The sequence below is a fragment of the Pseudomonas sp. N40(2020) genome (assembly GCF_014472415.1).
In the GTDB taxonomy this organism is placed as follows: Bacteria; Pseudomonadota; Gammaproteobacteria; order Pseudomonadales; family Pseudomonadaceae; genus Aquipseudomonas.
This window is the reverse complement of the sequence record NZ_JACSZV010000006.1, coordinates 55,864-171,206: the sequence shown is the minus strand read 5'-3', so window position 1 is coordinate 171,206 and position 115,343 is coordinate 55,864. Positions and strand designations below refer to the sequence as shown.

At 57.5% G+C, this 115,343-nt stretch carries 105 protein-coding genes and 1 pseudogene (2 of these 106 only partly in view); 79 read left to right on the top strand and 27 right to left on the bottom strand.

Annotated elements, in window-relative coordinates; genetic code table 11:
- The 23 genes from fabG to IAI51_RS06800 all read left to right on the top strand — a co-directional run.
- Positions 1-417, top strand: the 3' portion of a protein-coding gene (fabG, locus tag IAI51_RS06910; protein WP_025113014.1) for a 3-oxoacyl-ACP reductase FabG. Its footprint begins 324 nt before the window's first position; only the last 417 of its 741 coding nucleotides appear in the window; its start codon lies off the left edge, out of view; the stop codon is at positions 415-417.
- Between the two features lie 196 nt (positions 418-613).
- Positions 614-850 carry an acyl carrier protein gene (acpP, locus tag IAI51_RS06905; RefSeq protein WP_003442511.1) on the top strand — a complete coding sequence of 79 codons (237 nt, stop codon included), beginning with the start codon at positions 614-616 and terminating at the stop codon, positions 848-850.
- Positions 851-958: 108 nt separating this feature from the next.
- Complete coding sequence (gene fabF, locus IAI51_RS06900; protein ID WP_187677793.1) at positions 959-2,203, top strand: beta-ketoacyl-ACP synthase II; 1,245 nt, start codon at positions 959-961, stop codon at positions 2,201-2,203.
- Positions 2,203-3,018: an aminodeoxychorismate lyase gene (gene pabC, locus IAI51_RS06895; protein ID WP_187677792.1), complete on the top strand. Its 816-nt coding sequence runs from the start codon at positions 2,203-2,205 to the stop codon at positions 3,016-3,018. The genes fabF and pabC overlap by 1 nt, the downstream gene beginning before the upstream one ends.
- Positions 3,019-3,021: 3 nt before the next feature.
- Positions 3,022-4,191, top strand: coding sequence for an endolytic transglycosylase MltG (gene mltG, locus IAI51_RS06890; RefSeq protein ID WP_187677791.1), 1,170 nt, complete (start codon positions 3,022-3,024; stop codon positions 4,189-4,191).
- Positions 4,192-4,210: 19 nt separating this feature from the next.
- On the top strand, positions 4,211-4,843 hold the full coding sequence (gene tmk / locus IAI51_RS06885; protein ID WP_187677790.1) for a dTMP kinase: 633 nt from the start codon (positions 4,211-4,213) through the stop codon (positions 4,841-4,843).
- Positions 4,836-5,819 carry a DNA polymerase III subunit delta' gene (locus IAI51_RS06880; RefSeq protein WP_187677789.1) on the top strand — a complete coding sequence of 328 codons (984 nt, stop codon included), beginning with the start codon at positions 4,836-4,838 and terminating at the stop codon, positions 5,817-5,819. The genes tmk and IAI51_RS06880 overlap by 8 nt, the downstream gene beginning before the upstream one ends.
- Before the next feature lie 42 nt (positions 5,820-5,861).
- On the top strand, positions 5,862-6,218 hold the full coding sequence (locus tag IAI51_RS06875; RefSeq protein WP_007950801.1) for a PilZ domain-containing protein: 357 nt from the start codon (positions 5,862-5,864) through the stop codon (positions 6,216-6,218).
- A 15-nt stretch (positions 6,219-6,233) separates the two neighbouring features.
- Positions 6,234-7,019, top strand: coding sequence for a TatD family hydrolase (locus tag IAI51_RS06870; protein ID WP_187677788.1), 786 nt, complete (start codon positions 6,234-6,236; stop codon positions 7,017-7,019).
- Positions 7,020-7,359: 340 nt separating this feature from the next.
- Positions 7,360-7,998: a TetR/AcrR family transcriptional regulator gene (locus IAI51_RS06865; protein WP_007908276.1), complete on the top strand. Its 639-nt coding sequence runs from the start codon at positions 7,360-7,362 to the stop codon at positions 7,996-7,998.
- A 137-nt stretch (positions 7,999-8,135) separates the two neighbouring features.
- On the top strand, positions 8,136-9,104 hold the full coding sequence (locus IAI51_RS06860) for a GTP 3',8-cyclase MoaA (protein WP_187677787.1): 969 nt from the start codon (positions 8,136-8,138) through the stop codon (positions 9,102-9,104).
- 92 nt (positions 9,105-9,196) lie between these two features.
- Positions 9,197-9,802 (top strand): DUF4823 domain-containing protein, encoded by a 606-nt coding sequence (locus IAI51_RS06855; RefSeq protein WP_187677786.1) that lies wholly within the window; start codon positions 9,197-9,199, stop codon positions 9,800-9,802.
- 15 nt (positions 9,803-9,817) lie between these two features.
- Positions 9,818-10,378: a DUF1285 domain-containing protein gene (locus IAI51_RS06850; RefSeq protein ID WP_187677785.1), complete on the top strand. Its 561-nt coding sequence runs from the start codon at positions 9,818-9,820 to the stop codon at positions 10,376-10,378.
- 142 nt (positions 10,379-10,520) lie between these two features.
- A complete protein-coding gene (locus IAI51_RS06845; RefSeq protein WP_187677784.1) occupies positions 10,521-11,237 on the top strand; it encodes a FadR/GntR family transcriptional regulator in 717 nt (238 codons plus the stop codon).
- A gap of 36 nt (positions 11,238-11,273) precedes the next feature.
- On the top strand, positions 11,274-12,149 hold the full coding sequence (locus IAI51_RS06840) for an SMP-30/gluconolactonase/LRE family protein (RefSeq protein WP_187677783.1): 876 nt from the start codon (positions 11,274-11,276) through the stop codon (positions 12,147-12,149).
- 270 nt (positions 12,150-12,419) lie between these two features.
- Entirely contained in the window at positions 12,420-13,238 is an 819-nt protein-coding gene (locus IAI51_RS06835) for an SDR family oxidoreductase (protein WP_187677782.1), read from the top strand.
- A 144-nt stretch (positions 13,239-13,382) separates the two neighbouring features.
- Positions 13,383-14,387, top strand: coding sequence for a substrate-binding domain-containing protein (locus IAI51_RS06830; protein WP_187677781.1), 1,005 nt, complete (start codon positions 13,383-13,385; stop codon positions 14,385-14,387).
- Positions 14,388-14,457: 70 nt separating this feature from the next.
- On the top strand, positions 14,458-16,002 hold the full coding sequence (gene araG, locus IAI51_RS06825; protein WP_187677780.1) for an L-arabinose ABC transporter ATP-binding protein AraG: 1,545 nt from the start codon (positions 14,458-14,460) through the stop codon (positions 16,000-16,002).
- A 12-nt stretch (positions 16,003-16,014) separates the two neighbouring features.
- Entirely contained in the window at positions 16,015-16,983 is a 969-nt protein-coding gene (gene araH / locus IAI51_RS06820) for an L-arabinose ABC transporter permease AraH (protein WP_103306713.1), read from the top strand.
- Positions 16,984-17,229: 246 nt separating this feature from the next.
- Positions 17,230-17,943, top strand: coding sequence for a GntR family transcriptional regulator (locus IAI51_RS06815; protein ID WP_187677779.1), 714 nt, complete (start codon positions 17,230-17,232; stop codon positions 17,941-17,943).
- A complete protein-coding gene (locus IAI51_RS06810; RefSeq protein ID WP_187677778.1) occupies positions 17,940-18,938 on the top strand; it encodes an ADP-ribosylglycohydrolase family protein in 999 nt (332 codons plus the stop codon). Before IAI51_RS06815 ends, IAI51_RS06810 begins: the two co-directional genes overlap by 4 nt.
- 168 nt (positions 18,939-19,106) lie before the next feature.
- Positions 19,107-20,573, top strand: coding sequence for a purine-cytosine permease family protein (locus tag IAI51_RS06805; RefSeq protein ID WP_187677777.1), 1,467 nt, complete (start codon positions 19,107-19,109; stop codon positions 20,571-20,573).
- A complete protein-coding gene (locus IAI51_RS06800; protein ID WP_187677776.1) occupies positions 20,566-21,495 on the top strand; it encodes a PfkB family carbohydrate kinase in 930 nt (309 codons plus the stop codon). Before IAI51_RS06805 ends, IAI51_RS06800 begins: the two co-directional genes overlap by 8 nt.
- A 97-nt stretch (positions 21,496-21,592) precedes the next feature.
- On the opposite strand, the gene IAI51_RS06795 is transcribed toward IAI51_RS06800, so the two are convergent.
- The 4 genes from IAI51_RS06795 to IAI51_RS06780 all read right to left on the bottom strand — a co-directional run bounded on the left by IAI51_RS06795 (position 21,593) and on the right by IAI51_RS06780 (position 24,274).
- Positions 21,593-21,847, bottom strand: coding sequence for a hypothetical protein (locus IAI51_RS06795; protein WP_123453211.1), 255 nt, complete (start codon positions 21,845-21,847; stop codon positions 21,593-21,595).
- A gap of 44 nt (positions 21,848-21,891) precedes the next feature.
- A complete protein-coding gene (locus IAI51_RS06790; RefSeq protein ID WP_187677775.1) occupies positions 21,892-22,230 on the bottom strand; it encodes a hypothetical protein in 339 nt (112 codons plus the stop codon).
- Positions 22,231-22,312: 82 nt separating this feature from the next.
- On the bottom strand, positions 22,313-23,509 hold the full coding sequence (locus IAI51_RS06785; protein WP_187677774.1) for an MFS transporter: 1,197 nt from the start codon (positions 23,507-23,509) through the stop codon (positions 22,313-22,315).
- 111 nt (positions 23,510-23,620) lie between these two features.
- Positions 23,621-24,274, bottom strand: a complete 654-nt coding sequence (locus IAI51_RS06780; RefSeq protein WP_187677773.1) for an HD domain-containing protein — start codon at positions 24,272-24,274, stop codon at positions 23,621-23,623.
- A 110-nt stretch (positions 24,275-24,384) separates the two neighbouring features.
- On the opposite strand from IAI51_RS06780, the gene IAI51_RS06775 reads away from it, so the two are divergent.
- The 11 genes from IAI51_RS06775 (at position 24,385) to IAI51_RS06725 (ending at position 33,482) form a co-directional block, all read left to right on the top strand.
- Positions 24,385-24,864, top strand: a complete 480-nt coding sequence (locus IAI51_RS06775; RefSeq protein ID WP_064588662.1) for a GNAT family N-acetyltransferase — start codon at positions 24,385-24,387, stop codon at positions 24,862-24,864.
- 160 nt (positions 24,865-25,024) lie between these two features.
- Entirely contained in the window at positions 25,025-25,687 is a 663-nt protein-coding gene (locus tag IAI51_RS06770; protein ID WP_187677772.1) for a hypothetical protein, read from the top strand.
- Positions 25,684-26,178 (top strand): PAAR domain-containing protein, encoded by a 495-nt coding sequence (locus IAI51_RS06765; protein ID WP_187677771.1) that lies wholly within the window; start codon positions 25,684-25,686, stop codon positions 26,176-26,178. Before IAI51_RS06770 ends, IAI51_RS06765 begins: the two co-directional genes overlap by 4 nt.
- 5 nt (positions 26,179-26,183) lie before the next feature.
- Entirely contained in the window at positions 26,184-26,921 is a 738-nt protein-coding gene (locus tag IAI51_RS06760; protein ID WP_187677770.1) for an alpha/beta hydrolase, read from the top strand.
- Between the two features lie 3 nt (positions 26,922-26,924).
- Entirely contained in the window at positions 26,925-27,425 is a 501-nt protein-coding gene (locus IAI51_RS06755; RefSeq protein WP_187677769.1) for a hypothetical protein, read from the top strand.
- 137 nt (positions 27,426-27,562) lie between these two features.
- Positions 27,563-28,231, top strand: a complete 669-nt coding sequence (locus tag IAI51_RS06750) for a hypothetical protein (protein WP_187677768.1) — start codon at positions 27,563-27,565, stop codon at positions 28,229-28,231.
- Between the two features lie 64 nt (positions 28,232-28,295).
- Positions 28,296-29,285 carry a 2-dehydro-3-deoxygalactonokinase gene (locus IAI51_RS06745; RefSeq protein WP_187677767.1) on the top strand — a complete coding sequence of 330 codons (990 nt, stop codon included), beginning with the start codon at positions 28,296-28,298 and terminating at the stop codon, positions 29,283-29,285.
- Positions 29,286-29,304: 19 nt separating this feature from the next.
- Positions 29,305-29,925: a 2-dehydro-3-deoxy-6-phosphogalactonate aldolase gene (locus IAI51_RS06740; RefSeq protein ID WP_187677766.1), complete on the top strand. Its 621-nt coding sequence runs from the start codon at positions 29,305-29,307 to the stop codon at positions 29,923-29,925.
- Between the two features lie 61 nt (positions 29,926-29,986).
- Positions 29,987-31,135 carry a galactonate dehydratase gene (gene dgoD, locus IAI51_RS06735; protein WP_008085519.1) on the top strand — a complete coding sequence of 383 codons (1,149 nt, stop codon included), beginning with the start codon at positions 29,987-29,989 and terminating at the stop codon, positions 31,133-31,135.
- Positions 31,136-31,307: 172 nt separating this feature from the next.
- Positions 31,308-32,618, top strand: a complete 1,311-nt coding sequence (locus IAI51_RS06730; RefSeq protein ID WP_187677765.1) for an MFS transporter — start codon at positions 31,308-31,310, stop codon at positions 32,616-32,618.
- A 60-nt stretch (positions 32,619-32,678) separates the two neighbouring features.
- The gene (locus IAI51_RS06725) at positions 32,679-33,482 is read left to right on the top strand and encodes an IclR family transcriptional regulator (RefSeq protein ID WP_187677764.1); all 804 of its coding nucleotides are present in this window, start codon (positions 32,679-32,681) and stop codon (positions 33,480-33,482) included.
- 4 nt (positions 33,483-33,486) lie between these two features.
- Here the strand turns inward: IAI51_RS06725 and IAI51_RS06720 are convergent, their stop codons facing one another.
- The gene (locus tag IAI51_RS06720) at positions 33,487-34,539 is read right to left on the bottom strand and encodes an NAD(P)-dependent alcohol dehydrogenase (RefSeq protein WP_187677763.1); all 1,053 of its coding nucleotides are present in this window, start codon (positions 34,537-34,539) and stop codon (positions 33,487-33,489) included.
- A 190-nt stretch (positions 34,540-34,729) separates the two neighbouring features.
- Here IAI51_RS06720 and IAI51_RS06715 point away from each other — a divergent pair, with 190 nt between their 5' ends.
- Positions 34,730-35,620, top strand: a complete 891-nt coding sequence (locus tag IAI51_RS06715) for an AraC family transcriptional regulator (RefSeq protein ID WP_187677762.1) — start codon at positions 34,730-34,732, stop codon at positions 35,618-35,620.
- A 183-nt stretch (positions 35,621-35,803) separates the two neighbouring features.
- Here the strand turns inward: IAI51_RS06715 and IAI51_RS06710 are convergent, their stop codons facing one another.
- A complete protein-coding gene (locus IAI51_RS06710) occupies positions 35,804-37,468 on the bottom strand; it encodes an electron transfer flavoprotein-ubiquinone oxidoreductase (protein WP_187677761.1) in 1,665 nt (554 codons plus the stop codon).
- Between the two features lie 551 nt (positions 37,469-38,019).
- Here IAI51_RS06710 and IAI51_RS06705 point away from each other — a divergent pair.
- The 10 genes from IAI51_RS06705 to IAI51_RS06660 all read left to right on the top strand — a co-directional run bounded on the left by IAI51_RS06705 (position 38,020) and on the right by IAI51_RS06660 (position 47,455).
- Positions 38,020-38,769, top strand: coding sequence for an electron transfer flavoprotein subunit beta/FixA family protein (locus tag IAI51_RS06705; RefSeq protein WP_007908338.1), 750 nt, complete (start codon positions 38,020-38,022; stop codon positions 38,767-38,769).
- 2 nt (positions 38,770-38,771) lie between these two features.
- On the top strand, positions 38,772-39,701 hold the full coding sequence (locus IAI51_RS06700; RefSeq protein ID WP_187677760.1) for an electron transfer flavoprotein subunit alpha/FixB family protein: 930 nt from the start codon (positions 38,772-38,774) through the stop codon (positions 39,699-39,701).
- A gap of 80 nt (positions 39,702-39,781) precedes the next feature.
- On the top strand, positions 39,782-40,603 hold the full coding sequence (locus IAI51_RS06695) for a substrate-binding periplasmic protein (protein ID WP_187677759.1): 822 nt from the start codon (positions 39,782-39,784) through the stop codon (positions 40,601-40,603).
- Positions 40,604-40,612: 9 nt separating this feature from the next.
- Complete coding sequence (locus IAI51_RS06690; protein ID WP_187677758.1) at positions 40,613-40,969, top strand: DUF4398 domain-containing protein; 357 nt, start codon at positions 40,613-40,615, stop codon at positions 40,967-40,969.
- A complete protein-coding gene (locus IAI51_RS06685) occupies positions 40,966-41,778 on the top strand; it encodes an OmpA family protein (protein WP_187677757.1) in 813 nt (270 codons plus the stop codon). Before IAI51_RS06690 ends, IAI51_RS06685 begins: the two co-directional genes overlap by 4 nt.
- A 201-nt stretch (positions 41,779-41,979) precedes the next feature.
- Positions 41,980-43,419, top strand: coding sequence for a PLP-dependent aminotransferase family protein (locus IAI51_RS06680; protein WP_187677756.1), 1,440 nt, complete (start codon positions 41,980-41,982; stop codon positions 43,417-43,419).
- A 78-nt stretch (positions 43,420-43,497) separates the two neighbouring features.
- Positions 43,498-43,977 carry a translation initiation factor 2 gene (locus tag IAI51_RS06675; RefSeq protein WP_187677755.1) on the top strand — a complete coding sequence of 160 codons (480 nt, stop codon included), beginning with the start codon at positions 43,498-43,500 and terminating at the stop codon, positions 43,975-43,977.
- A gap of 166 nt (positions 43,978-44,143) precedes the next feature.
- Entirely contained in the window at positions 44,144-44,398 is a 255-nt protein-coding gene (locus IAI51_RS06670) for a YkgJ family cysteine cluster protein (protein WP_187677754.1), read from the top strand.
- Positions 44,399-44,439: 41 nt separating this feature from the next.
- Positions 44,440-45,045, top strand: a complete 606-nt coding sequence (locus IAI51_RS06665; RefSeq protein ID WP_187677753.1) for an START domain-containing protein — start codon at positions 44,440-44,442, stop codon at positions 45,043-45,045.
- 316 nt (positions 45,046-45,361) lie between these two features.
- The gene (locus IAI51_RS06660; protein WP_187677752.1) at positions 45,362-47,455 is read left to right on the top strand and encodes an LTA synthase family protein; all 2,094 of its coding nucleotides are present in this window, start codon (positions 45,362-45,364) and stop codon (positions 47,453-47,455) included.
- A 74-nt stretch (positions 47,456-47,529) separates the two neighbouring features.
- On the opposite strand, the gene IAI51_RS06655 is transcribed toward IAI51_RS06660, so the two are convergent.
- Positions 47,530-47,688, bottom strand: coding sequence for a DUF3309 family protein (locus IAI51_RS06655; protein ID WP_169432680.1), 159 nt, complete (start codon positions 47,686-47,688; stop codon positions 47,530-47,532).
- A gap of 322 nt (positions 47,689-48,010) precedes the next feature.
- On the opposite strand from IAI51_RS06655, the gene IAI51_RS06650 reads away from it, so the two are divergent.
- The 3 genes from IAI51_RS06650 (at position 48,011) to csrA (ending at position 49,555) form a co-directional block, all read left to right on the top strand.
- Positions 48,011-48,826 (top strand): SDR family oxidoreductase, encoded by an 816-nt coding sequence (locus IAI51_RS06650; RefSeq protein ID WP_187677751.1) that lies wholly within the window; start codon positions 48,011-48,013, stop codon positions 48,824-48,826.
- Between the two features lie 63 nt (positions 48,827-48,889).
- Positions 48,890-49,222: a YnfA family protein gene (locus IAI51_RS06645; protein ID WP_003226957.1), complete on the top strand. Its 333-nt coding sequence runs from the start codon at positions 48,890-48,892 to the stop codon at positions 49,220-49,222.
- A 147-nt stretch (positions 49,223-49,369) separates the two neighbouring features.
- A complete protein-coding gene (gene csrA / locus IAI51_RS06640) occupies positions 49,370-49,555 on the top strand; it encodes a carbon storage regulator CsrA (protein ID WP_077574041.1) in 186 nt (61 codons plus the stop codon).
- A 5-nt stretch (positions 49,556-49,560) separates the two neighbouring features.
- Here csrA and IAI51_RS06635 read toward each other — a convergent pair whose 3' ends face one another.
- The 5 genes from IAI51_RS06635 to IAI51_RS06615 all read right to left on the bottom strand — a co-directional run bounded on the left by IAI51_RS06635 (position 49,561) and on the right by IAI51_RS06615 (position 56,431).
- Positions 49,561-49,788 (bottom strand): YheU family protein, encoded by a 228-nt coding sequence (locus IAI51_RS06635; RefSeq protein WP_003192759.1) that lies wholly within the window; start codon positions 49,786-49,788, stop codon positions 49,561-49,563.
- 170 nt (positions 49,789-49,958) lie between these two features.
- Positions 49,959-51,149 carry an osmoprotectant NAGGN system M42 family peptidase gene (locus tag IAI51_RS06630; RefSeq protein WP_187677750.1) on the bottom strand — a complete coding sequence of 397 codons (1,191 nt, stop codon included), beginning with the start codon at positions 51,147-51,149 and terminating at the stop codon, positions 49,959-49,961.
- 148 nt (positions 51,150-51,297) lie between these two features.
- A complete protein-coding gene (gene ngg / locus IAI51_RS06625) occupies positions 51,298-53,046 on the bottom strand; it encodes an N-acetylglutaminylglutamine synthetase (RefSeq protein WP_187677749.1) in 1,749 nt (582 codons plus the stop codon).
- Between the two features lie 3 nt (positions 53,047-53,049).
- On the bottom strand, positions 53,050-54,822 hold the full coding sequence (locus IAI51_RS06620) for an N-acetylglutaminylglutamine amidotransferase (protein WP_187677748.1): 1,773 nt from the start codon (positions 54,820-54,822) through the stop codon (positions 53,050-53,052).
- 220 nt (positions 54,823-55,042) lie between these two features.
- Entirely contained in the window at positions 55,043-56,431 is a 1,389-nt protein-coding gene (locus IAI51_RS06615) for a dermonecrotic toxin domain-containing protein (RefSeq protein ID WP_187677747.1), read from the bottom strand.
- Between the two features lie 250 nt (positions 56,432-56,681).
- On the opposite strand from IAI51_RS06615, the gene IAI51_RS06610 reads away from it, so the two are divergent.
- Positions 56,682-61,517 (top strand): NEL-type E3 ubiquitin ligase domain-containing protein, encoded by a 4,836-nt coding sequence (locus tag IAI51_RS06610; protein ID WP_187677746.1) that lies wholly within the window; start codon positions 56,682-56,684, stop codon positions 61,515-61,517.
- A 4-nt stretch (positions 61,518-61,521) separates the two neighbouring features.
- On the opposite strand, the gene mnmC is transcribed toward IAI51_RS06610, so the two are convergent.
- Positions 61,522-63,501 (bottom strand): bifunctional tRNA (5-methylaminomethyl-2-thiouridine)(34)-methyltransferase MnmD/FAD-dependent 5-carboxymethylaminomethyl-2-thiouridine(34) oxidoreductase MnmC, encoded by a 1,980-nt coding sequence (mnmC, locus tag IAI51_RS06605; protein ID WP_187677745.1) that lies wholly within the window; start codon positions 63,499-63,501, stop codon positions 61,522-61,524.
- 172 nt (positions 63,502-63,673) lie between these two features.
- On the opposite strand from mnmC, the gene pap reads away from it, so the two are divergent.
- Both pap and IAI51_RS06595 read left to right on the top strand, forming a co-directional pair.
- Positions 63,674-65,188, top strand: coding sequence for a polyphosphate:AMP phosphotransferase (gene pap, locus IAI51_RS06600; RefSeq protein ID WP_187677744.1), 1,515 nt, complete (start codon positions 63,674-63,676; stop codon positions 65,186-65,188).
- Between the two features lie 102 nt (positions 65,189-65,290).
- Positions 65,291-66,475: a thiolase family protein gene (locus IAI51_RS06595; protein ID WP_187677743.1), complete on the top strand. Its 1,185-nt coding sequence runs from the start codon at positions 65,291-65,293 to the stop codon at positions 66,473-66,475.
- A 112-nt stretch (positions 66,476-66,587) separates the two neighbouring features.
- Here the strand turns inward: IAI51_RS06595 and IAI51_RS06590 are convergent, their stop codons facing one another.
- Complete coding sequence (locus IAI51_RS06590; protein WP_187677742.1) at positions 66,588-66,782, bottom strand: DUF6316 family protein; 195 nt, start codon at positions 66,780-66,782, stop codon at positions 66,588-66,590.
- Positions 66,783-66,994: 212 nt separating this feature from the next.
- On the opposite strand from IAI51_RS06590, the pseudogene IAI51_RS06585 reads away from it, so the two are divergent.
- Positions 66,995-67,948, top strand: a pseudogene (locus tag IAI51_RS06585) (DMT family transporter).
- Positions 67,949-68,035: 87 nt separating this feature from the next.
- On the opposite strand, the gene IAI51_RS06580 reads toward IAI51_RS06585, so the two are convergent.
- Positions 68,036-69,430 (bottom strand): class II fumarate hydratase, encoded by a 1,395-nt coding sequence (locus IAI51_RS06580; protein WP_187677741.1) that lies wholly within the window; start codon positions 69,428-69,430, stop codon positions 68,036-68,038.
- A 193-nt stretch (positions 69,431-69,623) separates the two neighbouring features.
- On the opposite strand from IAI51_RS06580, the gene IAI51_RS06575 reads away from it, so the two are divergent.
- The 7 genes from IAI51_RS06575 (at position 69,624) to IAI51_RS06545 (ending at position 77,509) form a co-directional block, all read left to right on the top strand.
- Entirely contained in the window at positions 69,624-70,145 is a 522-nt protein-coding gene (locus IAI51_RS06575; RefSeq protein WP_187677740.1) for a DUF2059 domain-containing protein, read from the top strand.
- Between the two features lie 12 nt (positions 70,146-70,157).
- A complete protein-coding gene (locus tag IAI51_RS06570) occupies positions 70,158-70,457 on the top strand; it encodes a BolA family protein (RefSeq protein ID WP_064391455.1) in 300 nt (99 codons plus the stop codon).
- A 151-nt stretch (positions 70,458-70,608) separates the two neighbouring features.
- Positions 70,609-71,550: a rhodanese-related sulfurtransferase gene (locus IAI51_RS06565; RefSeq protein ID WP_187677739.1), complete on the top strand. Its 942-nt coding sequence runs from the start codon at positions 70,609-70,611 to the stop codon at positions 71,548-71,550.
- A 35-nt stretch (positions 71,551-71,585) separates the two neighbouring features.
- The gene (locus tag IAI51_RS06560; protein WP_171061881.1) at positions 71,586-72,188 is read left to right on the top strand and encodes a DsbA family protein; all 603 of its coding nucleotides are present in this window, start codon (positions 71,586-71,588) and stop codon (positions 72,186-72,188) included.
- Positions 72,181-74,007: an ABC transporter ATP-binding protein gene (locus IAI51_RS06555; protein ID WP_187677738.1), complete on the top strand. Its 1,827-nt coding sequence runs from the start codon at positions 72,181-72,183 to the stop codon at positions 74,005-74,007. The genes IAI51_RS06560 and IAI51_RS06555 overlap by 8 nt, the downstream gene beginning before the upstream one ends.
- 201 nt (positions 74,008-74,208) lie before the next feature.
- Entirely contained in the window at positions 74,209-76,668 is a 2,460-nt protein-coding gene (locus tag IAI51_RS06550) for an EAL domain-containing protein (RefSeq protein ID WP_187677737.1), read from the top strand.
- A 46-nt stretch (positions 76,669-76,714) separates the two neighbouring features.
- Complete coding sequence (locus tag IAI51_RS06545; protein ID WP_187677736.1) at positions 76,715-77,509, top strand: TenA family transcriptional regulator; 795 nt, start codon at positions 76,715-76,717, stop codon at positions 77,507-77,509.
- A gap of 137 nt (positions 77,510-77,646) precedes the next feature.
- Here the strand turns inward: IAI51_RS06545 and IAI51_RS06540 are convergent, their stop codons facing one another.
- The 5 genes from IAI51_RS06540 to IAI51_RS06520 form a co-directional block, all read right to left on the bottom strand.
- Positions 77,647-78,573, bottom strand: a complete 927-nt coding sequence (locus tag IAI51_RS06540) for a GGDEF domain-containing protein (protein ID WP_187677735.1) — start codon at positions 78,571-78,573, stop codon at positions 77,647-77,649.
- Positions 78,574-78,934: 361 nt separating this feature from the next.
- The gene (locus tag IAI51_RS06535) at positions 78,935-79,675 is read right to left on the bottom strand and encodes a YciK family oxidoreductase (protein ID WP_187677734.1); all 741 of its coding nucleotides are present in this window, start codon (positions 79,673-79,675) and stop codon (positions 78,935-78,937) included.
- A 74-nt stretch (positions 79,676-79,749) separates the two neighbouring features.
- On the bottom strand, positions 79,750-80,421 hold the full coding sequence (mupP, locus tag IAI51_RS06530) for an N-acetylmuramic acid 6-phosphate phosphatase MupP (RefSeq protein ID WP_187677733.1): 672 nt from the start codon (positions 80,419-80,421) through the stop codon (positions 79,750-79,752).
- A gap of 4 nt (positions 80,422-80,425) precedes the next feature.
- A complete protein-coding gene (ubiG, locus tag IAI51_RS06525) occupies positions 80,426-81,124 on the bottom strand; it encodes a bifunctional 2-polyprenyl-6-hydroxyphenol methylase/3-demethylubiquinol 3-O-methyltransferase UbiG (protein WP_093435309.1) in 699 nt (232 codons plus the stop codon).
- Between the two features lie 58 nt (positions 81,125-81,182).
- Positions 81,183-82,517, bottom strand: a complete 1,335-nt coding sequence (locus tag IAI51_RS06520; protein WP_187677732.1) for a TRZ/ATZ family hydrolase — start codon at positions 82,515-82,517, stop codon at positions 81,183-81,185.
- Positions 82,518-82,625: 108 nt separating this feature from the next.
- Between IAI51_RS06520 and mtnA the strand changes: the two genes are divergently transcribed.
- Entirely contained in the window at positions 82,626-83,702 is a 1,077-nt protein-coding gene (gene mtnA, locus IAI51_RS06515; RefSeq protein WP_187677731.1) for an S-methyl-5-thioribose-1-phosphate isomerase, read from the top strand.
- A gap of 113 nt (positions 83,703-83,815) precedes the next feature.
- On the opposite strand, the gene IAI51_RS06510 is transcribed toward mtnA, so the two are convergent.
- From IAI51_RS06510 to IAI51_RS06480, 7 genes are read right to left on the bottom strand one after another with little or no spacing between them, the layout of a single operon-like run.
- Positions 83,816-84,217, bottom strand: coding sequence for a GtrA family protein (locus tag IAI51_RS06510; protein WP_316249754.1), 402 nt, complete (start codon positions 84,215-84,217; stop codon positions 83,816-83,818).
- Positions 84,214-85,500: an NAD(P)/FAD-dependent oxidoreductase gene (locus IAI51_RS06505; protein WP_187677730.1), complete on the bottom strand. Its 1,287-nt coding sequence runs from the start codon at positions 85,498-85,500 to the stop codon at positions 84,214-84,216. Before IAI51_RS06505 ends, IAI51_RS06510 begins: the two co-directional genes overlap by 4 nt.
- 2 nt (positions 85,501-85,502) lie before the next feature.
- A complete protein-coding gene (locus tag IAI51_RS06500; RefSeq protein WP_187677729.1) occupies positions 85,503-86,453 on the bottom strand; it encodes an NAD-dependent epimerase/dehydratase family protein in 951 nt (316 codons plus the stop codon).
- Positions 86,450-88,381, bottom strand: coding sequence for an ArnT family glycosyltransferase (locus IAI51_RS06495; RefSeq protein WP_187677728.1), 1,932 nt, complete (start codon positions 88,379-88,381; stop codon positions 86,450-86,452). The genes IAI51_RS06500 and IAI51_RS06495 overlap by 4 nt, the downstream gene beginning before the upstream one ends.
- A 35-nt stretch (positions 88,382-88,416) precedes the next feature.
- Positions 88,417-89,157, bottom strand: coding sequence for an SDR family oxidoreductase (locus IAI51_RS06490; RefSeq protein WP_187677727.1), 741 nt, complete (start codon positions 89,155-89,157; stop codon positions 88,417-88,419).
- Positions 89,154-90,464 carry an FAD-binding protein gene (locus IAI51_RS06485; RefSeq protein ID WP_187677726.1) on the bottom strand — a complete coding sequence of 437 codons (1,311 nt, stop codon included), beginning with the start codon at positions 90,462-90,464 and terminating at the stop codon, positions 89,154-89,156. The genes IAI51_RS06490 and IAI51_RS06485 overlap by 4 nt, the downstream gene beginning before the upstream one ends.
- On the bottom strand, positions 90,461-91,891 hold the full coding sequence (locus IAI51_RS06480; RefSeq protein WP_187677725.1) for a UbiA family prenyltransferase: 1,431 nt from the start codon (positions 91,889-91,891) through the stop codon (positions 90,461-90,463). Before IAI51_RS06480 ends, IAI51_RS06485 begins: the two co-directional genes overlap by 4 nt.
- A gap of 532 nt (positions 91,892-92,423) precedes the next feature.
- Here IAI51_RS06480 and gyrA point away from each other — a divergent pair.
- From gyrA to IAI51_RS06385, 19 genes are all read left to right on the top strand, one after another.
- Entirely contained in the window at positions 92,424-95,213 is a 2,790-nt protein-coding gene (gene gyrA, locus IAI51_RS06475; RefSeq protein ID WP_187677724.1) for a DNA gyrase subunit A, read from the top strand.
- A gap of 126 nt (positions 95,214-95,339) precedes the next feature.
- Positions 95,340-96,425 carry a 3-phosphoserine/phosphohydroxythreonine transaminase gene (gene serC, locus IAI51_RS06470; protein ID WP_187677723.1) on the top strand — a complete coding sequence of 362 codons (1,086 nt, stop codon included), beginning with the start codon at positions 95,340-95,342 and terminating at the stop codon, positions 96,423-96,425.
- The gene (pheA, locus tag IAI51_RS06465) at positions 96,425-97,519 is read left to right on the top strand and encodes a prephenate dehydratase (protein ID WP_007908404.1); all 1,095 of its coding nucleotides are present in this window, start codon (positions 96,425-96,427) and stop codon (positions 97,517-97,519) included. Before serC ends, pheA begins: the two co-directional genes overlap by 1 nt.
- Positions 97,520-97,532: 13 nt before the next feature.
- Positions 97,533-98,645: a histidinol-phosphate transaminase gene (gene hisC / locus IAI51_RS06460; protein WP_187677722.1), complete on the top strand. Its 1,113-nt coding sequence runs from the start codon at positions 97,533-97,535 to the stop codon at positions 98,643-98,645.
- Positions 98,646-98,673: 28 nt separating this feature from the next.
- Positions 98,674-100,881, top strand: a complete 2,208-nt coding sequence (locus tag IAI51_RS06455; protein ID WP_262410304.1) for a bifunctional prephenate dehydrogenase/3-phosphoshikimate 1-carboxyvinyltransferase — start codon at positions 98,674-98,676, stop codon at positions 100,879-100,881.
- A complete protein-coding gene (gene cmk / locus IAI51_RS06450) occupies positions 100,878-101,567 on the top strand; it encodes a (d)CMP kinase (protein ID WP_187677720.1) in 690 nt (229 codons plus the stop codon). The genes IAI51_RS06455 and cmk overlap by 4 nt, the downstream gene beginning before the upstream one ends.
- 119 nt (positions 101,568-101,686) lie before the next feature.
- Entirely contained in the window at positions 101,687-103,372 is a 1,686-nt protein-coding gene (gene rpsA / locus IAI51_RS06445) for a 30S ribosomal protein S1 (RefSeq protein WP_100847732.1), read from the top strand.
- A 204-nt stretch (positions 103,373-103,576) separates the two neighbouring features.
- Entirely contained in the window at positions 103,577-103,855 is a 279-nt protein-coding gene (locus tag IAI51_RS06440) for a hypothetical protein (RefSeq protein ID WP_187677719.1), read from the top strand.
- 142 nt (positions 103,856-103,997) lie between these two features.
- On the top strand, positions 103,998-104,294 hold the full coding sequence (gene ihfB / locus IAI51_RS06435) for an integration host factor subunit beta (RefSeq protein ID WP_003189779.1): 297 nt from the start codon (positions 103,998-104,000) through the stop codon (positions 104,292-104,294).
- A gap of 30 nt (positions 104,295-104,324) precedes the next feature.
- Positions 104,325-104,564 carry a lipopolysaccharide assembly protein LapA domain-containing protein gene (locus IAI51_RS06430; protein WP_187677718.1) on the top strand — a complete coding sequence of 80 codons (240 nt, stop codon included), beginning with the start codon at positions 104,325-104,327 and terminating at the stop codon, positions 104,562-104,564.
- 225 nt (positions 104,565-104,789) lie between these two features.
- A complete protein-coding gene (rfbB, locus tag IAI51_RS06425) occupies positions 104,790-105,866 on the top strand; it encodes a dTDP-glucose 4,6-dehydratase (RefSeq protein WP_187677717.1) in 1,077 nt (358 codons plus the stop codon).
- The gene (rfbD, locus tag IAI51_RS06420; RefSeq protein WP_187677716.1) at positions 105,863-106,756 is read left to right on the top strand and encodes a dTDP-4-dehydrorhamnose reductase; all 894 of its coding nucleotides are present in this window, start codon (positions 105,863-105,865) and stop codon (positions 106,754-106,756) included. Before rfbB ends, rfbD begins: the two co-directional genes overlap by 4 nt.
- Positions 106,753-107,643: a glucose-1-phosphate thymidylyltransferase RfbA gene (rfbA, locus tag IAI51_RS06415; RefSeq protein ID WP_187677715.1), complete on the top strand. Its 891-nt coding sequence runs from the start codon at positions 106,753-106,755 to the stop codon at positions 107,641-107,643. The genes rfbD and rfbA overlap by 4 nt, the downstream gene beginning before the upstream one ends.
- Before the next feature lie 57 nt (positions 107,644-107,700).
- Complete coding sequence (locus tag IAI51_RS06410; protein ID WP_187677714.1) at positions 107,701-108,624, top strand: glycosyltransferase; 924 nt, start codon at positions 107,701-107,703, stop codon at positions 108,622-108,624.
- Positions 108,621-109,583, top strand: a complete 963-nt coding sequence (locus IAI51_RS06405; RefSeq protein ID WP_187677713.1) for an NAD-dependent epimerase/dehydratase family protein — start codon at positions 108,621-108,623, stop codon at positions 109,581-109,583. The genes IAI51_RS06410 and IAI51_RS06405 overlap by 4 nt, the downstream gene beginning before the upstream one ends.
- On the top strand, positions 109,580-110,599 hold the full coding sequence (locus IAI51_RS06400) for an MraY family glycosyltransferase (protein ID WP_187677712.1): 1,020 nt from the start codon (positions 109,580-109,582) through the stop codon (positions 110,597-110,599). The genes IAI51_RS06405 and IAI51_RS06400 overlap by 4 nt, the downstream gene beginning before the upstream one ends.
- A 447-nt stretch (positions 110,600-111,046) precedes the next feature.
- Entirely contained in the window at positions 111,047-112,789 is a 1,743-nt protein-coding gene (locus IAI51_RS06395) for a glycosyltransferase family 2 protein (RefSeq protein ID WP_187677711.1), read from the top strand.
- Positions 112,790-113,563: 774 nt separating this feature from the next.
- Positions 113,564-114,382, top strand: coding sequence for an ABC transporter permease (locus IAI51_RS06390; protein WP_187677710.1), 819 nt, complete (start codon positions 113,564-113,566; stop codon positions 114,380-114,382).
- Positions 114,372-115,343, top strand: the 5' portion of a protein-coding gene (locus tag IAI51_RS06385) for an ABC transporter ATP-binding protein (RefSeq protein ID WP_187677709.1). 402 nt of this gene lie beyond the right edge of the window; 972 of the gene's 1,374 nt are visible here — the first part of the coding sequence; the start codon lies at positions 114,372-114,374; the stop codon falls past the right edge of the window. Before IAI51_RS06390 ends, IAI51_RS06385 begins: the two co-directional genes overlap by 11 nt.

The window sequence follows — 115,343 nt, the reverse complement described above, 5'->3', positions numbered from 1 at the left end:
GTGATCGATACCAACCTGAACAGTCTATATCGCCTGTCCAAGGGCGTTCTGCGCGGCATGACCAAGGCGCGTTGGGGTCGAATTATCAGTATTGGCTCGGTGGTGGGTGCCATGGGCAACGCAGGCCAAGTAAACTATGCAGCCGCCAAGGCCGGTCTGGAAGGTTTCAGCCGTGCAATGGCGCGTGAAGTCGGTTCGCGTTCGATTACGGTCAACTCGGTAACCCCAGGGTTTATCGACACCGATATGACCCGCGAGCTGCCTGAAGCACAGCGTGAAGCCTTGCAGACGCAGATTCCGCTGGGTCGTCTGGGACAAGCTCAAGAGATCGCGTCTGTGGTCGCTTTTCTTGCATCCGACGGTGCGGCATACGTTACTGGGGCTACAATCCCGGTGAACGGTGGGATGTACATGTAAGTAAAATGTGACGGATTGCTTCAAAAAAATGTCATACGAGCTGTCTAAAATCCGTTATAAAGCTGCAATCTATTTATAGGCAGAGGGTCGCAGGGTTTGAGGAGTGAAGCTTTCAGTTGAAAAGCTGAAAAGTCTTTCTATACACTTACCCACTGGCCAGCTGCCTGAATTTGTCCATTAGGAGTGAAAACAAGGTATGAGCACCATCGAAGAGCGCGTCAAGAAAATCGTTGCCGAGCAACTGGGTGTTAAAGAAGAAGAAGTGGTCAACACCGCTTCCTTCGTAGAAGACCTGGGTGCCGACTCCCTTGACACCGTTGAGCTGGTGATGGCTCTGGAAGAGGAATTCGAGACCGAAATCCCTGACGAAGAAGCTGAGAAGATCACTACTGTACAAGCTGCAATCGATTACGTTACTAACCACCAGGCTTAATAGCTTGTAATCGTTGCTTGCTGTCATGGAAAAACCGCACTGCCATCATGGCGTGCGGTTTTTTCTTTAGGCCTGATGCAAAATCGTCATTTGAAAAAGGAGAGTGCTGTGTCGCGTAGACGCGTCGTAGTCACCGGTATGGGTATGTTGTCGCCACTGGGCACGGATGTGCCGAGCAGTTGGCAGGGCATTCTGGCTGGCCGCAGTGGCATTGGTCTGATCGAACACACCGACCTTTCTGCCTATTCCACCCGCTTTGGCGGCTCGGTGAAGGGCTTCAATGTCGAGGAATACCTGTCGGTCAAGGAAGCGCGCAAGCTCGATCTGTTCATTCAGTACGGTCTCGCGGCGGGCTTTCAAGCCGTACGCAATGCCGGTCTGGAAGTCACTGACGCCAACCGTGAACGCATTGGCGTGGCCATGGGCTCGGGGATCGGCGGTCTGACCAACATCGAAGAAACCAGCCGTACTCTGCATGAGACGGGCCCGCGTCGAATTTCTCCATTCTTCGTGCCAGGCTCGATCATCAATATGATTTCCGGTTTCCTGTCCATCCATCTGGGTGCACAGGGGCCTAACTACGCCATCGCCACAGCGTGTACCACTGGTACGCACTGCATCGGCATGGCAGCGCGCAACATCATGTACGACGAAGCCGACGTGATGATCGCCGGCGGCGCCGAAATGGCCGCGTGCGGTCTGGGTATGGGTGGCTTCGGCGCATCCCGTGCGCTGTCGACCCGCAACGACGAGCCAACTCGCGCCAGTCGTCCGTGGGACAAGGGCCGTGACGGCTTTGTGTTGTCCGACGGTGCCGGTGCTCTGGTGCTCGAAGAACTCGAGCACGCCAAGGCGCGCGGCGCGACCATCTACGCCGAGCTGATCGGTTTTGGCACCAGTGGCGATGCGTTCCACATGACTTCGCCCCCCGCCGATGGCGCCGGTGCGGCTCGTTGCATCACCAATGCGCTGCGCGATGCAAAAATCAACGCCGATCAAGTGCAATACATCAACGCGCACGGTACTTCGACCTCGGCCGGCGACCTCGCCGAAGCCAACGCGATCAAGTCGGTGTTTGGCGATCACGCCTACAAGCTGGCGGTCAGTTCGACTAAGTCCATGACAGGTCACCTGTTGGGTGCGGCGGGCGCAGTCGAGGCGATCTTCAGCGTACTGGCGATCAACAGTCAGGTGGCACCACCGACCATCAACCTCGAAGAGCCTGATGAGGGCTGTGATCTCGATTTTGTGCCGCACACCGCGCGCAACATGGACATCGATGTCGTGCTCTCCAACTCCTTCGGTTTTGGCGGCACCAACGGCACCTTGGCGTTCCGTCGGTTCGCGGGCTGATGGACAGCTGGGTCGACGGTCAACCGGCTGACGCTCTGTCGCTGAAAGATCGCGGCCTGGCTTACGGCGATGGTCTGTTCGAGACCATTGCCGTGCGTGGCGGCCAACCGTTATTGCTGGATCGACACCTGATGCGATTGGCCGATGGCTGCACGCGTCTGGCCATCGAGGCCGATATCGAACTGATTCGCCAGGAGCTGCTGAGCTACGCGGCAGCGATGAGCGAGGGCGTGCTCAAGCTCATCCTCACCCGTGGCGACGGTTTGCGCGGTTATGCGCCCGATCCCGCGGCGCCGGGCCGACGCATTCTGCAAGGCAACCCACCCGCCGCTTATCCCGCCGTCCATGCCGAACAGGGCGTTCGCCTGTTTCCGTGCAGCACGCGATTGTCCAAACAACCTTTGCTGGCTGGACTCAAACACCTCAATCGACTGGAACAAGTGCTCGCTCGCGCCGAATGGCAAGACAGCGAACACGCCGAAGGCTTGATGCTCGATCAGGCTGGTCGGGTCATTGAAGGTGTTTTCAGCAATCTGTTTCTGGTGCGTGACGGTGTATTGGTCACGCCCGATCTGAAGCGTTGCGGTGTCGCTGGTGTGATGCGCGCAGAAATATTGTTTCAGGCCGAGTCATTGGCCATCCCCACTCAAATCGCCGACATCAGCCTTGATCAACTGCAATGGGCCGATGAAGTGTTTGTCTGCAACAGCGTCTATGGCGTCTGGCCGGTACGTGCCTACGCTGCACTGAGCTGGCCGGTTGGCCCGCTCACCCGTAAACTGCAAACCATTTCCCGCGCCCTACTGGATGCCTGATTCGTGAGACGTAAACTTTTGCTGCTGCTGGAAACCGGACTGGTTCTGGCAGGGCTGTTGTTGGGCGCCAGCGCCTGGAAGATTCACTCCGCACTGGAACAGCCTCTGAACATCACGCAGGAAGAACTGCTGGATGTGCCGAAAGGCTCCACACCGACCCGTACCTTCCTCGAACTTGAAACCGATGGCGTCATCAAGGACGCTTTCTGGCTTCGGGTCTATTGGCGTTTCAATCTTGCCGGTACGCCGATCCACACCGGTGAATACCGCATGCAACCCGGCATGACCGTCAATGGACTGATCGATTCGTGGAAGCGTGGCGATGTGGTGCAGTACAGCCTGACCCTGGTTGAAGGCTGGAACTTCCACCAGGTGCGCGCCGCTTTGGCGAAAGATGAAAAGATCGAGCAGACCCTCAATGGTTTGAGCGACAGTGACGTGATGGCGAAGATTGGCCACAAGGGCTTGTTCCCGGAAGGCCGTTTCTTCCCTGATACCTACCGCTTCGTGCGCGGAGTTTCTGATACCGAACTGCTGAAAAAGGCTTTTGATCGTCTTGATGAAGTGCTGGCCAAGGAGTGGGAAAAGCGCTCCGTCGATGCGCCTTACAAGGAACCCTATCAAGCGCTGATCATCGCCTCGCTGGTCGAGAAAGAAACCGGTGTGCCGCAAGAGCGCGGTGAGATTGCCGGGGTTTTCGTGCGCCGGATGGCGCTTGGTATGCAGTTGCAGACCGATCCCACCGTGATCTACGGTTTGGGTGATCGCTACACCGGCAAGTTGACTCGCGCTCATCTCAAGGAGCCGACGCCGTATAACACCTATGTGATTCCTGGCTTGCCGCCGACGCCGATTGCGATGGTCGGGCGCGAAGCGATTCATGCGGCACTGAACCCGGTGGAAGGTAGCAGTCTCTATTTTGTAGCTCGTGGCGACGGCAGCCATGTGTTCTCTGACGACCTCGATGCCCATAACAGCGCGGTGCGAGAGTTCCAACTCAAGCGACGTGCGGATTACCGCTCAAGCCCGGCGCCAGTGACGACGCCTGAAGCGGCTCCGGCCACTGAGGAAGCGATTCCGGCGGCATCACCGGACACTGCGCCAGAGTCGCTGCCATCGGTTCCTCCCCAGGAACCTGCACCGGACGCAGCAGCACCACAAAACACGCAATGACTTTGATTAAGGACTGCCTGTGACTGGCTTGTTTATTACCCTGGAAGGGCCGGAAGGCGCCGGTAAAAGCACCAACCGCGAATACCTCGCCGAGCGCCTGCGCGCCGCCGGTATCGAAGTGGTGCTGACCCGCGAGCCCGGCGGAACACCGTTGGCCGAGCGGATTCGCGACGTGCTGCTGGCCCCGGCCGACGAAGTCATGAACCCGGACACTGAGCTGTTGCTGGTATTCGCCGCGCGCGCTCAGCATCTGGCTGAAGTGATCCGCCCGGCACTGGCACGCGGTGCGGTGGTGTTGTGCGATCGTTTCACTGATTCGACTTACGCCTATCAGGGCGGCGGCCGCGGTTTGTCGCTGGAGCGGATCGCCGCGCTGGAAACCTTTGTGCAAGGTGATCTGCGTCCGGACCTGACCCTGATTTTCGACCTGCCGGTAGAAATCGGTCTGGCTCGCGCCAGCGCTCGTGGTCGTCTCGATCGTTTCGAGCTGGAAGGCCGGGCATTTTTTGAAGCGGTGCGTAGCGCATTCCTGAAGCGGGCTGAAGCCGATCCTGCGCGCTATGTGCGGATCGACGCCGGTCAGCCATTGGTCAAGGTTCAGCAATCGCTGGATACGTTGCTCCCGAACTTGCTGGAGCTGGCCCGTGGCTGAGGCCTACCCATGGCAAGACAGCCTCTGGCAGCAACTGGCCGGACGTAAGCAGCACGCACATGCCTATCTGATGCATGGCCCGGCCGGGATCGGCAAACGGGCATTGGCGGAGCGGTTGATGGCCAGTCTGCTGTGCCAGCGGCCCACGCCCGAAGCGTGCGGCGAATGCAAATCCTGTCTGTTGCTCAGGGCCGGGAGCCACCCGGACAATTACATCCTCGAGCCGGAAGAAGCCGACAAGGCAATCAAGGTCGATCAGGTGCGCGATCTGGTCAGTTTCGTGGTGCAGACCGCGCAACTGGGCGGGCGCAAGGTGGTGCTGATCGAGCCGGTGGAGTCGATGAACATCAACGCGGCCAACGCCTTGCTCAAAAGTCTTGAAGAGCCTTCCGGCGATACCGTGCTGTTGCTGGTCAGTCACCAGCCGAGCCGTTTGTTGCCGACGATCAAGAGCCGGTGCGTGCAGCAGGCCTGTCCGCTGCCGGGCGAGGCCATGAGCCTGCAATGGCTGGCGCAGGCGCTGCCGGAATGTTCGGCAGAGGAGCGTGTTGAGCTGTTGACGTTGGCGGCCGGTTCGCCACTGGCGGCGGTCAGTCTTCAGTCCCAAGGCGTTCGCGAACAGCGTGCGCAGGTAGTTGAAGGGGTGAAGAAACTGCTCAAGCAGCAGCAATCGCCGACGCAACTGGCCGAAGAGTGGAAAAGCATTCCGATGCTGCGTCTGTTCGACTGGTTCTGCGACTGGTCGAGCTTGATCCTGCGTTATCAACTGACTCAGGATGAAGCCGGGCTCGGTCTGACCGACATGCGCAAAGTGGTGCAGTACCTCGCGCAGAAAAGTGCGCAGGGTAAAGTGCTCGATATTCAGGACTGGATTCTCGCTCAACGGCAGAAAGTCATGAGCAAGGCCAACCTTAATCCGGCGTTGCTGCTGGAAGCGTTGTTGGTGCAATGGGCAGGATTGCCTGGCCAAAGATAAGAATGTGTACCTAGACTCTGAACATCAGCAGTGGAGGTCAACATGAATGAACCCGTCAGCCCGGGGCCGCGCAACGGCATTTTGTCCCTGACCATCAAGGACAAGTCAGTGCTTTACGCGGCCTACATGCCGTTCATCAAGAACGGTGGTCTGTTCATCCCGACCAACAAGAGCTACAAGTTGGGCGATGAGGTGTTCATGTTGCTGAACCTGATGGACGAGGCGGAGAAGATTCCGGTGGCCGGTAAAGTCGCCTGGATTACCCCCAAAGGTGCGCAAGGCAACCGCGCAGCGGGGGTCGGCGTGCAGTTCAACGATGGCGACAACACCGCGCGCAGTCGCATCGAAACCCATCTGGCCGGAGCCCTCAAGTCCGACCGTCCCACTCATACGATGTAAGTTGCAGTCTCTTTTATGCTCGTAGATTCCCATTGTCACCTTGATCGCCTCGACCTCGCCGCCCATGACGGCTCGCTGGATGCTGCACTCGATGCAGCCCGCGAACGCGGGGTAGGGCACTTTCTGTGCATCGGCGTCAGCGCCGACAACGCCGCTGACGTCAAAGCCCTGGCCGACCGATACGAAGACGTCGACTGTTCGGTCGGGGTGCATCCGTTGGATGTGCAGCCCGGCGCGGCGCCAGCGCTGGGTTGGTTGCTGCACGAACTCAATCACCCGAAAGTGGTGGCGATCGGCGAAACCGGTCTGGACTATCACTACGAGCCGGAAGCCGCCGATCTGCAACAGGCGTCGTTCCGCCTGCACCTGCAAGCGGCGCAGCAGACCGGCAAGCCGGTGATCATCCATACCCGTGGCGCCCGCGCCGATACCCTTGAGCTGCTACGTGAAGCAGCGTTGCCCCAGGCCGGCGTACTGCATTGCTTTACCGAAGACTGGGACATGGCCAAAGCAGCGCTGGACATGGGTTATTACATTTCGCTGTCGGGCATTGTCACGTTCCGCAATGCCGACGCCTTGCGCGATGTGGCAAGCAAAGTCCCTGCGGATCGCCTGCTGGTGGAGACCGATTCGCCGTATCTGGCGCCAATCCCGTATCGCGGCAAACCGAACCTGCCGCAGTATGTGCGCGAAGTGGCCGAGTTTCTGGCGATGCTGCGCGGCGAAAACTATGAGCGTTTCGCCGAGCAGACCACCGAGAACTTCAAGCGGTTGTTCCCGTTGGCCCATGTAAAAGGCTGAATCGCAGGCAAAAAAAACCCGGGTTCTGGGGGGTGAATCCGGGTTAAGACCATTAGGAGTAAAACAAAGGCACGCGGTCCTTTGGTACCTTTATCGGCGCGGCACTTGGGGGAGATGCCGCCCGACAGTTCAAGTATTGATCAGTCTGGCGTGCAGTCCAGTTAGCCGGTCGGGGTTTTTAAACAAATTTGGAATACGTTCGCTTCAGTTGAGTTCTCATTGCACCCCAAACGTTCCCAAAACGAACAAGAAACACAGATATGGTCGGATGATCCGTGCATTTTTGCGCAAGTTAGGCATAATACGCGGCTTCGAATTTTGACCCTTCAGACCTTTTCTTATGCACAAAGAACCTCGTAAGGTCCGTGAGTTTCGTCGCCGCGAGCAAGAAATTCTCGATACCGCGCTCAAGCTGTTCCTCGACCAAGGTGAAGACAGTGTCACCGTCGAGATGATTGCTGATGCCGTGGGTATCGGCAAAGGCACGATTTACAAGCACTTCAAGTCCAAGGCCGAGATCTATTTGCGCCTGATGCTCGATTACGAGCGCGATTTGAACGAGCTGCTGCATTCCGCCGATGTCGACAAGGACAAGGAAGCGCTGTCCCGCGCCTACTTCGAATTCCGCATGCGTGACCCTCAGCGTTATCGCCTGTTTGATCGCCTCGAAGAAAAGGTGGTCAAGGGCAATCAGGTGCCGGAGATGGTCGAGGAGCTGCACAAGATCCGTGCCTCGAATTTCGAACGCCTCACCTTGCTGATCAAGGGCCGCATCAGCGAAGGCAAGCTGGAAGATGTGCCGCCGTATTTCCACTATTGCGCTTCCTGGGCGTTGGTGCACGGCGCAGTGGCGCTGTATCACTCGCCGTTCTGGAGCAATGTGCTGGAAGATCAGGAAGGTTTCTTCCAGTTCCTGATGGATATCGGTGTGCGCATGGGCAACAAGCGCAAGCGCGACCCGGAAACGCCGAGCAGCTGAGCCATTCACTTCCCTTATTGCGCCATGATTTCGCTACATGGCGCAGTACCGCAGGAATATACTCAGGCATAGGGCTTGCTAAAACTTGATTTGTGAGTCAAGTTTTAGTGGCTCGATTTTCAATCGCCGGAGTGATCATGATCGTTGACCGTCAAGGCAGGCGTTTTCGCAATTTGCGGATCAGTCTGACCTCAGCCTGCAATTACGCCTGTACCTACTGCGTGCCCAACGGCAAGCGGCTGGTCGCTGCGCAGGATGAACTGTCGGCCGAAGCCATGGCACGCGGCGTGGCCTATCTGATCGAAGCCGCAGGCATCGAGCGCCTGCGTATTACCGGTGGCGAGCCGCTGGTCAGCCCCAAACTCGAATCGTTCATGACCGCCGTCGGTAAGATGGGGCTGGACGACATCAGTCTGACCACCAATGGTCAGCTGCTCGCCAAAAAGCTCCCGCTGCTGGTAGACGCCGGTCTGCGCCGGATCAATGTTTCCCTCGATACTCTCGACGCCAGTGCGTTTCGCAGTATTGCCCGTGGTGGCGACCTGGCCACAGTGCTCAACGGCATGGATCAGGCCGCAACGGCGGGGATGAAGATCAAGGTCAACATGGTGCCGTTGCGCGGGCAGAATCTCGATCAGGTGATGCCGCTGCTTGATTACTGTCTTGAGCGTGGATTTGAACTGCGTTTCATCGAGCTGATGCGCATGGGCCACCTGGCCAAAGACTCCAATGCCTTCCTGCAACAGTTTGTCAGTCTGCAACAGTTGCTGGAGCTGATTGGCGAGCGTTATGAGTACGCGCAAACCGATGCGCCCGTGGACGCCACGGCCGTGCGTTACTCTATTCCCGGGTTGGGTAACTTCGGCGTGATTGCCAACGAAAGCGTGCCGTTTTGCCGGACGTGCTCGCGGTTGCGCTTGTCGTCGACCGGTTGGTTGCACGGTTGCCTGTCGTCGAGCAATCGCCATTACGTCGGCGATCTGCTGGACAAACCACGTCATCAAGCGCTGCCGGCGCTGCAAAGGCTGCTGGTCAAAGCCTTGGGTGACAAGCAGGAAGTGGCGTTCTCTGGCGGCGCGACGGTCATGAAAATCATCGGCGGCTGAAGAACCGCATTCGCCATACCCACGAGCTGGCGCAAAAGCTGCATTCAACGGCCATTCGCCGGTTTTCCGTCACCGGCTTCTGGAGGATGAGGATGCGTAGCCTGGTTTTGCTGCTGGCCGTTTTGGCGCTTGGCGGCTGCATGAATGTCAGCGATATGGCCGAAGGCACTCGCTACCACATGAGCGACGCGGGGCTGCTGGATCACAGCGACAGCCGCCGCGTGAACAACTTCCGCATTCAGCCGGACTCGTTCATCTACATCGCGCAGGGCGCCTTTGCACCACCGGGTGGTTCGTATCCGCGACCGAACGTGGTGGCAGAGGAAGCCTTCAAGGGTTTTGTCGAGTATTTCCCGATGGTCCGTCGCGCGCGCGCGCCCGAAGGCCTTGATCAGGCAATGGGTGAAGCCCGCGATGCGGGTGCTCATTACCTGCTGTACACGCGTTTCGCCAAGGCCGACGACCGCATTGGTAACTCCGATGAATGGCTCGATCAGGAGTACGTGGATCGCCTGGGCATCGATGGCGGCGTGATTCAGATCATGTTGATCGAGACCAGCACCCAGTATTTGATTGATACTGCACGTATCAAGAGTCGTGGCGGTTTACTGACGTTCCACGACAACAAACCCGAAGACCTGATCGGCCCTCCGCTTGCTCAATATGCACGCAGCCTGTTGGGGGTCGGCGACCAATAAGCCAAGGAGTACGCCATGAGTGGCCCGCAAAAAGCCAATGACCTGTTGGGACAGATCCCCAAAACCAAAGGCCTGCCGCCGGTGCACTTGTGGAATCCGGACTTCTGCGGCGACATCGACATGCGCATCGCCCGAGACGGCACCTGGTATTACCTGGGCACGCCGATCGGGCGCAAGCCGATGGTCAAGTTGTTCTCCACGATCATTCGCCGCGACGGCGATGATTATTTCCTGATTACCCCGGTCGAAAAGGTCGGGATCAAAGTCGACGACGCGCCGTTTGTAGCGATTGCCGTGGAGGTTGAAGGCGAGGGCGAGGCGCAGGTGTTGCGTTTTACCACCAACGTCGACGAAACCGCCGAGGCGGGGCCCGAGCATCCGATCCGCGTCGAGATTGATCCCGCCACGCAAGAGCCTGCGCCATACGTGCACGTGCGCACCAACCTCGAAGCGCTGATCCACCGCAATGTGTTCTACCAATTGGTGGAGTTGGCGGTCAGTCGCGAAATCGATGGCCAGCGCTGGCTGGGGGTTTGGAGCAGCGGCGAGTTCTTCCGCATCGGCTTGGAGCCCTAAAAGATCGCAGCCTTCGGCAGCTCCTACATTTGGAATGCAATCTCCTGTAGGAGCTGCCGAAGGCTGCGATCTTTTTTGTCGTTGACACTCAATCGTATGATGATTAGCGTAGGCATCCATCGCGATCCGCTTTGAGGTGTTCATGTCCAGCAGCTTTCATGCGTCAACGGTCGACTGGCTCGGCAGTTGGATCGCCGCTGGTCAGGTGAAACCTGGGCAGACCATCAAGGTCGAGGCCGATCTGGGCGAACAGCTCGGGGTTAGCCGCACGGTCATCCGCGAAGCCATCAAAACCCTCGTCGCCAAAGGCATGCTTGAAGTCGGGCCGAAAGTCGGTACTCGCGTCTTGCCGGTGCGGCGCTGGAATCTGTTCGATCCGCAAGTCGTCGGTTGGCTGTCGCGCAACGGCCTGCCGGAAAACTTCGTTGATGACCTGCTTGATTTGCGCCGCACCATCGAACCCATGGCCGTGCGCTGGGCTTGCGAGCGAGCGACCCTCGAACAGATCGAGGCGGTGCAACTGGCCTATAACGCGCTGGAGCGGGCGGTCGACAGCAGCAAGGATTACAACCGCGCCGACCAGACGTTCCACGAATGCATTCTCGCTGCCAGCCACAATCAGTTCATCGAACAAATGGTCCCGGCCCTAGGCGCCTTGCTTGCGGTGTCGTTCGAAGTCTCCGCCGCCGACCCCGATGAACTGCGTCGCACCTTGCCGATCCACAAAGACATGGCCGACGCCATCGCCGCTCGCGATTCCGCGCGGGGCGTATGGGCCTGCATGACGCTGATCGACAATGCGGACCTGGCGATCAAACGCTTTTACCCCAAAGTCATGGCTGACAAAAAAGCCGGCTAAATACCCACACACTAAAAACAACAAAGAAGGATCGCCATGACCTGGACCGCACTGACCCAACACCGCGCCAAACTCGGCGAAGGCCCGTTCTGGGACGCACCGACGCAGGCGCTGTACTGGGTCGATATTGCTGGCAAGCAAGCCCTGCGCCTGGTCGGCCAGAACGTGCAGATCTGGCAAATGCCCGAGCATGTGTCGGCGTTCATTCCTTGTGCCAGCGGTGATGCGCTGGTGACTCTGAGCAGTGGCGTCTATCGCCTCGATCTCGATTCTCCGGGACTCGACCCGCGCCTGACCCTGTTCTGCGTTGCTGATCCGCAACCCGGCAACCGCGCCAACGAAGCTCGCTGTGATGCCCTGGGCCGGTTATGGCTCAGCACCATGCAAAACAACATCGGCGAGCAGGGCGAAGACCTGCCGATCATCCGCCGCTCGGGTGGACTGTTCCGTATTGATCCGGACAAACGCGTCACGCCGCTGCTGCGCGGTTTGGGGATTCCCAACACGCTGCTGTGGAGCGACGACGGCAGCACGCTGCTGTTCGGTGACAGCCTCGACAGCACGCTTTATCGCTATTTCGTTCACACCGACGGCAATCTCGACACCGCTTACATCTGGTACGGCCCCGATCAACAGGGCGGTCCGGACGGTTCGGCGATGGATAGTGAAGGCTATGTGTGGAACGCGCGTTGGGACGGCAGTTGTCTGCTGCGCTTGACGCCTGAAGGCAAAATCGATCGCAAGATTGAATTGCCGGTCAGTCGGCCGACCAGTTGCGTATTCGGCGGCGAAGATCTGAAAACCCTGTACATCACCAGCGCCCACAGCCCACTCAACCATCCATTGGACGGCGCCGTGCTGTCATTGCGGGTCGATGTCGCAGGAAAGCTCTGTACGCGTTTTGCGGGCTAAATCCCAAAATATGGGATGTAAAATTATATATTGAGATTATTTGCTGGTCGGGTTTATAGTCGGCTCCAGCAGTAACACGCACTCACACTTAAAAAGAACAAAACAGGTGAAGTGATGCAGCGAATTTCTATCGCACTCCTCAACGGAGTCGGCGTCTCGCAACAGCTCAATGCTGTCATCGGCGCCTGCCTGGTTTGTTTCAAACGCTTTCCAGACCGGACATCGTCAGATGCCCGGTTTTTTTGCGCTTGCGAACAGGAGTCCTGATTCATGGCTGAACCTCTTTCCCTGCCGCCGGTGCCCGCACCGCCCAAGGGTGAGCGCCTGAAAAACAAAGTCGTGCTGCTGACCGGCGCTGCCCAAGGCATCGGTGAAGCCATCGTCGCGGCCTTCGCCTCGCAGCAAGCGAAACTGCTGATCAGCGATATTCAAGTCGAGAAGGTCGAGAAGGTTGCCGCCCACTGGCGCGAGCAGGGCGCGGACGTGCAGGCGCTCAAGGCAGATGTGTCGCGCCAGAAGGATCTCCACGCCATGGCCAGACTCGCCGTCGAACGGCATGGGCGCATCGACGTGTTGGTCAACTGCGCAGGCGTCAACGTGTTCCGTGATCCGCTGCAGATGAGCGAAGAAGACTGGCATCGCTGTTTCGCCATTGATCTGGACGGCGCCTGGTACGGTTGCAAAGCGGTATTGCCGCAGATGATCGAGCAGGGCGTTGGCAGCATCATCAACATCGCCTCGACCCATTCTTCACACATCATTCCCGGTTGCTTCCCGTACCCGGTGGCCAAGCACGGCTTGCTCGGTCTGACCCGTGCGCTGGGCATCGAATACGCGGCCAAGGGCATTCGCGTCAACGCCATCGCGCCCGGCTACATCGAAACCCAACTCAACGTTGATTACTGGAACGGTTTCGCCGACCCGCACGCCGAGCGTCAGCGCGCCTTCGATCTGCATCCGCCGAAACGCATTGGCCAGCCGCTGGAAGTGGCGATGACGGCAGTGTTTCTGGCCAGTGACGAAGCACCTTTTATCAACGCTTCATGCATCACCATTGATGGTGGTCGCTCGGTGATGTACCACGACTGAGCGAACGGGTTTCACGCGGATAAGTCCGCTTGAAATCCAATCATCATACGATATGACTATTTTCGACAGGCTTTGCAGTAACACGCTTCAAACGCATTAACGCTTTTCAAATATTGCTCAAAAAAAATAACAAGGAGTCAGCTTATGAAACGTCGTTTCGGGATTCGTACCCTGTGCACTACCGCGCTGGCGGTCAGCGCATTCAGCCTGAGCAGTGCGCTGCTCGCTGCCGATACCGTGAAAATCGGCTTTCTGGTCAAACAGGCCGAAGAACCGTGGTTCCAGACCGAATGGGCCTTCGCCGAGAAAGCCGCCAAGGACAAGGGTTTTGAACTGATCAAGATCGCCGTGCCGGATGGCGAGAAGACTTTGTCGGCCATCGATAGCCTGGCCGCCAACGGCGCCAAGGGCTTTGTGATTTGCCCTCCGGACGTTTCCCTCGGCCCGGCCATCATGGCTAAAGCCAAACTCAATGACCTCAAAGTGATTGCCGTCGACGATCGTTTCGTCGACGCCAACGGCAAGTTCATGGAAGACGTGCCGTACCTCGGCATGGCCGCGTTCGAAGTAGGTCAGAAGCAGGGCGCCGCGATGGCCGCCGAAGCGAAGAAACGCAATTGGGACTGGAAAGACACCTACGCGGTGGTCAATACCTACAACGAACTCGACACCGGCAAGAAGCGCACCGACGGCTCGGTCAAAGCCCTGGAAGAGGCCGGCATGCCGAAAGACCACATCCTCTTCGCCGCCCTGAAAACCCTCGACGTGCCGGGCAGCATGGACGCGACCAACTCGGCGCTGGTGAAACTGCCGAGTGCGGCGAAGAACCTGATCATCGGCGGCATGAACGACAACACCGTGCTCGGCGGCGTACGCGCCACTGAAGCGGCCGGTTTCGCTGCGGCCAACGTGATCGGTATCGGCATCAACGGCACCGACGCCATCGGCGAACTGAAAAAGCCCAACAGCGGCTTCTACGGTTCGATGCTGCCGAGCCCGCACATCGAAGGCTACAAGACCGCCGAGATGATGTACGAGTGGGTCACCACCGGCAAAGAGCCACCGAAGTACACCGCCATGGACGACGTCACCCTGATCACCCGCGAGAACTTCAAGCAAGAGCTGGAAAAAATCGGCTTGTGGAACTGACGGCAACGCCGGCCCGGGCAACCGGGCCGTTTGATCAGGCCGTTCTGAACACGGCGATGAGGTGGCTTAAATGCACGCGCAAGTACAAACAACACAACACAACGCTGGCGGCAGCCTGCGCTTCAACGGGATCGGTAAAACCTTTCCCGGCGTGAAAGCGTTGGACGGCATCAGCTTCGTCGCCCATCCCGGCCAAGTCCACGCCTTGATGGGCGAGAACGGCGCCGGAAAGTCGACCCTGCTGAAAATCCTCGGTGGCGCTTACATCCCCAGCAGCGGCGAGTTGCAGATCGGCGAGCAGACGATGGCGTTTAAATCGACTGCCGACAGCATCGGCAGCGGCGTGGCGGTGATTCACCAGGAACTGCATCTGGTGCCCGAAATGACCGTGGCAGAGAACCTGTTTCTCGGTCACTTACCCGCCAGTTTCGGCCTGATCAATCGCGGCGTTTTACGTCAGCAAGCCCTGAACTGCCTCAAAGGCCTGGCCGACGAAATCGATCCGCAGACCAAGGTCGGACGCTTGTCACTTGGCCAGCGGCAATTGGTGGAAATCGCCAAGGCCCTGTCGCGCGGCGCCCATGTCATCGCCTTCGACGAGCCGACCAGCAGCCTCTCGGCCCGAGAAATCGACCGCTTGATGGCGATCATCGGGCGCTTGCGTGACGAGGGTAAAGTCGTGCTCTACGTCTCGCATCGCATGGAAGAAGTGTTCCGCATTTGCGATGCGGTGACCGTGTTCAAGGACGGTCGCTACGTGCGTACTTTCGAGGACATGAGCCAGTTGACCCACGATCAACTGGTGACCTGCATGGTCGGACGCGACATTCAGGACATCTACGATTATCGCAATCGCCCGCGCGGCGCGGTGGCGCTGAAAGTCGACGGCTTGCTCGGGCCGGGTCTGCGCGAGCCGATCAGTTTCGAGGCGCACAAAGGCGAGATTCTCGGGCTGTTCGGCCTGGTCGGGGCAGGGCGCACCGAGTTGTTTCGTTTGCTCAGTGGCCTGGAACGCAATACCGCCGGACGCCTCGAACTGCGTGGCCACGAGCTGAAGTTACGTTCACCCCGCGATGCGATTGCTGCCGGGATTCTGCTGTGCCCGGAGGATCGTAAAAAGGAAGGGATCATTCCGCTGGCCAGCGTCGCCGAGAACATCAACATCAGCGCCCGTGGCGCGCACTCCGGTCTCGGTTGCCTGTTGCGCGGACTCTGGGAAAAGACCAACGCCGAGAAGCAGATCAAGGCGCTGAAAGTGAAAACGCCCCACGCCGGCCAGCAGATCAAATTCCTTTCCGGTGGCAATCAGCAGAAGGCCATTCTCGGCCGCTGGTTGTCGATGCCAATGAAAGTCCTGCTGCTCGACGAACCGACCCGTGGCATCGACATCGGTGCCAAAGCCGAGATCTACCAGATCATCCATAACCTGGCCGCTGACGGCATTTCGGTGATCGTGGTGTCCAGCGACCTGATGGAAGTGATGGGCATTTCCGACCGCATCCTGGTGCTGTGCGAAGGCGCCCTGCGCGGCGAAGTCAGCCGTGACCAGGCCAATGAATCCAACCTGCTGCAACTGGCTTTGCCACGCCACCGCGCTGATGGCGTGGCGAACTGAGAGGTGACTATGATGACAACCCAGAAAGAAACCCTGCCGACCGAGCGCAAACCTTTGGATATGCGGCGCTTCCTCGATGACTGGGTCATGCTGTTGGCAGCCGTCGGCATCTTCGTGGCCTGCACGCTGCTGATCGACAACTTTCTCTCGCCGCTGAACATGCGTGGCCTCGGCCTGGCGATTTCCACCACCGGGATTGCCGCGTGCACCATGCTGTATTGCCTGGCGTCCGGGCACTTCGACTTGTCGGTAGGCTCGGTGATTGCCTGCGCCGGCGTGGTCGCGGCGGTGGTCATGCGTGATACAAACAGCGTGTTCCTTGGCGTCAGTGCAGCTTTGGTGATGGGCCTGATTGTCGGGCTGATCAACGGCATCGTGATTGCCAAGTTGCGGGTCAATGCGTTGATCACCACGTTGGCGACCATGCAGATTGTCCGTGGTCTGGCCTACATTTTTGCCAACGGCAAAGCGGTAGGCGTGTCGCAGGAATCGTTCTTCGTCTTCGGCAATGGCCAGTTGTTCGGCGTGCCGGTGCCGATCCTGATCACCATCGTCTGCTTCCTGTTTTTCGGCTGGCTGCTGAACTACACCACCTACGGGCGCAACACCATGGCCATCGGTGGCAACCAGGAAGCGGCGTTGCTGGCGGGTGTGAACGTTGATCGGACCAAAATCATCATCTTCGCCGTGCATGGCGTGATCGGTGCGTTGGCCGGTGTGATTCTGGCATCGCGCATGACTTCCGGGCAGCCGATGATCGGCCAAGGTTTTGAGCTGACGGTGATCTCGGCTTGCGTGTTGGGCGGGGTGTCGCTGAGCGGCGGGATCGGCATGATTCGGCATGTGATTGCCGGGGTGTTGATTCTGGCGATCATCGAGAATGCGATGAACCTGAAGAATATCGATACGTTTTATCAGTATGTGATTCGTGGGTCGATTTTGTTGTTGGCTGTGGTTATTGACCGTCTGAAACAGCGCTGAGACCAAAAGCCCCTCACCCCAGCCCTCTCCCGGAGGGAGAGGGGGCCGACCGAGGTGTCTTGCGCTCTACATTGACCTGAAGAATCCAGTCGATTGTGGATTCGTTAAAGCACGCTCAGGTCGGCGTATCTCTGAAGCATCCCCCAATCAGTCCCCTCTCCCTCCGGGAGAGGGCTAGGGTGAGGGTGATCACTCCCAAAAAATATCTCTTGCCCACACAACCCCGTTTCGGTTATCAATTTGTACATGATTAGACAGGTACGATTTGACAAGAAACAACGGGTGGTCGACGAACTCGTCCGGCGCATCGAAAGCGGCCTCATGGAGGACGGTTTTCTGTTGCCCGGCGAGCATCAGTTGGCTCAAGAATTCAAGGTCAGCCGTGGCACCTTGCGCGAAGCGCTGGCCGAATTGAAGCGGCGCAAATACATCGCCACGCAAAGCGGGGTCGGCTCCATCGTCACGTTTGACGGTGTTGTGCTCGACCAGCGCAGCGGCTGGGCGCAGGCGCTGGCCGACAGCGGGGCGCTGGTCAATACCGAAGTGTTGCGCCTGGAAGCCGTGACTCGGACTGACTTGCTGTCGCGTTTCGGCACCGACCAATTCATCACCCTCGACCGACGTCGCCGTTCCAACGACGGCACGCTGGTGTCCCTCGAACGTTCTTTGATGCCGGCCACCGGCGGCCTGGAAAGCCTGCCGCGAGTCGGTCTGATCGATAATTCCCTGACCATCACCTTGGCCGCCTACGGCTACATCGGCGAGCGTGGCGATCAGTGGATCGGCGCCGAACCGTTGAATGCCGAAGACGCCGAGCTGCTCGGCCGTCCCGTCGGCACCGTATTCCTCAAGGCACTGCGTACCACTTACGACCGGCAGAACCGTTTCATGGAACAGGTCGAAAGCCTGCTCGACCCGGTGCATTTCCGCATGCACCTGCAATTTGGAGAATCAAAATGACCACGCTTAACCGTGCCCTTGGCGCTTTCTATGGCCTGGCCCTCGGTGATGCGCTGGGCATGCCGACGCAATCGCTGAACCGCGAAACGATCAAGGCCCGCTTCGGCCAGATCACCGATCTGCAGGATGCTGGCCCGCTGCAACCGATCGCCGCCAACATGCCCAGAGGCTCGATCACCGACGACACCGAACAGGCGATTCTGGTTGGCGAATTGTTGATCGAAGGCAAGGGCCGGATCGAGCCGGCGATCCTTGCGCAACGGCTGATCGAATGGGAAGCCGAGATGCAGGCCAAGGGCTCGCAGGATTTGCTTGGCCCGTCGACCAAACGCGCTATTGAAATGATCCTCGCCGGCCATTCACCGGAAGAGGCCGGACGCTACGGCACCACCAACGGCGCGGCGATGCGTATCACCCCGGTGGGGATTGCGGCGGACGTTGCCGACCCCGAGCGCTTTATCGCGGCGGTGGTGCAGGCATGTCAGGTGACCCACAACACCACGCTGGGGATTTCCAGTGCGGCGGCGGTGGCGGCAGTGGTTTCCGCCGGCATTAATGGCATGGATCTGGGTGAGGCGTTGAACCTCGGTCAGCAGATTGCTCAGCAAGCGGAGTCGCACGGGCACTGGGTGGCCGGTGGGCGCATCGCGTCGCGCATCAGTTGGGCACGCACCATCAGCGTCGACAGCGATAAAGCGTTGCTGGCGGATCTGCTCTACGACGTGATCGGCACTTCGGTGGCGTCGCAGGAGTCGGTGGTGGTGTCGTTCGCGCTGGCGCAGCAAGTGGCCGTCGGTGAGATGAGCGCGTTTGAGGCGTTGTGCATGGCTGCCAGTCTTGGCGGAGACACTGACACCATCGCCGCGATACTCGGGGCAATGCTTGGGGCCTGCCTGGGTCTTGAGAGTTGGCCTGCGCCGATGATCGAGACGGTGAAAACCGTCAATGGTCTTGAGCTGGAACCGCTGGTGCAAGGACTCCTTACTCTGCGCTGAGCACCCCCTGTGTAGGAGCTGCCGGAGGCTGCGATCTTTTGATCTTCAACAGTCTTCAGCCCGCCACAAAATCAAGGTCAAAAGATCGCAGCCTGCGGCAGCTCCTACAGGGGATGTGCAGGTTATTGAATTGCCCATAAACACAAAAAAGGCAACAGGAGCACTTTCATGAGTTCATCAAACGCCGGGCAAAGCGCCGGGCAACTGGAAACCCGCGGCATCGAGCCGGTCCCGGAAGCCGAGTGCAACGGGCATCCGCTGCAACTGTTCTGGGTCTGGTTCGCGGCTAACATTTCCATTCTTGGCCTGCCGCTGGGTGCCACGCTGGTCGCGTTTCGCGGCCTGGCGATCTGGCAGGCAATCATCGTCGCGATCATCGGTGCTGCCGGTTCGTTTGCAGTGGTCGGGATCATCTCCATCGCAGGCCGTCGTGGCCGCGCGCCGAGCCTGACCCTGTCTCGAGCGATCTTTGGTGTGCGCGGTAATATCGGCCCGACTCTGGTCTCGCTGATGTCGCGGCTGGGTTGGGAAACCGTCAACACCACCACCGCCGCGTTCGTCTTGTTGTCGCTGTGCTCGATCCTGTTCGGCTCGCCGGTTGAAGCGAAAAGTGCGCCGGTGCTGACGCTGATCTTCATCGCGATTTTCGTCCTGCTGACCCTGTCAGTCTCTGGCCTCGGCCATGCCACGTTGCTGGTAATCCAGAAGTGGGCGACCTACGTGTTCGGCGCGTTGAACATTCTGGTCGGCGGCTTCCTCTGTGCGACCATCGACTGGAGCGCGGTGTTCAACGCTACACCTGCGCCGATGAGCGCAATGATCATCGGCATCGGCACCATGGCCGCCGGCACCGGTATCGGCTGGGCCAACGCGGGCGCCGACATGTCGCGCTATCAACATCGCAGTGTCAAAGCCGCGCGTCTGGTGGCCTCGGCGGCGTTCGGCGCCGGCATTCCGCTGGTGCTGCTGATCACCCTCGGCGGCCTGCTCTCGGTGGGCAACAACGACCTCGCGTCGGCGACTGACCCGATCGTGGCGATCCGCGACATGCTGCCGACCTGGATGGCCGTGCCATACCTGATCACCGCGTTTGGCGGTCTGCTGCTGTCGAATAACCTCTCGGTGTACTCCGCCGGTTTGACCACGCTGACCCTGGGCCTGAAGGTCAAACGCGTCTACGCGGTGGTGGTCGACATCGTCGCGATCTTCGCCGGTTCGATCTACTTCATGTTGATCGCCGACAGCTTTTACGGCCCGTTCATCACCTTCATTTCCCTGCTGGCGGTGCCAATCACGGCGTGGGTCGGGATCTTCGTGGTCGACTTGATTCACCGTCACTACTACAGCCCGAAAGACCTGCTCGATGTCAGCCCGAGCAGCGCTTACTGGTATCGCGGCGGCGTCGAGTGGCGCGCGTTCGGCGCGTGGGCGATTGCTATCGTGCTCGGTTTCAGCTTCACCACCATCGGCACCACCGCAGAAAATGTCTGGTTCAAAGGCTTCCTGTCCGACTCGTGGCTGGGCCACAACGGCCTCGGCTGGATCGTGACGTTCGTGGTCGCCGGTGGCATTTACTTTGTACTGGGCGGGGCGAAAGATCGCCGTGCCGCGCAAACCGAGAATGCTCATGCCTAAGATGTTGCACACCGGCCAGGTCATCATCGACCTGGTCATGGCCGTGGATAAACTGCCACAGATCGGCGGCGACGTGCTGGCGCAGTCCGCCGGTTTCGAGGCCGGCGGCGGCTTCAACGTAATGGCGGCGGCAGTGCGTAATGGCCTGCCGGTGGTTTATCTCGGTCGCCATGGCACGGGGCGTTTCGGTGATCTGGCGCGCCAGGCGATGAACGCTGAAGGCATTCATATCGGCATCAGCACGGCGGCACAACGCGACACTGGTTTGTGTGTGGCGTTGACCGATGCGTCGGCCGAGCGCAGTTTCATTTCCTACATCGGCGCTGAAGGTGAGGTGACCGTTGATGATTTGAACTGCGTCCCCGCCGAAGCCGGGGATTATGTCTACGTCAGCGGTTACAGCCTGTTGCATGAAGGCAAGGCTCAGCCGTTGCTCGACTGGACGCTGGCGTTGCCGGCCACGATCAACGTGGTGTTCGATCCGGGGCCGCTGGTGGAGTCGCCGGATTCACCGTTGATGCAGGCATTGCTGCCGCGCATCGATGTGTGGACCAGCAACAGTGTCGAGGCGTTGCGGTTTACCGGGGCTGAAGACATTGGCGTGGCGCTGGATCGTCTGGCCGAGCATCTGCCAAAGGATGTGCTGATGGTGGTGCGCGACGGGCCGCAGGGTTGCTGGATTCACCAGCGTGGCGAGCGTCGGCATGTGCCGGGTTTTGCCGTGAAAGCGGTGGACAGCAATGGTGCCGGAGATGCCCATGCGGGAGTATTTGTCGCGGGGTTGGCGCAGGGGCTGTCAGCCCATGAAGCGGCGCGGCGGGCGAATGCGGCGGCGGCACTGGCGGTGACGCGGTGGGGGCCGGCTACTTCGCCGGGGAGTGCTGAGGTTGATGCGTTAATCCGCGAATCCTGCGGTGACTGATCCATAGCTATCGCTAGGTAGCTCCCACATTGCATCTTTGCCAATCACAGGACCCTGTAGGAGCAGCCTGCGGCAGCTCCTACAGGGTCAGACGGTGTCAGCTATCGAGTTTGCGCGCCGCTTCAACGCCGGCGGCACTGAGCTTGATCGGCAGGTGCAAAGAATGTTCGCCGGCCTCGTTGCAGGTCACATGACCATGGTGAATCAGTCCTCGTTCCTGCAAAGCGGCGAGGGCGCTGGCCACGACTTTCTCGCCCCGGTAATTGTCCAGCACCTCCTTGCCCAGTCCACTCGGGTGAGCGTGCAGCAGGCGGGTGAGGACTTCTTTTTCCAGGTTTTTATCGACGTTCATGGTTACCTCTTCATGGATGTGAATAGGACGCTCGCGTCGGCGAACTACTGCTGACCGGACCCTTCGGAACCCGAGCCACCGGTGGTGGTTTTCGAGCCGACGCCGGGGCCGGCGTTGTCTGGCGTTGCAGGGGAATCTGGGGTGTTCATGCCGCCCTGGCGACCGGGATCACTGCCTTGCGTGCGAGGATCGGTGCCGGTGGCTGGGGGCTGGTTGATCAACGGAACACCCGAGCCATCGGTATTCATGCCGGGGGCACTGTTGATGGCGGGGGCTCGCGGAGGGGTCGGATCTGTAGGGCCGGTACCTGCCGCAGTTGCAGCGAAGGCTGCGGGGCAGAGCAGGGCGGTGAAGACAAGAGCGGTCAACCTTGACGGAATCATAGGGCTTCTCCAGTGATTGGAATCCTTACCTTGTGTTGGTCTGCCCTGGTTTTGGATTGGTGCCTGATGATCGACGAACGGTCTACATCGCCTGTGCGGTTTTGACATTGATCCGGCGCCAGAGTAATCGGCCGAGGGTGATCAACCAGTTCAGCAGCGCGACCGCCAACACCGTGAGTAGCAGCGTCGCCATGCCGTGTTCAACGATGATTTTCCCGGCCAATAATGGAAAGCCAAAAACGCCAACAAAATAGGAAAGACTGAACAGCAGCAACGCCTGCGAAGTCGTGCCATTCGGTGCTTCGTTGGCGGCCAGTCCGTTGATCACCGAATAAGTAAGTCCGTAACCGACACCCAGCATCACCGCCGCCAGCAGATAAGCGAAACCGCTGTGTACGCCGAACGCAAACAGCACAATCGAACCGAGCATCAGCCCTGACAGCAGACACGACGCACGCAGTGGATCACGCTTGACCACGAAGCCGGCGATCAGCATCCGGCTGCTGATTGCCGCGCTCATGAAGCCGAGAAAGAACAGCGAATAATCCAGCGAGCGGGTAGCGGCATAAGTGGTCTGAAAGCTCGACAGGCCACCGAACACGCAACCGCCGAGACCGACCATGATGATCGGAAACAGCGCGCGGGAACCGAGTACTTGAGTGGTCGCTCGCCAAGTGATTCTGGCGGAGGACATGGTTTGGGGGCTTTGCAAGCGAGCACCGAGCCGCCAGAACAACAACACGCCGATCAGGCTCGCCAGTGCCGCCAGATAGAACGCCGACGTCACCGGCAAGCCCAGCGCATTGGCCACCCTTCCGAGCAACGGGCCGCTGCCGATTCCGGTCATCATGCTCCCCGACAGCAAGGCAAAATATTTCGCCCGCTGCGCCGGGGTCACCAGACTGGCGACAATGATCGGCCCCAAGGTGTAAAACACCCCCCAGCCCAACCCCAGCAACAAACCGAAAAACAGCAACAGATGACCGAACCCCGGCGTCATCGCAAAGCCCAGGCTGGCCGCCACCAGCAGCAGACCGAACAACGCAATCGAACGCGCCGCGCCGAGCAGATCCGACAGGTGCCCGGACACCAGCACTGCCGCAAACGTACTGAACATCGCCGCAGAAATCACGCTGCCGGCGTCGTGTTCATTGCCGCCGCGCGAGCCGATCAACAACGACAGCAGAAACGTCGAACCGTAGGACAGTGACAGCAAGTAACTGGCGAGGCAGAACAGGCCGAACAGCTTGCCCGACACCTTGGGTGTGGCTTGAGACATTGACGCGGTTCCTTGACCGGAGCATTGAGCGTCATCTATCTAACACGCCCGACGCCAAGCTTAGGTCTGAGCTTGGTGAAGTCAGGATCGTTGCGGGCCGGAGTAATGCGTTCAGGCGATACCAATCTCTTCCTTGAACTGCTCCATGAAGCCTTTCAGGCGTTGATGACGGATCTGCGCCAGACGCTGGCCTGCGGTGGTCTGGAACCCGTCGGCGAGGTGCAGCAGTTTGGTCTGGAAGTGATCGAGGCAGAACCGTGTGTCGTTGTAATCGCGATGTCTCGCCTCTGGATCCTGTGGGTCGTACAAAGCCGATCCCATGCGCCCGGCCACGTAGAAGGTGCGGGCGACGCCGAGCATACCGAGTGAATCGAGACGGTCGGCGTCCTGGACGATTTTTGCTTCGAGGGTGATTGGCGTGATGTTGGCGGAAAAGCTGTGGGCTTCGATGGCGTGGGCGACGGTGTTGATTTTGTCTTCGGGCCACTTCAGGTCGGTCAACACTGCCCAGGCTTTTTCCGCTGCCAGGCGCGAGGCTTGCGAGCGCAACGGCGAGTTCTTTTCAATGGCGACGCAATCGTGCAACAGCACAGCCGCCAGCAATACTTCAAGATCCCCGCCTTCCTCGGCCTGCAACGTACGCACGTTGTGCCAAACCCGTTGCAGGTGGGCGAGGTCGTGAGCACCGTCGTCTGAGGGTTCGAGCGCGTGGGGTAGCAGATCTTCCGCAAGAGTCATCAGTGGAGTAAAAGCGCTGGCAGACATAAACACTCTTTCAGTTGAGGTGGGTGTCTGTGGCGAGGGAGCAAGCTCTCTCGCCACAAAAGCAATGGCGCCTTAGTATGGCGCTTTCCATTTTCCAACAAGGCCCGTCCATGACGATCGAGATCCGCCCGGCGACCCCCAGCGATGCTCCGCAAATCCTCGCGTTCATCACCGAACTGGCAGATTTCGAAAAAGCCCGCCACGAAGTTATCGCCAGCGTTACCGACATCGAGCGCAGCCTGTTCGGCGAAGGCGCCACCGCCCATGGCCTGATCTGCCTGCGCGACGGCCTGCCCATTGGTTTCGCCGTGTTCTTCTTCAGCTACTCCACCTGGCTCGGCAGCAACTGCCTGTACCTCGAAGACCTCTACATTACCCCCGAGCAACGTGGCGGCGGCGCCGGCAAAACCCTGCTGCGCCATCTGGCAAAAATCGCCTGCGACAACGACTGCGGACGCTTCGAGTGGAGTGTCCTGGAATGGAACACGCCGGCCATCGACTTCTACAAATCCCTCGGTGCCCAGCCGCAGGAAGAATGGGTGAGGTATCGCATGGATGGCAAGGTGTTGCGCGAGTTCGCCGAGGGCTGAACAACAATGATGGCGATCTAGTGCTAATTCGATTGTCGCCAGCCCTCTAGTCCGGCATTCTACGCGCCATTTTTGCGCGCTCACGGACGACACCTGCAATGCCTCTGGCAAAATTTCTCCACGCCCGTGGAGCCTTCGCTGCGTCAATGAGTGACCGGCGATGAGCGGATTACGGGCGTCAATGCGTTTGTATGGCCTGGTGAAAAACTCGGGCTCCAGCGACAACCCCCAGCGTCAACCGGTAGACATCCTCTGCGTCGTCAGTCGCACGGGCGGCAAAGCCATCCGTGCGTTTGTGTCTCGGCTCGACGCCGAGTTGATGGCGCGCAGCGAAGGGCTCGATGCTTATCGCGTGATCCCCCTGCGCAGCTTTGATCCCACAGTGTTTATCGACGTCCAACAAGGCTGGCTGACGCTGCACATTTGCTGCGGCTTCGTCGCCCCGGCCGGTCATTCGTTGCTCAAGGACGGCGCGCTGATGCCGATGGGGTGGTACGTCTACTCCGAGATTGGCCGGTGGACTGCCGAACATCATCTGGACCTCGGCGCGCAAATGGCCGAGTTGCTGCAATCAACCTACGACCTGATTCACCTGCACAATTACAACGCTTGGCTCAACGAACTCGACGACGCCACCTCCGCCGATTTGCTCTGGCAAACCGACGAAGCCTGGCGACATCTGCAAACCGCTATATCTCCCGACAGCCGTGAGCATTGCCACGCTCTGTTCGACCCAGTCGACAACCGCTGGCGCTTCGCCGCGACCGACATCGATATCCATCAGCCGCACCCGGAACCTCTGAAGCAAGGAGCTTTGAATTGAGTGGTAAACCCGCCGCACGCGTCACCGACCCGACCGCCTGCCCACTGCCTGGCCATGGCACCAACCCGATCGTCTCCGGCTCGCCGAACGTCTTCTTCGACGGCCTCGCCGCTGCGCGCATGACCGACAAGTCAGCATGTGGCAGTCCGATTACTGGCGCTGTCTCCGGCACTGTGTTCATCAACGGCCTGAACGCCGCCACGCTGGATAGCACCGGCGGGCACGGCAATGTCGTGGTCGGCGGTTCGGGGACTGTGATTATTGGCCAGAGCGGCGGAGGCGCGGCGTTTAGTGGGTTGTTGCCGATGCCGGTGCATTTTACCGACAAATTGCAGGTGGTGAATGAGGCGACGGGAGAGCCCGTGCCCTATCACCCCTACACGATTCAGCGCGGTGACGGCAGTGAAGAACATGGCGTTACGGATGCTTCGGGATTTACGCATACCGTCAGTTCGCATTTACCTGAAACTATTAAATTATTTGTTGAGTGATTGATATGGCAGGAGAAAATGTGGCAGGCGTGGAGCCTTTGGCTAAAAGAGACGTGGGGAACGTTGAGTTAACCAAGCCAGAGGATAAGTGCGCCAAAGTCATTGCTATCAGCATAAAGAAAGTCTTTATCTTGTTTGTTGGTGGTGCGGGAGATCAGGAGAGTTACTACCTCAGTGGGCCAAACTGGAACGTGAGTCATGTTCGCACTAAAGTAGAGTCTGATGCTGACGCGCTATGTTATTTGTCGAAATGCGATATGAAAGCATTGGCCTATAATAAGTTCTTGACGGATGAAGACTTGGCTAAAAACGTATTGGTTGAGGTTCCTGATAAAACTACGCCTGTTTATATCATCGGGCATAGTTTGGGCGGTTGGAACGGTGCACACCTCTCCAGTGTTTTGGCCGATAAGGGTTACACAATCAAAATGCTGATCACGATAGACCCCGTGGGGCAGGGAAAGATTGTCTATGGAGTTTCAACCATTTACAGGCGAAAGCCTGAACCAAAGGCGGAGTTCTGGATAAATATCCGTGCGGCGAAAATCAAGAATCGAGACATATCTGATACTGTCGCTGACTTTGGTGAGCAATGGGAGATAACTTCAGGTCCCAATGTCAGTGGTCGGGTTGATGTCAATCACGCCGATGCGGATATCATGTTCGATCAAAAACTGGATGGGGGGAAGTCCGCTCGTCAACTATTGGCAGATTCGATACTCGGCTATCTGAGGGAGAAATAAACTGTGAATAGATTTTTTTTAGCACTTGCCGTATTACTGTGTTGCTCATGTTCCTCGAATCATGGCAGGCCAATTGCTGCGCTTGATTATAAGAGTGTTTCAATTAGCCCAAGCAGAAGTTCTTTTTTCATAGGTTTCTCAAGTAATACGGATCTGCTGGGTTTGTTTCAGTCTAAAATTGGCGAGGGACTGGTTTGTACCTTGGGCGATGATCTGGATTTTTCCATTGGCCATTATCAGAAGCTCTACGGTAACGGTATCGTTGAGATGAGTGAAAACGCTTCGAAAGGAAAATATATCGCTCGGGTTATTTTTCGAGAGACCGGAGAAGTGCAGGGTAAGGAGCGTATTCTTGATGGTGATGCGTTGCGCGGAGCTTTAATGGCGAACGATTTTGTCGTGTGTACCTTCAGAGTGCATACAACAAAATATAAAACCTACTTTTCGGAGTTTATGCGTATCCCTTCCAAAGACTTTATAAAAGAACTCGTTCGATCAGAGTGACAAGCTGGTTTGTTTGCGCTCTGGATAAAGAATTCGAGTTTGAGTGTGTCGCGATCGGACTGTGTATTTAGCGAGTGATCTTGAAGAGTCATTTCAGCAGTCGGAGCCGTATGCGTGATTCAGGATGAACACAGCGAATGAAGCGAAATATCTACAAGGTTTTATTGGTTGCTGGTTTTTTATTGTGTTCATCGTGCCTGCACCTCAATGTCCCCCCCGCCAGGCTTGAGTTTGTCTCGATTAATCACCGGATCTACTCTGCTTACGACCTGCGTTTCACCTCCGACCGAAACCTCATTGATCTCTATGAAGATCATGGTCGAAGAGGGCAGATTGGTACCTGGATCCATTGCTCTTTGAACGGTGATCCAGACTTTTCCATCGAACATAAAATCGTCCTGGAAGCCTCGGGAATCGTCAGTGGCATGCGCTTGATAGAAGGCGATCGTCGCTATGAGATGTTCGCGAATATCCGCGTCGAGAATCACGCCGTCAACGACGGCCGTAACCACATCCGGCCGGTTGAGTTGGTGCAGATCCTCAAACCGCAGGAATACATTCCGTGCAAGGTGGTGATCACCGCATTCCCGTTCGTGGCGTATTACTCGAAAGTCATGTACATGCCAACGTCGCGGTTCATTGCCGCAATAGAGAATCCTCGAGTGGCGCCAGCGCGTACTTGGCTCGAAAAGTCCGACCAACCCAGGTCGTTACTGCCGCTTGCTCCAGTGTGCATCGTGCGCTGGCGCTATGACCTGGCTCTACTGATTTCATCCCAAAATATGGGATGTAAAATTACATATTGAGATTTACTGTTTGAGAGGTCTATAGTCCGTCGCACTCACTGCCAAAAACAAAACAGGTGAAGCGATGCTGGCGCAATTGATCGCGCTCGATTGGGGGACGACCTCATTACGTGCTTACAAACTCGCGGCGGGCGGTGTGGTGCTGGAGCAGCGTTCGCTGTCGTCCGGGATCATGCAGTTGCCGAAGACCCCGCGAGTCATCAACGGTCGCGAATGTGCCGACGGTTTTGAACTGGCCTTTGACGAGGCTTGCGGTGACTGGCTCAATGCGCAGCCGGATCTGCCGGTGATCGCCTGCGGCATGGTCGGCAGCGCGCAGGGCTGGCGTGAAGCGGCCTACTGCGAAACGCCGGCGAACGTCGCCAATCTCGGAAACTCCCTACAAACGGTTGTCAGTCTTCGCGGCACGCGGGTGTATATCGTGCCGGGCGTGATTCAGCGTTCGCGACTGCCGAATGTGATGCGTGGCGAAGAGACTCAAGTCCTCGGCGTCCTGCAGAATCTGCCGGTCGAGGCGGGCAACGAAGTGTTGATCGGCCTGCCGGGCAGTCATTCGAAATGGGTGGAAGTGGTCGATGGCCGCATCACGCATTTCGACACCTTCATGACCGGCGAAGTGTTCGCCGTGCTCAGTGATCACAGCATCCTCGGCCGTACTCAACAGCAAGGCGCGACGTTCGATGGTCAGGCGTTTGACCGGGGCGTGCAGGTTGCGCTGTCGGCGGACGGTGAGCTCGGCGTGCTCTCGACTTTATTCAGTGCGCGAACGCTGGGCCTGACCGGCGAACTCAGCCCGACGGCGCAAGCGGATTACCTGTCCGGCCTGATGATTGGCCATGAACTGGCGGCACTCGCCACGGTTCAGCGGCATCGACGCAACAGCGTGCACCTTCCTTCGATCGTCCTTATCGGCAACGCGCAACTCTGCGCGCGCTATAGCCGTGCCCTCGATGCCTGCGGTTTTGCCAAGGTGACGCTGGCCGAGCAGGCCACCGAGCGTGGCTTATGGCAACTGGCGCTGGCCGCCGGACTGATCGATTCCTCATCCCGTTAACCCTGACTGGAGGCCTGAAATGCTCAAGCAAGCATTGGCACAAAACGGTCTGATCGCGATCCTGCGCGGCCTGCATCCGCAGGAAGCTGCCGCTGTCGGAGAAGTCCTGTATGCCGCCGGATTTCGCGTCATCGAAGTACCGCTCAATTCCCCTTCGCCGTACGAAAGTATCCGCATCCTGCGCACGACGTTGCCCGCCGATTGCCTGATCGGCGCCGGCACGGTGTTGACCCCGGAGCAGGTCGAGCAAGTGAAAGAGGCTGGCGGCCAGGTGATCGTCATGCCGCACAGCGATGCCAAGGTGTTGCGTGCAGCAAAAGCGGCGGGTTTGTTTCTGTCGCCAGGCGTGGCCACACCGACTGAAGCGTTCGCGGCGCTGGAGGAGGGCGCGGACATTCTCAAGCTGTTTCCGGCCGAGCAGATGGGCCCGGCAGTCGTCAAAGCCTGGCTGGCGGTGTTGCCTTCTGGAACGGTGCTGGCGCCGGTCGGCGGGATCACGCCGGACAACATGCAGGCGTTTATTGACGCGGGTGTGAAAGGCTTCGGACTCGGTTCCGGCCTGTTTAAACCGGGGATGACGCCGCAGCAGGTTGCGGTCAATGCCAAGGCCTACGTCGCTGCCTGGAAAGCCCTTCGCTAAGAACTTTTGGCGCTGCGTGCGCTGCATCTATAAGAGCTGCATTTACAAAAAGAGAGCAGAGATGAAAATCACCAAACTCACCACCTTCATCGTCCCGCCGCGCTGGTGCTTCCTCAAGGTTGAAACCGATGAGGGCGTGACCGGTTGGGGCGAGCCTGTCGTCGAGGGTCGCGCACACACCGTTGCCGCTGCCGTTGAAGAATTGTCCGACTACCTGATCGGCAAAGACCCACGCAACATCGAAGATATCTGGACGGTGTTGTACCGCGGCGGTTTCTATCGCGGCGGCGCGATTCACATGAGCGCACTGGCCGGTATCGACCAGGCGTTGTGGGACATCAAGGGCAAGGCGCTCGGTGTCTCGGTCAGCGATCTGCTGGGCGGTCAGGTGCGCGACAAGATCCGCGTGTATTCGTGGATCGGCGGCGACCGTCCGGCCGACACCGCACGCGCGGCGAAAGAGGCGGTGAGCCGTGGTTTTACCGCGGTGAAGATGAACGGCACCGAGGAGCTGCAATTTCTCGATACCTTCGAAAAAGTCGACCTCGCCTTGGCCAACGTGGCCGCCGTGCGTGATGCGGTCGGGCCGAACGTCGGCATTGGCGTCGACTTCCATGGCCGGGTACACAAGCCGATGGCCAAGGTGCTGATGAAGGAACTCGACCCGTACAAACTGATGTTTATCGAAGAGCCGGTGCTCAGCGAAAACTACGAAGCACTGAAAGAACTGGCGCCGTTGACCAGCACGCCGATTGCTCTCGGTGAGCGGCTGTTCTCGCGCTGGGACTTTAAACGGGTGTTGAGTGAAGGTTACGTCGACATCATTCAGCCGGATGCGTCGCATGCCGGCGGCATCACCGAAACCCGCAAGATCGCCAACATGGCCGAAGCCTACGACGTGGCGCTGGCGCTGCATTGCCCGCTGGGGCCGATTGCACTGGCAGCGTGTTTGCAACTCGACGCGGTTTGTTACAACGCGTTTATCCAGGAGCAGAGCCTGGGTATCCATTACAACGAGAGCAACGACTTGCTCGACTACGTGAAGGACCCGCGGGTGTTCGATTACGACAAGGGCTTCGTGAAGATTCCGAACGGGCCGGGGCTGGGGATCGAGATCAACGAGGAATACGTGATCGAGCGTGCTGCCGTCGGCCACCGCTGGCGCAACCCGATCTGGCGCCACGCCGATGGCAGTTTTGCCGAGTGGTGAGTCATCCCTGACCCAACGCTGGCGGTGCTGATCGTTCCCACGCTCTGCGTGGGAACGCCTCAATGGACGCTCTGCGTCCGCTGTTGGGACGCGGAGCGTCCCGTGCTGCATTCCCACGCAGAGCGTGGGAACGATCTTCTGACCTCAATAAACATAAAAAGAGGCACTCCCCATGCAACCGCAAACCCTCACCGGGCAGGCGTCTTTAGTCACGCCTAGCCGTAAGCGGTTTTTCATCATGGTGTTGCTGTTTATCACCGTGGTCATCAACTACCTCGACCGCAGTAACCTGTCGATTGCCGCACCGGCGCTGACCAGTGAGCTGGGCATCGATCCAATTCATGTCGGCCTGATTTTCTCGGCGTTCGGCTGGACCTACGCCGCGATGCAGATTCCCGGTGGCTGGCTGGTGGATCGGGTGCCGCCGCGCATCCTTTATAGCGTCGCATTGCTGCTGTGGTCGCTGGCCACGGTGATGCTCGGTTTCGCTGCCAGTTTCATCGCGCTGTTCGTGTTGCGCATGGCGGTCGGTGCGCTGGAAGCGCCGGCCTATCCGATCAACAGCCGCGTGGTCACGACCTGGTTCCCCGAGCGCGAGCGCGCCACGGCGATTGGTTTCTATACGTCTGGACAGTTCGTTGGGTTGGCGTTCCTCACCCCGGTACTCGCGTGGCTACAGCATGAGTTCGGCTGGCACATGGTGTTTATCGCAACCGGCGCGGTGGGCATTGTATGGGCGGCGATCTGGTACGCGGTGTATCGCGAGCCGCGTGATTTCAAAGGCGTCAACGATGCAGAAATCGACCTGATCCGCGAGGGCGGCGGGTTGGTGGATATTCAGGCCGAGAGCGCCAAGGTCAAAGCCAAATTCAGTTGGACCGATCTCGGCATCGTTCTCACTAAACGCAAGTTGTGGGGCATCTATCTCGGCCAGTTCTGCCTGAACTCGACGCTGTGGTTTTTCCTGACGTGGTTCCCGACCTACCTCGTGAAATATCGCGGCATGGACTTCATCAAATCCGGCCTGTTGGCGTCGCTGCCGTTTCTCGCAGCGTTCGTTGGTGTGTTGTGTTCGGGGTTCTTTTCCGACTTTTTGATCCGTCGTGGTTACACCGTCGGTTTCGCGCGCAAGTTGCCGATCATTGGCGGGCTGCTGATTTCCACTTCGATCATTGGCGCCAACTTCGTTGAGTCGACGCCGCTGGTGATTGCCTTTCTGGCGCTGGCGTTTTTCGGTAATGGGTTGGCGTCGATCACCTGGTCGCTGGTGTCGACACTGGCACCGGCACGCCTGCTCGGCTTGACCGGTGGGGTGTTCAATTTCATCGGTAACCTCTCGGCGATTGCCACGCCGATCGTGATCGGTTTCCTCGCCAGCGGTGATTCCTTTGCCCCGGCGATCACCTATATCGCGGTTCTCGCATTGATCGGCGCTTTGTCCTACGTGCTGCTCGTGGGCAAGGTCGAACGTATCGAGTTGTAGTGCTCAGCGTCGGGCGACCATAATGCCGCCCGTTCCCTCGCTCAACGGTAAAGGCTGGATATGCAGGAAGACGCCCCGGAAAAAACCAAGGACGCCGCGCCCACCGGCACTCAGACGCTACTGCGCGGGCTGGGTGTGGTGCAGGCCGTGGCCAGTGGCGCGCGGGATCTCAAGGAGATCGCCCGGCTGATCGGCACCACGCGCAGCACCACCCATCGTCTGGCCAGTTGTCTGGTGGATGAGCGTTATCTGCGTGTTGTGCCGCAAATCGGTTATCTGTTGGGGCCGAAGCTGATCGAGCTGGGTTTCCAGGCACGCGAAGAGTTGCCGCTGGTGACGTTGGCCGGGCCGTATCTGGATGAGTTGTCGGCACTGACCGGTGACACGGTTCACCTGGGGATTCGTGAAGGCGACGAAGTGCTGTATCTGCTGAAGAATCCAGGGCGCAACGGCCCGGAGATGCGTTCGCGGGTTGGCCATCGCATGCCTCTGGCACGCACCGGGATCGGCAAGGCGTTGATGCTCGACGACACGCCGCAGGATTGGCAACGTCTGTACGACATCAGTCTTCCGGCGGGTGGGAAAAGTCAGTTCTGGCCGCAGCACCCACAGCAGTCGTGGGAACAGGTTGAACAACGGATGACCGAGTATGTGGTCGGTGGCTACGCGTTCGATCTGGAAGACAACGAACCGTCGATCCGTTGTGTGGCGGCGCCGATCCGTGATGCGAGCAAGCGCATTGTGGCGGCGATCAGTATCGCCAGCACTGTGCCTTATATGCCTCTGGAAAAAATGGCCGAGCTGATTCCCCTGATCAAAGGGGTCACAGCCCGGCTATCGGCGGAGCTGGGATTGAAGGTCTGAAGGATCAGACTTTCAGGGTCGCCATGTCGATCACGAAGCGGTATTTCACGTCACCGGCAATCATGCGGGCGTACGCCTCATTGATCTCGCGGATGTCGAGCATTTCAATGTCGCAGGTGATGTTGTGCTCGGCGCAGAAATCCAGCACTTCCTGAGTTTCGGCGACGCCACCGATCAGCGAACCGGCCAGCACGCGGCGACTCATCACCAGTTTGCCGGCGTGTACCGGTGGATCAACCGGCTCGATCAGACCGACCAGAATGTGCACACCGTCGAAACGCAGGGTGTCGAGGTACGGGTTCAGGTCGTGCTGCACCGGAATGGTGTCGAGCAGGAAGTCGAAGTAACCCGCCGCAGCTTTCATCTGCTCGGCATCGGTGGACACGATCACATGATCGGCGCCCTGACGACGGCCTTCTTCAGCCTTGCTTGCCGAACGGGTGAACAGCGTCACTTCGGCGCCCATCGCCTTGGCGAACTTGATGCCCATATGGCCGAGGCCGCCCATGCCGAGAATGCCGACCTTGTCGCCAGCCTTCACGCCGTAGTGCTTGAGCGGCGAATAAGTGGTGATGCCGGCGCAGAGAATCGGTGCGGCGCTGGCCAGCGCCAGACGCTCCGGAATGCGTACGACAAAGTGCTCGCTGACGACGATGCTGTCGGAGTAGCCGCCCATGGTGTTGCTGCCGTCGACCCGATCCGGGGTCGCGTAGGTCATGGTCGGACCTTCGAGGCAGTATTGCTCAAGGTTCGCTTGGCAGGCTTCGCAGGAGCGGCAGGAGTCGACCATGCAGCCAACGCCGACCAGATCGCCTACTTTGTGTTTAGTGACATTCGCACCGACGGCGGTGACTTTTCCGACGATCTCGTGGCCGGGCATCAACGGGTAAACAGCGATGCCCCATTCGTTGCGCGCCTGGTGAATGTCGGAGTGGCAGACGCCGCAATACAGGATCTCGATCGCCACGTCGTCGGCCCGAGGGCTGCGGCGTTCGAATTTCATCGGGGCGAGGGGCGTGGTGGCCGATTGGGCGGCATAGCCGATGGCGGTATACATGTGAAACCTCGCAAAAGCAGTAACAAGTGAGGCGGCGCATTTTGGGCGCCGTCCGCCTGTCCGGCCATGACGATTCCTCCGGGTCTCATGCCTAATCCTCCGGCATGCGGCTTTGATCAGTCGCATTGGCAAAAGGATCTGCGATGATGCTTTCATCCCTTTTTCCGTGATTTTTGTGAAGAACATGTCGATGCAATTGACCCGTCACCTTGATGCCAACGCCACGCTGGTTTCTCTGATCGAACCGCTGGCGCTGCGCGACGGTTATTCCCAGACCGGGCTGCCGGGTGTGCAGGTGTTGCGCGCCAGTTGCGACGTTGCCCGTGGCCCGCACATTTATGAGCCGAGCCTGATGATCATCGCCCAGGGCAGCAAACTGGCGTTTCTCGGGCCGCGCACCATGGAGTATGGCGCCGGGCACTATCTGATTCAGGCGCTGCCGGTGCCTTTCGAATGCGAAACCTTTGCCTTGCCGGATGCGCCGTTGCTGGGGATTTCGGTGGCGATCGACCGTGTCTTGCTGGGTGAATTGGTATTGGCGATGGGGCTGGCGCCGGGGCGGCATATTCCAGCGCAGACACCGGAGTCGATGACCTCGGTGGTGCTTGACGATGACATGCGGGGTTGTGTCGAAAGGCTGCTGCAATGTCTGCACGATCCGCTGGAATGCCAGATTCTGGGGCCGGCGCGGATTCGCGAATTGCTTTTCGTCGCCCTGCGCGGTCCGCAGGCTGATGTGTTGCGGGCGCTGGTCGAGCAGCAGGGGCAGTTTGCCCGGGTCGCGGCATCGATCAGTCATTTGCACGCGCACTACACCGAGCCGTTGAACGTCGAGACGTTGGCCGGTTGCGCGAACATGAGCGTTTCGACGTTTCATGAACATTTCAAGCGCAGCACGTTGTTGTCGCCGGTGCAGTATCTGAAGCGCCTGCGCTTGCTTAAGGCGCAAACGCTGCTGGTGGCGGAGGGCCTGGGTGTGGCGCAGGTGGCGCATCGGGTTGGGTATCAGAGTACTTCGCAGTTCAGTCGTGAATATAAACGCTACTTCGAGCGCAGCCCTGGAGAGGAGCGCGCGGCCTGAGGATTTACACAATCCCCTGTAGGAGTGAGCCTGCTCGCGATAGCGGCGTACCAGATGACATGATGTCGACTGGTTTACTGCTATCGCGAGCAGGCTCACTCCTACAGTTGTTTTTGGTGAGACAAAAATTTTGGGCAACAAAAAGGCCCCCGTTTCGGGAGCCTTGTTGTTCAGCGGTTCAGCTTACATATTCGGGTAAGTCGGACCGCCGGCGCCTTCCGGCGTGACCCAGGTGATGTTCTGCGAAGGGTCCTTGATGTCACAGGTCTTGCAGTGCACGCAGTTCTGGGCGTTGATCTGGAAGCGTTTCTCGCCGTCTTCCTTGGTGATGACTTCGTATACGCCGGCCGGGCAGTAGCGCTGCGCCGGTTCGTCGTACAGCGGCAGGTTTTTGCTGATCGGGATGCTCGGGTCGGTCAGCTTCAGGTGGCACGGCTGCTCTTCTTCGTGGTTGGTACCGGAGATGAACACCGAGCTGAGTTTGTCGAAGCTGAGCTTACCGTCGGGTTTCGGGTAGTCGATCTTCTTGCAGTCGGCCGCGAGCTTGAGGCAGGCGTAGTCCGGCTTGGTGTCGTGCAGGGTGAACGGCAGTTTGCCGCCGAAGATGTTCTGGTCCAGCCAGTTGAAGCCGCCACCGACAATGGCGCCGAACTTGTGGACGGCCGGGCCGAAGTTGCGGCTGGCGAACAGTTCGTCGTAGAGCCAGCTCTTCTTGAAGGCGTCGACGTAAGTGGTCAGCTCTTCAGTGCCATCCTTTTCAGCGAACAGCGCGTCAGCCACCGATTCAGCGGCGAGCATGCCGGACTTCATCGCAGTGTTGCTGCCTTTGATCTTGGCGAAGTTCAGGGTGCCGAGGTCGCAACCGATCAGCGCGCCGCCCTTGAAGACCATTTTTGGCAACGAGTTCAGGCCGCCCTTGCAGATCGCGCGGGCGCCGTAGCTGACGCGCTTGCCGCCTTCCAGGTACTGAGCCAGTACCGGGTGATGCTTGAGGCGCTGGAACTCGTCGAACGGCGACAGGTAAGTGTTGCTGTAGGACAGATCGACGATCAGACCGACCACCACCTGGTTGTTTTCCAAGTGATAGAGGAACGAGCCACCGGTGTTCTCGGTGCCCATGATGTCCAGCGGCCAACCGGCGGTGTGCACCACCAGGCCTGGCTGGTGTTTGGCCGGATCGATTTCCCAGATTTCTTTCAGGCCGATGCCGTAGTGCTGGGCGTCGGCATCGCTGTCGAGGTTGAAGCGCTTGATCAGCTGCTTGCCGATGTGGCCACGGCAGCCTTCGGCGAACAGCGTGTATTTGCCACGCAGTTCCATGCCCGGGGTGTACAGGCCTTCTTTCGGATTGCCTTCGCGGTCAACGCCCAGATCACCGGTGATGATCCCGCGCACGATGCCGCTTTCGTCGATCAGCGCCTCCTGAGCGGCGAAGCCCGGGTAGATTTCCACACCCAGGTTTTCAGCCTGCTGGGCCAGCCAGCGGCAAAGGTTGCCGAGGGAGATGATGTAGTTGCCTTCGTTGTGCATGGTCTTGGGCACAAAGAAGTCAGGAATCTTCTGCGCGCTTTCGGCGTTTTTCAGCACGAAAATATCGTCGCGGGTGACTGGCGTGTTCAGCGGGGCGCCGAGTTCTTTCCAGTCCGGGAACAATTCGTTCAAAGCGCGTGGTTCGAACACGGCACCGGAAAGGATGTGTGCGCCGACTTCGGAGCCTTTTTCGACCACGCAGACGCTGATTTCCTTACCGGCTTCGGCGGCCTTCTGCTTCAGACGGCAGGCGGCGGACAGGCCAGCGGGGCCGGCACCGACGATGACCACGTCGAATTCCATGTATTCGCGTTCCACAGGCTATCTCCTACTCAAGGCTCAACAGTTTTTTTTCTAATTTGGAGGTTTGGTGTCGCATCCGTATTGCCTTTACGTTAACGTCAAGGGCAGTAATGGAAAACCCACCTTTCTCTCTAGGGGGCGCATTATATCTACACCACTCTGAGCGTCCAATACAAACGTTTGTTTGAATTGGCTCCAGCCCAGAGAAATCAAAGAAGCGCGGCTTATGAGTGACCATTTTGCCGTATTGACCGGAATAGGCGTTCCGGTCAAGATACGGGCGGTTTTGCGCTCGCCGTAGGCAGACTGGCGGTTTCAAGAGCACCTCTAAAGACAGGGCGTAGGCAGTACAAGGTGATGCGCAGCGCAGGTCTGGCGCGCAGTTTACACACCGTGAAGATCAATGACTTGTCGGTCACCACTGACGAACGGTCATCGCACTTCGCAGCGTGGAATCACCCTATACACAAGCCGGCGTTTTTAGAGGTGCCCTTGTAGCCCGATGAGCATCATCCGCCAGGTTCGCCTAGGCGACTTTCTTTTCACCGGAGAGTAACGAGGAATCCATGAAGGTTCTTGTAGCTGTCAAACGCGTTGTGGATTACAACGTCAAGGTTCGCGTCAAGGCGGACAATTCCGGCGTAGACCTCGCCAACGTCAAGATGTCGATGAACCCGTTCTGCGAAATCGCAGTGGAAGAAGCCGTACGCCTGAAAGAGAAAGGCGTTGCGACTGAAATCGTCGTCGTCTCCATCGGCCCGACCACTGCCCAGGAACAGCTGCGTACCGCACTGGCTCTGGGTGCCGACCGCGCCATCCTCGTCGAATCCGCTGAAGATCTGACGTCCCTGGCCGTTGCCAAACTGTTGAAAGCGGTTGTCGACAAGGAACAGCCTCAGCTCGTGATTCTGGGCAAGCAGGCAATCGACAGCGACAACAACCAGACCGGCCAGATGCTCGCTGCACTGAGCGGCTACGGTCAGGGCACTTTCGCCTCGAAAGTCGAAGTCTCCGGCGACAGCGTTGCCGTGACCCGCGAAATCGACGGCGGCGCGCAGACCGTTTCGCTGAAACTGCCAGCGATCGTCACCACCGACCTGCGTTTGAACGAGCCGCGCTACGCGTCCCTGCCAAACATCATGAAAGCCAAGAAGAAGCCTCTCGAAGTGCTGACTCCAGATGCTTTGGGCGTTTCCACCGCCTCCACCAACAAGACTCTGAAAGTCGAAGCGCCGGCTGCACGCAGCGCGGGTATCAAGGTCAAGTCGGTGGCTGAACTGGTCGAGAAACTGAAAAACGAAGCGAAGGTAATCTAATCATGACTATCTTGGTAATCGCCGAACACGACAACAAAGTGCTGGCTCCGGCCACGCTGAACACTGTTGCTGCCGCTGCCAAAATCGGCGGTGACATCCACGTTCTGGTTGCCGGCCAAGGCGCTGGCGCCGTGGCTGAAGCCGCTGCGAAAATCGCGGGCGTGAGCAAAGTCCTGAACGCTGACAACGCCGCTTACGCGCATCAGTTGCCGGAAAACGTTGCTCCTCTGGTGGCCGAACTCGGCGCTGGCTACAGCCACATCCTGGCTGCCGCCACTTCCAACGGTAAAAACATCCTGCCGCGCGTTGCCGCTGCGCTGGACGTTGACCAGATCTCCGAGATCATCTCGGTAGAGAGCGCTGATACTTTCAAGCGCCCGATCTACGCCGGTAACGCCATCGCTACCGTGCAATCGACCGCTGCGATCAAAGTGATCACCGTGCGTGCCACCGGTTTCGACCCGGTTGCTGCTGAAGGTGGTTCGGCTGCCGTTGAAGCGGTTGCTGCCGCGCACAACGCTGGGACTTCGAGCTTCGTTGGCGAAGAACTGGCCAAGTCTGATCGTCCAGAACTGACCGCTGCCAAGATCGTCGTTTCCGGCGGCCGCGGCATGCAAAACGGCGACAACTTCAAACACCTGTACGCCCTGGCAGACAAGTTGGGCGCTGCCGTCGGTGCTTCGCGCGCCGCGGTCGACGCAGGTTTCGTACCGAACGACATGCAGGTCGGTCAGACCGGCAAGATCGTTGCGCCACAGTTGTACATCGCCGTCGGTATCTCTGGCGCGATCCAGCACTTGGCCGGGATGAAAGACTCCAAAGTGATCGTTGCGATCAACAAGGACGAAGAAGCCCCGATCTTCCAGGTGGCCGATTACGGTCTGGTGGCGGATCTGTTCGAAGCCGTACCTGAGCTGGAGAAGCTGGTCTAATCCAGCGGCTTCACTTATAAAGAGCCCGACCTTTTGGTCGGGCTTTTTTTTGTCTCGGTTCTGAGTGGGAGCGTTTTGCCATGGATCTGCGCTGCGGATTGTTATTGGGATTGGCCCTATTGCCTGGGTTGGCAACGGCCGCCGGCAAGTGCGAGCGCCTCGTCGTCACCGGCAGCCCGGACGCGCCGCCGTACCTGTGGCAGGATCCGCAGAATCCCAAGCAGTTGATTGGTGCCAGTGCCGATCTGTTGCAGCAAGTGGCCAAAGACCTGGGTATCAAGGTCGAGTTGCTCTACGCGGGCAAACGATCCCAGGCCCTCGATGAAGTGCGCAGTGGCCGTATGGATATGCTGGCCGATGCGCCACTGACCCTCAACGAGCTGGAAAACTTCGACTACATCCATCCGCCGCTGCTGGAAAACGATTACCTGGTGTGGACACGTAAAGGCTCGACTCTGGCCTACACCGAAGCCAAAGACCTGCACGGCCATTCCGGTGGCTTGTCGGAAAAGTCTCGAATGACCCAGGCATTTGGTACCTTCGCCGATCAGCAATTGACCCTTACCCGGACAGCAAACCTCACCCAGGCCTTTCAGAAATTGCTCCTGGGTGAAGTGGAATATGTACTCGCCGGACGTTACTCGGGCATGGCCGCCGCGCAGGCGTTGGGCATGGCCAATGACTTGCTGGCCTTCGAGCAACGCATTGATCGACCGGGGCTGTATCTGGCGGTTTCTCATAACTCGGCGTGCAACGATCCGTGGTTGCGCGGACAGTTGGCCAAAAAGATGACAGAATTGCCCGCGTCCGGACTGACGGAAACCGCGCTGCAACGCAATATCGAGCGCTGGAAGGCCCAGCAGCAACAGCCGCAACAACCTGTCAGTGCCCCAAAACAGTAGGGATTCTTAGTGAGTATTCGACCTCTTTTCGCGGCGATGGCCGTTCTGGCCATGGCCGGTTGCGCGACCGATCCGGCACCCAATGAACAAATGCGCCTGACCGAACAAACCATCGCCCAGGCCAAGGCCGTCGGCGCGACCGCCGATGATGTGCCGGAAATGAAACTGGCCGAAACCAAGTACAACCGGGCCAAGGGCAACATGGCCGATGAGTCCTACCGAAACGCGCGCATGCGCGCCGAACAGGCCGAACTCGACGCGCGTCTGGCAGAAGCCAAAGTGCTGACGCAAAAGAGCGAAGCACAGCTGAACGTGCTCAACACCCGCATCACCCGTCTGCGCAAGCAACTGGGAGATGCCCGATGAGCCTCAAGTCCAAAGTTCTCGGTGGTGTGATCCTCGCCGGTTGCGCCAGCCTGTATGGCTGCGCCGGTCAACACAGCGAATCCGCTCTGCAAGAGGCCAGCGCCGATTTCCAGAAGGTCAAGGAAGATTCCAACGTGCTGCGTATCGCGCCGAAGGACGTGATACGCGCCGGCGAATCTCTGGCCCGTGCCGATCGCCTGTCCACTTATTGGGGCAGCGGTTCGGACGTGGTGCATTACGCCTACCTGAGTCAGCGCTACAGCGAAATTGCTCGCGAACACACCAATAAGGTGCTCAATGAAGAGCGCGCAGCCAAACTCGAAATGGAGCGTCAGCGCCTGCAACTGGCGCTGCGCGAATCGAAACTGTTGAGCGTTCAGCAGCAGGGCAAATGGCTTGAAGAACAGATCGTCGCTCTGGCCACCACGCAGACTGATCGCGGTTTGGTGATGACTCTTGGCGATGTGCTGTTCGATACGGGTGAAGCGGAGCTGAAAAACTCGGCCAACCGCGTCGTTCTGAAGATCGTGCAGTTCCTGCAATTGAATCCGAAACGCGTGGTGCGTATCGAGGGTTACGCCGACAGCACTGGCGGCAAACAGGAAAACCTCAAGCTGTCCCGCGACCGCGCGCAGTCGGTAGCCGATGTGCTTATGGACCTGGGCATCGACGACAAACGCATTCAGGTCGAAGGTTACGGCGACGAATACCCTGTGGATGCCAACGCTTCCGAGCGTGGACGCGCACAGAACCGTCGGGTGGAAATTGTCTTCTCCGACGAAAAAGGCCAGCTCGGCGCCGCCCGTTGAGGGTTGCGTCTCTGGAAAGCCCGGGCTGTCATGCAGCGCCGGGCTTTTTTACGTCTGTCGAATAGCTCGCAAATCAATACAGTTGTGGCAGACACTGCACTGTATGGTCGACTAGAGTGACAACTGTCCCAGTACACTTCTAAACTGTTCCGGTATTGTTTCACACAAGAATAAAATGCCCGTGAAATCGAGTGCTGCGTCATGACCAATCTCTTGCTCTACCAACGTATTGCTCAGCAACTGGCCGAAGACATCCGCCGTGGTGTCTACCAACCGGGAGAACGCGTGCCATCGGTGCGCAAGATGAGCTCGCAGCTCAACGTCAGCCATGCAACGGTGTTGCAGGCTTATGCCAACCTCGAAGATCAGGGCCTGATTCGCGCGCGGCCACAGTCCGGTTATTACGTGCACCAGACCCCGGCGCTGACGGCGCCTACGCCGGATATAGCCCGGGTCGAACGGCCTGGTCTGGTCACGCGCAGCAGCATCATCCAACAAGTTCTGGTCGAGTCGCGCCGCGAAGGTGTGTTCCCGTTGGGCGCCGCCGTACCGAGCGTTGACTATCTGCCAGTGCGCGCGCTGCATCAGCAACTGGCCAAAGTCACTCGCTTCCACAGTCCACGGGCCTTCAGCTACATGTTCAGCCCGGGCTTCGAACCGCTTCGCCGGCAAGTGGCGATCCGCATGCGCGACGCCGGCGTGGTGGTTGATCCCTCGGAAATCGTGATCACCCACGGTTGTGTCGATGCCTTGCAGATGTCATTGCGCGTGCTGACCCGGCCGGGCGACCTGATCGCCGCCGAGTCGCCAACCTATTACGGACTGTTGCAACTGGCCGACCTGCTGGGCCTGAAAGTCATCGAGATTCCCAGCGATCCTGCCACCGGCATGAGCCTCGAAGCACTGCAACTGGCCGCCAACCAGTGGTCGATCAAGGCGCTTGTGCTGACCACACGCCTGAGCAATCCGCTGGGCGGCACCATGCCTGAAGAGCGGCAGAAACAACTGCTGCGTCTGGCTTCGGATTTCGATATTCAGATCGTCGAAGACGATATCTACGGCGAATTGATGTTCGAACAGGGCCGCACCAAAGCGCTGAAGGCTTACGACCGCCTTGACCGAGTCATCTACTGCTCAAGCTTCTCCAAAACACTGTCGCCCGGTGTACGCATCGGCTGGATGATCGCCGGCAAGTATCAGCAGGAAATTCAGCGCTTGCAGACCTTCAGCACGCATTCGGCGTGCAGCGTGACGCAGATGGCGATTGCCGCTTATCTGGAAAACGGCGGTTATGACCGGCATTTACGGTACATCCGCCAGGAATACCGAAAAAACCTCAGCGCTTTCCAGCTGGCGGTGCAGCAGTACTTCCCCGAAGGCACGCAGATGTCCCGGCCCACGGGCGGTTTCATCCTGTGGGTGAGTCTGCCGGGACGGGTCAATACTCAGGAATTGCATGTCCGCGCATTGCAGCAGGGCATCAGCATCGCACCGGGCCTGATCTTCAGTAATACCGAGCAGTTCAACCACTGTATCCGCCTGAACTGCGGCATTCCGTGGAACCGCGAAGCGGAGAGGGCGTTGATGACGCTGGGCCTACTGGCAACCCAACTGTGCCAGGAAACGGCTGGTGGATTCTGAACGAGCGGCCGGTGATGCTTGTCTTGTGGCGCTCAACAAGCGAGCATATGGCCCTCTGCCGTTAGTGTCGTTGGGTCCATGAAAGCGATTTTTTCTGCCGCCGGGATTGTGATTTTTTCGCTGATGATCAGTCATGCGCCAGAGATCATGGCGGCTGCGGTTCAGGATAAACCGGCAGCGACGACCCCGGCGCAAAAGCCGGCGGCAAGCAAAAAAGCCGTCCCGGTAAAAAAAGCGCAACCCAAGAAAGCCGCGCCGGTGAAGAAACGCAAGCCGGTGGCTTCCAAGTCCAAACCCGCCAGTGAAATAGCAAAGTCCAAGTTGCCGCCAGCCAAACTGGATCTGAGTTTGCCCAGGGACATGGTCCAGGAATTGAAACCTGAAGGCACTGTCCCGCTGCCCAAACGTGAAGCGATCCTGCCGCAGATGTTTGGCGAGAAAAACAGCGGATTCCAGCTCAACGGCCGTTTGCTCAGCAACGAAATGCAGCTGCAGTTGCGCAACGAGGAGCGCCGGGACGTGGAAGGCGCGGCGCTGGATTTCGAATTCAAACAGTAAAAGCCACCCATCTGTGACCCGCGAAGCAGACGCTTTGTCGGAGACTGGTCAGTCACTTTCACTTATCCGTAAAAACCCCGGTTCAGGGAATTTGAAACAGCCGTTTTAGCGGTTACCCTGTCCGCGTCTCTTTTTACACATTGCCCGTTACGAGGACTTGTTCGTCATGAAATGCCGTGAAGGCTGTGGCGCTTGCTGCATTGCCCCTTCCATCAGCTCGGCGATTCCCGGCATGCCTGATGGCAAACCTGCCGGCGAACGTTGCGTGCAACTCTCGGTCGAAAACCTGTGCAGCATTTTCGGCCGTCCAGAGCGCCCGGCGGTCTGTTCCGGCTTCGCTGCCGATGTCGAGGTGTGTGGCAGCAGTTCGGAAGAGGCGATCAGGTTGATCGGCTGGTGGGAGCAAATGACGGCGGCGTGATGTGTCAAACGAACGGAACTTCAACAATAAGGAATAAGACTATGGGTTCGCTGCACCGTATCGCTGTGTTGTGTGGTTTGACTGCCGTGCTGGCGACTTCGGCCGCTCAGGCTGAAGACTGGAAGGTGGCCAAGAACGAGGACGGCATCAAGGTTTCCCTGAGTGAGGTGCCGGGTTCGGACTACAAGTCCTATCAGGGCGTCGCCCTGATGAAGACCACCATCGCCAAACTGCGCGCACTGCAGGAAGACGTCTCCGGCGCCTGCGCTTGGATTCACGAGTGCAAGACCCAGAAACTGCTCAAGCACGAGGGCGATCAGAGCTGGACTTACAGCCAGTTCAACACGCCTTGGCCAGTCACCCCGCGTGATTCGGTGCTGCGCATCACCACTGTTGAGGGCGCCGATGGCAGCTTGACCCGCAACCTTGAAGGCGTACCGAAGTACATTCCTGAAGAGAAAGGTTTTGTCCGCGTGGTCAAGGTCGAGGGCTTCTGGAAGTTCGTGCCCAAGGGCGATCAGGTCGAAGTGACCTACCAGGTGCACACCGAGCCAGGCGGCAGTGTGCCGTCGATGATTGCCAACAAGTTTGTCGTCGACGCCCCGTTCAACACCCTTAAAGCTCTGAAAGAACGTGCCGAGAAGTAATCGCCGCGCTTGCAGTAAAACGCCCCGAACAATTCGGGGCGTTTTGTTTTGGAGCTTTATTGTGTTTCCAGATATGCGTTGAACGAAATTTTCACAATGCGTTCAAGACAATTCGCCCGCGCTGTTTGCATGCTGTACCTGTCTGCTGCGGCATTAAATGAGAGTGTCCAGCGGCGTGGTAGTAATCAATGGCAATGGCGCGGGTGATCGTGCAACATTTGCGCACCGCGCACGCCCCAGGGTCGGGAATGACCAATAGAGGGCATGGCGCCGCTGTATTTTTGCAACTTCAACTTCCAATGGGTCCTAAAACGACATGGCAAACCCGGACGCCCTGAATCAGCAGCGATCTTCCAGTCGCCTGCTGCAACCGACCGTCAAATCGCATCTGGCCTACACGCTGCTTTGTGCGCTGGTCATGATGGTGATGTTTTCCGTGCTGCGCCTCGCGCTGCTGGTCTACAACCGCGAGATGATCCTCGATACCCCGGCTTCGACGTTCCTCGAAGCCTTCGCCAACGGCCTGCGTTTCGACCTGCGCCTGGTGGTCTACCTCTGCATTCCGCTGGTGCTGTCACTGTTCAGTGCGCGGGCCATGGCAGCGCGCGGTTTCTTTCGTCTGTGGCTGACCGTTGCCTCGAGCATCGCGCTGTTCCTCGGCCTGATGGAGATGGACTTCTACCGCGAGTTTCACCAGCGCCTCAACGGCCTGGTGTTCCAGTACGTGAAGGAAGACCCGAAAACCGTGATGAGCATGCTCTGGTACGGTTTCCCGGTGGTGCGCTATCTGCTGGCCTGGGTCATCGGCACTGTGATCCTGACTCTGGCGTTCAAAGGCGCCGACCGTGCCACGCGTCCACGTGGGCCATTCAGCGGTGGCAGCGTCAGCACTCGCCAAGTGGCGCCGTGGTATACGCGCCTTGCGGTGTTCGTGGTTTGCCTGCTGATCTGCGTAGTCGCGGCCCGTGGCACTCTGCGCCAAGGTCCGCCGATGCGCTGGGGTGATGTCTACACCACCGATTCCAACTTCGCCAACCAGCTCGGCCTTAACGCCACGCTGTCGCTGATCGAGGCCGCCAAGTCCCGCATGGGCGAGGATCGCGACAACATCTGGAAAGCCACGCTGCCGCAAGAGCAGGCGCAGAAAGTCGTACGCGACATGCTGGTGATGCCGGACGAAAAACTGGTCGATGCCGATATTGCCGCCGTGCGGCGTGATTACACGCCGCCGACCGACAAGACCCTGCCGATTAAGAACGTCGTTGTGATCCTGATGGAAAGCATGGCCGGTCACTCGGTTGGCGCCTTGGGCGCTCCGGGCAACATCACGCCTTACCTGGACAAGCTGTCCAAGGAAGGCCTGCTGTTCGACCGTTTCTTCTCCAACGGTACGCATACCCACCAGGGCATGTTCGCGACCATGGCCTGCTTCCCGAACCTGCCGGGCTTCGAATACCTGATGCAGACGCCGGAAGGCAGCCACAAGCTGTCTGGCCTGCCGCAGGTGCTCAGCGCCCGTAATTACGACGATGTGTACGTCTACAACGGCGACTTCGCCTGGGACAACCAGTCGGGCTTCTTCAGCAACCAGGGCATGACCAACTTCGTTGGCCGTAATGACTTCGTCAACCCGGTGTTCTCCGATCCGACCTGGGGCGTGTCCGACCAGGACATGTTCGACCGTGGTCTGCAGGAGCTCAAGGCGCGGGAAAACGGCAAGCCGTTCTACGCGCTGCTGCAAACCCTGTCCAACCACACGCCGTACGCCTTGCCGACGCCATTGCCGGTCGAGCGCGTGACCGATCGTGGCTCGCTCAACGAGCATTTGACCGCCATGCGTTACGCCGACTGGGCGTTGGGTCAGTTCTTCGAGAAGGCCCGCAAGGAGCCGTACTTCAAAGAGACCCTGTTCGTAGTCGTCGGCGACCACGGTTTCGGTAACGAGCGTCAGATCACTGAAATGGACCTGGGCCGCTTCAACGTGCCGATGCTGATGATCGCACCGGGCATCCAGGAGAAATTCGGTACCCGTGACCACACCGTGGGCACGCAGATCGACATCGTGCCGACCATCATGGGGCGTCTGGGTGGTGAAGTGCGCCATCAGTGCTGGGGTCGTGACCTGCTCAACCTGCCGGAAGGCGACACCGGTTTTGGTGTGATCAAGCCGTCGGGCAGCGAGCAGACCACCGCGATCGTTACTGCCGACCAGATTCTGGTGCTGCCGAGAGACAAGGACATGGGTCCGAAGATGTGGCAGTACCAACTGGGAGCCAATCCGCACGCCGAGGTCGTTCCGAATGCACCGCGCACTGCCGAGTTGAAACTCAAACTCGAGGCGTTCCTGCAAACGGCGACCAAGAGCCTGATGGATAACACCGCTGGTGTGATCCACGGCAAGCCGGACTGATCGATCTGTAAAAGAAAGCTGCGCGCAATAAAAAAGAGGCCCTGAAAAGGGCCTCTTTTTTTACGCTTGAATCGTTATATCCGACCGAGTAGCAATAGCACCAGCAGCACGACCAACACCACGCCGATAATGCCCGATGGACCGTAACCCCAACTTCTGGAGTGTGGGAAGACTGGCAGACCACCGATCAGCAACAGGATCAGGATAATGATAAGAATTGTGCCCATGTCTATTTCCTTGTTGAAAGTGTTCGAGAAGTCTTGGTGTTCAAGGGCGACTGGAGACTAAGTAATTCCAGGCAGCTTATAAATTCCGACCGGTGCGAATGAAAGAAAATTCAATGTTTTTTTAATGTATTTGGATTGCGTCCTTATTTCCTTTAAAGCAAAAGATCAAAAGCTCGCAGCCTTGCGCAGCTCCTACAGAAATCAGTCCAGGAGCTGCCGAAGGTTGCGATCTTTTGATCCTCCATTCAGCAACTTGATGGAGCGTGGGCGCGCGCCGAACCTTCGCTACACTCCGCGCATCTTCCCCGGAACAACAAGGCTGTCTGCTATGCAAAATCGCATGATGATCACTGGCGCGGGCTCAGGTTTAGGTCGCGAAATCGCGCTGCGCTGGGCGCGTGAAGGCTGGCAACTGGCCTTGTCCGACGTCAGCGAGCCCGGCCTGCAAGAAACCCTGAAAATGGTGCGCGAGGCCGGCGGCGACGGGTTTATTCAGCGTTGCGATGTGCGTGATTACAGCCAGCTCACTGCGTTCGCCCAGGCCTGCGAAGAGAAACTCGGCGGCATCGACATCATCGTCAACAATGCTGGCGTGGCCTCTGGCGGGTTCTTCAGCGAACTGTCGCTGGAAGACTGGGACTGGCAGATCGCGATCAACCTGATGGGCGTGGTCAAGGGCTGCAAAGCGTTCCTGCCATTACTTGAACAAAGCAAAGGCAAGATTATCAACATCGCCTCCATGGCCGCGTTGATGCAGGGCCCGGCGATGAGCAACTACAACGTGGCCAAGGCGGGCGTGGTGGCCTTGTCGGAAAGTCTGTTGATCGAACTCGCGCAGCAGGAAGTCGGCGTGCATGTGGTGTGCCCGTCATTCTTCCAGACCAATCTGCTCGATTCTTTCCGTGGCCCGACTCCAGCGATGAAAGCCCAGGTCGGCAAGTTGCTGGAGAGTTCACCGATCAGCGCAGCGGACATTGCCGACTACATCTATCAGCAAGTCGCTGTTGGCGAATTCATGATCCTGCCTCACGAACAGGGCCGTATGGCTTGGGCGATCAAGCAGAAGAACCCGCAACTGCTTTACAACGAAATGACGTCCATGGCCGAGAAAATGCGCGCCAAGGCCAAACAGAGCAACGGCTGAACTTGCCCCTGAAGTGCGGCGTGGTTAGGGTGGCCGCAATGGTCACCCTGTCGAGACGCGTCAATGCTCAATTACTTGTGGTTCTTCCTTGCGGCGCTGTTTGAAATCGCCGGTTGTTTTGCTTTCTTCATGTGGCTGCGTCAGGGCAAAAGTGCCCTGTGGGTGATCCCGGCGCTGCTCAGTCTGACCCTGTTCGCGCTGTTGTTGACGCGCGTCGAAGCGGCCTACGCCGGTCGCGCCTATGCCGCTTATGGCGGGATCTACATCGTGGCTTCGATTGGCTGGCTGGCCGTGGTCGAGCGAGTTCGTCCATTGGGTTCTGACTGGATCGGCGTAGCGTTGTGCGTCATCGGTGCGAGCGTGATTCTGTTTGGTCCACGCTTTTCCGCCGCTTGAGGCGAAGGCTGTTTAACGATTTGCGGGAAATGTCTGAAGGGCGGCGCGTCTGACGCTGTAGGGCATTACTGATTTGCCCGCAACGCATTGTAGAGCCGCCGCAAGCCGCGCATCTTCAGGGTTCGCTAACCCTGAAGGACGAATCTCATGCTTGTACTCAGCCGTGTCGTTGGTGAGTTGATTTCAATCGGTGATGACATCACCTTGCGCGTTCTGTCAGTGAACGGTTCCAGCGTGCGCTTCGGCGTCGAGGCGCCACAGAAAGTCAATGTGCATCGTGCGGAGGTCTACGAGCGGATCCAGCGCAAACAGGCTACGCAAAAGGTCCGCTGAGGATTTCAGTCAAACAGATGCTTGGGCACGTCGTGCTTGAGCATCAACTGGCACTGTTCGCTTTCCGGGTCGAAGACAATCAGCGCCTGGCCCTTGGTCAGTGCCTGGCGTACGCGCAATACGCGGGTTTCCAGCGGCGTGTCGTCGCCGTTATCGGTGCCGTCGCGTGTGACGAAATCTTCGATGAGGCGGGTGAGGGTGTCGACTTCAAGAGCGTCGTAAGGGATGAGCATGGGCACCTCGGCTGAATCAATGGCGGGATGCTACGGCGATTGATGGTTGCCTGCCAGTTTTGTGTTGCCTGATCTGGCCCCTTCGCGAGCAGGCTCGCTCCCACATTTGGAATGCGTTTCCCTGTAGGAGCGAGCCTGCTCGCGAAGGCGATGGTTCTGCCAACAATGATTTAACTGTCGGAACGCTGCCCCACCAGACTGTCCACTGGCGGCACTCGCGTTTCGCTCTCCATCTGCGTGTCGTGCTCGATCTGATGACTGAAGCGGTCCAGCGATGCATTGGCCGGCGCCGCGTCGCTGGCAAATACCGGCGGACTCAGGATGTAAGCCCCGAGCAAGCGACTGAGCGCCGCCAGACTGTCGATGTGCGTGCGCTCATAACCATGGGTCGCATCGCAGCCAAAGGCGAGCAGGGCAGTGCGGATGTCGTGGCCGGCAGTCACCGCCGAATGCGCATCGCTGAAGTAGTAGCGGAACAGGTCGCGGCGCACAGGCAGTTCGTTTTCACCGGCCAGACGCAGCAGGTGGCGCGACAGGTGATAGTCGTATGGGCCGCCGGAATCCTGCATCGCCACACTCACCGCGTGTTCACTGGAATGCTGCCCCGGCGCGACCGGCGCAATGTCGATGCCAACGAACTCGCTGACGTCCCACGGCAAAGCCGCCGCCGCACCGCTGCCGGTTTCCTCGGTGATGGTGAACAGCGGGTGGCAGTCGATCATCAGTTCCTGACCGCTATCGACGATGGCTTTGAGTGCCGCCAGCAACGCGGCGACGCCAGCCTTGTCATCGAGGTGACGGGCGCTGATATGGCCGCTTTCGGTGAATTCCGGCAGCGGATCAAACGCCACCACATCACCGACGCTGATACCCAGCGAGTCGCAATCGGCCTTGGTTGCGCAGTAGGCGTCCAGGCGCAGTTCGACGTGATCCCAACTGATCGGCATCTCGTCCACCGCGGTATTGAACGCATGCCCGGAAGCCATGAGGGGCAACACACTGCCGCGAATCACGCCGTTGTCGGTGAACAGGCTGACGCGACTGCCCTCGGCAAAACGGCTCGACCAGCAGCCGACCGGTGCAAGGGTCAGGCGACCGTTGTCTTTGACCGCCCGGACAGCAGCGCCAATGGTGTCCAGATGTGCGGAAACGGCGCGGTCGGGGCTGTTTTTTCGACCCTTGAGCGTCGCGCGAATGGTGCCGCGCCGGGTCATTTCGAAAGGGATACCGAGTTCTTCCAGACGCTCGGCGACGTAACGCACGATGGTGTCGGTGAACCCGGTGGGGCTGGGAATGGCGAGCATTTCCAGCAGGACTTTTTGCAGGTAGTTGAGATCCGGTTCGGGGATTTGTGTGGTCATGGAAACTCCTGATGGGTTGAGCACATCGATGGTTTCGATGAGGAGAAAAATTTGTAGCGCCTGAGGCGGCCCCTTCGCGAGCAGGGGACCGCATTTCAAATGTGGGAGCGAGCCTGCTCGCGAAGGCGTCAGTAGATGCACCACATGATCAAGAAACTGCCGGCTTGCTGTGCGGAAACAACAAATCGACAAACCGCTCGGCAGTCGGCTGCGGTTCATGATTGGCCAGACCGGCCCGCTCGTTGGCTTCGATAAACACGTACTCCGGTTGATCTGCCGCCGGCACCATCAGGTCGAGGCCGACCATCGGAATATCCAGCGCCCGCGCCGCCCGCACGGCGGCATCGATCAGGGTCGGATGCAGAATCGCCGTGACATCCTCCAGCGTGCCACCGGTGTGCAGATTCGCCGTGCGCCGCACAAACAAATGCTCGCCCGCCGGCAAGATGCTGCTGTAGTCGTAACCGGCCGCATGCAAGGTGCGCTGGGTTTCGTGATCCAGCGGGATTTTGCTCTCGCCGCCTGTGGCCGCTTGCCGGCGTCGGCTCTGGGCTTCGATCAGCGCACCAATCGAATGCTGACCATCACCGATCACTTCCGCCGGACGACGAATCGCCGCCGCCACCACTTCAAAACCGATCACCAGAATCCGCAGATCCAGACCTTCGTGGAAACTTTCCAACAGCACTCGGCTATCGAATTGCTTGGCCGCTTCGATGGCCTGCTGCACCTCCTCGATGCTCTGCAAATCCACTGCCACGCCTTGACCCTGTTCACCATCGAGCGGCTTGACCACCACCCGCAGATGCTCATCGAGAAACTCTAAATTGTCATCGGCGTTGCCCGCCAATTGCTGCGAGGGCAGCTTCAGTCCGGCAGCCTTCAACACTTTGTGGGTCAGGCTTTTGTCCTGACACAGACTCATGCTGATCGCGCTGGTCAGATCGCTCAACGATTCGCGGCAACGCACGCGGCGCCCGCCATGGCTGAGGGTGAAAAGTCCGGCCTCGGCGTCATCCACTTGCACGTCGATACCACGGCGATGGGCTTCTTCGACGATGATTCGCGCATAGGGATTGAAATTGGCTTCCGGCCCGGGACCCAGGAACAGCGTCTGGTTGATGCCGTTCTTGCGCTTGATCGCGAAGGTCGAGAGGTTGCGGAAACCGAGTTTGGCGTAGAGGTTTTTCGCCTGACGGTTGTCGTGCAACACCGACAGATCGAGATAGCTCAAGCCGCGACTCATGAAGTGCTCGATCAAGTGGCGCACCAGCACTTCGCCGACACCGGGGCGCGAGCACTGCGGGTCCACCGCAAGGCACCAGAGGCTGCTGCCGTTTTCCGGATCGTTGAAGGCCTTGTGGTGATTCAGGCCCATGACGCTGCCGATCACCGCGCCGCTGTCTTCATCTTCGGCCAGCCAGTAAACCGGGCCGCCCTGATGATGCGGGGTGAGCAGCGCCGGATCGATCGGCAACATGCCGCGCGCCTGATACAGGTGATTGATTGCCTGCCAGTCTGCTTCGCTTTGTGCACGACGAATACGAAAGCCGCGAAATACGCGGGTGGCCTGGCGATAGTCGCTGAACCACAGGCGCAGGGTGTCGGACGGGTCGAGAAACAGTTGCGTCGGTTCGAGGCCGAGAATCTGCTGCGGTGCGGCGACGTACAGGGCAATGTCACGCTCGCCGGGCTGCTCGTTGAGCAGCTCTCGGGCCAGTGTTGCCGGGTCGGGAAAAGTGTGGCCGATCAGCAACCGGCCCCAGCCGCAATGCACTGCAATCGGCGCAGTTGCGAGTTCGCTGCCGTCTTCGGCCAGGCGCGCCTGCAAACGCTCATACGACGGCGTCTGGCCGCGTATCAGGCGTTGGTTAATGGCCGTGGCGTGGGGTTTCATCAATCAGATTCCTTGTTCACTGAGCCACAGGTTCAGGGCTGCCAGTTGCCACAGCTTCGAGCCGCGCAACGGCGTCAGTTGGCCTTGCGGATCAGTCAGCAGTTTGTCGAGCATGGCCGGGTTGAACAGGCCGCGATCCTGACTCGGATCAAGCAGCAGTTCGCGTACCCAGTTCAGCGTGTCGCCCTGCAAATGCTTGAGGCCTGGCACCGGGAAGTAGCCTTTCTTGCGGTCGATCACTTCACTCGGAATGACCCGACGCGCAGCCTCTTTCAGCACTTGTTTGCCGCCGTCAGGCAGTTTGAATTTGCCGGGAACCCGCGCCGACAGTTCGACCAGTCGATAGTCGAGAAACGGCGTGCGCGCCTCCAGGCCCCAGGCCATGGTCATGTTGTCGACGCGTTTGACCGGGTCGTCTACCAGCATCACTGTGCTGTCCAGACGCAGGGCCTTGTCCACCGCGGCATCGGCGCCGGGTTGGGCGAAATGCTCTTTCACGTAGTCACCGGCGGCGTCATTGGCGGTCAGCCATTTCGGTTGCACGGTAGCGGCGTAGTCGTCATAGCTGCGGTCGAAAAACGCTTCGCGGTAGGCAGCGTAAGGATCGGCCGCGCCGTCCACTTGCGGGTACCAGTGATAACCGGCGAACAGTTCATCTGCGCCTTGGCCGCTCTGCACCACTTTGCAATGCTTGGCCACTTCGCGAGACAACAGATAGAAAGCGATGCAGTCATGGCTGACCATCGGCTCGCTCATCGCGCGGAATGCGGCGGGCAGTTGTTCGATGATCTCTTTCTCGTCGATACGCAGTTGGTGATGCTGAGTGCCGTAGTGTTTGGCGATCAGGTCGGAATACTGAAATTCGTCGCCGCGCTCGCCACCGGCATCCTGGAAACCGATAGAGAAGGTCGACAGATTTTCTACACCGACTTCACGCAACAGACCGACGAGCATGCTCGAGTCGACACCGCCCGACAGCAGCACGCCAACATCCACTGCCGCACGTTGACGAATTGCCACGGCTTCGCGGGTGCTGTCGAGTACGCGGTCGACCCAGTCTTCGAGCTGCAGGTTTTTCTCGTCCTCGTGTGGGCCGTAGGGCAGGGTCCACCAGGTTTTCTGCTCGGTGGTGCCGTCCGCTTCAACGCGCATCCAGGACGCTGGCGGCAGTTTCTCGATGCCAGCCAACAGCGTGCGTGGCGCAGGCACCACGGCGTGGAAGTTCAGGTAATGGTTGAGCGCGACGGGATCGAGGATCGGGTTGATGTCGCCACCCTTGAGCAGCGCCGGCAGGGCCGAGGCAAAACGCAAACGCTGGCCGGTACGTGACATGTACAGCGGCTTCACGCCGAGTCGGTCACGGGCTATGAACAGACGCTGTGCATCGCGCTCCCAGATGGCGAATGCAAACATGCCGTTGAGTTTTGGCAGCAGCGCTTCGCCCCAGGCGTGATAACCCTTGAGCAGCACTTCGGTGTCGCCGCCGGAATAGAAGGCGTAGCCCAGTGCTTCAAGTTCGGCACGCAGCTCCGGGAAGTTGTAGATCGCGCCGTTGAAGGCCAGTGACAGGCCCAACTGGCTGTCGATCATCGGCTGCGCCGAGCCGTCCGACAGGTCCATGATTTTCAGGCGACGATGGCCCAGGGCAATCGGCCCTTGGGCGTGGAAGCCCCACGCGTCAGGGCCGCGAGGGGCCAGGTGATGGGTGATTCGCTCAATGGCTGCAAGGTCTGCAGGTTGTTGATCAAAACGTAACTCGCCAGCTAATCCGCACATAAAATCCTTACCGGTTTTTCCGTTGGGGAGGGGGTCAAGCCATGCCTCGCCAAAAGGGCAGGCACTCAGAAACTGACCCGCCCCGGTAAGTGGAGTTTTAGAACGATAAGTTATAAGGCCGTTGTTGTATCTATCCGCGCTCCGGAATAAGCGGGCGTTGACCCTTCGCTGTTTGCTGATAACTGAAGGGTTTGATCGACGATGGTTTTGTAGAGAGTTATCAGTCGGCGTCTACCTGCAAACCCTTGAGATCGGTATCAGGCGAGGACAACCGTTTTTTCAGATCCAGCAGCCGTGACAGGGCATTGTACTTCTCGATGGCGGTCCAACTGCCCAGACCGGCGAACACGGAGCCCAGCAATTCATCCGTGGCGTAAGTGCGCAAGCGGCTGCTGAAATTATGGGTCGGGCTGGTGGAAGGTCGCTCGCTCTTACCCAAGGTATGAACGTCGCGCCTGTTGGCGTATGCGGGCTCGTTGACATTGGCGAGTGGCACGGCAATGTCCCTGGCATCTGCGGACAACTTATCCAGATAGCGGTCGAAGAGATGTTTGCACAGCCCTTTTTCTAGCGGGATAAACGTTATGTCGTTGACAGCCGAAATGTTAGTCAGGTCCTTTGCCTTTATTTCATTTTGTTCGGTATTGGTAAGTTGGGAGAAGATCAGTGTTTGGAATTCGTTATTTGCAATAATGTTGATGGCGAATCGATATTTTGACTGGTCTTCGCTATCGTCTGTGTAGAAGCCGTCACCCGTGTCGTTGGGGATGTATACGATGTGATGGTCTTTTGGCGATTGGTCAGTCCGGCATGTGATCAGAATTGCATCGGTGGTGTACTCGCCAAATAACTGTATCGACTGCAGTTCTATTTTGCCGTTATTAAAATTGGCGCCATAGAAAATATCCCCGTTTCCATTGGTCAGATCCAACAGGGTGAAAAGCCGGTGCAGAGGAAAATCGGGATTTTTGAAGTACTTTTCATAGGCGCTGAGTTTTATGTTGAATTTGTGCAGGCGCGTGCCGATCAATTCAATAGTTGAAACTTTAAACGTTCTGGCGATGTGTTTCTGGTATTGACCTCCCAGATCCAGTTTGCGACTCAGAGTAGCAAACTCTTGTGCGGACACCTTGATCGCGTCAGGGGCGTCGCCTGTTGCCTGGCCAAGAATGTCCAAAATCTCGCTGTCGTTCGAGAAATAACCGGGAGCCGCTTCTTCGTCGGTGAAATTCAACATCGCCGCCTGCAACAGGGTGTAGGTATAGGACGCAACATCCGTAGTGTTTTCAGGCTTGAGCCTGATGTTGTCGTTGACGCTGAAGCGTGTCCCATAGGTTTGCTTGAGTTCATGGCGAAGTTCGCGTCTGCAGAAATTCTCCAGTGTTTCCAGTTTGCCTGCCAACTCATCAATATAATCCTGGTAGGGCAGCGCTTCATCGAGCGTTGCGCGAAAACCGGCCAGCCTCGTGGGGTCGTCTTTTGCCATGCCGTGGGTGATGAATCGTTGCACGGCAGTTGCCTTGTCCTGATCTTTGACGACATCGAAAATGTTCGCGATGGCGTCAGCGTCCGATATAGTGGTGGGCGGGTTATTTGTAGGTGAAGTCATACTGGAAGTCTCTTTTTGATATGAGATGCCATGTTATGTATGAGTGTTGTGATAAAAAAGTTTTTTTATTGAATGGTTTTGGGTGTGGTTTGGGTGGGTATTTGAATGTTTAATATAACTATATACCGCACGGTCTTTGGTGGGGTGTGTTGGCTGTAATGTAATTTAAATGTGTCGGGGTTATATGTTTTAATTTGCAGTGATTGTGGATAAGGTTGAAGTTCAATCCTGCAATAAAGGACTATTGCCGATGAACACCACACAGGATAAATCCGCACCACGCGCCTTGACTCAAAATGAAGTACTCGGCGCCTTGTTCGAAGCCACAGGCGACCTGGACAGCGCCGAGGCGCTGCAAAAAAACCTGCCAGATATGCTGCTCAAGAGTTCGGTCGCCACTTTGGCCGCACTCGACCAGACCGCGCGCGACCTGCACGCCGCTCAGCTCAAGGTCGAGAAGGATCTACTGCTGCTCAAACCCCTGAAAAGCTTCTGCATTACCGAATTGACCAAGGCGTTGAGTCGCAAGTGGTCGGCTATCTTCAATGTCGAGAAGGATCTGTTGAGTCTGCCGGGGATCGATTGCGGTTGCCCGCCGACCTCAACCGACGCCCAAGGTATTCAAACCTTTGCGCACGCTTCACAAACATTGCTGCACGCGGCGATGCAGAACTTCAGCGAGGACAAAGAGGCCGACAATTATCCTGTCGGCAGTTTGATCCAGGTGCATGGCGCACCCTCAGGCGTGGCCGGGTTGACCCCGGCATCGTTCGCCAGATTCTGTCGCGAACTGGATCTGGGTAAACGCTACCAGGAACATTTCCAGCAGGTGTTCGGCCTGGCCGACAGCGACGGCAAAGTGGTTGCGACCAGCCCGATGACTCGCGATATCGCGACGCTGAAAAAACACCTGCTGCAACTGGATATGCATTTGGCCGGGCTAAGGCAGCACATCACGCGGGAAGGCCTGCAAACGATCCAGAGGCTGATTGCCGCTGATGGCGAGGTCTCGTCGAAAACCCTGCATTACCAGAAGCGTCCATTGATCATGCAGGGCATCGAGGTGCTCGACAGTTGCGTCTGGGGTGTTGTGGTGTTTTCCGTCCGGTCGTTCGAGTTGTACCCGGACGAATGGTGCCTGGTGTACATGGCCAACGAGCCGCAAAGGCCTTTGTACGAGTACGCCAGTTTCAACGCATTCAAGCAGTACCTCACGCAGAAACTGAATGTAAAAAGCTACAAGGACTATTTCGCCAACAGGCTTGACGAAGATGACAAGGCCGACTTCTTCAAAACCTTCGCCGATAAAGCTGATCTGGCCCACATCCGGCAGTTGCCGATCACCGTGCCACTGTTCGAGTTCATGGTGCAAAGTCACGTCGGCAAGATGCAGATCGACGCTCGCAAGCTCGCCGTGCCGACCGCCGATGTTGATGAAGAGGTGCGTCAGAAACGCCTTCTCGACTTTCTCGAACTGGGTGTGACGATTGCGACGGTGGCAGGTTTTTTCGTTCCGGTAGTCGGCCAATTGATGATGGGAGTCGCGCTCGGGCAACTGTTGGCGGAAGTGTACGAAGGGGTCGAAGACTGGCGTCGGGGCGATCAGCAGGAGGCTTTGTCACATGTGCTCAGCGTGGTCGAAAACATTGTGCTGATGGGCGTTTTCGCCGGTGCGCAGAAGGCGGTCGGTGCGTTGGGAAGCAAACTGGTTCGTGCCCATCCGGAGTTTTTCGACCAGTTCACCGCGATTCTCGACCCGACCGGCAAACCACGCCTGTGGAAGCCCGATCTGAGGACGTATGAGCATCAGCTTCCATCGGGATTCACGGTGGCGGATGGCTCCGAGGAGCTTTATCTGATCCGGGACAAAACCGTGGGCCGGGTTGACCATCGGATATTTTCCGGAAGCATCGATCCAGTCAGTCGGGTCTGGCGTCTTGACCATCCTGAGCGCCCTCAAGCCTATGCCGCCGAGCTTGAACGGCACATCGAGGGTGGCTGGCGCCTGGCGGCTGAAGATGTCGAAAAGTGGAAAAGCGCGCCTTATACCCTCAAACGCATTGATCCGCATCTGAGCGAGTTCGGGGATACGGATCTGGACATGATTCGCCGAATCAGCAACATCCCGCACGATGAATTGCAGCGCGCCTTTACTGACAACCTGGTCTTGCCTGCCCGATTGCGCGACACCGTGGAGCGCTTGCGGATCGAGCGTCGGTTACGCCAATTCATCATCGAACTGCAAAGCGGCGAAACCCACGCTGGCCAGCCACTGCCGGAGCAGTTGCACGGCCTGCCGAAACTGCCGGGCTGGCCTACTGATCGCTACATCGCAATCAGTGATCCCGAAGGCACAATCACTGCAACCCATCCAACGACCACCCTCCTCGATGAAGAACTCAGCGTGGCTGTCAGCCAGGATCAACTGGAGGAGGGGCAGTTGCTCCAGACGGTAATCGATGGCCTTTATCCGCACGAGGTCGATACGTTGCTGGGAGCCAAGGTCAGCCCTGAGTCGCAACGGCCAGCGTTGGCGAAAAAACTGGGGGCGGCGTTCAAGGCTGATCGTCGCGCGGTTTTTGAGCGAATGTACCAGCGACATGACCAGAGTGATGCGGACGAGGTGAAGAAGCTGCGTAGCGTGTTCGTCGATATTCCCGCGCGCTATGCGCAACGCCTGATTGATCAGGCGTCGAGTGTCGATCGTTTGCATTTGCGCTCCACCGGGCGGGTGCCGTTGCGGTTGGCGCAGAAAGTCCGCGAAGCTACCGTCCAAGTGCGACTCGATCGCGCGCTAAGCGGGTTTCACGTACCGCAGATCGCCAATACCGACTGTGAAAAACTGGCCATCCAGTTGCTGCCCCGTTTGAGTGGATGGGACGCTGAACTGAGCCTGTCGGTGCGTGACAAGACACAGACCGGGCCGATATTGGAAGCCATCGGTAATGAATCGGCGACACCCCTGAACACCTTCACGCTGGTCAAATCCAGCAACGGCTACGAAGCGTTTGGCGGGGACGGTAAATCCCTCGGGATTACCGCAGCAGGTCCCGACAGCCTTTATACCGCGATCCTCAAGGCACTCCCTCCGCGCCAGCGCATCGCCGCCGGCTTCGCCGATCCTGTGGACGCCGACAGTGCGCGGCTGCGCAGCAAATTACTCAACGTTGCACTGGATGAGCGTGAGACCAGTGCCCAACTATTGGCCGGCGGCGAGTTTGCACCGCTGAGCGCTGAACTCGGCTGTTTTCAAGCCGACCATGCAGCGACGGCGACCACGCATCCGCGAGCACTGATCCGCAAGGTGAGAAAACTCTATCCACGTTTCTCCCAGGCGCAGGCCATCGAGCTTATCGATCAGTTGGGCGCCGACCCGTTGACCCGCGCGGTCCGGGTGAAAGGTCTGCGCCATGATCTGCTGCAATTGCGTGAGGTGTTGGACGCCTGGAGTGACGACATGGCTGCGATGAGGGCGCTGGGCGGCGACCTGCGTGAAGTGTGGTACAGCCGCAAGTTGACGGCAGAGCTGATCGAGGACGGGTTTCGGCGGCTGTTTCTGGCGACCGATGAAAGCGGCCAATCGGTCTGCGTGCTGAATCTCGACGGCATGCGCGTCGGGACATTGCCCACGTTACCGCCGGGGTTGAATTTCGATCATATTCAGCAGTTGTCGATGAAAAACATGGCGCAGGGCGATGATCTCGTTTATTTCCTCAAGTCATTCAAACAAGTCGAGTCTCTGCAACTCGACAGCAATAAACTCACGCGGCTGCCCGAGATTCTGTCGCACATGCCCAATCTCGCCCGGTTGAGTCTGGCGGGTAACCAGATCAAGCTGACCGAACAGTCTCTGGTGAAGTTGAGCAACATACGCACAATGTGCAACTTGAACCTGAGCAGTAACCCGTTGGGCGCGACCCCGGACGTGAGCAAGATGTTTGACCTGCACTCCCTGTCCTTGCGTGAGACGGGTGCCACCGAATTACCCAAAGGCCTTGCACGCCTGCCTTATCTGGACTGGGTGGATCTACGCAACAACGACATCAAGGAGCTGCCGAACTGGCTGTTCAAAACATCGAAACGTTTCAGTCAGGCCGTTAACCTGCGCGGTAATCCCTTGTCGAGCACCAGCGCCACTCATCTGGCCGATTATCGAAACAGCGTCGGTATCGGCATGGGCTATCTGGAAGACGATATCGCTCGACTCGACGAACAGCAGGCGCGCTCACTGTGGTTTAAGGACGGAGCCGGAGAGGACTGGGGACGGCGTGACCGGATCTGGACAGCCTTCAAGGACGATCCACGGGCCGAGGGCCTGTTTCATTTGCTGGCAGAGGTCGGCAATACCGCCGACTCTGAAAAGGTCAGCGACGACATGCATCGTCGGGTTTGGGCGATCCTTGAAGCCGCGGAATCCGACGCAGAGCTGTGCGAGCAAGTGCTCAATCTGGCCGCCAACCCGATCAACTGTACGGATACGGCGGCGATGAATTTCAGCCATATTGAAGTCGCCGTGGAAGTCGACAGGGTGACCAGCCTCGCCGGTGGCCGAACCACCAGCGCAAAGCCTTTGCTCCAACTGGGCAGTGGCCTGTTCCGGCTGGACAAACTGGAACACATCGCCCAAGAGCATGTGCGCAAGAACCCGACTGCCGATCCGCTGGAGGTGAGCCTTGCGTATCGTACAGGCCTTGCCGATGAACTCGATCTACCCGGGCAGCCACGGCATATGCGGTTTGCCGTCTTGGGCGGGGTGACTCAAGCTGATCTGGAAACGGCGAAGAACACGATCATTACCGCTGAGCTGTCCTCCAAATGGCTGACATTCATGCTGCGTCAGCCATTCTGGTGCGAATACCTCAAGCGCACGTTTCCCCGATCGTTCACCAGCATTGAGGAAACGTTCGAACCGCAAATGGACGCCGTTTTTGATCAGGCGACCGAGCTGACCACCGGGGATTACCTGAACAAGATGGATGCGATCAAGCTCGAACGCGAGGAGGCCGAAGAAGCGGTGGTCAAACGCCTGACCAACGATGCGATACGGCTGATGGACCTGGGCATCTGCGCGATGCCCGGTGATTGAAGCTTTACTTGCCGCGTATCAGCTGACGTAACGCGAAACGGTTGGGGTGACAGGCCTCGGCAACGCTTCTTGGTAGTGGCAACGGCTCATCGTTCAACCAGGCCGCGAGCAGTTCTCCGGACAGTGGCGCGGTGATCAGACCGCGCGAGCCATGGCCGCTGTTGACGTATAGACCGTCGAGCCAAGGGCAGGCGATGTCCGGCACTTGTCGGGCATCCTTGCTCAGCGCCGCGTACGCTTGAGTGAACGCAGCACGGTCGGCGAGGGGGCCGACGATCGGCAGGTAGTCCGGGCTTGTGCAGCGGAAAGCCGCGCGGCCCTGCAGGTTTTCAGTGTCCTGCGGATCGATATGCAGACGTGTCACCAGATCACTGGAAATCTCTTCGAGCATCGCCAGGTTCCCGAGGTGTTCGGCGATGGTCGGGGTCAGGTCGTCGCTGTTGAAATCGAAACTGGCGCCGAGGGTGTGTTCACCCAGTCGTGCGGGTGCGACGTAGCCTTCAGCGCACACCACTGTGGCCAGTGCCTGGCTTTGTTCCGTCTGCGCCAAGCGTGTGATCTGTCCGCGAATACGCTTGAGCGGTAACTCGGCGCTTTGCGCGAAACGTTTGATCTCGGCAGCACCGGCCAGCACCACGACGGGAGCGCTGGCGAGCAAACGGTCACCGTCGAAGGCTTGCCATTGATCATCTACCTTGCGCACTTCCAGCACTTCGCGATGGCTGAGCATTTCGACGTTCGGTTGCATGGCCTGTGCCTGACACAGCGCGGGCGGATGCACCCAACCCCCTTCGGGATAGTACAAACCACCATGCTCCAGACCCACGCCGGCGCGGGCCTGCGCTTGAGGCTGGTCGAGCCACTGCAACAGGTCTGTCGGGAAGGCTTCTGCCAGTTGAGCGTGGCGTTCGGCTTCCTTGGCATTGAACGCCAGTTGCAGCACGCCGCAATCGTCCCAGTCGGTACCGCGTTGCAGACTTTCGAGCAGGCGGCGGGTGTAACCGAAGCCGCTGACGATCAGTTGCGATAGTGCGGTGCCATGGGCCGACAGTTTCAGATACAGCACACCTTGCGGATTGCCCGAGGCTTCTTGAGCCACGGCGTCGTGGCGTTCGAGCAAACTCACCTGCCAGCCGCGCGCTGCAAGGCTGGCCGCCGTGGCGCAGCCCGCCAGACCTGCGCCAATCACCAGCGCCCGGCGCTCACCGGTCAGAGGGGCAGGGCGCGCGAACCAGGGTTTCTCGGGGGCTGGCGGTGGCACTTCCTGTGGCCAGCCGAGGAACTCGCCACGGAGGATTTCCCACTTGTGGCCGATGCCCGGCGTGCGTTTCATCTTGAACCCGGCAGCGTTGAGCAAGCGCCGCACCCAACCGGTGCTGGTGAAGGTACTGATGGTCGAGCCGGAGGCCGCCAGTCGGGCCAGTTCGACGAACAGCTCGGCGGTCCACATGTCCGGGTTTTTTGCCGGGGCAAAACCGTCGAGGAACCACGCATCGATCTGTGCATCCAGCTGTGGCAATTGTTCCAGGGCATCGCCGATCAGCAGCGTCAACGTCACCCGACCGTCGGCCAACGTGATGCGTTGGAAGCCTTGATGAATGGCCACGTAATGCTTGAGCAACTGATCGGCCAGCGGTTTGAGTTCTGGCCACAAGGCCAACGCGCGTTGCAGGTCGGCCGGGCTCAACGGGTACTTTTCGACACTGACAAAATGCAGCCTGGAGCCCGCTACCGCGTGTTGCTCGAACAGTTGCCAGGCGCAGAGAAAATTCAGCCCGGTGCCGAACCCGGTTTCACCGATGACCAGGCGCCCATTCTCCGGCAACGCGGCAAAACGCTCGGCCAAACGGTTCTGTTCAAGGAACACATAACGGGTTTCATCCAGCCCCGACTTGTCGGAAAAATACACGTCATCGAACACTCGCGAACGCGGGCGTCCCTGATCATCCCAGTCGAGTTGGGCGTGGGGCATTACAGGTTTCATGGCAGGCTCGGCAACGACTAGGCGGCCATTCTAGCCGATCGCGCAGGCGCTGCTTGATCCATGGCAAGGCTTGCTCGAGATGTCTCAAGGACAATCCGCCACCCGCGGGAATTTCCGCGCCGCGCCTGTGCCCAATCCGCTAGTCTTGCTGAACCCTGGAAGGAGCCGTCCAATGTTTGAATCCGCTGAAATCGGTCACGCCATCGACAAAGACACTTACGAGGCCGCCGTCCCGGCGCTGCGTGAGGCGTTGCTGGAAGCCCAGTTCGAATTGCAGCAGCAAAAGCGTTTCCCGGTGATCATTTTGATCAACGGCATCGAAGGTGCGGGCAAGGGCGAGACGGTCAAGCTGCTCAACGAGTGGATGGACCCGCGCCTGATTGAGGTGCGCACCTTCGACCAGCAGACTGATGAAGAGCTGGCGCACCCACCGGCGTGGCGCTATTGGCGGATGCTGCCGGCCAAGGGGCGTATGGGGGTTTTCTTCGGTAACTGGTACAGCCAGATGCTGCAGGGGCGGGTGCACGGTTTGTTCAAGGATCCGCGCCTGGATCAGGCGATCAACGCCGCCGAACGCCTGGAAAAAATGCTCTGCGATGAAGGCGCGCTGATCTTCAAGTTCTGGTTTCACCTGTCCAAGAAGCAGATGAAAGCGCGGCTCAAGTCTCTCGCCGATGACCCGCTGCACAGCTGGCGCATCAGCCCGCTGGACTGGCAGCAATCGCAAACCTACGACAAGTTCGTCAAATACGGCGAGCGCGTGCTGCGCCGCACCAGTCGCGACTACGCACCGTGGCACGTCATTGAAGGCATGGACGCCAACTACCGCAGTCTGGCGGTCGGCAAGATTCTCCTTGAGGGCCTGCAAAACGCCCTGAAGCGCCCGGATGTGCACGCCGAGGAAGTCAACGCAGCACCGTTGGGCACGGCGGTCGATCAGTTGAACCTGCTTGACAGCCTCGACCTGACTCAGCGCCTGGAGAAGAAAGACTACGAAGAGCAACTGATCACCGAGCAGGCGCGACTGTCGGGGCTGATGCGCGACAAACGCATGCGCCGCCACGCTTTGGTGGCCGTGTTTGAAGGTAACGATGCGGCGGGCAAGGGCGGGGCGATTCGCCGGGTGGCGGCGGCGCTCGATCCACGCCAGTACAGCATCGTGCCGATTGCCGCGCCGACCGAGGAGGAGCGGGCGCAGCCGTATTTGTGGCGCTTCTGGCGGCATCTGCCCGCGCGGGGCAAGTTCACCGTATTCGACCGCTCGTGGTATGGCCGGGTGTTGGTGGAGCGCATCGAAGGCTTTTGCAGCCCGGCCGACTGGCTGCGCGCCTACAGTGAAATCAATGATTATGAAGAGCAGATCGCTGACGCCGGGGTGATCGTGGTCAAGTTCTGGCTGGCCATCGATAAGGACACGCAGATGGAGCGCTTTCAGGCGCGCGAAGAAATTCCGTTCAAGCGCTTCAAAATCACCGAAGACGACTGGCGCAACCGCGACAAGTGGGACGCCTACCGTGCTGCCGTGGGGGACATGGTCGACCGCACCAGCACCGAGATTTCTCCGTGGACATTGGTCGAGGCCAACGACAAACGCTGGGCGCGGGTCAAGGTGTTGCGCACGATCAACCTCGCGCTGGAAGAGGCTTTCGAGAAGTCCGACAAGAAGGCCAAAAAGCACAAGGACTGAAGCGATGGGCACGCATACGCGGGGTGAATGATTGTCGCGGTCGGTCATTTGGTGGGCTTATGCTCGAGCCACTCTCAACCGACAACAACAATGAGGTATGCCATGCGTGAAGTGGTGATCGTCGACAGCGTACGAACCGGGCTGGCCAAGTCCTTTCGCGGCAAGTTCAACCAGACCCGTCCCGATGACATGGCAGCGCATTGTGTCAATGCACTGCTTGAGCGCAACGACATCGACCCGGCCAGCGTCGAGGACTGCATCGTCGGTGCCGGTTCCAACGAGGGCGCGCAGGGCTACAACATCGGCCGCAACGTCGCGGTGCTCTCGCAATTGGGCACCGGCGTTGCCGGGATGACCCTCAACCGTTTCTGTTCTTCCGGTTTGCAGGCGATTGCGATCGCCGCCAACCAGATCGCTTCGGGTTGCAGCGACATCATCGTCGCCGGCGGCGTCGAGTCGATCAGCCTGACCCTGAAAAGCGTCAACACCGATCACTTGATCAACCCGTTGCTCAAGCAGCAGACACCGGGCATCTACTACACGATGGGCCAGACCGCTGAAGTGGTGGCACGGCGTTATGGCGTCAGCCGCGAAGCCCAGGATCGCTATTCGCTGCAAAGTCAGCTGCGCACGGCGCAGGCGCAGGCGGCTGGGTTGTTTGATGATGAAATCGTGCCGATGGCGGTGAAGTACCGGGTCGAGGACAAGAACAGCGGCGAAGTGCAGATCCTCGATGGCATCGTCGAGCGCGACGACTGCAACCGTCCGGACACCACTTACGAAAGCCTCGCCGGATTGAAGCCGGTGTTTGCTGACGACGGTTCGGTAACGGCGGGCAACTCGTCGCAACTGTCCGACGGTGCATCGATGACCTTGGTCATGAGCCTGGAAAAGGCCCTGCAACTGGGGCTCAAGCCGAAAGCGTTTTTCCGTGGTTTCACCGTCGCCGGTTGCGAGCCGGACGAAATGGGCATCGGCCCGGTGTTCTCGGTGCCGAAACTGCTCAAGGCCAAGGGTTTGCAAGTGGCGGACATCGATTTGTGGGAACTGAACGAGGCCTTTGCTTCGCAGTGCCTGTACGCCCGGGATCGGCTGGAGATCGACAATGACAAATACAACGTCAATGGCGGGTCGATTTCCATTGGCCACCCGTTCGGCATGACCGGATCGCGGCAGGTCGGGCATCTGGTGAGGGAGTTGCAGCGGCGCAATCTGCGTTACGGCGTCGTCACGATGTGCGTGGGCGGCGGGATGGGGGCGACGGGGTTGTTTGAGGCGTTGCGCTAGGCTCCAAAGAGTTTGTTGTTCGTTCTAGCGCTTTCGCGAGCAGGCTCGCTCCCACATTTGGAATGCATTTCAACTGTGGGAGCGAGCCTGCTCGCGAAGGAAGCACCGCAGTTTATCTGTTGGAATCCATAACCTGCATCCGCGCGATATAAGCCTTTATCCCCCGCTCGGCTTTCTCGTGACTGTCAAACGGCCCTTCAAGGGTATTTTCCCGAGTGCTGAAAAACAGTTCGCCATTCACCCGGCATACGCGGTCGCTGCGAAACTGTGTGGCGGGGGCAGGGTCTTGGGCGCGCATGCCTAACATGACGGGTCTCCTGACGTGCATTGATTGCGAGTGGATCCAATGAGCTTATGCCTGAAGCACTTACCTTGCCTGCCCAGCCGATCAACGGCGCCTCGTCAATTTAATGCTGCGACCTGCACAGTTTCATTCGCGGCGTGTCTCCAACTGTCCCTGTGTCGCGTTCGGCACTGCGCCTAGAATGACGGCTCTTGTCAGCAGCCGTCGGGGTTCGCATGCACATTTCATCGGGGCGCTGGGTATATGGCTTGTGCCTGGCGCTGCTGACCGCATTTTTGTGGGGCATCCTGCCGATCAAACTCAAACAGGTACTGCTGGTGATGGACCCTGTCACCGTGACCTAGTTTCGCTTGCTGGTGTCCGGCGGCTGCCTGTTCATTTATCTGGCGGCGACCAGACGCCTGCCGAGTCGTAAAGTGCTCGGCCCCAAGGGCGGCTGGCTGGTGCTGATGGCGGTGCTTGGCCTGGTCGGTAACTACGTGCTGTACCTGATGGGCCTCAATCTGCTCAGCCCCGGCACCGCGCAACTGGTGGTGCAGATGGGGCCGATCATGTTGCTGATCGCCAGCCTGTTCGTGTTCAAGGAGCGATTCAGTACCGGTCAGGGCATCGGTCTGGCAGTGTTGCTGATCGGTTTTGTGTTGTTCTTCAATCAGCGTCTCGCGGAGTTGCTGACTTCGCTGTCGGATTACACCGCCGGGGTGTTGCTGGTGTTATTGGCGTCGACGGTCTGGACCTTCTATGCGCTGGGCCAGAAGCAATTGCTGACGGTGTGGAATTCGCTGCAGGTGATGATGGTGATCTACCTGTTCTGCGCGTTGTTGCTGACGCCCTGGGTGCATCCGCTCGAAGCGCTGCAATTGAGTCCGCTGCAAGGCTGGCTGCTGCTGGCATGCTGCATGAATACGCTGATCGCTTATGGCGCGTTCGCCGAAGCGCTGGCGCATTGGGAGGCATCGCGGGTCAGTGCGACGTTGGCGATAACGCCGTTGGTGACGTTCGGGGCAGTGGCGATTGCGGCGTGGATATGGCCGGACTATGTGCATGCCGAGCAGATCAACGGCCTGGGTTATGGCGGGGCGGTGCTGGTGGTGTTGGGCTCGGCGCTGGTGGCGCTGGGGCCTTCGTTGATCGCCGGGCTGAAGGCGCGGCGGCTGCGCATGGCTTGAAGATCAAAGGATCGCAGCGTGCCGCAGCTCCTACATTTGGAATGCGTTTCCCTGTAGGAGCTGCGGCACGCTGCGATCTTTTTGCTGTTAGCCCTTGGCCCCGGCCTCGATCATGTTCTCCGGACGCACCCACGCATCGAATTGTTCATCGGTCAGATAACCCAACTCAAGCGCTGCCTCACGCAAAGTCTTTCCTTCGCTGTAAGCCTTCTTGGCGATTTCCGCCGACTTGTCGTAACCGATGTGCGGATTCAACGCCGTCACCAGCATCAGCCCACGTTCCAGATGTTTGGCCATGACTTCGGCATCCGGTTCGAGCCCGGCAATGCAGTGCTGCTGGAAGTTGCTGCAACCATCGCCGAGCAGGCGGATCGATTGCAGCAGATTGTGGATGATCACCGGTTTGAACACGTTCAACTGCAAGTGGCCCTGGCTCGCGGCAATGCCGATCGTCACGTCGTTGCCCAGCACCTGGCAGGCGAGCATCGATAATGCTTCGCACTGGGTCGGGTTGACCTTGCCAGGCATGATCGAGCTGCCCGGTTCGTTGGCCGGCAGCCTCACTTCAGCGAAGCCTGCGCGTGGACCGGAACCGAGCAGACGCAGGTCATTGGCGATTTTCATCAGTGCCACGGCGAGGGTTTTCAAGGCGCCGGACAGGCTGGTCAGCGGCTCGTGCCCGGCCAGCGCCGCGAACTTGTTCGGTGCGGTGACGAAGGGCAAACCGGACAATGCCGCCAGTTCTGCGGCAATGGCCTCGCCAAAACCGTGCGGTGAGTTCAGCCCGGTGCCGACGGCGGTGCCGCCCTGTGCCAGTTCACAGACCGCCGGCAGTGCCGCGCGGATCGCTCGTTCGGCGTAATCCAGTTGCGCGATGAAGCCGGACAGTTCCTGGCCGAAGGTGATTGGCGTCGCATCCATCATGTGCGTGCGGCCGGTTTTCACCAGCTTCATGTGCCGCGCAGCGAGTTCGGCCAAGCCGCCGGACAGCTCGGCGATCGCTGGCAACAGTTGTTCCTGTACAGCTTTCGCTGTGGCGATGCTCATGGCGGTGGGGAAGCAGTCGTTGGAGCTTTGAGAGCGGTTGACGTGGTCGTTCGGGTGTACCGGGATTTTGCCGCCGCGCGGGTTGCCGGCCAGTTCATTGGCGCGACCGGCGATCACTTCGTTGACGTTCATGTTGCTCTGGGTGCCGCTGCCGGTCTGCCAGACCACCAGCGGGAACTGATCGTCGTGCTGGCCGTCGAGCACTTCGTCGGCGGCTTGTTCGATCAGGCGCGCGATGTCGGCGGGCAGGTCGCCATTACGGTCGTTGACCCGGGCGGCGGCTTTCTTGATCAGGGCCAGAGCGTGCAGCACCGGCAGTGGCATGCGCTCCTGGCCAATGGCGAAGTTGATCAGCGAGCGTTGCGTCTGAGCACCCCAGTAGGCGTCGTCCGGGACTTCGATCTGGCCCAGGCTGTCGGTTTCGATACGGCTCATCGTGCACACTCCTGTTGGTCTGTTTGCGCTGATTAGGCCGGCGTCGGCCCAGGTGGTTCCATCAATCCGATTGTTGACTGGTAAAACCCCGCCAATCAAGCGCGGCAAGGCGCGGGGGTTGAGCCATAGCGTTTTTTAGGCGCAGAATGGTCGCCCTTGGGGTTTTACCTCGTTAGCTAGAAAAGGAAACTCGATGACTCGTCTTCGTGCCATCTGTACCGCGGTTGCACTGGTTTGCGCCAGCGGCCAGGTGCTTGCCGATACCGCCAGCCACAACGCCAGTGCCGAAGCTTTCCTGACCCTGGCGCACGCTGACAAACTGGGCACTCCGGTGTACATGCAAGTGCAGCAAATGTTCGCCCAGCGTTTTGAACAGACCAAGGCCCCGGAATCAAAGAAAGCCACGCTGGAAACCTACCAGGCCAAAGCCAACGCCGCCCTGGATCAGGCCATTGGCTGGAACAAGCTGAAGCCCGACATGGTCAAGCTCTACACCAGCAACTTCAGCGAATCCGAGCTCAAAGACCTGGTCGCTTTCTACAAGTCGCCACTGGGCAAGAAAGTCCTGGAAAAAATGCCGCAGCTGACCCAGCAATCGGCCCAGATGACCCAGGCCAAACTGGAAAGCGCCGTTCCTGTCGTCAACAAGTTGCTCGACGACATGACCAACGAGCTGGCACCGAAAGGCGCTGCTCCGGCCAAGAAAAAGCCATAAGCGGAGTTCGTGATGACCATGCAACAACGCATCGAATCGACGCTGGCACTGCTTCAGCCTGAGCATCTGCAAGTGCTGGATGAAAGCCACATGCACAGTCGCGGGTTGCAAACCCACTACAAGGCTGTGGTGGTCAGCGCGCAGTTCGACGGCCTGAACCGGGTCAAGCGCCACCAGAAAGTCTATGGCACGCTCGGCGAGCTGATGGGCGAGTTCCATGCGTTGGCGCTGCACACCTACACCCCGCAGGAATGGGCAGAGATCGGCGCCGCCCCGGCGTCGCCGACCTGTGCCGGCGGTAGCAAACATTAAGATCAAACGATCGCAGCCTGCGGCAGCTCCTACAGGTGGCTGCCGCAGAGAGTGATGTTTTTGCTAGAATCCGCAACGCGCCGCTCACCCGGCGCGTTTTTTTTCGTATCCGGTTCACCCTTTGCGAGGGTAGCCACCTGGAGAAATACCCATGACACAACCGATTGTCGTGGCGGCACTGTATAAGTTCGTCACCCTCGAAGATTACGTCAACCTGCGCGAGCCACTGCTGCAAGCGATGGTCGACAATGCCATCAAAGGCACCCTGCTGATCGCCGAAGAAGGCATCAACGGCACGGTTTCCGGCACGCGTGAAGGCATCGACGGCCTGCTCGCCTGGCTCAAGAACGATCCGCGCATGATCGACATCGATCACAAGGAATCGTACTGCGACGAGCAGCCGTTCTACCGCACCAAGGTCAAGCTCAAGAAAGAGATCGTCACCCTCGGTGTCGAAGGCGTCGACCCGAACAAGAAGGTCGGCACCTACGTTGATCCGCAAGACTGGAACGCGTTGATCAGCGACCCTGAAGTGCTGTTGATCGATACCCGCAACGATTACGAAGTGTCGATCGGCACCTTCGAAGGCGCCATCGATCCGAAAACCACCAGTTTTCGCGAATTCCCCGACTACATCAAAGAACACTTCGATCCGGCCGTGCACAAGAAGATCGCGATGTTCTGCACGGGCGGCATTCGCTGCGAGAAGGCCTCGAGCTACATGCTGGGGGAGGGTTTCGAAGAGGTTTATCACCTCAAGGGCGGCATTCTGAAGTACCTCGAAGAGGTGCCGCAGGAAGAAACCAAGTGGCAGGGCGACTGCTTTGTGTTCGACAACCGTGTGACCGTGCGTCACGACCTCAGCGAAGGCGACTACGATCAATGTCATGCCTGCCGCACACCGGTCAGCGTTGAAGATCGTGCCTCCGAGCATTACGTGGCCGGCGTCAGTTGCCCGCACTGCTGGGACACCCTGAGCGAGAAAACCCGCCGCAGCGCCATCGATCGGCAGAAGCAGATTGAACTGGCCAAGGCCCGCAACCAGCCGCACCCGATCGGCTACAACTATAAGCAAGCATCCACCGAGGCTTAACCATGTCTGCGCGCCTGCTCTATGTAATGGACCCGATGTGTTCCTGGTGCTGGGGGTTCGCTCCGGTGGCCAAGGCACTGGTCGAACAGGCGCAGGCAGCCGGGGTCGAGTTGCATCTTGTCGTTGGCGGATTGCGCACGGGTAGCGGTGCGGCGCTGGAGCCGACCACCCGACGTTACATTCTCGAACACTGGCAAGCGGTCACCGAGGCTACCGGCCAGCCGTTCAAGTTTGACGGCGCGTTGCCTGATGGTTTTGTCTACGATACCGAGCCTGCTTGCCGGGCGATTGTCACGGCACGGAGCCTGGCGCCGGATTGCGCATGGACACTGGTCGGACTGATCCAGCAGGCGTTTTACGCTGAAGGTCGCGATGTCACCCAGGCCAGCGTGCTGGTCGAACTGGCAGAGCAGGCCGGTGTGCCGCGTATCGAATTTGCCGCGTTGTTCGATCATGCCGATCAACACAAAGCGACTCAGGCTGATTTCAGTTGGGTGCAGGATCTGGGCATCGCCGGTTTCCCGACCTTGCTCGCCGAACGCAACGGCCAACTGGCGTTGCTGACCAACGGTTATCAACCGCTCAGCGAATTGTCGCCACTGCTCGGTCGTTGGCTGGAGCGCGCAGCCTGTGCCTGACCGAGCCGATGACACGCCAGCCGTAAAGCGTGTCGACCGGCTGAGCTGGGCAGAAGTCCGGCGACTGGCACTCCATCACAAAAAATCCCTGTGGATCGCCAACGGCGTGGCTGTGCTGGCGACGCTGTGCAGCGTGCCGATTCCGTTGCTGCTGCCATTGCTGGTGGACGAAGTCCTGCTCGGTCACGGCGACGCCGCGCTGAAAATCATGAACCATGTACTGCCGAGCATGTGGCAGCAAGCAGCGGGTTATATCGGCTTGATGCTGGTGCTCACCCTGACTCTGCGTTGCAGCGCGTTGTGCTTTGGTGTGTTGCAGTCGCGCCTGTTCGCCCGGCTGGCCAAGGACATCGTCTATCGCATTCGCGTGCGCCTGATCGAACGGCTCAAACGCATTTCCCTCGGCGAATACGAGAGTCTCGGCAGCGGCACGGTGACCACGCACCTGGTTACCGATCTGGACACCCTCGACAAGTTTGTCGGCGAAACCCTAAGCCGTTTTCTGGTGGCGATGCTGACGCTGGTCGGCACCGCGAGCATCCTGATGTGGATGCACTGGAAACTGGCGCTGCTGATTCTGCTGTTCAATCCGCTGGTGATCTACGCCACGGTGCAGTTGGGCAAACGGGTCAAACACCTGAAGAAACTCGAGAACGACAGTACGGCGCGGTTCACTCAGGCGTTGAGTGAAACCCTCGATTCGATCCAGGAAGTGCGCGCGGGCAACCGTCAGGGTTACTTCCTTGGCCGGCTCGGCCTGCGAGCGCAAGAGGTGCGTAACTACGCGGTCAATTCTCAGTGGAAAACCGACGCCTCCAATCGCGCCAGCGGGCTGCTGTTCCAGTTCGGCATCGACATTTTCCGCGCAGCGGCGATGCTCACCGTGTTGTTCTCTGACCTGTCGATCGGTCAGATGCTCGCGGTATTCAGTTACCTGTGGTTCATGATCGGCCCCGTGGAGCAACTGCTGAATCTGCAATACGCTTACTACGCGGCTGGCGGCGCGCTGGCACGCATCAATGAATTGCTGGCGCGGGCCGATGAGCCGCAATATCCGGGTGGTGTTGATCCGTTCAAGGGCCGCGACACCGTGGGCATTCAGGTGCAAGGCCTGATCTTCGGTTACGGCGATGAACTGGTACTGGATCAGTTGAACCTGTCCATCGCCCCGGGGGAGAAAGTGGCGATTGTCGGTGCCAGCGGCGGCGGCAAAAGTACCCTGGTGCAATTGCTGCTTGGGTTGTACACGCCGCTGGCCGGCACCATCCGTTTCGGCGGTTCGACCCAGCAGGAAATCGGGCTGGAGACCGTTCGGGAAAACGTCGCTGTGGTATTGCAACACCCAGCGCTGTTCAACGATACCGTGCGCGCCAACCTGACCATGGGCCGCACGCGCAGTGACGAAGCCTGCTGGCAGGCACTGGAAATCGCTCAGCTCGAACCCACCATCCGCGCCTTGCCGGATGGCCTGAACAGCATCGTCGGGCGTTCCGGCGTGCGCTTGTCCGGCGGTCAGCGCCAGCGTCTGGCGATTGCACGGATGATTCTCGCCGAGCCGAAAGTGGTAATCCTCGACGAAGCCACCTCAGCCCTTGATGCCGCCACCGAATACAACCTGCATCAGGCCATGGCGCGGTTCCTCAATGGTCGCACCACGCTGATCATCGCCCACCGCTTGTCGGCGGTGAAGCAAGCGGATCGGGTCTTGGTGTTCGACGGTGGGCAAGTGGCCGAAGACGGCGATCATCAGCAGTTGATTGCCGACGGCGGGCTGTACGCCAAACTCTACGGTCACTTGCAACAAATCCAGCGCCCTTGAGTTTTGTCCGCGTTTCTGTGCTTAGTGCTTGAATTGCTTCGAATAAAAACGCCCGGATTACCTCACCGTACAGCCAGGTTGCACGATCGGCATAGAGGACGGCACAGCTGTCCTTTGGACATGTCGAAAATTAGCCTAGGCTGAGCTGTCAGGAGCGGTATTTTCCGGTGCTCATCTGGCAGTGCTTGCGCAAGGGATCTCATGAAGCAAAAGCGGACTCTCGGAACGCCACGGTTGTTGGGCATCGTCTGGCCATTTATTGCCGTCGTGTTGTTTCAGGCGTTATTGGGCGGGGTGAGTCTTTACGTGCTCTCGGCCGTTCGCGGTTACGTGGCGGGGGAAAGTCTCTGGTCCAAGGGCCAGAAAGACGCCATTTACTACCTCAATCTCTACGCCGACAGTCGTGACGAGGCGATTTTTCTCAAATACCAAAGTGCGATTGCCGTGCCCCAGGGCGGTCATCAGTTGCGCGTGGCGCTGGACCGTCAGCCGCCGGATCTGCAATCGGCGCGTGACGGCATTCTCAAGGGCGGCAACCATCCTGACGACGTCTCCAGCGTGATCTGGCTGTACCTCAACTTCCGTCACTTCAGTTACCTGGAAACCGCTATCGACCGCTGGACGGTCGGTGATGCTTATCTGATCGAACTTCATGACGTGGCGCGCGAGATGCATCAACGTATCGTCGACAATGCTGCTACCGAGGCTGATATCCAGCGCTGGAAGGCGCGGATCTTTGCGATCAACGATGGTGTGACCCCGGCGGCGAAAGCGTTCAGCGATGCCCTGGGCGAAGGCTCGCGGATGATCCTGCGGCTGCTGCTGTTCACCAACCTTGCCACGGCGCTTGGGCTGATCGTGCTGGCCTTGTGGCGTACCCACAAATTGCTCAAGCAGCGCCATGCCTTTGCCGAGGCGTTGCAGATGGAAAAAGATCGTGCACATGTGACGTTGCAATCGATTGGTGATGGCGTCATCACCACCGACGTGACCGGTGCCATTGACTACATGAACCCCGCCGCTGAAGCCATGACCCACTGGAAGGCCGAGCAGGCCGCCGGTTTGCCCTTGGCGGCGCTGTTCAATTTGCTCGACGACAACGCCCAGGCCGAAGGCCTGACCCTGATCGAGCACATTCTCAGCGGCCAGCTCAGCGGCGGCAGCGAGCACTCCAAGCTGATTCAGCGCCTGGATGGCAGCACGCTTTCGGTGACGCTGGTCGGAGCGCCGATCCGCAATGCCGGCAAGGTCAGTGGCACGGTGCTGGTGCTGCACGACATGACCCAGGAGCGGCAATACATCGCTAATCTTTCCTGGCAGGCCACCCATGATGCGTTGACCGGACTGGCGAATCGTCGTGAGTTTGAATATCGCCTGGAGCAGGCGCTGCACAACCTCACGCGCCAGTCCGGGCGGCATGCGCTGATGTTCCTCGATCTGGATCAGTTCAAGCTGGTCAACGATACCTGCGGCCATGCTGCGGGCGATGAGCTGTTGCGGCACATCTGCACCTTGCTGCAGTCGGGGCTGCGCGAAGGCGATACGCTGGCGCGGCTTGGCGGTGACGAATTTGGCATTCTGCTGGAAAACTGCGCGCCGGAAGCGGCGGAGAAGATCGCCGATGCACTACGCCAGACAGTGCAGAACCTGCACTTTGTCTGGAAAGGGCGGCCATTCCTGACCACGGTGAGTATAGGTCTGGTGCATGTTGCACAAAACCCGACGACGCTTGAAGCCTCGCTGCGTGCTGCCGATATGGCCTGCTACATGGCCAAGGAAAAAGGCCGCAACAGGGTCCAGGTTTACCACCCTGACGACTCCGAACTCTCACTGCGCTTTGGTGAAATGGCCTGGGTGCAACGTTTGCATATGGCGCTGGAAGAGAATCGCTTCTGCCTTTATGCCCAGGAAATCGCGCCGTTGAAACAGGGTGGCGGCGACAGAGGGCACATTGAAGTCCTGCTGCGTCTGCACGATGAAGCCGGTCGGATGATTCTGCCGAACAGTTTTATTCCTGCCGCCGAACGCTATGGCTTGATGAGTCAACTGGATCGTTGGGTAGTGCAAAACGTATTCAAGGTTATTGCTCAATGTATTGCGCAAGAACATGAAGGGCCATTGGCGATGTGTGCGATTAATCTGTCAGGCATTACTATAGGAGATGACGCGTTTTTGCACTTTCTGCGAGAACAGTTTGTTAACTATTCGATACCGCCTGAAATGATTTGTTTTGAAATTACTGAAACCAGTGCAATTTCAAACTTGGGCAGCGCAATTAGATTTATTAATGAACTCAAGGGCTTAGGTTGTTATTTTTCGTTAGATGACTTTTGTGCCGGAATGTCTTCATTCGCTTATCTGAAACATTTGCCTGTAGACTTCCTGAAGATCGACGGGAGTTTCGTAAAGGATATGCTGGACGATCCGATTAACCGCGCAATGGTCGAAGTGATCAATCACATCGGGCATGTCATGGGTAAGCAGACAATTGCCGAGTTTGTTGAAACAACCCAGATCGAGCAGGCACTGCTTGAAATTGGTGTGGATTACGCTCAGGGTTACGTTATCGAACGCCCGCAATTGTTTACCTGCGACAGTTTGCAAAGTCGGCCCGCCAGGCCGCAGCCGCTGTTATTCAAAGCGCCTGGCACGTTCCGTTGAAGTCTCTCGCCGATCCTTACAATCACAAATCAAAAGGAGCCGAACAGTGATCGACACATTCAACCGAACCGGACCACTCATGGAAGCTGCAAGTTATCCTGCCTGGGCACAACAGCTCATTGAGGATTGCAGCGAGAGCAAGCGCCGGGTTGTCGAACATGAACTTTACCTGCGCATGCGTGATAACAAACTCAGCGCCAAAACCATGCGCCAGTACCTGATCGGGGGCTGGCCGGTAGTTGAGCAGTTCGCGTTGTACATGGCGCAGAACCTGACCAAAACCAAATTCGCCCGTCACCCCGGTGAAGACATGGCGCGGCGTTGGCTGATGCGCAACATTCGCGTTGAACTCAATCACGCCGACTACTGGGTGCACTGGAGTCGCGCACACGGTGTGAGTCTGGAAGATCTCCAGGCCCAGCACGTACCGCCTGAGTTGCATGCCTTGAGTCATTGGTGCTGGCACACCAGCTCCGCCGACTCACTGATTGTGGCCATTGCCGCCACCAATTATGCCATCGAGGGTGCGACCGGGGAGTGGTCGGCGGTCGTCTGTTCTACCGGGGTGTACGCCGCAGCGTTCCCCGAAGAAGACCGCAAGCGTGCGATGAAATGGCTGAAAATGCATGCCCAGTATGACGATGCTCATCCGTGGGAAGCGCTGGAAATCATCTGCACCCTGGCGGGCATGAACCCGAGCAAGGCCTTGCAGGCCGAGTTGCGCCAAGCGATCTGCAAGAGCTATGACTACATGTACCTGTTCCTGGAGCGGTGCATGCAGCTTGACACTTCCGAGCGTTTGCTGGTAACCCGTGAGCGCAGGACTGTGGTCGAGAGCTGATCCTGAGAACACTGCGCAAAAAAATGTGGGAGCGAGCCTGCTCGCGAAGAGGTCGTGTCAGTTAGCCGTTGTTCAACTGATACACCGCTTTCGCGAGCGAGCTCGCTCCCACACTGATTTGTGACAGATGGAAAAACTCAGCCCGCCATCGCCAATCGATTCCGCCCCTCGCGCTTGGCCACGTACAGCGCGCTGTCAGCGCGGCGCAACAGGCTTTCTGCCGACTCACCCGGCAGCAGGGTCGAGCAGCCCAGGCTGACCGTCAGCTCTATCAACTTTCCATCGGCGTAATACTCCGCCGCCTGCGCCGCATAACGCAGACGCTCGCCAACCATCGCCGCCGCTTCCCGGCTGGTATTGGACAGCAGGATCAGAAACTCTTCCCCGCCATAGCGAAACACCATGTCGACGTTGCGCAACTGACCCTTGATCGACGCGGCCACGGCTTTAAGCACGTCATCGCCAGTGCTGTGACCATGACTGTCGTTGACCCGTTTGAAGTGGTCGATGTCCAGCATCAACACCGACAACGGCTGCAGGTGTCGGCGGGACATCTCGATCTCGCGTTGCAGTGTCTGCTCCATCGCGATGCGGTTGCCGGCGCCGGTCAGTGGATCGCGCAGGGCGCTTTGGGTGGCGGCGCGGTACAGCAGAGCGTTGCGCATCGGATACAGCAGTGACGACAGCAGCGATTCTAGATTGCTCTGTTCCTGCTCGTTGAAACGTTGGTTGCGGCGAAACATCAATTCGCCCATATGCTCACCTTCGTGGCTCAAGGTGTAGCTGACCGAGTGATGACCGCGAGCGCCGAACTCCAGGCGCAGGTCACTCCCTTGGTGCACGTAACTCAAGGCATCCAGCGGCACGAGACGCTGAACTTCACGGAAAAACAGACCGAGGATGCGTTGTGGTTCAAGACTGGTTTGCAGTTGCAGGCTCAGTTGCTGGCGCAATTGGGCGAGACTGGCGGGCCGCTCCAGAAGAGGCGGCTGCTGACCGAAACCCAGGCGTTGCAATTTGGCACTGTCAAAGTCAATTGCATTGGTCTGGGAAGGTGATTTCATATGGCGTGAGCCCCTAAGCAGTAAGTCTGTCTTACAGGCTGGGTGAGAGCGGCTTTGGGCTGCGTGTCGTACTGATCCATCAGTCCCGTAGGACATTTGGCGTAAGTCTAGTCTGCCTGATGACGATTAGTAAGCTATCGAACCAGGCCTTGCCCCATTGCCTTCACACGGCATGCTTTGAGGAAATTTAGAGCGAAAGTCGTGCCATTCAGTTCGTTTTTATTTAACCCGTTATGAATCAAAGGGTTGAATGTAAATGAGAGAGAGGGGTGCTGGATATTTGACTATATTGTGACGGCTAATTGCGTTAAATGACTGCCGCGACGGGAATCCGCCACGGCAACAAATGCGACGTATGGCATTACTGCGCGTTGAATGCCTGGCCGTTGACCCCGGTGCTGTCCGGACCCATCAAGTAGAGGTAGACCGGCATTATCTCCTCCGGCGTCGGGTTGTTCAGCGGGTTTTCCCCCGGATAAGCCTGCGCACGCATGCTGGTGCGAGTGCCGCCCGGGTTGATGCTGTTGGAGCGTACCGGTGCCACGCCGTCGACTTCGTCGGCCAGGGTCTGCATCAGGCCTTCGGTGGCGAACTTCGACACACCGTAAGCGCCCCAGTAAGCGCGACCCTTGCGTCCGACGCTGCTGGAGGTGAACACCACCGAAGCATCCTGCGACAGCTTGAGCAGCGGCAACAACGTGCTGGTCAGCATGAACATCGCATTGACGTTGACCTGCATGACGCGCATGAAGTTTTCGCCCGACAGTTGCTCGATCGGCGTGCGCGGGCCAATGATCGAGGCGTTGTGCAGCAGGCCGTCGAGGTGGCCGAACTCGGTCTCGATCATCGCTGCCAGCTCATCGTACTGATGGGGCAGGGCGGTCTCGAGGTTGAAGGGAATCACTGCCGGTTGCGGATGGCCCGCAGCTTCGATCTCGTCGTAGACCTGTGTCAGATTGGCTTCGGTCTTGCCCAGCAGCAGGACGGTTGCGCCGTGGGCCGCGTAGGTTTTCGCGGCAGCCGCGCCGATACCGCGACCGGCACCGGTGACCAGAATGACCCGATCCTTGAGCAATTCGGGGCGAGCGGAGTAATCAAACATAAACACCTCATCAACAGTCAGATCGTTCCCATGCGCAGCAAAGGAATGCAGCCAATGACGCTCTGCGTCAGGTCTCAGCAGCTGCAAAGCGCGCTATCAAGCACCTTGCGCAACTCCAGCGGATGATCCACCACCACATCCGCACCCCAATGCCGCGGGTTGTCGTCCGGGTGAATGTAGCCATAGGTCACTGCGGCCGTTTTGGTCCCGGCATCACGCCCCGACTCGATATCGCGCAGATCATCGCCTACAAACAGAACGGTCGACGGATCCAGATCAAGCATCTTGCACGCGAGGATCAGCGGCTCCGGGTCCGGTTTGCTGTTCTTCACGTGATCCGGGCAGATCAGCAGCGCCGAGCGCTCGGCCAGCCCCAGCTGTTGCATGATCGGCTCGGCGAAGCGCAGCGGTTTGTTGGTGACCACGCCCCAGATCAGGTTGGCCTTTTCAATGTCGGCCAGCAGTTCTTCCATGCCGTCGAACAGCTTGCTGTGCACCGCGCAGCCGACGAGGTAGCGCTCAAGGAACTCCAGGCGCAACTCCTCGAACCCAGGCGATTCCGGATCCATCGAAAACGTCACCGCGACCATGGCTTTGGCGCCGCCGGAAATCTCGTCGCGGATGTGCTTGTCGTTGATCGGCGGCAAACCACGATCCGCGCGCATCGCCTGGCAGATGGCGATGAAATCCGGCGCGGTGTCGAGCAGGGTGCCGTCCATGTCGAAAAGAACTGCTCTGATGGCCATCGGCTTACTCCTCGCGCAGGGTCTGGATCATGTAGTTGACGTCAACGTCGCTGGCCAGTTTGTAGTGCTTGGTCAGCGGGTTGTAGGTCAGGCCGATGATGTCCTTGACGGTCAGGCCGGCCATGCGACTCCAGGCGCCCAGCTCGGATGGACGAATGAATTTCTTGAAGTCGTGGGTGCCGCGCGGCAACAGCTTCATGATGTATTCGGCGCCGATGATGGCGAACAGGTAGGCCTTCGGGTTGCGGTTGATGGTCGAGAAGAACACTTGGCCGCCCGGCTTGACCATGCGGAAGCAAGCACGGATGACCGAAGAAGGGTCCGGTACGTGCTCAAGCATTTCCAGGCAGGTCACCACGTCGAACTGCTCAGGCATCTCTTCGGCCAGGGCTTCGGCGGTGATCTGGCGGTACTCGACGCTGACGCCGGATTCCAGCTGATGCAGTTGCGCGACTGCCAGTGGCGCTTCGCCCATGTCGATACCCATTACGGTGGCACCACGTTGCGCCATGGCTTCGCTCAAGATGCCGCCACCGCAGCCAACGTCGAGGACTTTCTTGCCGGCCAGATTGACCCGTTCGTCAATCCAGTTGACCCGCAGCGGGTTAATGTCGTGCAGCGGTTTGAATTCGCTTTCGCGATCCCACCAACGATGGGCCAGGGCTTCGAATTTGGCGATTTCAGCGTGGTCGACGTTGCTCATGTTCAATTCCTCGAAAAACTTGAAAAAGGCTGTAGCCCTGGCGTGTGTGCCGGGATGTTTACGATTCGGTGTGGCCGCTGATGCGCTGGCCCCAGGCTCGCGCAGTAGCGCCAAGCTGTTCTTCATCCATGCGGGTCAGGCGCCGTTCGTCAAGCAATTGTTTGCCGGCGACCCACAGGTGTTTCACGCAATCGCGACCGGTGGCGTATATAAGCTGTGAAACCGGGTCGTACACCGGTTGCTGCGCCAGGCCAGACAGGTCGAAGGCGACAATGTCCGCGGCTTTGCCGATTTCCAGCGAGCCCGTTTCGCTTTCGATCCCCAAGGCGCGTGCGCCGTTCAGTGTGGCCATGCGCAGGGCGCGATGGGCATCGAGCGCGGTAGCCGAGCCGGCGACGGCTTTGGCCAGCAAGGCAGCGGTGCGGGTCTCACCGAGCAGATCCAGATCATTGTTGCTGGCCGCGCCATCAGTGCCGACCGCAACGTTGACCCCGGCTTGCCACAGACGCTCGACGGGACAGAAGCCGCTGGCGAGTTTCAGGTTCGATTCCGGGCAATGGATGATGTTGGTGTTGCTTTCTACCAGCAACGCCAGGTCTTCATCGCTGATCTGGGTCATGTGCACGGCCTGGAAACGCGGGCCGAGCAGGCCCAGACGGCCGAGGCGGGCGAGTGGCCGTTCGCCGCGCTGTTCGACCGCTTGCTGCACTTCGAAGGCGGTTTCGTGGACGTGCATGTGGATCGACGCGTCCAGTTCCTCCGCAATCACGCGGATTTTCTCAAGGTTCTCGTCGCCGACGGTGTAGGGTGCATGAGGGCCGAAGGTGATCTTGATCCGTTCGTGATGCTTCAGATCGCCGAACAACTCGACGCCCTGACGAATGGCCTCATCCGCGTTGCTGGCGCCAGGAATCGGGAAGTCGAGGATCGGAATGGCGATCTGTGCGCGGATGCCGCTGTTGTGCACGCGCTCGCTGGCAACTTTCGGGAAGAAGTACATGTCCGAAAAGCAGGTGATGCCGCCCTTGATCTGCTCGGCGATTGCGAGGTCGGTGCCATCACGGACGAAGTCTTCATCGACCCATTTGGCTTCGGCCGGCCAAATGTGGTTTTCCAGCCAGGTCATCAGCGGCAGATCATCGGCCAGGCCGCGGAACAACGTCATTGCGGCGTGGCCATGGGCGTTGATCAGGCCGGGGCTGAGCAGAACATCCGGCAATTCGCGTACTTGCGTGGCATTACACTTCAACGCTTCGGCGCGTGGGCCGATAAACACGATGCGACCGTCGCGGATGCCCAGGCCATGCTCCTTGAGCACAACGCCTGCGGGTTCGACGGGTACCAGCCAGGTCGGCAGCAATAATAAGTCGAGCGCAATGGCAGGTTTCGGCATCGAGGGTCGGTTCCAGTGCTTTTGTAAAGGATGGCGAAGTATACCCGAGCGTCTTCGCGGGGGGATCGCTATAATCGGCGGCTTTTGTTCATGAGTGCGGGGTGAGGGATGCGCGATCGACTGTTGGCTGCGGAGAAAGTAAAGGCCATCGATTGGCGAGATGGCGCGCTCCACCTGCTGGATCAGCGTATTTTGCCGTTCGAGGAAAACTGGATCGCCTACACCAGCGCCGCCGGCGTGGCCGAGGCGATTCGCTCGATGGTGGTGCGTGGCGCGCCGGCCATCGGTATCAGCGCGGCTTATGGCATCGTGCTCGCGGCCCGCGCACGGATTGCCGAAGGTGGCGACTGGTATGCGGCGCTGGAAGAGGATTTCGCCCTGTTGGCCGATTCCCGTCCGACCGCAGTCAATCTGTTCTGGGCGCTGGGTCGCATGCACGATCGGCTGGATCGTCTGAAAGAAAATGCCGATCCTCTTGCGGCCCTGGAAGCCGAAGCTATCGCCATACATGAAAGTGACCGCGAAGCAAACCTGACCATGGCGCAATTGGGTGTCGATTTGATCCGCAAGCATCAGGGCAACGCGCAGGCGATTCTCACCCACTGCAACACCGGTGCCCTTGCCACCGGCGGTTTCGGCACGGCGCTGGGGGTCATTCGAGCGGCTTTCCTTGAGGGGATGGTTGAACGCGTTTATGCAGACGAAACCCGACCATGGCTGCAAGGCTCGCGCCTGACCGCGTGGGAGCTGGCCAACGAAGGCATTCCTGTGACCCTCAATGCTGACTCCGCCGCCGCGCACATCATGAAAACCAAAGGTGTGACTTGGGTGATCGTCGGCGCTGACCGCATTACCGCCAATGGTGATGTGGCCAACAAGATCGGCACCTACCAACTGGCGGTCAACGCCATGCACCACGGCGTGCGTTTCATGGTGGTGGCGCCGAGTTCGACCATCGACATGAATCTGGCCAGTGGTGATGACATTCCGATCGAAGAGCGTGACGGCGCCGAGTTGCTGGAAGTCGGTGGCAAGCGTGTCGGGGCGGACGTTGAAGCGTTCAACCCAGTGTTTGACGTGACGCCGGCAGACTTGATCGATGCGATTGTTACCGAGAAGGGCATCGTCGAGCGTCCGGACACCGCGAAAATGGCGCAGTTGATGTGCCGCAAGCGCCTGCATTGAAAGGATGGAAGAAAACCTGATCATGACAGTACGGGCTTCGGATCGCAGACCGTACTGTTATGAATAGAAAGGTGCAGGCGCGTCGGCTGACATTTTTTGCAGCCGTCAGCGAATTACTTGAACGACCAGCGTTTATGTCCCAAATAGCTGGTAAACACTGGAACTATGATGCCGACCGCATGAGCGATCTCGTTGGCAAAAAGTGTTATTCCGATGGCGGGAAGTAAATAGTGTGCAAGTCCCAGGCTGATCAACCAGGTTTGCGCCACTGCGACTAGATTCACCAGTATGAAAAAAAACGCCGATCGGTGCGTTGATTGGCTACTGTCCCGGAATACAAAAAGCCTGGCCAGTACAAACGCCGTAATCATCCCGGTGATGTAAGCTAGAATGACAGCTGTCGAAAAGTCGAACCAAAGGCTGTAGAGTAGTCTGGAGCAAAAGTTGACGGCGGCAGCGGTGCCGCCCGTCAGAAGAAACGCCAGGAACTGCCGGCTCATCAGTGTTTCTTTCACTCTGCAGCATCCTTGGCCATTTTTCGCCCGAAATCGATACTTTCAGAGATGCCTCGATCTTCGGGGTAGTAATAAGACGTATCCGCGACCCATAGACCCTTTACCGGTAACTGTACCGGTGGCAACCGGTCGAGATAGCCAGGATCACAGATGGGTTGGGCGTAACGGTAACGGCTGGCATAAATATCAATGAAATCATCATCGGTCAGTGCCGGATTGATTTTCTTTAGATATCGACGAACTTTATCCAGGAACACCTCGTTAGGTTCCTGAAATTTTGGATGCTCGCCCGGTACGTAGAAAGGCACATAGACAATGTGTTCTTTCATCGGACGTAAATTGCTGTATTCGACCAGCCCTGGAATATCCATTTCGGGGTCATTGGTGTTTAGCCAGAAGTTCTCTGTCAATGCCTTGCGCAATTTTACAATTACACACACCACCGCGATATTTTTCAGCGCCTTGAAGCGCTGCAAGATCTCGTCAGGCAGATCGGGCATGACTTTTGGCACGTAAGGTAGTGGGATGGTGCTGATGACTTTGTCGAATGGCTCGACCATGCCCTCAACCTCGACGCCTTTTACCACGCCATTTTCGATCACTACTCGAGTGACTGAGGCTTTCAGGCGGATTTCACCACCGTGTAGGCGAATATCCTGCGCCAGCGCATTCAGTAGTGTTTCCGATCCGCCCTCCAGATAGCCCAGTTTTTCCTTGAACAGGCTGTACCGGGATCTGCCAATGCGGCGAATGCGGCTCCAGATCCAGGCCGCGGAGAGGTTGCCAGTGTGGTCATAGAACTTATAGTCGAACAGGCGACGCCAAAGAACCTCCCACGCTTCGTTACCCACCCAGCGCTTGATCCAGCCAGTCGCTTCAACATTGTCCAGCGGCTTCCAGTCGTTGCGCTTGGTCGACAGAAACGCATGCAGACCGTAACGGAATTTCGCTGTCAGGCTCAGTCCTTTGAACTTCAGCAGCGCGATTGGGTTGCCCCAGGCCTGAAGTCGGTTCTGATACCAGTAGCCCATTTTGGTTTCGGTCCAGCGCATTTCCCCCGCCAGGCCCAATTCGTCCAGAACTTTAAGAAAGGCATGGTCGGAAATGCAGTGGAAGTGATAGTAGCGCTCAATACTCAAGCCCGAAAAATCGAAGGGCGCGGTCATCCCGCCCACACGGTCATCGGCTTCGAAAATGACGGGTGTATGGCCATCGCGTGCTAACTGATAGGCCACGGCCAATCCCATTGGGCCTGCACCTAGAACAGCAATTCGTTGCGCCATGCTTAAAACTCCAAAACAACTTTACTGTACTTCGGATCATTGAACGTTTCGTTCACGGCCGCAGCGAATAGGGTATAGGGCACGTTAAAGGTACCGGGCCAATCGTTGACTTCGAACTCGTCTTTCGCGCTGAGAGATGCAAGCTGCTGTGTGGTAAACGGCGGGTTTTTGTCAAACAGGCTCCACGTCCAGATAAGGCCGTAAAAAATGCTGTAAGGTATTTTTGCAATAATAGTTTTAGCGTGTGTGGCGCGCTTTATTTCACGGATGATATCGATGTAATCAATTTTTTCATGGCCCGAGATATTGAACGTTCCGTCATGAACTCGCTGTTCGATGCAACTGATGATGACATTGCAGAAGTCACCCACGTACAGGGGCTGACGCATATAACGGCCGTGGCCCGGGATCGGAAATACCGGAACCTTTTTCATGAAGCGGGACAGCCAGCCCAGGTGCTTGCGGTCAAACCAGCCAAACATCAGCGTCGGCCGCAGTATCGGGCACGGGATGCCGCTGGCCAGAACCATTTTTTCCTGGTCTTTCTTTGTATTGGTATAAAAATCATCAGCCACGGATTCAACGACCGAGGAGCTGATATGTACCAGGTACGGGATGTTGTTGGTCTTGATCGCGTCAAGGATCAGGCGTGTTGCGTCCACATTATTGTGGACGAAGTCGCTGTAGTCGTTGCCGCCGATCTGTGCTTGCAGCATGACCACTACATCTGCCCCGACGAAATACTCTTGCCAGTCTCCTGGTTTGGACAGGTCGGCAAGTACCGTCGTGATTTCCGGCTGTACCTGTTTGAGGATTTCCAAGTTCTTGACGTGCTTGTCGATGACCACGATATTCTCGTAGCCCTTCGCTTTAAGGCGTGCAACCAGGTTTTGCCCAACGAGGCCAGCGCCGCCCGGAAGAATAATCCGCTCTTTGAGATTAATACTGGTCATTTTTTATTAACCTGAAGTTCTTTGCTGAATTGGCAGACCTGCATTTGTTGATCCACGACTCGCTCGACACCTACGGTATATTTTCCGGACAGGGTGGAGGTGTCGATGATTCTTCCAAAACCTGCATTGACTATGTCTCGGCGATTGAACAGGTCGCCCACACCGTAATAGTAGGATTGAACCGCGTTGTAGTACTTCACGGCTCCATTCGCGTCGGTCAGGGTTATATAGACTTGCGACGGGATTGTATTCTGCGAACCATCAATCGTTGTCCAGCCTTTGAACTGAACAGTGTCAGGCGTCTTGCTCGTCGTATCGCCTACATAGTCCAGATTGCCTTGGCAGTCTGTCTTCACCTTCGGCAAATCCAGGCCGATGGTTTTCTCGGGAAAGGCGACAATGCAGTTCCAGACTTCAGCAGCTTTCCATTGGGTGCCGTTGTGCTTCCAGTCAACCAATTGGCGCACGCTGGGTACCGGCGCTTCCGGGCAGGAGGAAATCGCGCCCAGAGGCAGGCCGCCCAAATAGGCTTCGGGCGTATTGATGACTTTGTTCAGGTTGCGGAACCGATCCGGTACGGTGAAGGATTTATGTTCGGCATAGTAAGCGATCGAGGAACTCCAGTCATTGCCATACACCACAAGCCCCTCGCCATGAGAAATGTTCCTTTTAAGCGCCTCACCCAACATCAAATCCCGGGAGTTGCCGATGTTGAGATCTTCACGAACCTTATTGAAATAGTCATTGGCGAAGGCGCCGTAGTTGTTCAGTACCAAGGCGAGGAAAACAATTGCCGAGATCACTGTCCGGCGGGCTCCCTCCAGACCTTCGGCAACGGCGACTGCCAGAGCAAATATGAGGAAAATGACATTGGCGGACTGGTAGTAGGTGTGCACAAGGTGGAGATTGGTGAAGATAAACAGAGGCAATATGCCCAGTGCACAGGCTGCAACAATAATGAATCTCAGCTTATTGCTTTTCGACAGAAGCAAAGCACTCAGGATGATTGCAATGCCGAAGATGCCCGACAGGTTTCCCTTGATAATTCTCGACCAGATGACATCAGAGTAGAGCGGCAGAGAGAGGCGCTGTGTCAGTGTCCCCCAGTTCCATGCAGAGAGGCTTTGAGAGGTAATGCTCATCCCGAACTCATTTTTGGATTTAATGATATCGGTGTAGAACGTCCAACCGTAGCCAATGACAATCGGCAGTGCGAACAGGGTGAGTGCCCAGATGATATTTCTGATGGAAATTGCGCCGACGATGCTCTTGTTTCTGCCAATTTCGTAAAACAGGAAGACGAAGGCCAGAACCGCGAGCACCGGCAAACCGGTTGTCGCTTTCTGAAGAATGGCCAGCGAAATGCATACGAAAAAGCCTACCGCCGCCCATTTTGCTTTTGCGTTGAGGAAATCCAGAAAGTATTTGATCGCAAGAACGGCAAAGAACAGTGCCATTGTCTCGATCATGAATGTTCTGCCCCAGAACAGATATATAGGGCTGGAAAAAAGCAGGCCAACAAACAGATAGAAACTGCTTCGGCTCAGCTTGAGCGATTTGCAAATTTCGTTGGCGGGGTAGATACAAAGGACCAGGAAGGCAAAAGAAACCAGTCTTCCGGTTTTGCCAAGATCGCTGTCAAGCAGCTGAGAAATAAACGCAACGATCGCTTGGTAGAGCGGGAATTCGAAAGGGATCGACCAGGGTGCACCGGAAACCGGAGTCTCATAGGCAAGTTTGTAGCCTTCCTGAATAAACCAGAAAGAGGTCAGGGCTGTTTGTGTTTGTCTGAAGCCAAAGAGCTCAATCAGCGGTTGTCCGGCGTAATTCAGAGCTATGTAAAATGCATAGGCTAGCGTTGTCAGGCTGATTAGCTGTATGCCGCGTATTGACGATAAATATTGACTTGAAAGTTTATAAAACTTCAAGGTGTCACCCCATTTCGAAAAAAAGTTAACTGAATTCAGAGATTTATTCTTTTGAACACAAATCTTGGAATCGAGCGAATAATCAGCATGATCAGCGCCCAGAAACCAGGTGCGTAAAGCACATCTTTTTTGCGATCTATGCCGTCTGCAATTCTCTTTGCGACTTGGTCAGGTTGGGCTACCAGTGCCTTCGGCAGTTTTAAGCCGTGTGTCATTGGCGTATCGACGAAGCCGGGTTTGATGGTGATCACGTGTACACCGACTTTGAACATGCGGGCGCGCAATCCTTCGCAGAATGTCGAGACGGCAGCCTTGGCTGCGCCATACAGATAATTGGAGGGGCGGCCGCGATCACCGGCTACTGAAGAAATCACTGCGAGAGTACCGCAACGCTGAGTTTCAAACTGGTTCGACAGCAATGTCAGTAAAGCAATGACGGATGTTCCGTTGTTGCTGAACTCCTGGAGCGCTACTGCAGGGTCTTGCTCACATTGCTGCTGATCGGGGAGGGTGCCGTGTGCGATCAAGGCAACATCGATCTGGCGCATGGCGTCAATGCAGTGTTCAAGCATCGCGGCATGGGTACCTGTGTCAGTAGCGTCCATGGTGTGCAAAACCGTCGCTTTGGCCCCTCGGCTCTCAAGGTCGGCGGCGGTTTGTTGAAGTTTTTCAAGATTTCTGCCGACCAGAAAAAACTCACTACCTTCCGCGGCCCAGCGGCGTGCGCATGCCGTGGCGATCGCTGAGGTTGCGCCAATGATCAAAACTCGTTTCATTCAGTTACCCTTTTCCAAAAGCGGGAATTCATAGACGGGTCACGCAAGGCTTCAACCTGCTCCCACTCAGGGTAAGCGGTGCGGAAATCGCTACCGCTCATATGTGCATCCTTAGCTGGATAGATCCGGCCTCCGGCTTCTCTGACAATTACGTCCAGGCGCGCGAAGAGCTTTTTCAGGCTTGCTGATTGCGGGAAATCCAGTGCAAGAGAGGCGCCAGGTAACGGAAAAGAGAGTAGGCCGGGTGAGTTGCATTCTCCGCAGCGTTTGAGCACAGCCAAAAAAGAACCGTTACCGGAGTCCGCAATGGTCTTGAGTAGCTGGGTCATGGCGATTTGGGCGTTGGCGTCGGGAATGACGCATTGAAATTGCTGAAAGCCGGCGTTGCCGTAAATTCGATTCCAGTGCAGCACTCTGTCGAGCGGATAGAAGAAGGGCTCATACTCGCTACGAATGCGGGTTCGCTTGACCGGGCTCTTGCGCCAATAAGCTTCGTTGAAACCGCGCAAAGACAGATTATTGATAAGGGAAACCGGTGGCGTCAGCGGGACCGTCAGTTTGTTCCGCTTGTTCAGGGTTAATGAGCCATAAGGAGCATGGTCGCCGACGATGAAAACTCCTCGTCCCAGTTGCGCTCCCTTGGCGAGGCAGTCGATCCAGGCAACGCTGTACTCATGCTGGTGGTCCAACTGACTGGAAAGCTCGAAGAACTCACCAAGATTGTTGAAGCGTACAAGGGTGCTTTCGATCTGACTTGACTGGATTGGAATCAGTTGTATCTGCGCCCAGCTCACTACCCCGGTGAGGCCCAGGCCGCCAATCGTGGCACGAAACAGCGCCTGGTCTTGTGTCGGGCTGCAGATGAGCGTTTCGTTTTTATGCAGCAGGCCAAATTCCGTGACATGATTGCCAAAGGTGCCGCGTACGTGGTGATTCTTGCCATGCACGTCGTTGGCTATCGCGCCTCCCAGTGTCACGAATTGTGTGCCGGGCGTCACTGCGAGGAACCAGCCGTTAGGGATGGATATCTCCAGAATTTGCGCCAGTGTTACGCCTGCTTCAGCCGTGACTCTGCCGTTTTGCCAGTCGACCTCAATGAAGCGATCAAGTGCGCGCATATTCAGCACGTGGTCACTGGCGGCCAAGCAGCTGTCTCCATAGCTGCGTCCGTTGCCGAACGGGAGTGTGCTGCCATAGGTGCGGCTGACAGTTTCTATCAGTGCGGGCAGATCCATTCGCCAGTTGGCGCTATGTCCCGATTGGAGCAGACGGGGGTATCGCCCCCAGGATAAGAGATCGGTATTCACGCTGCTACCCAGAAAACCAGGCCCATCAAGAGGCCCGCAACGATGCTGGTGCGGTCGGAGACGGCGAACATGACGGGGTCATCATGCATTTTTCCACGATGCGTCAGCATCCATATCCGGGAAATCCAGAACAATAGAATCGGGCAGGCAAGCCAGATGATCTGCGGGTGTGAATACAGGCGAGTGGTGGCGGGGTCGTGGATGTACATTGCCAATACCATGACAGCCAGATAGCCCGAAGCGGCTCCCAGAGAGGAAATCATTTCGAGGTCGTCAGGATAATACCCTCGGCCTCGGGTTTTTTCCGTGCGGCCACTGTGCTTGGCTTCACGCAGTTCGGCATAGCGTTTGACCAGCGCCAGGCTCAGGAACATGAACATCGAGAAAGCGAGAATCCAGAATGTGAGCTCCAGGTTCAGCGCGCAGGCACCCGCAATGATGCGAATGGTGTAAAGCGATGCGAGCGAAATGACATCAACGACCATTTTGCGCTTCATAGAAAGCGAGTAGGCCAGCGTCAATATGTAGTATCCAATCAGAGTTGCGGTGAACTCCCAGGGCAAAAGGACCGCAGAGCCTATGAAGGCGATACCCAATAAAGACGGAAAGGCCAGCAGTCCTGCAAGTATGCTCAGTTTTCCGGATGCAAAGGGTCGGTTACGTTTGGATTTATGATGGCGGTCATCATTGAGATCGAGCAGGTCGTTCAGCAGATATACACTGGATGCGCAAAGGCCAAAGAACAGGAAGGCCAGCAGACCTTGCAAGACGAACGGAATGTTAGTCAGCTGATGCGCAGTCAGCAGAGGCACGAAGATGAGTATGTTCTTCATCCACTGGTGAAGGCGCAGGGCTTTTATCCAGTCTCTGGGTCTGGTGGTGTTGGAGTGAATGACTTCCTCAACATTACCCTGAGCCGCTGCGCGCTGTTCGACGCCGCGCTCCGGATTGACTATATAAGCTTTACGCGCGCTGGCCCATACGGCGATGTCATCCAGGGAGTTGCCGATGTAATCGAACCCTTCGTTTCCATACTGCTCAACCAGCAGGTCACGTTTGCGGTGTGACGAGAGATTAAGGCTGCCATTAGTCGCCACTACCTTGTCGAAAAGTTGCAAGTGGTCGGCGACTCTGTTCGCCAGGCTAATATGACTTGCAGTCGCCAAAACGATGCTGCGACCACTCGCGCGCGCCTGTTCGATCAGCGTTATGACGGCAGGGTCATACGGTAATACCGTAACGTCAACGTGACTGTCCTTGGCAAGGCCTTCCTTGAGCGAGGCTTTGCCTTTTAGTAACCAGATGAATGGTTTCAACAGTTGAAGGGGGTTGCTTCTTAGAAAAGCAATGCCTGTCTCAAGCAAGAGGTCCGAACGAAGGAGGGTGCCGTCTAGGTCTACGACGAGCGGGGGAGCATTGGATGTCACGAAAGCTTATCCCTAAGAAATAAAACTACGCTTCTTTGCCATATGGCGAGCCGGCTGATTGTGCTCGCTAGAGCATTTCAGTCAGACATTTATTGCGATGCGTATAATCGAGCTGCGCATTTGAGCAAAAAAAGACTTCACCGTCACACTTTTTATGACGCTACAGGAACCACTCAAATTATTTTTTGCTGATCTGGAGTCTTCTCGGCGCTGAAGACGGAGCGGACGGGTGCATTTCGATAGGTAAAAATTGCCTCTGGATCATGGAAGGCGGCGCTGAAGGCGTTCTGAGGCGGTTTTGTGTCAGATTAATGGTGTTGGCAGGCTATGGAGGGATAGGTGCGTGGCGGCGATTGTGGTAGCATCCGGCGTTTTCCGAGGCAGTCCCACAGGGTTGTCTTCACTGCGCAAATCCAGGGTTCAACTTGTTGATTTGTCGTAAGTCGGCGCATGGCACTCAGTCTGCATCGACGAGCTTCGTGATCCCTATGGATATGACGAGGTTTCACCAGAAAAAGGAATCAGGCTTCTCATGGGCGAACTGGCCAAAGAAATCCTCCCGGTCAATATCGAAGACGAGCTGAAACAGTCCTACCTCGATTACGCGATGAGCGTGATCGTCGGCCGTGCACTGCCGGATGCGCGCGATGGCTTGAAGCCCGTGCACCGCCGCGTGCTGTTCGCGATGAGCGAGCTGGGCAACGACTTCAACAAGCCGTACAAGAAATCTGCCCGTGTTGTCGGTGACGTGATCGGTAAATATCACCCGCACGGTGACACTGCCGTCTACGACACCATCGTACGTATGGCTCAGCCTTTCTCCCTGCGCTACCTGTTGGTCGACGGTCAGGGCAACTTCGGTTCGGTGGACGGCGACAACGCTGCCGCCATGCGATACACCGAAGTGCGCATGACCAAGCTGGCGCACGAGCTGCTGGCTGACTTGCACAAGGAAACCGTGGATTGGGTGCCGAACTACGACGGCACGGAAATGATCCCGGCGGTCATGCCGACCCGTATTCCCAACCTGCTGGTCAACGGTTCCAGTGGTATCGCTGTGGGCATGGCAACCAACATCCCGCCACACAACCTCGGTGAAGTCATCGACGGTTGCCTGGCGCTCATCGACAATCCCGAGCTGACTGTCGACGAGCTGATGCAATACATCCCCGGTCCGGACTTCCCGACTGCCGCGATCATCAACGGTCGCGCAGGTATCATCGAGGCCTACCGCACCGGTCGTGGGCGCATTTACATGCGTGCGCGTTCGATCGTTGAAGACATCGACAAGGTCGGTGGTCGTCAGCAGATCGTTATCACCGAACTTCCTTACCAGTTGAACAAGGCGCGTCTGATCGAGAAGATCGCCGAGCTGGTAAAAGAGAAGAAGCTTGAAGGCATCACTGAACTGCGCGACGAGTCCGACAAGGACGGTATGCGCGTCGTGATCGAACTGCGTCGCGGCGAAGTGCCTGAGGTGATCCTCAACAACCTCTACGCTCAGACCCAGCTGCAAAGCGTGTTCGGCATCAACATCGTCGCTCTGATTGATGGCCGTCCGCGGATTCTGAATCTCAAGGATCTGCTGGAAGCCTTCGTTCGTCACCGTCGCGAAGTCGTTACCCGCCGTACCGTGTTCGAACTGCGCAAGGCGCGCGAGCGTGGTCACATCCTTGAAGGCCAGGCCGTTGCCCTGTCGAACATCGACCCGGTGATCGCCCTGATCAAAGCTTCGCCAACCCCATCGGAAGCCAAGGAAGCGCTGATCAGCACGCCTTGGGAGTCCTCGGCGGTAGTGGCGATGGTTGAACGTGCCGGTGCCGATTCGTGCCGCCCGGAAAACCTCGATACGCAATACGGTCTGCGCGAAGGCAAGTACTTCCTGTCGCCAGAGCAGGCGCAAGCCATTCTGGAACTGCGTCTGCACCGTCTGACCGGTCTGGAGCACGAGAAGCTGCTGGCCGAGTATCAAGAGATCCTCAACCAGATCGGCGAGCTGATCCGCATCCTCAACAGTGCCGTGCGCCTGATGGAAGTGATCCGCGAAGAGCTGGAAGTGATCCGCGCCGAATATGGCGATCAGCGTCGCACCGAGATTCTCGATGCACGCCTCGACCTGACTCTGGGCGACATGATCCCGGAAGAAGAGCGCGTCGTGACCATCTCCCACGGTGGCTACGCCAAGACTCAGCCGCTGGCTGCGTACCAGGCTCAGCGTCGTGGCGGTAAAGGCAAGTCGGCGACCGGCGTCAAGGATGAGGACTACATTGCTCACCTGCTGGTTGCCAACAGTCACTCCACGCTGTTGCTGTTCTCCAGCAAAGGCAAGGTGTACTGGCTGAAGACTTACGAAATCCCTGAAGCATCGCGTGCTGCACGTGGTCGTCCGCTGGTCAATCTGCTGCCGCTGGAAGCCGATGAAACCATCACCACCATGCTGCAGATCGATCTCGAGGCCCTGCAAAAACGTGCCGGTGCTGACGATGAGGATGATGCTGACGATGCGATCATCGAAGGCGAAGTAGTCGAAGCTGAAGAAGCTGCCGAGCTGGAAGAGATCGACGGCGAAACAGCCGAGCTGGTGGCTGAGCCGACCGGCGAATTCATCTTCATGGCCACGGCTTCCGGTACCGTCAAGAAGACCCCGCTGGCACGCTTCGCCCGTCCGCGCTCCAATGGCTTGATCGCCTTGAAGCTCAAGGAAGGCGATACGCTGATTGCAGCTGCCATCACTGATGGCGCGAAAGAAATCATGCTGTTCTCCGACGCTGGCAAGGTGATCCGTTTCGCTGAAGCCGCAGTGCGTGAAATGGGTCGTGGTGCGCGCGGTATTCGCGGCATGCGGATCCTCAAGGATCAGAAACTGATCTCCATGCTGATTCCTGAGTCGGGCGCGCAGATTCTGACCGCTTCCGAGCGTGGTTTCGGCAAGCGCACCGCCCTGAGCAAATTCCCTCGCCGCGGTCGCGGTGGTCAGGGTGTGATTGCCATGGTCACCAAAGAGCGCAACGGCAAGCTTGTCGGTGCGATCCAGGTGCAGGAAGGCGAGGAAATCATGCTGATTTCCGACCAGGGCACACTGGTGCGGACTCGTGTTGATGAAGTGTCCAGCCTGGGTCGCAACACCCAGGGTGTGACCCTGATCAAACTGGCCACTGATGAAACGCTGGTCGGTCTGGAGCGGGTTCAGGAGCCGTCGGAAGTCGAGGGCGAAGAGCTCGAAGGTGAAGAAGGGTTGGTGTCTGGCGCGGAGGTCGTGATTGACGACGTTGCCGAAGACCAGCAACTCGACGCCGCAACTGACGAAGAACCGCAGGAATAAGCGGACAAGCGAGGGGGCGGATGAGAATTCGCCCCCTTGTTATTTGTCCGGTATGAAAGTTTCTGAAGTGCAGAGTTACCGAATTACAGATTTATTGTGTATCACCAAGTCAGAGCGAGATTGGATGTGAGCAAGCGAGCCTATAACTTCTGCGCCGGCCCTGCGGCGCTTCCCGAAGCTGTCCTGCAACGCGCCCAAGGTGAACTCCTTGACTGGCACGGCAAGGGTCTGTCGGTTATGGAAATGAGCCATCGCAGCGATGAGTTCGTGTCCATTGCCAATCAGGCCGAGCAGGATCTGCGTGACCTGCTGAATATCCCTTCGAACTATAAAGTGCTGTTTCTGCAGGGTGGCGCCAGCCAGCAGTTTGCGCAGATCCCGCTGAATCTGTTGCCTGAAGGCGGCTCGGCTGACTATATCGACACCGGTATCTGGTCGCAGAAAGCCATCGAAGAAGCTTCGCGTTACGGTCACGTCAACGTTGCCGCTACCGCCAAGCCTTATGACTATTTCGCCATCCCGGGTCAGAACGAGTGGAACCTGTCCAAGGATGCCGCTTACGTTCACTACGCACCGAACGAAACCATCGGCGGTCTGGAATTCCAGTGGATCCCGGAAACCGGCGACGTGCCATTGGTTGCTGACATGTCTTCGGACATCCTCTCGCGTCCAGTCGACATTTCGCGTTTCGGCATGATCTACGCCGGCGCGCAGAAGAACATCGGCCCGAGCGGCATCGTGGTCAACATTATCCGCGAAGACCTGTTGGGCAAGGCGCGTTCGCTGTGCCCGACCATGCTCAACTACAAAGTCGCGGCCGATAACGGCTCGATGTACAACACTCCGCCGACCCTGGCCTGGTACCTGTCCGGTCTGGTGTTCCAGTGGCTGAAAGAGCAGGGCGGCGTCGAAGCGATTGCCAAGCTGAACGACGTCAAGCAGCGCACGCTGTATGACTTCATCGATGCCAGCGGCCTCTACAGCAATCCGATCAACAAGTCGGATCGCTCGTGGATGAACGTGCCGTTCCGCCTCGCTGATGATCGTCTGGACAAGCCGTTCCTGGTCGGTGCCGAAGAGCGCGGTCTGCTCAACCTCAAGGGCCACCGCTCCGTGGGCGGCATGCGCGCCTCCATCTACAACGCCGTCGACATCACCGCCGTCAATGCGCTGGTGGCGTACATGGCTGAATTCGAGAAGGAACACGGCTGATGTCCGAGCAAGAACTCAAGGCACTGCGCGTTCGCATTGACGCTCTGGACACCAAGGTCATGGAGCTGATCAGTGAGCGTGCGCGTTGCGCCCAGGAAGTCGCGCGAGTAAAGATGGCCTCGCTGGCCGAAGGCGAAGTGCCGGTGTTCTATCGTCCCGAGCGCGAAGCTCAGGTGCTCAAGCGGGTGATGGAGCGTAACCAGGGGCCGCTGGGCAACGAAGAGATGGCGCGGTTGTTCCGCGAAATCATGTCTTCGTGCCTGGCGCTGGAGCAGCCGCTGAAAGTGGCTTACCTCGGCCCTGAAGGCACCTTTACCCAAGCGGCCGCCATGAAACACTTCGGTCACGCAGTGATCAGCAAGCCGATGGCGGCGATCGACGAAGTGTTCCGTGAAGTGGCCGCCGGTGCAGTGAACTTTGGCGTGGTGCCAGTGGAGAACTCCACCGAAGGCGCGGTCAACCACACGCTGGACAGCTTCCTCGAACACGACATGGTGATCTGTGGCGAAGTCGAGCTGCGCATCCACCATCACCTGTTGGTCGGTGAAAACACCAAGACCGACAGCATCAGCCGCATCTATTCCCACGCTCAGTCGCTGGCGCAGTGCCGCAAGTGGCTGGACGCGCATTACCCGAATGTTGAGCGCGTAGCGGTGTCGAGCAACGCCGAAGCGGCCAAGCGGGTTAAAGGTGAGTGGAACTCGGCGGCGATTGCCGGTGACATGGCGGCTGGCCTCTATGGCCTGACCCGTCTGGCCGAGAAGATCGAAGATCGCCCGGACAACTCCACGCGCTTCCTGATGATCGGCAACCAGGAAGTGCCGCCGACCGGCGACGACAAGACATCGATCATCGTTTCCATGAGCAACAAGCCCGGCGCGCTTCATGAGCTGTTGGTGCCGTTCCATGACAACGGTATCGACCTGACCCGCATCGAAACCCGTCCGTCGCGCAGCGGCAAGTGGACCTACGTGTTCTTCATCGACTTCGTCGGCCACCACCGCGATCCATTGATCAAAGGTGTGTTGGAAAAGATCAGTCAGGAAGCAGTAGCACTCAAAGTGCTGGGTTCCTACCCGAAAGCAGTTCTGTAAGGGGCGGTAGTAAATGAGTGGCAATTTCCTCGCTCTGGCACAGCCGGGCGTGCAACAACTTTCGCCTTACGTTCCGGGCAAGCCTGTGGACGAACTGGCGCGCGAGCTGGATCTGGATCCGGCGAAAATCGTCAAACTGGCCAGCAACGAAAACCCGCTGGGCGCCAGTCCGAAAGCCTTGGCGGCGATCCGCGAAGAGCTGGCCGAGCTGACCCGTTATCCGGATGGCAACGGCTTCGCGCTGAAGTCCCTGTTGGCTGAACAGTGCCGCGTTGAGCTGAATCAAGTCACCCTTGGCAACGGCTCCAACGACATTCTCGAACTGGTCGCGCGCGCCTATCTGGCGCCGGGCCTGAATGCCGTGTTCAGTGAGCACGCGTTCGCGGTGTATCCGATCGCCACCCAGGCAGTCGGCGCGCAGGCCAAAGTGGTTCCGGCAAAGGATTGGGGGCACGACCTGCCTGCCATGCTCGCCGCTATCGACGCCAACACCCGCGTGGTGTTCATCGCCAACCCGAACAACCCGACCGGTACCTGGTTCGGCGCCGAAGCGCTGGACGAGTTCCTGCAGGATGTTCCGGAGCATGTACTGGTAGTGCTGGACGAGGCGTACATCGAGTATGCCGAAGGCAGCGACTTGCCGGATGGTCTGGATTTCCTTGCGGCGTATCCGAACCTGCTGGTCTCGCGCACCTTCTCCAAAGCTTATGGTCTGGCGGCGTTGCGTGTTGGCTATGGCCTGTCCACTCCGGTAGTGGCGGATGTGCTGAACCGTGTTCGCCAGCCGTTCAACGTCAACAGCCTGGCGTTGGCCGCGGCGTGTGCGGCGTTGAAAGACGAAGAGTATCTGGCGCAAAGCCGTCAGCTCAACGAGTCAGGCATGCAGCAACTGCAAGCCGGTTTCCGGGAGCTGGATTTGGGCTGGATCGAGTCCAAGGGCAACTTCATTTGCGTCGATCTCGGTCAGGTGGCGGCTCCGGTTTTCCAGGGCTTGCTGCGCGAAGGCGTGATCGTGCGTCCCGTGGCCAATTACGGCATGCCGAACCACCTGCGGGTGACGATCGGTCTGCCGGCGGAAAACAGCCGCTTCCTCGACGCACTGCGTAAGGTTCTGGCTCGTGGGTGATGTCACTGCACTGCAATCTGCTGCGCCTATGATCGGTCGCCTGGTGGTGGTCGGTCTGGGATTGATCGGTGGTTCGTTTGCCAAAGGCTTGCGTGAAAGCGGCGTGTGCCGCGAAGTGGTCGGCGTCGATCTCGACCCGCAATCGCGCAAGCTGGCGGTCGAGTTGGGTGTGGTGGATCGCTGCGAGGATGACTTGGCAGCTGCATGCCAAGGCGCGGACGTGATTCAGTTGGCGGTGCCGATTCTCGCGATGGAGAAAGTGCTCGCACGTTTGGCGAGCATGGATCTGGGGCAGGCGATTCTGACCGATGTCGGCAGCGCCAAAGGCAATGTGGTGCGCGCGGCGACCGAAGCGTTTGGTGCTATGCCACCGCGTTTCGTGCCGGGCCATCCGATTGCCGGTTCCGAGCAGAGCGGGGTGGAAGCCTCAAATGCCGAGCTGTTCCGTCGACACAAAGTGATCCTTACGCCGCTTGAGCAAACCGATCCGGCGGCGCTTGCTGTGGTCGATCATCTGTGGCGTGAGCTGGGTGCTGATGTGGAGCATATGCAGGTCGAGCGTCACGATGAAGTGCTGGCTGCGACCAGCCATCTGCCGCACCTGCTGGCCTTCGGTCTGGTCGACTCGTTGGCCAAACGCAATGAAAACCTTGAGATCTTCCGTTACGCTGCCGGTGGTTTCCGCGATTTCACAAGAATCGCCGGAAGCGACCCGGTGATGTGGCACGACATCTTCCTCGCCAACCGCGAGGCTGTTCTGCGCACACTTGATACATTTCGCAGCGACCTCGACGCCTTGCGCGACGCGGTCGATGCAGGGGATGGGCACCAATTGTTGGGCGTTTTTACTCGCGCCCGGGTTGCCCGCGAGCATTTCAGTAAAATCCTGGCCCGCAGGGCCTATGTGGACGCTATGAATTCCAACGATCTGATCTTCCTGGCTCAACCTGGTGGCCGCCTGTCCGGTCGGATTCGCGTACCGGGCGACAAATCGATTTCCCACCGTTCGATCATGCTCGGCTCGCTGGCCGAAGGCGTCACCGAAGTCGAAGGCTTCCTCGAGGGCGAAGACGCCCTGGCGACCTTGCAGGCATTCCGCGACATGGGCGTGGTCATCGAAGGCCCGCACCACGGCCGCGTGACCATTCACGGTGTTGGCCTGCACGGCCTGAAACCTGCGCCGGGCCCGATCTATCTGGGCAACTCCGGAACGTCGATGCGTCTGCTGTCCGGTCTGCTGGCCGCGCAGAACTTCGACAGCACCCTGACCGGCGATGCTTCGCTGTCCAAGCGTCCGATGAACCGCGTGGCCAATCCGCTGCGTGAAATGGGCGCCGTGATCGAAACCGCTGCCGAAGGTCGTCCGCCGATGACTATCCGTGGTGGCCACAAGCTCAAAGGCCTGACCTACACCATGCCGATGGCCAGTGCTCAGGTGAAATCCTGCCTGCTGCTGGCCGGTCTGTATGCTGAAGGCAAGACCACCGTTACCGAACCTGCGCCAACCCGCGACCATACTGAGCGCATGCTGCGTGGCTTCGGCTACCCAGTAAGCGTTGATGGCGCGACTGCATCGGTCGAATCCGGTGGCAAGTTGACAGCGACCCATATCGAAGTGCCGGGCGACATCTCGTCTTCGGCGTTCTTCCTGGTCGCGGCATCGATCGCCGAAGGCTCGGAGCTGGTGCTGGAACACGTTGGCATCAACCCGACTCGTACTGGTGTGATCGATATCCTGCGCCTGATGGGTGCCGATATCACTCTGGAGAACCAGCGTGAAGTCGGCGGCGAGCCTGTGGCTGACCTGCGCGTGCGGGCAGCTAAACTCAAAGGTATCGAGATTCCGGAAGAACTGGTTCCGTTGGCCATCGATGAATTCCCGGTGCTGTTCGTGGCCGCCGCCTGTGCCGAAGGGCGCACCGTGCTGACCGGCGCCGAAGAGCTGCGGGTCAAGGAATCGGATCGTATCCAGGTTATGGCGGACGGTTTGCTGGCGCTGGGCGTCAAATGCGAACCGACGCCGGACGGCATCATCATCGACGGCGGCCAGATTGGCGGCGGCGAAGTGCATGGTCACGGCGATCACCGTATCGCCATGGCATTCAGCGTGGCATCGCTGCGCGCCACTGCACCGATCCGCATCCATGATTGCGCCAACGTCGCGACGTCGTTCCCGAACTTCCTCGCGCTGTGCGGGCAGGTCGGTATTCGTGTGGCACAAGAGGCTCAGTCGTGAAGAACATTGCACCGGTCATCACCATTGATGGGCCAAGCGGCTCGGGCAAAGGCACGGTAGCCGGGATTCTGGCCAAGCGTCTGGGCTGGAACCTGCTGGATTCCGGTGCGCTTTACCGGTTGCTGGCGTTCGCTGCGCACAATCATGGTGTCGACCTGACCAATGAAGAGCTGCTGAAGACTCTTGCCGCTCATCTGGATGTTCAGTTCATTGCGGCGACCGACGGTCAACTTCAGCGCATAATTCTGGAAGGTGACGAAGTCAGTGATGTCATCCGCACTGAAAGCGTCGGTTCCGGCGCCTCTCAGGTGGCTGCATTGCCGGCGGTGCGCGAGGCGCTGCTGCAGCGTCAGCGTGCTTTCCAGGAAGCGCCGGGTCTTGTGGCCGATGGTCGCGACATGGGTACGGTGGTTTTCCCGAGTGCGCCGCTGAAGATTTTCCTGACCGCCAGTGCCGAGGAGCGGGCGCGCCGTCGATATTTGCAGTTGAAGGGCAAAGTCGAGGGTGTTAGTCTGTCGAGTCTGCTAGATGAGATCCGTGCACGCGATGAGCGTGACACCCAGCGAGCGGTAGCCCCGCTTAAGCCGGCGGCTGACGCCATACAGCTGGATTCCACGGAGTTGTCCATCGATCAGGTGCTTGAACGCATCATGAGCGAGATCGCCATTCGCGATATCGCCGGGTGACCAAGAAGGTTGCAGGGGACCAGTCATAGTCCTGTGGCGCTTCTTCTATATGAAACTAACCCACACCGTCTGGGGTGTGGAGATGGGCGTATCCTTCGCCCTCATTTACAGGAACTAAAATGAGCGAAAGCTTTGCGGAACTCTTTGAAGAAAGCCTAAAAACCCTGAACCTTCAGGCAGGCTCCATCATCACCGGTGTTATCGTTGATATCGATTACCAAGCTCGCTGGGTAACCGTTCACGCTGGCCTGAAGTCTGAAGCACTCATCCCGCTTGAGCAGTTCTACAACGACGCTGGCGATCTGACTATCAATGTCGGTGACGAAGTTCACGTTGCTCTGGACTCGGTTGAAGACGGTTTCGGTGAAACCAAGCTGTCCCGTGAAAAAGCCAAGCGCGCTGAGTGCTGGATCGTTCTGGAAGCTGCCTTCGCAGCCGAGGAAGTGGTCAAGGGCGTTATCAACGGTAAGGTTAAAGGCGGCTTCACTGTCGACGTTAACGGCATCCGTGCGTTCCTGCCAGGTTCCCTGGTTGACGTCCGTCCAGTGCGCGACACCACGCACCTGGAAGGCAAAGAGCTGGAATTCAAGGTCATCAAGCTGGACCAGAAGCGCAACAACGTTGTCGTTTCCCGTCGCAGCGTCCTGGAAGCCGAGAACTCCGCCGAGCGTGAAGCTCTGCTGGAATCCCTGCAGGAAGGCCAGCAAGTCAAAGGTATCGTCAAAAACCTCACCGATTACGGCGCATTCGTCGATCTGGGTGGCGTGGACGGCCTGCTGCACATCACCGACATGGCCTGGAAGCGCATCAAGCATCCTTCCGAGATCGTCAACGTTGGTGACGAAATCGACGTTAAGGTTCTAAAATACGATCGCGAACGCAACCGTGTTTCCCTGGGTCTGAAGCAACTGGGTGAAGATCCATGGGTTGCTATCAAAGCTCGTTACCCAGAAAGCACCCGCGTTACCGCTCGTGTAACCAACCTGACCGACTACGGCTGCTTCGCTGAGCTGGAAGAAGGCGTTGAAGGTCTGGTACACGTTTCCGAAATGGACTGGACCAACAAGAACATCCACCCTTCGAAAGTCGTACAAGTCGGCGACGAAGTGGAGGTTATGGTTCTGGACATCGACGAAGAGCGTCGTCGTATCTCCCTGGGCATCAAGCAGTGCAAATCTAACCCATGGGAAGATTTCTCTGGCCAGTTCAACAAGGGCGATAAAATCTCCGGCACCATCAAGTCGATCACCGATTTCGGTATCTTCATTGGTCTGGACGGCGGCATCGACGGTCTGGTTCACCTGTCCGACATCTCCTGGAACGAAGTTGGCGAAGAAGCTGTTCGTCGTTTCAAGAAGGGCGACGAGCTGGACACCGTTATCCTGTCGGTTGACCCAGAGCGCGAGCGTATCTCCCTGGGTATCAAGCAACTGGAAAGCGATCCGTTCTCCGAGTACGTCTCGGTTAACGACAAAGGCGCAATCGTTACTGGCACCGTGAAAGAAGTTGACGCCAAAGGCGCCATCATCGTTCTGGCCGACGATATCGAAGCAACTCTGAAAGCCTCCGAAATCAGCCGTGACCGCGTTGAAGACGCGCGCAACGTTCTGAAAGAAGGCCAGGAAGTAGAAGCCAAGATCATCAGCGTTGATCGCAAGAGCCGCGTGATCCAACTCTCCATCAAGTCGAAAGATGATGCTGAAGAGAAAGAAGCTATCCAGAGCCTGAAAGAGACTCCGGAAGCTGCTACCGGCGACACCACCATGGCGGCACTGCTGCGCCAGGCAATGGCCAAACAGAACTAAGTTCTGCTTGATCATTAAAAAGGGCGACTTCGGTCGCCCTTTTTTGTGCCTGCGATTTGGTGAGTTGCGTGTGCTGTGAGGGTTGTGGTGAAACCAATCTCACTCCGGAGTTGTCTGTTTCTTTAATCGGATCAATCGCCTATTCGCGACTAAGCTTGGTCTTAAGCGTGTGGTAGTCGGGCGTCGCCTGGCATAAGGAAGTGGATGAACAAGTTTATTGCCCTCATGGCTGTATTGGTTTTGGCAGGCTGCACCACCAGCGCCAAGACCCATGCGGTGCGCGGTGTCAGTGGTATAGAGGTCGACTGCTCTGGATTGGGCTCCAGTTGGGAGAAGTGCCAGAAGCGAGCGGCGAAGGAGTGCAAAGGGGCAGGGTATAAAGTCATTACCCGATCTGATGATGCCAAGGATGAAGATGAGTTTCCTTTTGGCTTCAATCCGGCTGGCTACGTGACGCGAACCATGCTGGTCATCTGTCGTTGAGCTTGTTTGTTGATTTTATGCCCTGAAAATGGGCGTTTTGACGCTGAGGAAGATATGTCAATCCCTGGGCTGTTCAAAATCTTCCGGGCGTGCTAAAACCTTTCAAGCGCTGATCTAGCTGCTTGAAAAAGAAGGGAAAAATATGACGAAGTCGGAGTTGATCGAACGAATTGTCACCCATCAAGGGCTGCTCTCATCCAAGGATGTAGAGCTGGCCATCAAGACCATGCTTGAACAAATGTCCCAGTGCCTGGCCACGGGTGATCGTATCGAGATCCGTGGGTTTGGCAGCTTCTCCCTGCACTATCGTGCGCCGCGTGTGGGGCGCAATCCGAAGACCGGTCAGTCGGTCAGCCTTGACGGTAAATTTGTTCCGCATTTCAAGCCAGGTAAAGAACTGCGTGATCGGGTGAATGAGGAAGAGGAGGAGGGGGTTTGATCTTCGCTATTCAAATTCGAGGGGGCGTGAATGCGTAACCTGAAACGCGTGCTGCTTGGCGTATTTCTTCTGTTGATGGTTTTGATTGTTCTGGCTTTTGTGCTTGAGAATCAGCAGTCGGTTTCGCTTTTGTTTCTTGGTTTTTCAGGCCCGTCGTTACCAGTGTCGGTGGTTGCAGTTTTGGCGTTGTTGATCGGCATGCTGATCGGCCCTGTATTGGGCTGGTTTCTGGGGCGTTCGTCCAGAGCCGCACGCAAGCGCCTTGTCTGAAAAAGACAGGTGCAGGGCATCTGTCGAAATTGCGCCACTGCCTGTCTATATCCATTAGTAAAACGTTCATTAAGCTGTAAAATGCAGCCCTTGTTCGATAGTGGCATATTCCCACGTCGATTCAGACTGACTCTGACGGAAGCTTCTAATTTGATGGCTTCTGCATTCATGGATTAGACAGTGCTCGTTGGTGTCACTGTCCGCAGCTCAAGGGTATTGTTTCGCGTGAAAATTCTAGTTACCGGCGGCGCCGGGTTCATCGGCTCGGCAGTCATTCGCCACATTATTTCCAATACCGCCGATTCTGTCGTCAATGTCGACAAGCTGACGTATGCCGGTAACCTCGAGTCGCTGGCTGAAGTTAGCGGTGATTCGCGCTACGTGTTTGAGCGTGTCGATATCTGCGACCGTGATCAGGTCGACCGTGTTTTGCGTGACCACCAGCCAGACGCCATTATGCATCTGGCTGCGGAGTCTCACGTCGATCGCTCGATTACCGGTCCGTCCGAGTTTATTCAGACCAACATCATCGGTACTTACACTCTGCTGGAAGCTGCGCGCCATTATTGGGCGGCACTGGATGAAGCGCGTAAAGCCAACTTCCGCTTCCATCATATTTCGACTGATGAAGTTTACGGAGACCTCGAAGGTCCGGAAGACCTCTTCACCGAAACCACTCCTTACCAGCCAAGTTCGCCTTACTCGGCCAGTAAGGCCAGCTCCGATCACCTGGTTCGTGCCTGGGCCCGCACTTACGGCCTACCTACCTTGGTGACTAACTGCTCGAACAACTACGGCCCATGCCATTTTCCTGAGAAACTGATCCCGCTGATCATTCTCAATGCGCTGGAAGGCAAGGCGCTGCCGGTTTATGGCAAAGGCAATCAGGTTCGTGACTGGCTCTATGTCGAAGATCACGCGCGTGCTTTGTATAAAGTCGTCACCGAAGGTGTAATCGGTGAGACCTACAACATCGGCGGCCACAACGAGAAGCAAAACATCGAAGTCGTGCATACATTGTGTGCGCTGCTCGATGAGTTGCGTCCGGACTCGGCTCATCGCCCGCACGCTAGCCTGATTACCTATGTTCAGGATCGTCCTGGGCATGACCAGCGTTATGCTATTGACGCCAGCAAGATCCAGCGTGAACTTGGCTGGACACCGGAAGAAACATTCGAAACCGGTATCCGTAAGACTGTCGAGTGGTACCTCAACAACACTGAGTGGGTAGAGCACGTGAAAAGCGGCAGCTACCAGCAGTGGATCGACCAGAACTACGCGGATCGCGCGAATAAGGCATGAAAATTCTCCTGCTCGGCAAAAATGGCCAAGTAGGTTGGGAGCTGCAACGCTCCCTTGCCCCGCTTGGCGAGTTGATCGCGCTCGATCGTCATGCCGTTGATGGTTTATGTGGCGACCTGTCCAGTCTGGATGCGTTGCGTGCAACTATTCGGCGAGTCATGCCCGATATCATCGTCAACGCGGCTGCGTACACCGCTGTCGACAAAGCTGAATCGGAAAGCGAGCTGGCTGATCGCGTGAACGCGCAGGCGAGTCGGCTCATCGCGGAGGAAATCGCAGGTCTGGGTGGCTGGCTGATTCATTACTCGACCGATTACGTCTTCAGTGGTCAAGGCAGCACGCCTTGGCAGGAGACTGATGCAGTCGCTCCGGTCAATCAGTATGGCGCAAGTAAACTGGCGGGTGAGCAAGCCATCATGGCGTCCGGATGCAAGCATCTGATCTTTCGGACAAGCTGGGTCTATGGCGCTCGCGGCAATAATTTCGCAAAGACCATGCTGCGTCTGGCCAAAGATCGCGACACGTTGAACGTCATCGCCGATCAGGTCGGAGCACCAACAGGGGCTGATTTGATTGCCGACGTCACAGCATTGGCCATTCGCCAGGTGTTGCAGCAGCCCGAGCTATCAGGTTTGTATCATTTGGCAGCCGCTGGCGAAGTGTCCTGGCATGGTTATGCAAGTCGTGTGATTGCGTTTGCTCAAGATAACGGCGAGCAGCTTGCCGTCGAGACGGTCAATCCGATTGATACGACCGCTTATCCGACACCCGCGCGTCGGCCTCTGAATTCACGCTTGAACACTCAGAAGCTGCGCGACAATTTTTCTCTACACTTGCCGGATTGGCAAAGTGGTGTAACCCGAATGCTTAGGGAAGTTCTGAACAAATGACCACGACAAAGCGTAAAGGCATCATCCTCGCCGGTGGCTCGGGCACGCGCCTGCACCCGCTGACCTTGGGTGTTTCCAAACAGATGCTGCCGATCTACGACAAGCCGATGATTTTCTATCCGCTGTCGGTATTGATGCTGGCGGGTATGCGCGAGATCTTGATTATCTCTACGCCTGAAGACCTTCCATGTTTCCGCAAATTGCTGGGGGATGGTAGCCTCTATGGCATCAAATTGACGTATGCCGAGCAGCCAAGCCCGGACGGGCTCGCTCAAGCGTTTATCATCGGTGAGGAGTTCATTGGCGAGGATCCTTGCTGCCTGATTTTGGGCGACAATATCTTCTACGGTCAGCACTTTTCGGACAATCTGCGTTCGGCAAGTTCTCAGCAGCAAGGTGCAACCGTATTCGGTTACCACGTGTCCGATCCAGAGCGTTTCGGCGTTGTAGAGTTTGACGCTTCCGGGCGCGCCTTGAGTATCGAAGAAAAACCACTGAAGCCGAAGTCTAACTATGCAGTCACTGGCCTGTATTTTTATGACAATGACGTTGTAGAAATAGCCAAGAATATTAAGCCTTCGGATCGCGGTGAGTTGGAAATCACTGATGTAAACCGCGCCTATCTGGAACGCAAAACCCTGAGCGTCGAGATGCTGGGGCGTGGATTTGCATGGCTCGATACGGGTACTCATGACTCGTTACTGGAAGCAAGTCACTTCGTGCACACGATCGAACAGCGCCAAGGACTGAAGGTGGCTTGCCTCGAGGAAATTGCCTTTCACAACGGCTGGATCTCCACAGAGCAATTAGCCCGTCAGGCTGATGCGCTGAAAAAGACTGGCTATGGTCAGTATCTGCAGAAGCTGCTGGATGCACCTTCTCATTAAAAGGTGTTCTTCGCCTTTTTCGGCGGCAACGCTCGAACAGCTTTTAACAGGATCTGTATGCCAGTGAAACATCCCAAGGTTGCAGTTTTACTGGCTGCCTTTAATGGTATGCAATGGATTGAGGAGCAGATGGCCTCGATTCTTGAGCAGTCCGGGGTCGATGTGCAGGTGTTCGTCAGTATTGACCCTTCAACCGACGGCACTGAGGCTTGGTGCGCTCAGTATGGTCTTGTTCACCCCCGTGTAATCGTCTTGCCGCCAGCCGGTAGCTTTGGCGGTGCTTCGCGTAATTTTTTCAGGTTGATCCGTGACGTAGATTTTGACGGCTACGATTTGATCGCCTTTGCAGATCAAGATGATATTTGGGATAACAATAAGCTCCGCCGAGCGCACGAAAAGCTCAACGAATTGAAGGTGGATGGTTATTCGAGTAATGTCGTTGCGTTCTGGGAGGGTGGGAAAACTCATCTGATTGACAAGGCGCAGCCTCAAGTTGCCTGGGATTTTCTGTTCGAGGCTGCGGGGCCAGGTTGTACTTACGTCCTCAATCATCGACTGGCCACGAATCTAAAAGCGGCGGTATGTCTTCATTGGCAAGCATTGCAGGGCGTCAGTCTACATGACTGGTACTGCTACGCATTTGCTAGAAGTAATGGCTTTCGTTGGTTTACTGATCCCGTCCCTGCCATGCTATATCGTCAGCATGAGCGTAATCAGGTTGGTGCAAACATCGGCATCAATTCGCTCGCGGTACGCTATAAAACGATTCATGACGGTTGGTGGTTTTCCCAGGTACAACTCATCGCCGAGCTGGTGGGTAAGTACCCCGATCCCTTTGTTCAGTCATGGTTTTGCTTGCGGCGCAGGCAGTTGCTTAGGCTCTCTCTAAGTGCTTGGCGTTGTCGGCGGCGCGTTCGTGACAAGATATTTTTTTTCCTTATCTGCTGGACAACGGCGATCGTCAGGAAAAAAGTTAAATGAACTCACCGAACGTTTTAGTCACAGGGGCTTCGGGTTTCGTTGGTGAGGGGGTAGTGATGCGCCTGCTACTCGATCGCAAGTTTACCCCCATTGCCGCCGTTCGCCGTGCCTCGCGCTTATCGGGGCTTTGTCGAGTATTGAACTGTCCGTTAGGCGGGCATTCGCAGCTGCCGGCCCTGGACGGAATTCAAGTTGTAATCCATTGCGCAGCTCGCGTTCATGTTATGAACGAGGTCGCGCAGGATGCATTGGCCGAGTTTCGAAAAGTAAATGTGGAGGGCACCGTTGCTTTGGCGCTCAAAGCAGCTGCGGCGGGTGTCAAGCGCTTCATATTTATCAGTTCGATAAAGGTGAACGGTGAGCGTACCGTGAGTGGGGCTCCTTTCAAGTACGACGATGCTCCGGCTCCTCATGATCCATACGCGCATTCCAAGCATGAGGCGGAGCAGCGCTTGCGAGAAATCAGTCTGGATACCGGTATGGAGCTGGTGATTATACGTCCGCCGCTGGTATACGGTCCCGGGGTGAAAGCCAACTTCTTGAGCATGATGAGCTGGTTGGACAAGGGTTTTCCGCTGCCATTGGGGGGGGTAGCCAATAGCCGCAGCTTGGTTTCGCTAGGTAATCTGGTGGATTTGATTGTTCATTGCGTTGATCATCCCGCTGCCCCGGGTAATACTTTTCTAGTCAGTGATGGTGTGACTATTTCGACTACCCAGTTGCTGAAAGTGATAAAAAAGTCGCTTGATCGCCCAACATTGTTGATCCCTGTCCCGATCTGGATGCTGAAGGGTTTGCTGATATTGCTCGGCAAGAATCTCATAGCTCAGCGCCTTTTTGATTCTCTCGAAGTTGATATTGCCAGAACCCGCTCGGTTCTCGGATGGTCGCCTCCAGTGAGTGTGGATCGTGCAATTCTTCAGACGGTCAGGCACTACCTGGATGCTCAAATAAAATGATGTTTTGTGTGCTGTTGCTTTCAGTATTCGTGGTTTCGCTCTTGCTGACATATGTCTTGCGACGCTATGCCTTGGCCAATAGCCTGATCGATGTTCCAAACTCACGAAGTTCTCACACTCTGCCCACCCCGCGAGGTGGGGGCGTCGCAATAGTTGTTTCCTTTCTGGTGATGCTGCCCGTGTCGTATTACACGCAGTTGATCGACTTCCCCGCGATGGCCGGATTGTCTGGAGCCGGCGCTTTGGTCGCGATTTTGGGGTTCGCGGATGATCATGGGCATGTTGCGGCCAAATGGCGGCTTCTCGGACATTTCCTGGCAGCTGGCTGGGCCTTGTATTGGTTAGGCTCGGGAGTGCAGATATCACTGCTCGGTTGGCTGCTCGATTGGAAGTGGTTTACCAGTTTGTTCTTTTCTATCTATCTCGTCTGGATGCTCAACCTGTACAACTTCATGGACGGAATTGATGGGTTGGCAAGTGTAGAGGCTATCACTGTCTGCTTGTCCGCTTGTCTCGTCTACTGGGTGAGTGGGCACCTGGAGTTGGCGTGGTTGCCTTTATTGTTGGCCGGTGCTGTCTGGGGTTTTCTATGTTGGAATTTTCCTCCCGCCAGGATTTTTATGGGGGACGCCGGCAGTGGTTTTCTTGGCTTGATTATTGGGCTGCTGACGATAATCGCGTGTGCTAAGGACCCGGAATTACTCTGGTGCTGGCTGATATTGTTGGGGGTGTTCATTGTGGATGCTACATGGACACTCGCGCAGCGCCTGCTTCGTGGGGATAAAATTTACGAGGCGCACCGAAGCCACGCTTATCAATATGCCTCTCGTCACTATGGAAGCCACAAGATAGTCGTCTATGGCGTATTGGCGATCAATCTGCTTTGGCTAGCGCCGCTTGCTCTCTTGACTGCAATCGGTGTGCTTCCTGGTGTCGTGGCGCTTCTCGTTGCTTATATTCCACTGGTGTTCGTTGCAAAAAAATACAACGCCGGCATGTTGGAAATTCCAGGATAACCGCGCGACTCCTCCGTTTTGGGTAGGTGACGAATCCTCAAGGAGGTAAACCGGGCCAGTCCTGTCTGGAAAGTAATCGATGACAGTCGTATATTTGCCGGTTATGTTGAAAGATAACGCATTGGATGCTGATTGAGCGCTCTTGAATAAATGAAATTATTCAAACTGATGGACGGTTTTTACGCAGGATCAAAGACTCGAAGTTTCGCAGTCAAGCGGTATACAGTTCAAAATATTCAAAATTGAAAAGTCGTTTTATAGGATAAATTGCTCGGTATGAGGTCTTCGAAAAAATCGTTTTTCAGCTGCTTCCTGACAGGGTCGCGCCAGTTACTCTCGAACCCAAAAGCGGCCCTTCGGCCGCTGTATCAGAAATTTCCTTTTTTGGCGAGTCTTCGAGTGCGAGTCGGGCTATTTTCGCGCAGGGTTCGCTCGTGTCTTTTTGCTGTGATTGATTCCAAGAACAATTTGAAGGCACTCCAGGCATTAGCGGAGCGTCGTTTTTCGTATGCCTTACCTGGCCTAGGTAGTGGCGAGCAACCGGCTGTCGATATATCAATCGTTACCTACAACAGCGGAAAATGGGTTGACGGTTTCTTCGAGTCTTTGAAAGCGCAAAACTATCCTTGTGAAAAGCTGAATTTGTTTTTTGTAGATAACGGATCTTCGGATAATACGGTTGCTCAACTTGAAGGTTGGAAGACCCGTTGTGCCGACCTCTTTGGATGCTTCAGCATTACACGGGGAGAAAATATAGGGTTTGGCGCCGGACATGATCGAGCCATTTCCCTGGGGTCGGCGGATTATTTTCTGGTGAGCAATATCGATATTCAGTTTTCGGTGGATGCGCTAGAGAAAGTTGTCGGCATGGCTTTAGCGTCAGGGCAGGACGATGTAGCGTCCTGGGAGATGAGGCAGGCGCCTTTTGAACACCCAAAATATTACGATCCGGTGACGCTCGAAACCAACTGGTCCTCACATGCTTGTATATTGATTCGTCGTGCTGCTTATGTTCAGCTAGGAGGGTATGAGCGTCAGATATTTATGTACGGGGAGGATGTCGAATTATCCTATCGATTCCGGTCTTACGGGTACCGACTTAAATATTGTCCTGGCGCAATGGTTTATCACTACACCTATGAGCACGAGAATCAGATAAAGCCGCTTCAATTTACCGGCAGCACTTTGGCGAATGCTTACCTGCGGCTGCGTTACGGCAATTTTATCGACAAGGTGGGTGGTATTGCATTGCAGTTTTTGTTGCTGCTCAGGCCGCAGGTATATCCGGGATCCCGTCGAGATGTGGTGGGCAGTCTCTTCCGTTTGATAAAAAAGACACCTTGTTTCCTGGCGGGAAAAGGACTGCAAAAGAATGTCAGCTTTCCCTTCCGGGGATTTGACTACGAGATGATCAGGGAAGGGGCTTTTTGGAATGTTGGCGAAACTTTTGACGTGCAGCCGTTAGTCACTATTGTCACGCGCACTTATCAGAAGAGGGATGAGTTTTTGAGGCAGTCGATCATGTCGGTGCTGAATCAGACGTATCCTCATATTGAGCTGATTGTAGTTGAAGATGGAGGAACGACAATGAAGTCGCTTGTCGAAAATACTCCGTTTTCTGAAGGGCGCAATGTGCGTTTTTTTGGGTTGGAAAAAGTAGGGCGCTCGGTAACCGGAAACTATGGTCTGGAAATGGCCTCAGGCAAGTATTGCATTTTTCTGGATGATGACGATTTGCTTTTTGCTGATCATGTGGAAGTTTTAGTTGCGGCTCTGCTAAAGAATGAGGAAGCGGTGGCGGCCTATTCGCTGGCTATGGAAGTTGGTACGGTCAATGACAATGGCGGGCGTTATTTAGAGCTTAGTTATGAAACGCCTGATTCGTTTAAGCAGCCATTTGATTATGAGGTGCTACTGGATCATAACTATATTCCGATTCAATCTATTATGTTTGAGCGTGAGTTGTATTTGGAACGGGGTGGCTTCGAAACAGATATGAGCAACCTTGAGGACTGGAATCTCTGGTTGCGTTATGCTTACAGGAATAAATTTTTCTATGTTCCAAAGACCACCTCGTTGTTCAGAACTCCTGCACAGTCGGACGTGAGGGTTGCTCGCCACAAGCAGCTTCATGATGCCTATCTTGTTGCCAAGAGTCGCGCACTGAAGTCTTGCGAACGTTACCAGTGATTTTCTAGATTGGTTAGTCTTGGTATCCAGGAGAAGCTGCCTTTTCAGGCAGCTTTTTTATTTTTGCGAATGGCCAGGCGCTCACGATTTAATTTTTTTGACTGGGTGCCGATAGGGTTTGGTCTTCTTGTGTTATCGCGCAGACGCTTGTGGTTTACCTATGAAATTCCCTCGCTTTGGGCGATAAACAATCGGGTAAAATTTGCGCGTTTCTTCGGGCCATGTGTCTACATCCGGCAGACGTATTGCCAAGGGAAAACCCGTGTTTCTATGTCGTATTGAGTGATATCATCCGACAGAATATTGACCTCCATGATCATGGGCCAGTTGTCTGATTTTTAGTCGTCGGATTTGTCACGCTGGGCTGCAGGGCGAAGGGTTCAAACCATGCCATCGCTCCGACCTGCTGCCTGGAAAGGTATAGTCGGTTTTTATTCCGGCCATGGTTGTCACCGCCCCGCTGTCATGCGGTTTTGAGGAAGGAACAGTTTTGCCACGCCCTCTTTTCTATGCGACTAACGGTACCCCTGGAGTCAGTTGGTCTAATTTGCGGCGCAGCAGTAGATCGGACTGTTTTTCCCAAGGAATCGTTTTCTCTCATGAATGGAATCCCCTGATTATGTACAGCTACACGCCGACGTACCTCGAGCCGTACGCAGAGGAACGCGGTATTTTCCATCGAAGCTTCTGCTTTTTCTCCTTGGGTATGACCCCCACGCTCGCGGCTCGGTATGCGTGCCGACCTGCATTTTTTTTTGCTGAGGTTTTTGCTTGATGCGCCAGTTCTCTGCCAACCCATTGGAAATGTTCGTCAGTCTCTGGCGCAACGCTGCTCTGATCAAAGCGTCGACAATTCGGGAGGTGCTCGGCAGGTACCGCGGTTCTGCGATGGGGCTGCTTTGGTCGTTTTTTAATCCGCTGCTGATGCTCGCGGTTTACACTTTTGTATTCAGTGCCGTGCTTCGTGCCCGGTGGAGTGTGGACAGCGACTCGAAGACCGAATTTGCTCTCATCCTGTTTGCGGGATTGATCATTTTCAACCTTTTTTCCGAGTGTATTAACCGTGCTCCTGGCCTGATTCTTGGTAAGGTCAATTTCGTGAAAAAAGTTGTTTATCCGCTTGAGATCCTTCCGGTAGTGGTGTTGGGTTCAGCGTTGTTTCATGCCGCCATCAGTCTCGGTGTATGGTTCATAGCCTACGGGATATTTTTCGGCATGCCACATGCAACGGCCTTTTACCTGCCGCTGATCGTCATCCCTTTTATAATGTTCATCATGGGCGTCAGTTGGGCCTTGGCTTCGCTGGGCGTTTACCTGCGCGACGTGTCTCAATTCATAGGTATTTTGACAACTGTTCTGATGTTCCTGAGTCCGATTTTCTATCCAGCGACTGCGCTTCCCGAGGCATACCGTCATCTGCTGTACCTTAATCCGCTGACGCCAGCGATCGAGATGACCCGGGATGTTTTGTTCTGGGGCAAATTGCCGAATTTTGAAATATTGGGAATCTATTGGATCGCCACTACTTGCATTGCCTGGTTGGGTTTTGCCTGGTTCCAGAAAACACGTAAAGGATTTGCTGATGTCCTCTGAAGTCGCGATTAAGGTTGAGAACCTGAGCAAGTGCTACGAAATCTACGATCAGCCGCGTGATCGGCTCAAGCAATTTATTGTGCCTCGCCTACAGGCCACGGCACGTATGCAACCTAGTCGGTTCTACCGAGAGTTTTGGGCACTGCGTGATGTTTCCTTCGAAGTGAAGAGAGGCGAAACGGTCGGAATAATCGGTTGTAATGGCAGCGGTAAGTCCACTCTTCTGCAGATGATTTGTGGAACGCTGAACCCTACGACCGGCACCGTGAAAACCCATGGGCGCATCGCTGCTTTGCTTGAGTTGGGGTCGGGTTTCGATCCCGACTTCACTGGACGCGACAACGTTTACATGAATGCCGCAGTCCTTGGGCTGGCGCGGGAAGAGATCGATCAACGTTTCGATGAAATCGCGGCTTTCGCGGACATCGGTGAGTTTATCGAGCAGCCTGTCAAAAGTTACTCAAGCGGTATGGTGGTGCGATTGGCATTTGCCGTTCAAGCAATGATTGATCCGGACATCTTTATTGTTGATGAAGCGCTTGCCGTTGGCGACGAAAAGTTTCAGCGTAAATGCTTTGCACGAATGGAGGAGCTGAAAAGCCAGGGTACCTCCATCTTGTTCGTGTCGCACTCGGCTTCGAGCATTATTGAACTGTGTGACAGAACCTTGCTACTCGACCATGGCACCCGGCTTATGTACGGTGCGGCACCTCAAGCGGTAAGGGCCTACCAAAAGCTTATTTATGCTCCACAGGCGGAATACAAAAGGCTGGTTGAAGCCTACATCGAAGCGGATAAAACTGGAGAAAACGTTGATCTCCAGAAAACCACCCAAAAACCTCGTGTTGTCTCCGTGGATGTGTCGGAGGATTCGTTTGATTCGGGACTGGTGCCTGAAACCACTGCAATCTATCCCACTCAAGGGGCCGAGATTACGTCGTTCTCGATACTTGATACCGAT

Excerpts from the sequence above, each read along its gene's own strand:
- IAI51_RS06575 (WP_187677740.1), top strand. The coding sequence starts at position 69,624 with ATGACTCGTCTTCGTGCCATCTGTACCGCGGTTGCACTGGTTTGCGCC.
- pabC (WP_187677792.1), top strand. The coding sequence starts at position 2,203 with ATGGACAGCTGGGTCGACGGTCAACCGGCTGACGCTCTGTCGCTGAAA.
- IAI51_RS06400 (WP_187677712.1), top strand. The coding sequence starts at position 109,580 with ATGATGTTTTGTGTGCTGTTGCTTTCAGTATTCGTGGTTTCGCTCTTG.
- acpP (WP_003442511.1), top strand. The coding sequence starts at position 614 with ATGAGCACCATCGAAGAGCGCGTCAAGAAAATCGTTGCCGAGCAACTG.
- IAI51_RS06410 (WP_187677714.1), top strand. The coding sequence starts at position 107,701 with ATGCCAGTGAAACATCCCAAGGTTGCAGTTTTACTGGCTGCCTTTAAT.
- IAI51_RS06550 (WP_187677737.1), top strand. The coding sequence starts at position 74,209 with ATGAAGCAAAAGCGGACTCTCGGAACGCCACGGTTGTTGGGCATCGTC.
- ngg (WP_187677749.1), bottom strand. The coding sequence starts at position 53,046 with ATGAAACCCCACGCCACGGCCATTAACCAACGCCTGATACGCGGCCAG.
- IAI51_RS06520 (WP_187677732.1), bottom strand. The coding sequence starts at position 82,517 with ATGCCGAAACCTGCCATTGCGCTCGACTTATTATTGCTGCCGACCTGG.
- IAI51_RS06865 (WP_007908276.1), top strand. The coding sequence starts at position 7,360 with ATGCACAAAGAACCTCGTAAGGTCCGTGAGTTTCGTCGCCGCGAGCAA.
- rfbA (WP_187677715.1), top strand. The coding sequence starts at position 106,753 with ATGACCACGACAAAGCGTAAAGGCATCATCCTCGCCGGTGGCTCGGGC.
- IAI51_RS06740 (WP_187677766.1), top strand. The coding sequence starts at position 29,305 with ATGCTCAAGCAAGCATTGGCACAAAACGGTCTGATCGCGATCCTGCGC.
- IAI51_RS06870 (WP_187677788.1), top strand. The coding sequence starts at position 6,234 with ATGCTCGTAGATTCCCATTGTCACCTTGATCGCCTCGACCTCGCCGCC.
- IAI51_RS06840 (WP_187677783.1), top strand. The coding sequence starts at position 11,274 with ATGACCTGGACCGCACTGACCCAACACCGCGCCAAACTCGGCGAAGGC.
- IAI51_RS06785 (WP_187677774.1), bottom strand. The coding sequence starts at position 23,509 with ATGTCTCAAGCCACACCCAAGGTGTCGGGCAAGCTGTTCGGCCTGTTC.
- ubiG (WP_093435309.1), bottom strand. The coding sequence starts at position 81,124 with ATGAGCAACGTCGACCACGCTGAAATCGCCAAATTCGAAGCCCTGGCC.
- IAI51_RS06505 (WP_187677730.1), bottom strand. The coding sequence starts at position 85,500 with ATGGCGCAACGAATTGCTGTTCTAGGTGCAGGCCCAATGGGATTGGCC.
- IAI51_RS06455 (WP_262410304.1), top strand. The coding sequence starts at position 98,674 with ATGATCGGTCGCCTGGTGGTGGTCGGTCTGGGATTGATCGGTGGTTCG.
- IAI51_RS06780 (WP_187677773.1), bottom strand. The coding sequence starts at position 24,274 with ATGTCTGCCAGCGCTTTTACTCCACTGATGACTCTTGCGGAAGATCTG.
- araG (WP_187677780.1), top strand. The coding sequence starts at position 14,458 with ATGCACGCGCAAGTACAAACAACACAACACAACGCTGGCGGCAGCCTG.
- IAI51_RS06560 (WP_171061881.1), top strand. The coding sequence starts at position 71,586 with ATGTGTTCCTGGTGCTGGGGGTTCGCTCCGGTGGCCAAGGCACTGGTC.
- ihfB (WP_003189779.1), top strand. The coding sequence starts at position 103,998 with ATGACGAAGTCGGAGTTGATCGAACGAATTGTCACCCATCAAGGGCTG.
- IAI51_RS06790 (WP_187677775.1), bottom strand. The coding sequence starts at position 22,230 with ATGATTCCGTCAAGGTTGACCGCTCTTGTCTTCACCGCCCTGCTCTGC.
- IAI51_RS06700 (WP_187677760.1), top strand. The coding sequence starts at position 38,772 with ATGACTATCTTGGTAATCGCCGAACACGACAACAAAGTGCTGGCTCCG.
- IAI51_RS06610 (WP_187677746.1), top strand. The coding sequence starts at position 56,682 with ATGAACACCACACAGGATAAATCCGCACCACGCGCCTTGACTCAAAAT.
- IAI51_RS06810 (WP_187677778.1), top strand. The coding sequence starts at position 17,940 with ATGACCACGCTTAACCGTGCCCTTGGCGCTTTCTATGGCCTGGCCCTC.
- rpsA (WP_100847732.1), top strand. The coding sequence starts at position 101,687 with ATGAGCGAAAGCTTTGCGGAACTCTTTGAAGAAAGCCTAAAAACCCTG.
- mnmC (WP_187677745.1), bottom strand. The coding sequence starts at position 63,501 with ATGAAACCTGTAATGCCCCACGCCCAACTCGACTGGGATGATCAGGGA.
- IAI51_RS06775 (WP_064588662.1), top strand. The coding sequence starts at position 24,385 with ATGACGATCGAGATCCGCCCGGCGACCCCCAGCGATGCTCCGCAAATC.
- IAI51_RS06500 (WP_187677729.1), bottom strand. The coding sequence starts at position 86,453 with ATGACCAGTATTAATCTCAAAGAGCGGATTATTCTTCCGGGCGGCGCT.
- csrA (WP_077574041.1), top strand. The coding sequence starts at position 49,370 with ATGCTTGTACTCAGCCGTGTCGTTGGTGAGTTGATTTCAATCGGTGAT.
- IAI51_RS06770 (WP_187677772.1), top strand. The coding sequence starts at position 25,025 with ATGAGCGGATTACGGGCGTCAATGCGTTTGTATGGCCTGGTGAAAAAC.
- IAI51_RS06800 (WP_187677776.1), top strand. The coding sequence starts at position 20,566 with ATGCCTAAGATGTTGCACACCGGCCAGGTCATCATCGACCTGGTCATG.
- IAI51_RS06860 (WP_187677787.1), top strand. The coding sequence starts at position 8,136 with ATGATCGTTGACCGTCAAGGCAGGCGTTTTCGCAATTTGCGGATCAGT.
- IAI51_RS06430 (WP_187677718.1), top strand. The coding sequence starts at position 104,325 with ATGCGTAACCTGAAACGCGTGCTGCTTGGCGTATTTCTTCTGTTGATG.
- hisC (WP_187677722.1), top strand. The coding sequence starts at position 97,533 with ATGAGTGGCAATTTCCTCGCTCTGGCACAGCCGGGCGTGCAACAACTT.
- IAI51_RS06850 (WP_187677785.1), top strand. The coding sequence starts at position 9,818 with ATGAGTGGCCCGCAAAAAGCCAATGACCTGTTGGGACAGATCCCCAAA.
- IAI51_RS06855 (WP_187677786.1), top strand. The coding sequence starts at position 9,197 with ATGCGTAGCCTGGTTTTGCTGCTGGCCGTTTTGGCGCTTGGCGGCTGC.
- IAI51_RS06535 (WP_187677734.1), bottom strand. The coding sequence starts at position 79,675 with ATGTTTGATTACTCCGCTCGCCCCGAATTGCTCAAGGATCGGGTCATT.
- IAI51_RS06815 (WP_187677779.1), top strand. The coding sequence starts at position 17,230 with ATGATTAGACAGGTACGATTTGACAAGAAACAACGGGTGGTCGACGAA.
- IAI51_RS06620 (WP_187677748.1), bottom strand. The coding sequence starts at position 54,822 with ATGTGCGGATTAGCTGGCGAGTTACGTTTTGATCAACAACCTGCAGAC.
- IAI51_RS06665 (WP_187677753.1), top strand. The coding sequence starts at position 44,440 with ATGGGTTCGCTGCACCGTATCGCTGTGTTGTGTGGTTTGACTGCCGTG.
- IAI51_RS06670 (WP_187677754.1), top strand. The coding sequence starts at position 44,144 with ATGAAATGCCGTGAAGGCTGTGGCGCTTGCTGCATTGCCCCTTCCATC.
- IAI51_RS06730 (WP_187677765.1), top strand. The coding sequence starts at position 31,308 with ATGCAACCGCAAACCCTCACCGGGCAGGCGTCTTTAGTCACGCCTAGC.
- IAI51_RS06725 (WP_187677764.1), top strand. The coding sequence starts at position 32,679 with ATGCAGGAAGACGCCCCGGAAAAAACCAAGGACGCCGCGCCCACCGGC.
- IAI51_RS06540 (WP_187677735.1), bottom strand. The coding sequence starts at position 78,573 with ATGAAATCACCTTCCCAGACCAATGCAATTGACTTTGACAGTGCCAAA.
- IAI51_RS06390 (WP_187677710.1), top strand. The coding sequence starts at position 113,564 with ATGCGCCAGTTCTCTGCCAACCCATTGGAAATGTTCGTCAGTCTCTGG.
- IAI51_RS06835 (WP_187677782.1), top strand. The coding sequence starts at position 12,420 with ATGGCTGAACCTCTTTCCCTGCCGCCGGTGCCCGCACCGCCCAAGGGT.
- IAI51_RS06630 (WP_187677750.1), bottom strand. The coding sequence starts at position 51,149 with ATGACCACACAAATCCCCGAACCGGATCTCAACTACCTGCAAAAAGTC.
- IAI51_RS06615 (WP_187677747.1), bottom strand. The coding sequence starts at position 56,431 with ATGACTTCACCTACAAATAACCCGCCCACCACTATATCGGACGCTGAC.
- rfbD (WP_187677716.1), top strand. The coding sequence starts at position 105,863 with ATGAAAATTCTCCTGCTCGGCAAAAATGGCCAAGTAGGTTGGGAGCTG.
- IAI51_RS06680 (WP_187677756.1), top strand. The coding sequence starts at position 41,980 with ATGACCAATCTCTTGCTCTACCAACGTATTGCTCAGCAACTGGCCGAA.
- IAI51_RS06830 (WP_187677781.1), top strand. The coding sequence starts at position 13,383 with ATGAAACGTCGTTTCGGGATTCGTACCCTGTGCACTACCGCGCTGGCG.
- IAI51_RS06595 (WP_187677743.1), top strand. The coding sequence starts at position 65,291 with ATGCGTGAAGTGGTGATCGTCGACAGCGTACGAACCGGGCTGGCCAAG.
- IAI51_RS06805 (WP_187677777.1), top strand. The coding sequence starts at position 19,107 with ATGAGTTCATCAAACGCCGGGCAAAGCGCCGGGCAACTGGAAACCCGC.
- dgoD (WP_008085519.1), top strand. The coding sequence starts at position 29,987 with ATGAAAATCACCAAACTCACCACCTTCATCGTCCCGCCGCGCTGGTGC.
- IAI51_RS06715 (WP_187677762.1), top strand. The coding sequence starts at position 34,730 with ATGCAATTGACCCGTCACCTTGATGCCAACGCCACGCTGGTTTCTCTG.
- IAI51_RS06490 (WP_187677727.1), bottom strand. The coding sequence starts at position 89,157 with ATGAAACGAGTTTTGATCATTGGCGCAACCTCAGCGATCGCCACGGCA.
- IAI51_RS06570 (WP_064391455.1), top strand. The coding sequence starts at position 70,158 with ATGACCATGCAACAACGCATCGAATCGACGCTGGCACTGCTTCAGCCT.
- IAI51_RS06440 (WP_187677719.1), top strand. The coding sequence starts at position 103,577 with ATGAACAAGTTTATTGCCCTCATGGCTGTATTGGTTTTGGCAGGCTGC.
- IAI51_RS06580 (WP_187677741.1), bottom strand. The coding sequence starts at position 69,430 with ATGAGCCGTATCGAAACCGACAGCCTGGGCCAGATCGAAGTCCCGGAC.
- IAI51_RS06685 (WP_187677757.1), top strand. The coding sequence starts at position 40,966 with ATGAGCCTCAAGTCCAAAGTTCTCGGTGGTGTGATCCTCGCCGGTTGC.
- IAI51_RS06635 (WP_003192759.1), bottom strand. The coding sequence starts at position 49,788 with ATGCTCATCCCTTACGACGCTCTTGAAGTCGACACCCTCACCCGCCTC.
- IAI51_RS06590 (WP_187677742.1), bottom strand. The coding sequence starts at position 66,782 with ATGTTAGGCATGCGCGCCCAAGACCCTGCCCCCGCCACACAGTTTCGC.
- pap (WP_187677744.1), top strand. The coding sequence starts at position 63,674 with ATGTTTGAATCCGCTGAAATCGGTCACGCCATCGACAAAGACACTTAC.
- IAI51_RS06875 (WP_007950801.1), top strand. The coding sequence starts at position 5,862 with ATGAATGAACCCGTCAGCCCGGGGCCGCGCAACGGCATTTTGTCCCTG.
- IAI51_RS06795 (WP_123453211.1), bottom strand. The coding sequence starts at position 21,847 with ATGAACGTCGATAAAAACCTGGAAAAAGAAGTCCTCACCCGCCTGCTG.
- araH (WP_103306713.1), top strand. The coding sequence starts at position 16,015 with ATGACAACCCAGAAAGAAACCCTGCCGACCGAGCGCAAACCTTTGGAT.
- mupP (WP_187677733.1), bottom strand. The coding sequence starts at position 80,421 with ATGGCCATCAGAGCAGTTCTTTTCGACATGGACGGCACCCTGCTCGAC.
- IAI51_RS06720 (WP_187677763.1), bottom strand. The coding sequence starts at position 34,539 with ATGTATACCGCCATCGGCTATGCCGCCCAATCGGCCACCACGCCCCTC.
- gyrA (WP_187677724.1), top strand. The coding sequence starts at position 92,424 with ATGGGCGAACTGGCCAAAGAAATCCTCCCGGTCAATATCGAAGACGAG.
- IAI51_RS06695 (WP_187677759.1), top strand. The coding sequence starts at position 39,782 with ATGGATCTGCGCTGCGGATTGTTATTGGGATTGGCCCTATTGCCTGGG.
- mtnA (WP_187677731.1), top strand. The coding sequence starts at position 82,626 with ATGCGCGATCGACTGTTGGCTGCGGAGAAAGTAAAGGCCATCGATTGG.
- IAI51_RS06650 (WP_187677751.1), top strand. The coding sequence starts at position 48,011 with ATGCAAAATCGCATGATGATCACTGGCGCGGGCTCAGGTTTAGGTCGC.
- IAI51_RS06565 (WP_187677739.1), top strand. The coding sequence starts at position 70,609 with ATGACACAACCGATTGTCGTGGCGGCACTGTATAAGTTCGTCACCCTC.
- IAI51_RS06405 (WP_187677713.1), top strand. The coding sequence starts at position 108,621 with ATGAACTCACCGAACGTTTTAGTCACAGGGGCTTCGGGTTTCGTTGGT.
- IAI51_RS06760 (WP_187677770.1), top strand. The coding sequence starts at position 26,184 with ATGGCAGGAGAAAATGTGGCAGGCGTGGAGCCTTTGGCTAAAAGAGAC.
- IAI51_RS06745 (WP_187677767.1), top strand. The coding sequence starts at position 28,296 with ATGCTGGCGCAATTGATCGCGCTCGATTGGGGGACGACCTCATTACGT.
- IAI51_RS06675 (WP_187677755.1), top strand. The coding sequence starts at position 43,498 with ATGAAAGCGATTTTTTCTGCCGCCGGGATTGTGATTTTTTCGCTGATG.
- IAI51_RS06705 (WP_007908338.1), top strand. The coding sequence starts at position 38,020 with ATGAAGGTTCTTGTAGCTGTCAAACGCGTTGTGGATTACAACGTCAAG.
- IAI51_RS06845 (WP_187677784.1), top strand. The coding sequence starts at position 10,521 with ATGTCCAGCAGCTTTCATGCGTCAACGGTCGACTGGCTCGGCAGTTGG.
- IAI51_RS06660 (WP_187677752.1), top strand. The coding sequence starts at position 45,362 with ATGGCAAACCCGGACGCCCTGAATCAGCAGCGATCTTCCAGTCGCCTG.
- IAI51_RS06750 (WP_187677768.1), top strand. The coding sequence starts at position 27,563 with ATGAAGCGAAATATCTACAAGGTTTTATTGGTTGCTGGTTTTTTATTG.
- IAI51_RS06645 (WP_003226957.1), top strand. The coding sequence starts at position 48,890 with ATGCTCAATTACTTGTGGTTCTTCCTTGCGGCGCTGTTTGAAATCGCC.
- pheA (WP_007908404.1), top strand. The coding sequence starts at position 96,425 with ATGTCCGAGCAAGAACTCAAGGCACTGCGCGTTCGCATTGACGCTCTG.